Genomic DNA, 112,945 nt, shown 5'->3' with positions numbered 1-112,945 from the left:
TTCTACGGGCTCGGCAATTCGAACATCGTCGCGCAGGACGCGCATTACAAGTTCTTCCGCTTCGGGATTCCGACGATCGCGTACGGCGACCTGTACATGCAGGCCGCTTCGGCCGCGTTGCTCGGCAAGGGCGACGTGATCGTCGCGGTGTCGAAGTCGGGGCGCGCGCCCGAGCTGCTGCGCGTGCTCGACGTCGCGATGCAGGCCGGCGCGAAGGTGATCGCGATCACGTCGAGCAATACGCCGCTCGCGAAACGCGCGACCGTCGCACTCGAAACCGATCACATCGAGATGCGCGAGTCGCAGCTGTCGATGATCTCGCGGATCCTGCATCTGCTGATGATCGACATCCTCGCGGTCGGCGTTGCGATCCGTCGCGCGTCGACCAACGGCGAACTGCCGGACGCGGTCGCTCAGGCGCGCGCGCGGGCAAGCGACGACGAAACGGCCGACGTGCTCGACTGGCTGAGCCATGGCGCGTCGCCGGCGGCGAAGGACGTCGCGCGGGATTGATACAGGGGCAAGAAAACGCCTCGGTCAAGCAACACCCCGAACGCTGGATGGCCGATCCGCGTTCGGGGTGTTGTGCATTGGGCGGGTTGCTTGACGTGTCGCCGTAGGAATTCACGGATGAACACCGCACGGCACTGTACCGACGATGCCAGCGAAGCCGCGTCGCCAACAGGAAACAGGAGCGGGCTTCGCGTGGCAATCGCTATCCGAACACGCATCAATGAATGCGCGGCAGGCGCTCCGGTGCTCTCGCGCATTCGGGCTCACGCATCGCACGGATCGCGGTTGCGCGTGCGGCCGTCGCCATCCGCCACCGCGCGCGCCGCGCCGATCAAGCGCCGGTCGGCACCGCCCGTCCATGCCAGCGCAGCACGAGGAAGCGTCCGACGAAACACAGCACGCCGGTGACGCCGATCGTCACGCCCATCGCGAACGGCGTACCGTCGGCGAGGGCGCCGATCGCGACGCTCGCGAGCGCGCCGAGAGCGAGCTGCATCGCGCCGAACACGGCCGCAGACGCACCCGCATTGTGCGGATAGCGATGCATCAGATCGGTCGTGCAATTCGCCGACAGGATGCCGACCACGCCGACGACGAAGAACAGGCACACGACGATCGACCACAGCCCGCCCCACCCCGTCAGCGCGACGAGCGCGACCGCGAGCGACGCAACGACGCTCACGAGCGACGCAGCCGAGATGATGCGCAGCGAGCCGAGACGGCCGACGAGCCGCGTGTTGGTGAAGTTGCCGATCATGATCCCGACGACGTTGAGCCCGAACAGCAGCCCGTAGTGCTGCGGCGACACGTGGAAATACTCGATGTACACGAACGGTGTCGCGGTGATGTACGAGAACATCGACGCGAACGCCATCCCGCCGCACAGCATGTGCCCCCACGCGACCGGATCGGACAGGATGCGTCCGTACGATGCGAACGACGCGAGCACCGCCGCGCTCTTGCGCCGCTCCTTCGGCCAGGTTTCGGGCACGCGCAGGTACGCGGTCGCCGCGCACAACGCGCCGAATGCGGCAAGCACGACGAACACGCCGCGCCAGCCGGCGAAGCGCAGAACCTGGCCGCCGAGCAGCGGCGCGAGCAGCGGCCCGACCGCGGTGACGATCGCGACCATCGACAGCACCTTCGCCGCGTCGGTCGGTTCGTGCGCGTCGCGCGCGATCGCGCGTGCGAGCACCGACGCTGCGCCCGCGCCGAGCGCCTGCAGGAAGCGCACGAGGATCAGCATGTCGATCGAGCTCGATACGAAACAGCCGACGCTCGCGAGCGTGAACAGCGCGATGCCCCCCAGCAGCACCGGGCGGCGGCCCCACGTGTCGGACAGCGGGCCGTAAAGCAGCATGCCGATCGAGAAGCCGGCCATGAAACTCGTCAGCGTGCGCTGCGCGGCGCCGGGGCTCACGGAGAAGCCCGCGGCAATCGACGGCAGGCTCGGCAGGTACATGTCGGTTGCGATCGGCCCGCAGGCTGCGAGCGCGCCGAGCAACAGGATCAGCCGGGCATCGGGCCGGCGCCGGACGACGTGAGACATGGGTTTCCGGATTGGAGGCCCGCGCGCGTCGGGGCGCGCGTGGCGGTGAAGACGGGAGGCCGCGCCGCGAACGGCGCGTTCAGGCCCATGATTGTACGCGCAACTTTTTCGCGTGCCGCGCAGGGCCGGAATACGCGCGCACGATCTGCGCCCGGAAATTCGCACGTGGATTCGATTAAGCTTGCTGCTCGCCGCCTTTCTCGTCAGACCATTTCGACGTACGACCCGAACGATGACCGCCTTCCTGCTGATCTGGAGCCCCAAGAAGTGGCCGTGGCCCGAACTGCCCGACGTCGCCGCACGCGTGAAGGCCGGCGAAGCCGTGCACGACGTATGGGGCTGCGGCTTCGCGCGCGGCATCCTGCCGGGCGACCGCGTGTTCCTGCACCGCGTCGCGAACGCGCCGAAAGGCGTGTTCGGCTCCGGCTACGTGACGCGGGCGCCGTACGAGGTCGCCGACCCGGCGACGAAACGGGGCTACCGGCTCTGCATCGACTTCGTGTACGACTGGCTCGTCGACGCGCATCAGGAGGTCGTGATTCCGCGCGACGCGCTGCGCGTGCATCCGTACTCGGTGCAGACCTGGGACGCGCAGAGCTCCGGTACGTCGATCAAGCCGATGGTCGAGGGGCCGCTGGAAAAGCGCTGGGCCGAGCTGACCGGCAAGCGCAGGCCGCCGCGATAAAAAGGGGGCGGGCGCACCTTTCGCGCGTAGCGGCTCCGCCTATTCCCGCCGCGCGTACACGCCGCAGGCCAGCCCGCGGGCCTGCCGCGCGCGTCTCTTGTACAATCGGACGATCGTTCCGCCCAGGCGCCGCGGCCCGTGCACCGGCCCCCGCGCCCTTCTCTCGCAGGTTTCGCACATGTCCAACAATCAGATCCTCTTCGAACGCGCCCAGAAGACCATTCCGGGCGGCGTCAACTCGCCGGTGCGCGCGTTCCGTTCCGTCGGCGGCACGCCGCGCTTCGTGTCGCGCGCGCAGGGCCCGTACTTCTGGGATGCCGACGGCAAGCAGTACATCGACTACATCGGCTCGTGGGGCCCGATGATCGTCGGCCACGTTCATCCGGAAGTGCTGTCGGCCGTGCAGAGCGTGCTCGCCGACGGCTTCTCGTTCGGTGCGCCGACCGAAGCGGAGATCGTGATCGCCGAGGAAATCTGCAAGCTCGTGCCGTCGATCGAACAGGTGCGAATGGTGTCGAGCGGCACCGAGGCCACGATGAGCGCACTGCGCCTCGCGCGCGGCTTCACGGGCCGCAGCCGCATCGTCAAGTTCGAGGGCTGCTATCACGGCCACGCTGACAGCCTGCTGGTCAAGGCCGGCTCCGGCCTGCTGACGTTCGGCAACCCGACGTCGGCCGGCGTGCCCGCCGACATCGCGAAGCACACGACTGTCCTCGAGTACAACAACGTCGCCGCGCTCGAAGAAGCGTTCGGCGCCTTCGGCGACGACATCGCCGCCGTGATCGTCGAGCCCGTCGCGGGCAACATGAACCTCGTGCGCGGCACGCCCGAATTCCTGAATGCGCTGCGCACGCTGTGCACGAAGCATGGCGCCGTGCTGATCTTCGACGAGGTGATGTGCGGGTTCCGCGTCGCGCTCGGCGGCGCACAGGCGCACTACGGGATCGCGGCCGACCTCACCTGCCTCGGCAAGGTGATTGGCGGCGGAATGCCGGCCGCCGCGTTCGGCGGCCGCCGCGACATCATGGCCCACCTCGCGCCGCTCGGCGGCGTGTACCAGGCCGGCACGCTGTCGGGCAACCCGATCGCAGTCGCAGCGGGCCTGAAAACGCTGCAGCTGATCCAGGCGCCCGGCTTCTACGATGCGCTCACCGCGCAGACGAAGCGCCTCGCCGACGGCCTCGCGGCCGAAGCGCGCGCGGCGGGCGTGCCGTTCGCGGCCGACTCGATCGGCGCGATGTTCGGCCTGTATTTCTCCGAGCAGGTGCCGACGAGCTTCGCGGAAGTGACGAAGAGCGACATCGAGCGCTTCAACCGCTTCTTCCACCTGATGCTCGACGAAGGCGTGTACTTCGCGCCGTCCGCGTACGAAGCCGGCTTCGTGTCGAGCACGCACGACGATGCGGTTATCGACGCGACGCTCGCGGCCGCGCGCCGTGCGTTCGCGGCGCTGGCCGCCTGACCCGGGCCCGCACGCATGTTCTCGGATACCGATTTCGCCCACATGCAGCGCGCGCTGAAGCTCGCGGCGCGCGGCATGTATACGACCGCGCCGAACCCGCGCGTCGGCTGCGTGATCGTCAAGAACGGCAGTGTGATCGGCGAAGGCTTCACGCAGCCGGCCGGCCAGGATCACGCGGAAGTGCAGGCGCTGAAGGACGCGCGCTCGCGCGGCCATGACGTCGCCGGCGCCACCGTGTATGTCACGCTCGAGCCGTGCAGCCACTTCGGCCGTACACCGCCGTGCGCGAATGCGCTGATCGACGCGCGCGTCGCGAAAGTCGTCGCGGCGATGGAAGACCCGAATCCGCAAGTGTCGGGGCGCGGCCTCGGGATGCTGCGCGACGCGGGCATCGACGTGCGCTGCGGGCTGCTCGCGAACGAGGCGGCCGAGCTGAACATCGGTTTCGTGTCGCGGATGACGCGCGGCCGCCCGTGGGTGCGGATGAAGACCGCCGCGTCGCTCGACGCGCGCACTGCACTGCCGTCCGGCAAAAGCCAGTGGATCACCGGCGAGGCCGCCCGCGCCGACGGCCACGCATGGCGCGCGCGCGCGTGCGCGATCCTGACCGGAATCGGCACCGTACGCGAAGACAACCCGCAGCTGACCGTGCGCGGCATCGATACGCCGCGCCAGCCGCGGCGCGTGCTGGTCGACAGCCGTCTCGACCTGCCGCTCGATGCGCGGCTGCTCGAAGGCGCGCCGCTGCTGATCTTCTGCGGCCGGCTCGATGCAGCCGGCGACCAGCGCGCGAACGTGCTGCGCTCGCGCGGCGCGGAGATCGTGTCGCTTGCGAATGCTCAGGGGAAGGTCGACCTGCCCGCGATGCTGGCGGAACTGGGCGCGCGCGGCGTGAATGAGCTGCACGTCGAGGCCGGCCACAAGCTGAACGGCTCGCTGCTGCGCGAGCGCTGCGTCGACGAGCTGCTGGTCTATCTCGCGCCGAGCCTGCTCGGCAGCGACGCGGCCGGCATGTTCGACCTCGCCGCGCCGGCGAGCCTCGACGCCCGCACGCGGCTTGCGTTCCACAGCGTCGAGCGGATCGGCGACGATCTGCGGATCCTCGCGCGTATCGCGCCGCCCTCTGCGTCCCACTGAACGGAGCCGTCACGATGTTTACCGGAATTGTCGCGGCCGTCGGCCGCATCGAATCGATCGCGCCGCTCGGCGCGTCGCCCGACGCGGGCGTGCGGCTGACCGTGCACGCGGGCGGCCTCGACCTCGCCGATCTCGCGCTCGGCGACAGCATCGCGATCCAGGGCGCGTGCATGACGGTCATCGCAAAGACCGACACGGGCTTCGACGTCGACGTGTCGCGCGAAAGCCTGAACCGCACGGTGGGCCTCGCGCAGCCGGGGGAAGTGAATCTCGAGAAGGCGCTGCGCGCGCACGACCGGCTCGGCGGGCACATCGTGTCCGGCCACGTCGACGGCCTCGGCACCGTCACGCGCTTCGCCCCGGTCGGCGAGTCGCACGAGCTGCGGATCGTCGCGCCGCGCGAGCTCGGCCGCTATCTCGCCTACAAGGGCTCGATCACGGTCAACGGTGTGAGCCTGACCGTCAACACGATCGACGATCGCGCGGACGGCTGCGAATTCTCGATCAACCTGATCCCGCATACCGTCGAGGTCACGACGCTGCGGCACGTGAAGGCCGCCGACAAGGTCAATCTCGAAGTCGACATGATCGCGCGGTATGTCGAGCGAATGCTGTCGGCATCGCAGGGCGTGCATCAGGACTGATTGCGGCGGTTCCGGCTCTGGCCCCCCCGGAATCCGGTGGACAGGGAATGGCGGCCGCCGCCGCGCCCCTATACCCGGCCGAATGGCCAACGGCGCGCACGGCCGATCGCGTCGCGCTAAGATGCAACGGCAGCGGATCCGGCGCCGCGACGCATCGCGCGCACCGATACCGGCTGCCCCTTTCCCACCAGGAGTCGTCCCCATGTCCATCTCGATGTACCAGGCTTCACTGCCCGTGCTGATCCGCGGCCTCACCAACCTGCAGCACATCCTCGGCAAGGCGCAGGCGCACGCGGCCGAGAAGCAGATCGACCCGTCGGTGTTCATCGGCGCACGCCTCTATCCGGACATGCTGCCGCTCGTCCGCCAGGTGTACATCGCGACCGATACCGCGAAGGGCTGCGCCGCCCGGCTCGCCGGCGTCGACATTCCGAGCTACCCCGACGTCGAGCAGACGTTCGACGAACTGCATGCACGCATCCAGAAGACGATCGACTACCTGAAGGGTTTCGATGCAGCGCAGATCGACGGCAGCGAAGCGCGCCAGATCGTGCTCAAGATGCGTGTGGGTCCGATCGAGTTCACCGGCCAGTCGTATCTGCTGAACTTCGTGCTGCCCAACTTCTTCTTCCACGTGACGACCGCGTACGACATCCTGCGCCACAGCGGCGTCGAACTCGGCAAGCTCGATTACCTCGGCGGCCGCAACGAGCAAGGCTGACGCACGGCCGGCCGGGGCGCCGCGCGGGCTTTCTCGCACGCCGCCGCGCTCCGGGCCGGCTCGCCGCACAGCCCGGCCGCATCGTTTTCCGGCGCGCTCGCGGAGTGCGGGGGCCCGTGCCGGCGGAAACGCGGTCCGACTGGCGTAAAATACGCACTTTCCTCTTTCTCGCCCCTTTATGACGCTCGCCTCCACGCTCGACATCATCGCGGAATTGAAAGCCGGCCGGATGGTGATCCTGGTCGACGAAGAAGACCGCGAAAACGAAGGCGACCTCGTGATCGCCGCCGAATTCGTCACGCCGGAAGCGATCAACTTCATGGCCAAGTACGGCCGTGGCCTCATTTGTCTGACGTTGACGCAGGAGCGCTGCAAGCAGCTGCACCTGCCGCTGATGACCTACCGCAACGGCACGCAGTACGGCACCGCGTTCACGGTCAGCATCGAAGCGGCCGAAGGCGTGACGACCGGCATCTCGGCCGCCGACCGCGCGCATACGATCGCCACGGCGGTCGCGCACGACGTCCGCCCCGAGCACATCGTGCAGCCGGGCCACGTTTTCCCGATCATGGCCCAGCCGGGCGGCGTGCTCGTGCGTGCCGGCCACACCGAGGCCGGCTGCGATTTCACGGCGCTGGCCGGGCTCACGCCTGCCGCGGTGATCTGCGAGGTCATCAAGGACGACGGCACGATGGCGCGCCTGCCCGACCTGCTCGAGTTCGCGAAGGAACACGGTCTGAAGATCGGCACGATCGCCGACCTGATCCAGTACCGCAGCCGCACCGAATCGATCATCGAACGGATCGCCGAGCGCACGATGCAGACCGCGCACGGCACGTTTCGCGCGGTGCTCTACCGCGACCAGCCGAGCGGCTCGCCGCATATCGCACTGGTGCGCGGCACACCGTCGCCCGACGTCGATACGCCGGTGCGCGTGCACGAGCCGCTGTCGGTGCTCGACCTGCTCGAAACGGGCGTCTCGACGCACTCGTGGACGCTCGACGCCGCGATGCGCGACATCGCGGAGCGCGACCTCGGTGTGATCGTGCTGCTCAACTGCGGCGACACGAAGGAACATCTGATCGACGTCTTCAAGGCGTTCGACGAAGAAGAAAGGGCCGCTGCGCTGAAGCGCCGGCCGGTCGATTTCAAGACGTTCGGCATCGGCGCGCAGATCCTGCGCGATGTCGGCGTCGGCAAGATGCAGGTGCTGTCGAATCCGCGCAAGCTGGGCAGCATGTCCGGCTACGGCCTCGAAGTCACGGGCTTCATTCCGATGCCCGGCGGCGAAGCCAAGTCCTGCCCGGCGTCCAACGCGTAACCCGCCGCGGCGCTTTCGCCCTATAACCGTTCATCCACACCACGGACCAGATCATGGAAATCGGACAATACCAACCGAATCTCGAAGGCGACGGCCTGCGTATCGGCATCGTGCAATCCCGCTTCAACGAACCCGTCTGCAACGGCCTCGCCGATGCATGCGTCGAAGAACTCGAGCGTCTCGGCGTCTCCGGTGAAGACGTGCTGCTCGTGTCGGTGCCCGGCGCGCTGGAAATCCCTCTCGCGCTGCAAAAGCTCGCGGAAAGCGGCCAGTTCGACGCTCTGATCGCGCTCGGCGCGGTGATTCGGGGCGAGACGTACCACTTCGAGCTCGTGTCGAACGAGAGCGGCGCGGGCATTACCCGCATCGGCCTCGACTTCAACCTGCCGATCGCAAACGCGGTGCTGACGACCGAGAACGACGAGCAAGCCGTCGCGCGCATGACCGAGAAGGGTCGCGACGCCGCACGCGTCGCGGTCGAGATGGCCAACCTGACGATGGCGCTCGACCAGCTCGGCGACGACGAGGACGAAGAAGAAGACGAAGACGACGAAGAGGAGCGCGCATGAAGAAGAGCGCCCGCCGACAATCGCGCGAGCTGGCGACGCAGGGCCTGTATCAGTGGCTGCTGTCGAACGCGGCCTCCGGCGAGATCGACGCGCAGCTGCGCGGCGCGCTCGGTTACGACAAGGCCGACAAGGAGCTGCTCGACGCGATCCTGCATGGCGTGATTCGCGAGCACGCAGCGCTCGTCGAAGCCATCACGCCGTCGCTCGACCGTCCGATCGACCAGCTGTCGCCAGTCGAACGCGCGGTGCTGCTGATCGCGACGTTCGAGCTCACGCACCATGTCGAAACGCCGTATCGCGTGATCATCAACGAAGCCGTCGAACTCGCGAAGACGTTCGGCGGCTCCGACGGTTACAAGTACGTCAACGGCGTGCTCGACAAGCTCGCCGCGAAGCTGCGCCCCGCCGAAACGCAGGCGCGCCGCAACGGCTGATTCCGTCGCTGGACGGGCGCGCAAGCGCCCGTTTTTCGTTCTCCCTCGCCACTGCCGCCCCGCCCGACCGATGAATACCACCGCCGACTCGCTCGTCACGCTCGCCGCACGCGTCGACGCGATCCAGCCGTTCTACGTGATGGAACTGATGAAGGAGGCACAGCGGGTCGAGTCCTCCGGGCGCGACGTTATCCACATGGGCATCGGCGAGCCGGATTTCACGGCCCCCGAGCCGGTCGTCGAGGCGGCCGCGGCCGCATTGCGCCGCGGCGTCACGCAGTACACGAGCGCGCTCGGCATCGCACCGCTTCGCGAAGCGATTGCCGCTCACTATGTGCGCGCATACGGCCTCACGATCAGCCCGGAGCGGATCGTCGTGACGGCCGGCGCGTCGGCCGCGCTGCTGCTCGCGTGTCTCGCGCTCGTCGGCCGCGACGACGAGGTGCTGATGCCCGACCCGTCGTATCCGTGCAACCGGCACTTCGTCGCCGCGGCCGAAGGCCGCCCGGTGCTCGTGCCGAGCGGCCCGGAAGCCCGTTTCCAGCTCACCGCCGACGATGTCCGCACGCGCTGGGGCGACCGCACGCGCGGCGTGCTGCTCGCGTCGCCGTCGAACCCGACCGGCACGTCGCTGGAGCCGGACGAGCTGAGGCGAATCGTCGAGGCCGTACGCGCCCGCGGCGGCTTCACGATCGTCGACGAGATCTATCAGGGCCTCAGCTACGACGCGGCGCCCGTGTCGGCGCTGTCGTACGGCGACGACGTCGTCACCGTGAACAGCTTCTCCAAGTACTTCAGCATGACCGGCTGGCGGCTCGGCTGGCTGGTCGTGCCGCCCGCGCTGGTCGGCACGTTCGAAAAGCTGTCGCAGAACCTGTTCATCTGCCCGTCCGCGCTTGCGCAGCATGCAGCGCTCGCGTGCTTCGAGCCGGCCACGCTCGACATCTATGAAGCGCGCCGCGCCGAATTCAAGCGCCGCCGCGATTTCATCGCGCCGGCGCTCGAGCGGCTCGGCTTCACGGTGCCCGTCATGCCGGACGGCGCGTTCTACGTGTATGCGAACTGTGGCGGTGTCGCGCATCCGGCCGCCGGCGACAGCGCAGCGCTCACGCACGCCATGCTGCACGACGCGGGCGTCGTGCTGGTGCCTGGCATGGATTTCGGTGTCCATGCGCCGCGCGACTATATCCGGCTGTCCTATGCGACCGCCTACTCACGCCTCGAAGAAGCCGTCGAACGGCTCGCGAAGCTGTTCGGACAGCACTGACGCGCGGCGCCGACGCCGCCCTTCCCCGGCGGATCAGGCACGAACCGCCCTCGGCAGAGGCGAAAAAAAAGCACCCGGTTCGGGTGCTTTTTCGTTTCAGTGCCGCGAAAGCTGGCGGGTACTATGCGCCAAGCTCCGAATGATCGCCGTGCGACTGCTTCGCGGTATCGACGCTCGCATCGTCCTGCTGCGGCGCGCCCTTCGGCACGGCAGCGGCCTTCGCGGTAATCGGCTGGGCGCCGTCGAGCGTCGCGTGCACGCGCTTCGCGCCGCCCGCCGATGCGGCCACGGCCGCGGTGACGATCGGCTTCGACGGCTGCGCCGGCGCCTGCGGCGCGTTGATCGGCACGCTGCGGCCGCGCGCGACGTCGCGCAGGCGGCTGCGCTCGGCCATCACCTTCGATCCGTACGCATTGTCGTCCGGATTCGTCGAGCCGTTGTACAGGCGCAGGCCGTTCGCGAGCGAGCCGCCGCGGGCGATGCAATCCTTCAGCACCAGTGCACCGACCTGCAGGTTCGCGAGCGGCTGCAGCGCGGTGTCGGTGCCGCCGAAATACTCGAACTTGTCGGAATGGACTTTCGACATCACCTGCATCAGCCCCTGCGCGCCGACGCCGCTTTCAGCGTACGGGTTGAAGCCCGATTCGATCGCCATCACGGACAGCAGCAGCAGCGGATCGAGGCCGACGTCGCGGCCAGTCTGGAACGCCGCCTTGACCAGCTGGCCGAGCGGCTCCTGCGCGACGCGGTACCGGCGCGACAAGTAGGTGGCGACGAGCGCCTGTTCGCGGTTCGACGCAAGCGCGCGATCGTCGCGCGCTTCGGCGGGGACTCGCTGGGTCGGAATCAGCTTCGCAAGCGCGACGGGCGACGGGCCGTTGCGGGCCGGATCGGACGCGTCGTTCTGCGCGGCGGTTTCCGGTGCGACGTCGAGGCCGACGGCGAGCGCATCGGTTTCCGGAGCGTCTTCCTGCTGCGGCTGCGCGCCGGCCGGCGCGAAGTTCGGCAGCGGATGACCGGTCAGCAGACGGGCCGGACCGGCCTGCACGGCCGCGGATACGACCGGCATCAGCTTCGCGGCGAGGCTCCCGCGCACGGTCGGCAGCAGCCACAGCGCAAGTGCGACCGCGACAGCGAAACAGCCGACAACGCTGAATAGATGGTGACTGACACGCGTCCCGCGACGCAGCATGGCGCGCACGAACTGCGCATGCTGCTCACTGGGACGCCACGATAACCAAGCGTTCATTCAGATCATCTCCCATGAACATGACTCGTGCGGCTCGCTCAGCTCGATGGCGAGACGGAAAACGCGCCGCGGAATCACGACGCCGCACGCCTTGGTTGGGACGCGCAAGCATCGGGGAAACGGTATAAGTACCGTTCAGGGCCACGGTGTAAGAGGGCCGGCGCCTTCGCACATCGGGCGAGGCGGGCATACGCGGTGGCACCCACGCAAAAAACCAGCGTCTGGTGGCGCTGGCTGGGACTACGACAAAGGCCGTCGAATACGCCGTGCAGGTTTCGGCGGACGGTGACGCGCTGCGTCAAAGATCGGTGATTGGCGGCTCGAAGCCTTTACCCTGCAGCCAATGTGAGCGGATTCTAGCAGGGTTTTATAGATCGTCAACACTATAAAACCTTGAAATTATAACAAAAAGTAATTTCAAACCGCCCTTCAGTTCCAGAGCCCCGTGCCGTAGGGGCTTCGCGCGGGATCGACTTTTTTCGCCGCCGGGCGTGTACGCAGCCGCCCGGGTAAAATCGCTGGTCGATTCGGGGTCGCAGCGAGCCGCTGCGCCCGCCCATCGCTGCCCGTTGCGCGGGCAGCTCGGACCTTCTTCATGAAATACAAAGACTTACGCGATTTCATCCAACGCCTCGAGGCGCTCGGCGAACTGCGGCGCGTCACTCAGCCCGTGTCACCGGTGCTCGAAATGACCGAGCTGTGCGACCGCGTGTTGCGCGCCGGCGGCCCGGCGCTGCTGTTCAATGCGCCGCCCGGCCACGCATTCCCGGTGCTCGGCAACCTGTTCGGCACGCCGCGCCGCGTCGCGCTCGGGATGGGCGTCGATGCGGGCGACGACGCCGCGCTGGGTTCGCTGCGCGACCTTGGCCGGCTGCTGTCCGCGCTGAAAGAACCGGATCCGCCGAAGAGCCTGAAGGACGCCGGCAAGCTGCTGTCGCTCGCGAAGGCGGTATGGGACATGGCGCCGAAATCCGTGTCGTCGCCGCCTTGCCAGGAGATCGTCTGGGAAGGCGCGGACGTCGACCTGAACAAGCTGCCGATCCAGACCTGCTGGCCGGGCGATGCGGGGCCGCTCGTCACGTGGGGCCTGACGGTCACGCGCGGGCCGAACAAGCCGCGCCAGAACCTCGGCATCTACCGTCAGCAATTGATCGGCCGCAACAAGCTGATCATGCGCTGGCTCGCGCATCGCGGCGGTGCACTCGACTTCCGTGAATTCGCGCTGAGAAACCCCGGCAAGCCCTACCCGGTCGCGGTCGTGCTCGGCGCGGATCCGGCCACGACGCTCGGCGCGGTCACGCCGGTGCCCGATTCGCTGTCCGAATATCAGTTCGCGGGCCTGCTGCGCGGCAGCCGTACCGAGCTCGCGAAGTGCCTGACGCCAGGCGTCGACACGCTGCAGGTGCCCGCGCGGGCCGAGATCGTGCTCGAGGGCTTCATCCATCCGCAGGAAGGCACGCCCGCCGCGGCGCCGGCCGGCGCGCCGGCGCGCCCGGCGGGCAACGCGGCCGCGGCGTACGAGCACGCGCTCGAAGGCCCGTACGGCGACCACACCGGCTACTACAACGAGCAGGAGTGGTTTCCGGTGTTCACGGTCGAGCGCATCACGATGCGCCGCGACGCGATCTATCACTCGACCTACACGGGCAAGCCGCCCGACGAGCCGGCCGTGCTCGGCGTCGCGCTCAACGAGGTATTCGTGCCGCTGCTGCAGAAGCAGTTCACAGAGATCACCGACTTCTACTTGCCCCCGGAAGGCTGCAGCTACCGGATGGCCATCGTCCAGATGAAGAAGAGCTACGCGGGCCACGCGAAGCGCGTGATGTTCGGCGTGTGGAGCTTCCTGCGGCAGTTCATGTACACGAAGTTCATCGTCGTCGTCGACGAGGACGTGAACATCCGCGACTGGAACGAGGTGATCTGGGCGATCACGACGCGCGTCGATCCCGTGCGCGACACCGTGATGGTCGATAACACGCCGATTGACTATCTCGATTTCGCGTCGCCCGTCGCGGGCCTCGGTTCGAAGATGGGGCTCGACGCGACGAACAAGTGGCCTGGCGAGACCAATCGCGAATGGGGCCGTCCGATCGAGATGGACGCAGCCGTGAAGGCGCGCGTCGACCGGCTCTGGCAGGAGATCGGACTCTAAGCCCGCACGGCGGGCGCGCGGCGCCCCGTGCCTCGTACGTACTCCGCCATACTAACGACGATGAGTTTTCCTCCCGCCTCGATGCTGTCCGACGGATTCTTCCTGTCGCTGTCGCTGTGTCTCGACATCGGTCTCGTCAACGTCGCGATGCTGTCGCTGACGCTGTCGCACGGCTTCCGGCCGGGCTTCTGGCTCGGCGTCGGCTCGTGCTTCGGCGACCTCGTGTACGCGGCGCTCGCGCTCGCAGGAATGGCGGTACTGCTGCAGTTCGAAGCCGTACGCTGGATCGTGTGGATCGGCGGCGGTGCGGTGCTGCTGTTCCTCACATGGAAGATGGCGCGCGAAGCGCTCGCACCGGCGAGTGAAGTCAATGGCGGCGATACGGACGACACGCCGCAGCCGCGCGCCAGCGCGCGGCGCAGCTTCATGCGCGGGATGCTGCTCGCGATGTCGTCGCCGAGCGCGATCCTGTGGTTTGCGGCGGTCGGCGGCGCACTGATCGCGAAAGCCGGCGCGACCACACCGGCGACGGCGTCGGTATTCCTGTCCGGCTTCTTCCTCGGCGGCCTCGCGTGGACGCTCTTCATGTGCACGCTCGCCAGCCAGGGCCGCAAGCGTGCAGGCGCGGGGTTGATGCGCGCGTGCCACGTCGCGTCCGCGCTGCTGTTCGCGTATTTCTCGTATAGCGTGATCGTCGGCGGCTATCGCGACCTGATCGTGCACGCGGTGTAATCTCCGGGCCGGGCGCGCGCACGGCCGGCGCCGAAAAAAAAAGCGGCGCAACGTCCGGTGAAGGACGTTGCGCCGTTTTGCCGCGCACGGTCAGCCCGCGCGGGACACGTCAACGACGCCAGTAACCGTGATGGCCCCAGCCGCCGTAACCGTGACGCCAGTACGGACGACCGTAGTAGCCGCCGACGACCACCGCGGGCGGCGCATAGTAGGCCGGCGCCGGCGCGTAATAGACGGGCGGAGGCGGCGGCGCGTAATAGACGGGCGGCGGCGGTGCATACACGGGATACGCAGGCGCGACCGGGACGCCGATGCCGACCCCGATCGACACGTGTGCCTGCGCGGCGCTCGCGGCACCCAGGCCCAGCGCGGCGGCGGCGATGAACGGAATGAGCTTTTTCACTTCGATTCTCCTGCTGGAGCGGTAATTTGTGCGCCCCTGTCGGCAACGGCGGGCATGCACGTCGCATGCAAGCAATGTAGCGAAAACCCGCCCGCCATGTATTTCGCATTTGTTGCAAATTGCAATTCCAGGCGGCTGCGGGCTCGGCCGGACGCGGCTTTGCGGATCGCCGCTGTTCCTTGCCGGCTGCGCGATTCCGCCCGACTTCGGATCGCGGCCCACGTGCGCCGGTCACACTTACCGGCTCCGGCGAGCACCGCGTGTGCGCTTCCGTAATGAACGATTACAAATTTGAGACAGGATGCCGACGATTCGACAGCGTTCGACAGCGACGGCGAACCGGTTTAAGTAGGGCCAGTTGGAATCGCCGCAGCGACGTGACCGCGCGCGAACCCCCGACGCCGTGCTCGTGCGAGGAGCGCGCGCGCCACCCAACGTCGTCCCCGCGCCGGGTCAAAACCCCCCGTGCCCGGGCGTCCGTTCATTCCTGCGATACTGACGGCTGCCCCGTTTTCGCGTGACTCCCGACCATGGCCATTCCCGCCACTCCCCGCCTCGGCTTCATCGGCGCCGGCCGCCTCGCGCGCTGCATCGCGCGGCGTTTTGCGAGCGCCGGCTTTCCGGTCGTCGCGATCGCGAGCCGCACCGCCGCGTCGGCCGCGGCACTCGCCGCGCACATCGACGGCTGTCGCGCAGTCGGCACGCCGCAGGAAGTCGTCGATGCCGCCGACCTGATCTTCCTGACCGTGCCGGACGACCATCTGGCAGCGACGGCCGCCGTGCTGCGGTTCGATCCGGCGCGCGCGGCCGACCAGGCGCTCATCCACTGCAGCGGCGCGTCAGCGGTGGATCTGCTGGACCCGGCGAAGCGGCACGGAGCGGCCACCGGCGGCTTCCATCCGCTCTATCTGTTCGGCGGCACGGACGGCGATCTTGCGCGCATCGACGGCTGCTCGGTCACGCTCGAGGCCGACGGCGAACTGCACGCGATGCTGCTGCGGCTGACTGCCGCACTCGGCTGCCATCCGCTGTCGATTCCGGCCGGCGGCCGGATGCTCTATCACGCGGCCGCGCATTACGCGGCGAGCTTCGCGCTGTGCGGGCTGTCGGAAGCGGTCGAACTGTGGCGCGGCCTCGGCTTCGACGAGGAAGCGGCGTTGCGCGCGCTGCTGCCGATGCTCGCCGGCACGATCGAGACCGCGCGCGACAAGGGCCTCGCGAATGCACTCGCGGGCCCGGTGTCACGGGGCGACACCGGCATCGTCGAGCGCCAGCTCGCGCTGCTCGAAGCACGCGGCGGCGATCACGCGATGTTGTATGCGCTGATGACGCGTCGTGCGATCGCGCTCGCCGCGAAGCGCAGCGCGCCGCCGGCCGCACTGCCCGCGCTCGCGCATGCCGTCGATACGTCGCTCGGTCGCACCGCGAGCCTCCTCTCCCCGTCGCAAGACGAGGCGTGATAAGGTGTCGGCCGATGCGCCGCCATCCGGCGTTGGCGGCCGCACGCTACTCGACTGTATAAAAAGGATGCCAACGATGTTCGGCGAGATCGCCCGTTTTCTGCTCAATACCGTCTTCACCCTGTTCGGCGCCGCGCTGATTCTGCGCGTCTGGATGCAGGCCGTCCGCGTGCCGCCGTACAACCCCGTCACGCAGGCCGTGCTCCAGGCGACCAACTGGCTCGTGCTGCCGCTGCGCCGCGTGATCGCGGGCGTGCGCGGGATCGACTGGGCGAGCGTCGTCGCCGCGCTTCTCACCGCGCTCGTCTACGTGGTGCTGATGGTCGTGATGGCGGGCTTCGATCCGGCCGCGGTGATTGCGACACTGATCGTGGTCGCGCTGCTCACCGTCGTGAAGTGGGCGCTCAACCTCGTGATCTGGATGACCATCCTGATGGCGCTGCTGTCGTGGCTCAATCCGCGCTCGCCGGCGATGCCGATCCTCTACCAGCTCACCGCGCCGTTCCTGAACCCGCTGCGCCGCGTGATCCCGAACCTCGGCGGCATCGACCTGTCGCCGATCCTGCTGTTCGTGATCGTGCAGGTGCTGCTGATGATCGTCACGCGCGCAGCCGTGTCGCTGACGATGTTCGGCATCTGACGCGTCGCCGCATTACGCTGCCGGCCCTTGCGCCGGCGGCGCGCCGAGCGTGTCGATCACGCCGAAGCGTGCCGGAATCATCGCGTAGCACACGCGCACCTTCTCGCGCGACAGCCGCTCGAGCAACTGCTGCGCCTCGTCCTCGGTGACGATGAATTCCACCTCGATCGCGAGCGAACCCTGCAGTTCGAAAAAGCGGTCTTCATGCAGCACGCGATGCCGGCCGAAGCCCGCGACCGCGCGAAACGCCGAGCCGCCCGCGACGCCCATCCGGTTCCCTTCCTCCAGCAACCACTCCCACAGCGGCTTCCAGTGCAGCCGGTGCTGCTCGTGCACGTAGAAGCGCAAGAAGACCCTGTCCATCGCGCCCTCCGGGTGCCGGCGCGCTCAGGCCGCCGCGAACCACGCGCGCGCGGTCCACATGCCGAGCGCCGTCAGCGTGAACGATCCTGTCAAGTGTAGGGCAGCCACCGCGAACGCCCATCCCAATTCGCCCTGCATCGCATGCGTCATCACTTCGACCGAATACGTCGAGAACGTCGTGAGGCCGCCCAGGAAACCCGTGATCACGAACAGCCGCCACTCGGGCGGCAGCCCGACGCGCGTGGTGAACACGACAGCGGCGACGCCGATCACGTAGCCGCCGAGCAGGTTCGCGACAAGCGTGCCGAGCGGCACCGCCGGAAAGAATGCGTTGAGCGCGAGGCTCAGGAACCAGCGCAGCAACGCGCCGAGGCCGGCGCCGACGAAAATAGCGACGATCGAATAGAACAAGGGAACTCCTCGCTGACGGCGCCGCGTGGCGGGTGCGGCCTACGCCGAACTTTATGCGCAATCGCGCCGCGGCGGCAATGCCGTCGGGCGCCGCCCTGCCCCGCTCACCCGCCGTGCCACGCGTGCTCGAGCGCGGCAAGCGTCGCGAGCGCGCCGCCTTTCAGCCCTATCACGTCCGGACGGCGCGCATGCGCTTCGCGCGCGTTGATGCGAATCACGTCCGCGCCGAGCCGTTCGCTCAGCAGCCGCACGGTCGGAATCGCGGTGCCCGCACCGATCTCGACGACCGTCACCCGGCCGGCCTGCGCGAGCCATGCATCGAGCGCCCGCTGCTGCGCGTCATAGCGTTCGCCGAGCCAGCCGCGATCGCCGAACATCAGGATGTTCGGCCGCGCGAGGCCGCCGCAGCGCGGGCAGCGCGGCAACTCGCCGAGCAGCCGGCACGCGGCCGCGTCGACGTCCGGCGTGAACGGCGCGGCGTCCCATGTGTCGTCGGAGCACGGCCGCAAGCACTGCATCGCATGAATCGATCCATGAATCTCGACGATTCGCGCCGGGTCGAAGCCGGCCGCCTGGAACTGGCCGTCGACATTGCTCGTCAGCACGAAACCGCCCTTGGGCATCGCATCGATCCAGCGCCGCAGGATCGCGAAACCCGCGTGCGGCACCGTGCGCCGGTACAGTTCGAGCCGATGCCCGTAGAAGCCCCACGCGAGCTGCGGATGCGCGCGAAACGCCTGCGGCGATGCGATCTCGTGGAACTCGAAACGCTCGTGACGCAGCGCCGGGTACGCGCGCCAGAACCCGTCCGTGCCGCGGTAATCGGGCAGGCCAGAATCGACGCCGATACCGGCGCCGGCCGTCACGAGCAACGCATCGGCGCGCGCGAGGGCATCGACGGCGGACGCGACGAGGTCGGCAGGCAGTGGCGCGGTGGTGGGGCTGGAATCGAGGGAGTCGGGCGAATCGGAAAGCGGCATGATGGAGCAGCGGTAACGTCGAACGGTGCGCGAGTTGCGTCGCGCGATCATACGCCGGTTCGAGCGCCGCGCCGCTGCTTCATGCGTGCATTGCGTGCCTTATGGCGTGCCTCACGCTGCGGCAGCATGCGCGCCCGCGGGTTCGCGCAGCGCGACGTACTGCAGCAGCATGATCGTCTTCGCGTCGACGATCTCGCCGCGCTCGATGGCGTCGAGCGCCGCGCACAACGGCATCTCGACGACCTCGAGATCCTCGCCCTCTTCCGCGATGCCGCCGCCGTCGCCCGTGCGCAGCGACGCATCGTATTCGCCGACGAAGAAATGCAGCTTCTCCGTCACCGATCCGGGGCTCATGAATGCCTCGAACACCTTGCGCACGCCGCGCACGCGATAGCCGGTCTCCTCCTCGGCTTCCGCGCGAATGCGCGCTTCGGGCGTCGCGTCGTCGAGCAGGCCGGCCGCCGCTTCGAGCAGCATCCCGTCGTGACCGTTGACGAACGCGGGCATCCGGAACTGGCGCGTGAGCAACACGTCGCCCGTCGCGGCGTTGCGCAGCAGGATCGTCGCGCCGTTGCCGCGGTCGTAGGTTTCGCGGCTCAGGCGCTGCCAGGTTCCGTCACGGCGCAGGAAGTCGAACGTGACCTTCCTCAGCACATACCAGTCATCGGACAGCACCGTCGTATCGACGATGCGCACGCGGTCTTGCGTTGCAGCCATGGCGACCTCTCGTTGGACAAGTGACGGCCTGCATGGTAACGTGCAGATTCGTGTAATTTCAAGAAATTTCGTGCAAATACGATGCTGACGACCCAACGCAAGAAAGCGATCCTCGATGCGCTCTCCCGCGACGGCCAGGTGCTGGCGGCCGAGTTGAGCGCGCAATTCGGCGTGTCCGAAGACACGATCCGCCGCGACCTGCGCGAGCTGGCGAGCGAAGGACTGCTGCAGCGGGTGCACGGCGGCGCGCTGCCGGCGTCGCCGGCCGTCGCGCCGTTCGCGCAGCGCGAGACGCTCGATACCGCAGAGAAGCGCCGCATCGCCCGCCGTGCCGCGCAGATGATCGCGCCCGGGCAGGTTGCGATCGTCGACGGCGGCACGACGTCCGCGCTGCTCGTCAGCCAGTTGCCGCCCGACCTGCGCGCGACGATCGTCACGCACAGCCCGAGCGTCGCCGTCGCGCTGGCCGAGCATCCGTCGATCGACGTGATCGTGATCGGCGGGCAGCTCTACAAGCATTCGATCGTCGCGGTGGGCGCCGCGGCAATGGAAGGTATCGCGCGCATCCATGCGGACCTGTATTTCATGGGCGTGACCGGCGTTCATCCGGTCGCCGGGCTGAGCACCGGCGATTTCGAGGAGGCGGCGATCAAGCGCGCGCTGGCCGAGCGCGCGGCGGAGACGGTCGTGCTCGCATCGCAATCCAAATTGCATGCGGCTTCGCAGTTCGTGATCGGCGAGCTCACGCTCGCGCAAACCGTCGTGGTCGAACGGGAGACCGATGCGGCATTGACCGCGCCGATCGAGGCCGCCGGCGTGAGCGTCGTGCGCGCGTAACCGGCGGCAGCCTCCGCTTCAGTGGCGGGATCGTTGGGCCGCGCGCGTCGTCGGCTCGATGTCAGCGTGCCGACAGGCGCCGCTTGCTACCATGGCCGACCGCCACCCGCCGTGTCGAGTTCGTCCGATGTCTTCCGCCCTGCCCGTCGCACCCGTGCCGCCCGATGGCGATGCGCCGCCACCCGGCGTCCTCGCGCTGTTCATCGCGTTCGCGCAAATCGGCCTGACCAGTTTCGGCGGCGGATTGAGCGCGCGCATGCTGCGCGACTTCGTGCACGAGCGGCGCTGGCTCGACGAAGAGGCGTTCCTCAACGGCCTTGCGCTGTCGCAGGCGCTGCCGGGCGTCAACGTAAAGAACCTCGCGATCTGGATCGGCTATCGGCTCGCCGGATGGCGCGGCGCAATGGCCGGCTTCACCGGCATCATCGCGCCGCCGGCCGTGCTGATCGTGCTGTTCGGCGTCGCGTTCTCGACGCTTACGCGCTTCCCGCTCACGCATATCGCGCTCGCGGGCGCGGCCGCCGCGGCGATCGGTCTGTCGATCTCGATGGCGATCACCGCGGTGCGGCGATTGCCGCGCCGTGTGCTGCCGTTCGCGGTGATGACGCTTACGTTCGTCTCGGTGGCGGTACTGCACTGGCCGCTCGTGTGGACCGTGCTGATCGGCGGCGCGCTGAGCGTCGCGCTCGAATACCGCCGGGCGGGCCGCGCGAGCGGCGGGAGCGGCGGCCGATGACCGCTTCGTCGCGCTACGCCGCACTGTTCGGGGTGTTCGCGCCGCTGTCGATCGCAACGATCGGCGGCGGTCAGGCGATCGTCGCCGACATCCAGCGGCAGGTCGTCGACGTGCATCACTGGATGACGGCTACGCAGTTCGTGAACGACTTCGCGATCGCGCGCATGGCGCCGGGCCCCGGCTCGCTGCTCGCGACGCTGATCGGCTGGCAGGTGGCGGGTCTCTGGGGTGCCGTGATCGCGACGCTCGCGCTGTTCGGACCCACTGCGTTCCTGATCTACGGCGTCGCGCATCTGTGGCGCCGGCATCAAGGCGCGCGCTGGCAGATCGCGCTCGAGGCCGGACTGCGGCCGGTTGCCGCCGGCATGATTCTCGCGTCGGTGTGGGTGCTGCTGCAGGCGTTAGACGGCGGCTGGACCGCACGCGCGATCGCGATTGCTTCGACCGTGTTGGTGATGACAACGCGCATTCATGCGCTGCTGTTGATCGCCGTCGGGGCGGTGGTGCTGATCGGCGTGCACGTGATCGGCTGACGGCGCGCACTTCACGCTGAAGCGGGCACTGCGTTCAGCGCTCCACCAAAGCGCGAAACGTGCGATACGCATCGGCATGCAGTTCGAAGCCGATGCCGGGCGCTTGCGGTACGGCCGCGCATCCGGCGTCGACCGATTCACCATCGGCGAGCCCGCTGAACGGATGGAACGCGAACGGACTGACCTCGGCGCCGCCAAGCCCGAGCGCCGCCACGACGTGCAGCGAAAACAGATGGCCGCCGTGCGGCCAGAACGCGTCGCGCCGCCAGCCGCTCGCCACGAAATGATCGACGATCTGCAGGTAGCCGGGCAGGCCGTAGCAATGCACCGGGTCGAACACGAGCACGTCGCGATCGGCGCGCAGGCCGCCATAGCGTTCGAGCAGCTTCGCTTCGGCCAGCGAAAACAGCGCCTCGCCTGCCGCCACCGGCGGCGGATACTGCGCAGTCAGATCCGCATGCAGCGGCAGGTCGTGCGGATCGCAGAGGTCCTCGAACCACCGTAGCCCGAACGGCGCCAGCATCGCCGCGGCGGCGCGGCCGCTCGTCGCGTCGTACGTGTTCATCGCATCGACCGCGAGATGCGAGCTGTCTGCGAGCCGCGCGGCGGCCACTTCGATGCGCCTTTTGTCCTCGTCGATATCGGGCCCGCCGATCTTGATCTTCGCGTGCGTGTAGCCGAGCTCGACGATGCGGCGCATCTCGTCGGACAGGCGTGCGAGATCGTCGTGCGGATAGCGGTAGCCACCGCCCGCGTACACGCGTACGCGCGTAGCCGCATCGCGCGCGAGCCGGCCGGCGATGAAACGATGGAGCGGCAACCCCGCGATCTTCGCGGCGGCATCCCAGATCGCCATGTCGAGCACGCCGATCGCCACGCAACGTTCACCGTGCCCGCCAGGCTTCTCGCCGGCCATCATTGCGCGCCACGCGCGAAACGGATCGACGTTCGTGCCGGCGTCATCCGCGATCGTGTCGGCGGCGGCCAACAGCCGCGGCGCGAATCGCTCGCGAATCAACCCGCCCTGCGCATGGCGCCCGACCGACGCGTAGCCATAACCGGTTACCGCGCGGCCCTCGCGCACGACGTCGGTCACCACCGCGACGACGCTCGTCGTCAGCCCGCCCGATGGAATCGCCGGATCGGCGTAGCGGGAAACCGGGATCGCTTGCTCGCGGATATCGGTGATGCGCATGGTCGGGTTCCGGTGAAGGCATTGGATGTTCGCTGGCCGAGCACGCATGCATCGTCGCGGCGATTGGCAGATCGCTGCATCATAGGCGGTTGCGCGCCGTGTTGCAGGCTGCGCTCGTGCGGAGCGCCGACGCGGTGTCGGTATTGCTACGTATCGCCCAATCGCGTGGCCGGATATCCGCGTGCGGTCGGCATGTGCGCGATACGCGATGCGCGGCGGCGCGTCATATACGTCCGTCGAAAGCGCGCATTCCGCACCGCCGGCCCCGCCGAGAATTAGATGGACATCCGGCATGAAGCGCGTATGATGAATTTGTCCGAGCACGCTCCCTTCTCTTACTGCTCGCCCCGCCGTCCGCCCTCTTGCGTCGCGCGTTGATCCGCGCGCATTGCAGCCCTTTTCACCCCACCCGTCGCGCCGCCTCGCGGTGATACCGGTCGGATGCGTTCGTCCGCGCGTTTTGTCGCGACCGAACCGAGGAGTTCGTCATGAGCATGCATCTCTATCGCGGGTTCGAAATCTACCCGCTGATTTACCCGCACATTCCGTCGCAGAACGGCAATCCGCACAACTACGACGGCGGCTTCGACGCAGCCGTGAAGATTTGCCTGCGCGGCACCGCCGATACGCTGACCCGCAGCGAAACGTTCCGGCTGCTCGAGCATGCGCCGTTCGAGTCGGCGGGCGAAGCGCGTCGGGCGTCCGTTCGCTATGCAGAGGAAATCATCGACGGCGATCGCGGCAAACAGCCGCTCTTCGACGATACGCAATGACGCATGCTGTCGCGACATGTGACGTTCATCCTTCGATTCGGAGCACGAAATGATTATTGACGAATTCATCGACCTGATCACGCGGCGAGAGGTTTCGCGGATCGACGCCGTGCCGCACGACGGCCTCGCCGGTTCGGCGCTGCGCCATCAACCGGAGTTGCAAATGTTCGCGGCCGTGCGCGCACTGTCGCTCAGCGCCGGCTATTCCGAATTCGAATCCGACAGGATAGCGAGCGCCGTCATGACCCGGCTCGGCTAATGCTCGTTCGGGCAGCGATTGAATCAGGCCGCCGCCTCGCAAGCTGCATCAGGAGAATACCGTGTACCAGCCGCCCGCCGAAGAGCCCCCGTTCTTTCCGTTGACGAAATGCAAAGTCGATTTCGATCGACAGAACGATGCGATCACGCTTCTGCCGAGCTTCTACGCGTTCGGCTGCGAGTACACCAGCCGAGGCCTGCTGATCGGCCGCGACGATGCGTTCAAATTGATTGCTGCGATCGAGAAGGCGCTCAGCATCGACGCGTGAGTTTCTTCGCAAGCGGCCGAAGCGCGTCCGGCCGCGCGTGACTAGTGTTGTGGCAGCCGCGATCTGGCCGTGCACGCTGGCGAAGCGGTGAGGCTGAAACGCCGATCGGCGCATCCCCGTCACCTGCGCCGCGCCGGATTGCGCGCGCTGTTCCGGCCCGCTCACGCGAACACGAAGTACTTGCGCACCGTCTCGACCACTTCCCACGTGCCCTTCATGCCCGGCTCGATCACGAACACGTCGCCGGCCTTCAGGTGCACGGACTCCTCGCCTTCCGGCGTGATGATGCAGTAGCCGTCGAGGAAGTGGCAGTACTCCCATTTCTCGTAGTTCACTTCGAACTTGCCGGGCGTGCAGATCCACGTACCCATGATCTTGCTGCCATCCTTGGACAGGTACGCGTTGAGGTTCACGGTGTGCGGATCGCCGCCGATGCGCTTCCACTTGGTCGCATCCACAACGGGCGTCGGACAGGTTTTGCGCAGAACGGTGATGAAATCGGACATGTCGGCTCCAGAGTAACGATCGGATAAGAGGACTGTCACGTTAGAGCGAAAGCCTGGTCGGAGCTTGTATGGTTCCGACACCGACTCGTCCAATTTCGACACCGGCTTGCCGGTTGGTGCGCACACGGGAGTTCCGCCGAGCGTCGGCCGTATCCGAACACCGCGGTTGACGTGGTTGACTCGGTCGCGTGAGCGCACTCGCAACGAATGCCCGCGCGAACTACCGACCCAATCGCGATCGCCCGTCATTGCCTGATGCGCAGTCGTTTCCGGCAAGCCAAGACGCGTCTCTTGCAACATCCCGGCCAAACCCTGTAGAATTACCCGTTCTGCGGGCGTCGTATAATGGCCATTACCTCAGCTTCCCAAGCTGATGACGTGGGTTCGATTCCCATCGCCCGCTCCACACACCACCTAGCCCCTTGATTCCACTGGGTTATGTGCGTGTCTCACGAGCTTCGCCGCACCACTACTACAGTGGTCTCCTACGGTGGCTCAAACCTCCTGCCTCTATCGTCGCCCTAGCGGCATCTACGTCGTTCGTCTTGTCGTCCCGAAACGGTTGCGCGCAGCAGTCGGCAAGAACGAAATTCACGCGTCTACCCGCCTCCGCGATTGGGAAGCCGCTAAACTCGTCGGCCATCGGATTCAGTCGCATTGGCGCGAGCACTTCATGACGTTGGACATCGAGAAACTGAGAGCAGAAAACCCGCTGCTGGACGGGGCGGGCATGATCCCCATTGTGGACGCTGCGCGAACCATCGGTATCGAGCCGGGTCTACTGGCGAATGAATTGCTCAATGATGGCGCGCAGGTCTTCACGCACCTCCACGGACAGTCCTGCTGGTGGGTGCCCGTCCTCAACGACCTGGACCGGGACTTCGGCGGGGAATTCATCTGGAACGAAGTCGAAGCCAGCGGCGAGCGAACCATTCACACCGGGACAGTGCGCTTTCTCGATTCTCGGGCCACGCTGCAACAGGTCGTCACCGCCGGGGAGTCTCAAGAGAATGTGTTCCGCGACGGCAAGTCAGCGGGCATCCGTCTTGAAGACCCGATAGCCGTAGACCTCGCCCGATGCATCGTGCACAAAACCGCCGTGACAAAGGTTCGCGCCAGGCTCGTTGCGTCGCTCAGCCCTGCCCCCACGGTCGCCCTGCCAGCGCCGTCGATCGCTTCGAGTGCCCCAACAGCACCAGTCGCTTCCAGCCCGATCGAGACGCTTGGCACTATGCCAATAGCGACCGCCCCAGCCCCGGTCGTGTTCGATCCAATAACGGCCAAGCACGGCAAGAAGCGGTTTTCGGCGTTGTTCGAGTCTTACAAGGGGAATCGCAATTGGGGGAAGGCGCAAACTCAGCGCATGACGACAGAAGCGAAGTTGTTTTGTGATGTGATGGGAGACCCCGAACTCGGGGAAATCGAGTTTGAAACAGTCGAGGAATTCGCGCGCCGCTTGGCGCAACTTCCGACCGATCTCTACCAGTCCAGGCGACGATTCAAAACCGATGATATTGACGAACTAATTCGCCTTGCGGAAAGCGAAGGAGTCGAGGTCAAGCGGGAGAGGACTATCAAGGGGCATATCGGCAAACTCAGCGAAATCCTTGCATTCGGCGTGCGGCAGCACATGCTCAGGTTCAATCCCGCGGCCGACTACAAGCGTGGTGACAGGCGCTTCAACATGCCACGCTCTCAAGACGAACGACATGCATTTACGTCGCAGGAGTTGTCGTTGATCTTCGGGCAGGACTGGTTCACTACCGGAACGGGCACGTTCACTCGTGACGGATGGACGACATGGCGCCCGCACTACTACTGGCTGCCGCTGCTCGGCCTGTTCACTGGCGGGCGAATCAATGAACTTTCCCAGCTATACCTCGCGGACGTTCTTCAAAGCGGGAGCGGTCAATGGTATCTCGACTTCAACCTGACGGGAGCCGACAAGGTGGACGAGAAAGACAAATCCCTCAAGACAATCAATGCTGTAAGAGTCGTGCCGCTACACGACAGGCTCGTCCAACTGGGGCTGCCGGAATATGTTCAAGCACTTCGAAAAGCAGGCCATAAGCGCCTATTCCCGGAACTCAAGCGGGATGCAGTCAAGGGCTATGGCAAGCCCGCAAGTTCGTGGTTCAATGAACGGTTCTTAGGGCGCGCACTCAGCATCGAACGAAACGGAATGAAGACGTTCCACTCGTTCCGACACACCTTTCTGACTGCCGCCTCGCACCTCGGGACCCCGGAACAAGTGACAGCGCAAATGGCCGGACATCAGCGCGGGAAAACGGAGAGCTACACGCGCTATGCGAAGGACCGGGACGCCGATCAATTGGCCCCTATAGTGAATGGACTTGCCTTCCCTGAAACCGACGGCATTGCCCGTTTCATCGTGTCAGAGGGTATCCGGGCCATTCAATGCGCCGAACGTCAGAAAGAACGGATGCGCCGCGCAAGAGGCGCCGCGAAGGCCAGCAATTCGCTCTAACGCTGAACCGACGGTGCCCCGTCCGCACCGTCTTCCTCAAACAGAGCCTTGACCGGCACGCCCAGAGCATCAGCAATTGTCTGGATCGAGTCCAAGGATGGATTCGCCTTGCCGGTCTCGATCTTCCCCATATAGCTACGAACGAAGCCGCACTTGTCGGCGAAAGCCTCTTGGCTCAAGCCAGTCGTAGCTTTCCGTAGTTCTCGAACCCTCGCCCCGAAGCGATTCCTGAGTGTTGTGTTTGCCGTCATCCGTGGGATGTTGGCGGGCGCGTATAATCGCGACCACACCCTAATAATGGCCACCCTGAAAGAGGCCACCCTACAAATGACACGACCACATGCAAACCATCGGCGCGCAACGCGCGCTTCCGTAGCGTTGCTGCTAGCGCTGATGTGCGGACCGGTAGCGACCAACCGGGCATGGGCTGGCAGCGAAGGCATATGTTTGCAGATCAGTCGAATGGCCCTGGAGATGGCACGAGACAGGGACGATGGGGTTCCCTATGCGACCGAGCAAGCGAAATTCGAAACGAGCCTCAAAACGATCCGCCCCGAGTGGCGGCGCGAATTCCGCGGGCTCTACATAGGCTCGCTCGATCTTGTTTACAAACGCCAGCCCAACGCCACGCCGGATCAATTACAACGCTCCGTCTATAAGGTTTGCGTTTCCGAATACTGAAACGCAGCGCTGCCATAGCGCAACAGATTCCGGGCACGTCTTGTTGCGTTTGTTGTTGCCCACCACGAGAAAGAGACCTGACCAATGAGAAAGACGTTCGGGGCGTGCGCCCTGGCCCTTACCCTGTCGGCCTGCATGACGATGGGAAGCAAATTCGACATCCGCGACGCCGACCAATTCGTTCCGGGCGTGACGACGATGCAGCAAGCGCAAGAGAAGCTTGGCACACCGACGGCCACCAACGCTATGCCGAACGGCAGCACGCTCCAACAATGGATGTATTCGCAAGCGTCAGTGATCGGTGGCACTTCGTCTAACCTTGCAATCCTTTTCGACCGGGATGGGAAGATGATCCGTATCCAAAATCGCGGACAGATCAATACCCGGTAGTGCCGGGAGCATCCACGAGCGGTGGCGCGTGCTTAGCGCACCGCTGCCCAAGCACTAGCCTCGGCCCGAACAACCGGCCAGCAAACCGAGCCGCATACGCCCACCACGTCCCGTTTGGGGTCACCGCATCCCATGTAATTATTACCGTTCACCTGCTCAATTTTTAGGCTCGCGATTTTTTCCTCGCAACACATTGATTTAATTGAATTAAAAAATCAATGTTGCCTACCAGAGCTATTGAAAAGCCTATCTCCGGTTTATAAGCTTCTTCCTCCCAGACGTGCAGCCAAGGCACGCTAACCAACCCACGCGGAGGAATGATGGTTGTTCAGGTAATCGAGAATTATGAGAATTTCGGACCAAGCGATCCGGACTGCTTCGATGAAATTCAATGCAAAATGGATGCAGCGCTTTTTCTGGTCGCCGAATCCGGACAACAGATAGATTCCGGTGGATGGTCGAAGCAGATTTTCAAACATCAAAGGGACGCGGTCTTATTCATAAAAGACTTGGTAGCAGCAAGTTACCATTTTCGGATAACCGACAAGATATACATTCAGTTTATCTCCGGCTGGGGCTTCGATCACTTCAACACGTTGCTTGAACTCGCACGGCTTCTTTTGGACGACGATGAAGAACTGTCCCAGCTAATGCAGGACGATGACGACCTATTCCCATCGGGTCCGTGGTGGATGTAATCGCGCCGGAAGTCGCTGGCCTACAAGACCCCAGTTTCACGCGGGAACTGGGGCGGGCGCCTGCTCAAGCGCCATCACGAATAGCATGGATTGTCGCCCGCGAAACCGCGTAGGCCCGCGCCAGGGCGCTCACCGACTCGCCCCGCCCTAGCCCTTCGAGAATTTCGCGGCGCTGTTCTGGGGTGGTTTTGGACGGTCTGCCGAGCTTCTTCCCCTCGGCACGAGCGCGAGCGAGTCCGGCTTGCGTCCGCTCGATCAGGAGATCGCGCTCCATCTCTGCAACAGACGCCAGCATCGTGAGCAGCAGTTTCCCCGCCGGGGACGTTAGATCAGTCTGCCCCAACTGCATCACGATCACCTTGATTGACCGCTTTTCAAGTGCCCGAATGGTTTGCAGCACGTCCACAGCGTCTCGGCCCAGCCGGTCGAGCTTTGCGACGACGAGAGTTTCGCCGTCACGAATCTTTTCCAGCAGCCGCCCGAACTCCGGGCGCTCGCTCGCGCAGGTCTTTCCGCTGATTCCGTGGTCCGCAAACCAGTAGTCGATGACGAAGCCTCCGCGTTCCAATTCGAGCCGCTGGTTCTCGGTTGTTTGCTGCCCCGTTGACACTCGTCCGTATCCGAAGGTCTTCATCTTGTCCGCCCCTGTTAGAAAACGGTGCCAGCGTAGGATGGCCTATCGGAAAAGCCAAGGGCTATATTTTCAACACGTCGGCACCCGCTATCGGTGAAGTGTCAGAAACCGGTCGTTTGTTGACACGAAAAGGGTTGTCCTATTTAGCAATCGCCCAGCTACACAAAACATCGAAAAGATGCGACAACTGGCACACATTTAAGTGGCCACTTCGTCAAGAAAACTCACTGCCGAACAATGCCATCGAAGAAATGATCAAGGACATATCTATCGAAGCCATCTAAGTCCGCAACCTTTTCCTGAATTTTATGCTTCATTTTGTTGAGCATATCGAGCGCAGAATGAAGCGATAGATTCTCGTCTTCAAAATCGACAATCCCAGCGGCATGTATTTTCTTCGCAAGCATCCTAGGCAACCCATATTCTTCCAGTTCCAACACACACGACGGAAGGAATGCCTTTGAAAGACGAGCAATGAACGGCGAGATATCAATATGCTGGTCCGGCATTACCTCCTTCTGAATGACATTGATGTCACTCAGCAATGCCGTCAACTTGAACGTAGCATTTCGTTCGAGCTTGAAAAATTCCTCGATAGTCACATCCTGCTCGTCCAACTTGTCTAGCAGTTCAGGTATAGAGTTTTGCCAGTTGGCCGACAACATCTTCACAAATTCTATAAACTTCGAGTAGGGAAACTCCCATTCTCCGGGCGCCAGCCTGAGAACCTTGTTCAGTATCCAACCCCAATATTCGCTCGATGGAGAATTCAAAATGGCGAGCCCTCGCCACGTCTTTCGATTATTGTTGATCTCAAGTGCTATACCGGCAAGCAACTCAGCATCACTCGATATCAAAGCACCCTCATTTCGGAGTCGATCAAATACCTCTTGACCAAGAACACCTGCCATCTGCTCCTTATAAAGTAATATTTTAGCAACTTACTCCTTGGATAATTGCTGCTTAAATTCCTGCTCATCGACATCCGCAAGCAACTCATCCGGAAAAGTCAAATCCAGTTGCGTATCCGCCGGGAGAGGAGGCTCTTCGAGTATGTAGATATTCCCAATAAAATGCCTGAACATTCGGCCTCCGCGACCGATAATGTTCCGATAAGTGAAATCATTGAGCTTCAGAGTTCCATTCTTATTACTCCAAACGATGACATTTTCCGCAGACGTGTTCACTCCTTCAATAATCGAGGAAGTCGACACGATAGTCTGCAATCCTTCCACCTCCTCGAATAGCCTCACCTGTATCTGACTCAACGACCTGTGAAGTCGACCGGTATGAATACCAGCCCCGCGCTTGACTAGCGCAGTCAGTATCCAATTCGGATCGTAGTTCTTCGAAAGCCAGTCGGAGAATGCCGCCAACAAATCACTGTCAAGCTCCTCCGTCTTTTCGAGCAGCAAATTCGACACGCGCTCAATGTTTGAATAAGTGCCAGCATAAATAAGCGACTTCGATCTTTTCTTCCCTAGTATCTCAATCAGGGAATCGCTCTTTTTCTGCGCATCCTTTTTAATTTCCCTATAAAGCTCATGCTTTTCCAGAAACACCGTATTGAAATCCAGACGCAGAAACAACATATCCTTTGTAAAAGGGTTGTCGCTCAGTTTCGCAATATTTGGCGCAAGGTAGTATTTTTGATCAGCAATCGAACCAAGCTTCATCATTGCCTTCAATAAAGCAGGGCAACGCTCCTTATCGAAGTCTCGACTTGCTTTGTAAAATTCATCCACGACAAGCAAATCCAGCCTGTCCAGTTTACTAAAATAATGAATCGCCCTTTCCTGGGGGAAGATAAGTATGTTCCGCTCCCCTAGCTCAACGTCTGCCGTTGTAACAATTTTGTATTCGGCCGAGAATTTTCTGCTCAACCGCCGCCTAGTCTCATCCGTTAGAGCAATAGTCGGAACGAGAATAAGCACATTCTTTGGCTTGCGGATTGCGATGTAGGCATCGATTATCAAACTTTTGCCAAAACTGGTGGGCGCACTGACGGCTATATTCGTGCCATCAAGGAGATGCTTGAGAACCATTGACTGTTCGCTATGAAGCGTAACAGGAGACTCCTGCCCCACATCCACTTTGAAAGACTCGTAAACAAACCGATCCTGCCAACTGGAAGTATCTGGATCGAGGTATGGGAAAAGCCCTGACTCTCTGATCAGATGATTGACAAGTGGAGAATAATGCGCAGATTCTCTCTCATGTTGATCGAGCAGACGAATTAAGCGATTTCTCGCCTCTGTTTCGTTCCCGGCTTGCAGCAATTCATTGATTACCGCGCACTCATCAAAGGTTTCCATTGATTATTATGCCTTGTGAAATGCGACTTCCTTGGAGAACTGCTCAATCAACTTCCCCCTATCAGGAACAGGGAAAAGGATGATATGGAATTTGACATCCGAATATTTTGCCACCTTCCCAGACAACGTATCAATCTGCCTTTTAAAGTAGGCCGTCGCCCGCTCATGATGATACTTTCGAATCTCTTCCCTATAAACATCATTCATCTCTATTGCTGACGCGGTGATCGCACACTCATGCAAAAGAAGAATGGGAACATGAATCTTAGCCTTGATATGATCAATTGAATTCTTCGCAGACAAAGCGTCCTTGATTCTCGCCGCCACCTTCGGATTAGTTATTAGACGATCAATATCCGAGGTATTGGTAATAATACTATTTTCTTTCTTTAGCTTATCCGTCTTCAGTGAATTTCCAACCGACTCGATGACCGCAGGAAGCCTAGCATCTTCAATACTGTTGTAAAACTTCGCTTCTCCAAACCAAAGAGAGAAGTCATCATCCCCTTCTAACACGATATGGACGCTGTCAGCACCTTTCGCGTTGTCCTGCACATTCTGTTTGTAGAAAATCTTCGGAACGACAGGCAATGCTCCATAATGGTGATGCATGATTCCATATAAGACAATTTCGGCAAGCTCACTGCCTTGCCCTATGTCTCCCGCTTTATCCGTCAGCCGAAGGTTTTTCGCCGATTCACGCAGCGTTGACCGGCTCTGTCCCGTGAGTTTTTCCCGTTCCCACGCCGATAGCGCCGTAAGCGCAATATTATCCCAAATGAAATTTTCGAACTTCTCGTATCGCCAAAGTTGGTCTTCGAAGTCGTTCGCCAGACTCAAAACGCGCTTATTTTCAATCGGAGTAAGCAACGTCTCCGAGAAAAGCTTCAGGTAGGCGTCATCTACAAGTATTTCGAAATCCATCGAGACATTCTCTTCGTGAGTTCAATCGAGTCTTTGCGTAACGCACTTGATGTAGGAGAAGTCTTCTTTGCTCCCATCCGTCCGAACAGCGCAAAAGCATTGGGTTCCGTATTCCGCCGGTATGACTTCGAAGTAGTCAATCCCGGAACCGAGCTTCGTTACATACTCTGGATGACGTTTGAACAAAGCCCCTAGGTGGATCGTGTCTTCGGACGAGACTCGTTCACCAGGAACATACCGATTGAGCATCTCGCGGAAAAAATCCCTCGCTAGACTTTGGTTGTCAAAACTCATCGACTCAAGAATCACTTTTTTGCCTCGCCCCATTCCATCCCCCGTTTCGGTGGCTCCGCCCAGCAATAGGGACATATTACTGCAAGTCAACGGGCGTGCCCCTTCATGAATCTTCGATACAAGATAGACGGTCACACATCGCCAAGGAGAAAACTTCCGCGCGCTCCGCGAGGTTGCTCAACGACCAAGTGCAATTGACTTGCCAAACACTTCATCGCGGTAGCTTCGGCCCCAATGCCTCCCTCCTCCATTGCAGCCTCTGCCCCCACCTGAACAAAGAAAACGCACAGAAAAATTCACTCCATACTCGAAATTTTGAGACAGTCGCTTCTGCAAATTAGCTCAAACAGAAGATTTACTTCACAAAAAGTCACCACTCGTGCTAAATTGCTCGTCGCAAACTCAAGAGACCGGGTTTGCGCTTCCTTGCTTTTCGGCGATAGAACGGTCGGGCAAGGTCGTAAAGCTGCGGGAGGATTCGCAGCGGGGCATAGATGGGGTTCGTTACGTATTGCCCGCCGGTAGAGTGGCCTCGCAAGAGGAAGGTGCAGCCGGGTCGATGACGGGAGGTATGGTTGGCTCAGCTTTGGATCAACCTCTCGCGACATAATGCACCATGACCAAAGCAAGGGAACCCATAGGGAAGAATATGGGAGCGTCGATGCCTCGCACTAGGTTTCTCGTTTTCGAGAAGCCTAGGGAGAGTATTGGCTCTCCCACGGGAAGGGTCTAACAACGAATACAAAACAATGGGAATAACTTGGGAAAAGTTACTCCCCGATTGATCCCGTTCCCCTACTCGAATCGCCGACACACAAGCTCGTGTCAATCCCATCCACCTGCGGAACACCGAGCAACCCACGAGCAGCCGTCATCGGCGGTAGGACCTCCTAGGAAATCCGCGACCGCCCCAAGGTATCGCGTCCTTCAATCGAGCCCACGGATCGCAAATCCTTATAGCAAGGCGGCGCGCTACTTGAACCACCGGATAATCTGCTCCTTGAGACCTTCCGAAAGCTGCTGCGCGATGAACTCGTTCAAACGCGACGGATCGGGCTCAAACCGCTCGGCTTCATATCGGACGTCCCAGTGATCGAAACTATCGGGGCGAGTCGCGACAATCACACCGATCCCATGCCGCTTGGCTTCTTCGCACGTTGCCTCGACCGCTGCAATGATGTCACGCTCCCGCTCCTCCGGGACGTGCAGCACAACATACGCACGCGTGGACGCCCGCCTATGCGCCAACGCCTCATAGACTGAGGCAACGTCAACCGTGGAAAACGGCTTGACTTCGAACGTCACGACCTCCAGGAAGCGCCCCGGCACGAACGGGAATGTCTTGTAACCAACGGCTGTCAGGTCGGGCCGGGTCCATTTGCCACCGGTCTGTCTGGACCCTTGCCGCGCCGTGATTTCGACCGAATAGGCGTCGAAGCCCTGTTCCTTCGCCCACTGCCCTCGCAGCACGGTTGCAATCGGTTCGTAAAGCTGATCCTCTCGGGCGAATTCAGCCCCGGCCTGGGCTCCTTGTCCCGCGTCAGGGGGTTGGACATCCCCCGCGACAACGGCAGCGCCTGCAGGCTCTTCCGCAACGGGTTCTACCACCGCAGGAACGCGTCGAACGCTCCCGCCCATACCCCGACCGGTTTCCAGAACACCGGTGTCTACCAGACGGTTTCTGACGCTCCAATACAGGTCGTCATCACCCCAGTTCAAAAGCTCGCGCAACCGCATGTTGCCGATGGAGTCGCGCTCGGGAACATGCGCGAGAAGTTCATTCTGTCGCTGGTCAATCTCCGCTGCTGAGAGTCCTTCGAGTGACATGCTTCCCCTTCACTTTCGTTGTGTTTGTATGATTGGTCGCCGACACCTGCACGCGGATTATAGGGCCGACGTAGTGGGAAATTCGTGACGACTGCGGCGCTCTGGTAAACTGCTACAGAAGTATCCGACATGGGGTTGGGTTGCCCGCTCCATGTTCCTTTTAAATCAAAGTGCTGCGGATGCGCGTGGAGGAGCCTTCGATTCCCATCGCCCGCTCCACTTTCTGCTGCACTGCAGCCTGCGCGTGAGCCGCCTCGTCGAAGGCGGCTTTTTTGTACCATGTGCCGACACCCGGCGCACTGCTACGCGCAACGGGCCCTCGCCTGCAACCGAGCTTTTCTGTACCGATGATGCACGACGATCCGAACGAAGCCGGCCTGCCGCCGGACGACGCCGCCCTTCCCGACGAAGCCGCCGACGGCGCCGATGAAGTCAATCCGCTGCACCGCCGCCGCATCCGCAGCTTCGTCACACGTGCCGGCCGCGTGTCGACCGGCCAGCGCCGCGCACTGGACGAGCTCGGCCCGCGCTTCGTCGTCCCGTACGCGCCGGACATCCCCGACTGGGACGCCGTGTTCGGCCGCAGCGCGCCGCGCATCCTGGAGATCGGCTTCGGGATGGGCGCGTCGACCGCGGAAATCGCCGCGCACCGACCTGGCGACGACTTCCTCGGCGTCGAGGTGCACGAGCCGGGCGTCGGCGCATTGCTGAAGCTGATCGGCGAACAGGATCTGACGAACATCCGCATCATCCAGCACGACGCAGTCGAAGTGCTCGAGCACATGCTGGCACCGGAAAGCCTGGACGGCGTGCACATCTTCTTCCCGGATCCGTGGCACAAGGCGCGCCACCACAAACGCCGGCTGATCCAGCCGCCGCTCGTCGCGCACCTCGCGTCGCGCCTGAAGCCGGGCGCGTACCTGCATTGCGCGACCGACTGGCAGAACTATGCGGAACAGATGCTGGAAGTGCTCGGCGCCGAACCGACGCTCGAGAACACGGCCGCAGACTACGCGCCGCGCCCCGACTACCGCCCCGTCACGAAGTTCGAACGGCGCGGGCTGCGGCTCGGGCACGGCGTGTGGGATCTGGTGTTCCGCAAGCGCGCCGGCTGACCGCACCCCTCCGCCACGCAACGCAAAACGGCCCAACCGGCATCTGCCGATTGGGCCGTTCGTCATTGGGCACGCTGTCGCGCTGGCCCGGCGTCACGCCCAGTTCAGCCATCCGCTGTAGCCGACGAGCAGCACGAACAGCCCGAACGCGATCCGATACCACGCGAACACCGTGAAGTCATGCGTCGCGACGAAGCGCAGCAGCCACCGCACGCACACGAATGCGCTGAAAAACGCGGCGACGAGCCCCAGCGCGAACAACCCAAGCGAATCGACAGTGAACGCATGCCAGTCCTTGACGGTTTCGTAGAGCGTCGCGCCGAATATGATCGGAATCGCAAGAAAGAACGAGAACTCCGTCGCGACGCGCCGGTCGAGGCCGAACAGCATCCCGCCGATGATCGTCGAGCCCGAGCGCGACATGCCGGGCACGAGCGCAAAACATTGCGCGATGCCGACCTTCAGCGCATCGAGCGGCGTCAGCGCATCGATCGACTGCACGCGCGGCGGCACGCTGCGCTCGCGCTGCCGCGCCTCCGCCCACAGGATGATCGCGCCGCCCACGACGAGCGCGAACGCGACGGGCACCGGTGAGAACAGCACCGCCTTGATCTTCTTCTCGAACAGCAGGCCGAGCGCGATCGCGGGAATCGTCGCGATCACGACGTTCAACGCGAAGCGCCGTGCGTCGGGCCGGCTCGGCAACCCGGTAACGACCGACACGATCCGCTGCCGGTATTCCCAGCACACCGCGAGAATCGCGCCGAACTGGATCACGACGTCGAAGGTCTTCGCATGCGCGTCGTTGAAATCCAGAAAGCTGCCGGCGACGATCAGGTGACCGGTGCTCGACACCGGGAGGAATTCCGTCAGCCCCTCGACGACGCCGAGGATCAATGCCTTGCAGATCAGGATCCAGTCCATCCGTGGCCCAACTCCGAAGTGGTCGAAAGAAAGGGCCACGCTACCGCCGCGGCCCGCCCGGCCGCGCGCGGTGCACCGTCACTTTTCGACGATCGCGACGCGTATGCCGTTTGTAAGAATCGTAATTGTACCGGGTTCGTAGTTGACTCCGGCAAATTGCAGTTGCTCGGGCTTGAACGTGTAGATCGGATAGTTGGTCAGCACCTGCGTCGCGAGCAGCCCCGCAGCCGCGCCGACTTGCTGCGCATACATTTGCGCGTCGCCGTCGAGCGCGAGACTGTCGACGGCCGGCGCCTTCAGCACGACCGAACGGCTTGGCGCGTCGTAGGCGAGCTGGCCGGACACGGTGAACTTGCCGCTCACCGGTGCGCGCAGAAACGGGCTCGCAAAGTGCGCATCGAGTTGCACGGCGACACGGTTCTGGTCGGGCAGCAGGCTCACGGCCGGATTCGCGAGCGACACGTCGACGACCTGCGCGACCGTGCGCTGATACGGAAACTTGCGCGCGACGGCTTTCTGCACGTCGCCGCGCGAGAACGTGTAGTGATCGGGGATGAACGGGAACGTCGACGCGCAGGCGGCGAGCGATATCGACACGCCGATGGCGCCGGCGCAGGCGGCGACGAAGCGGCGCCGGCCGGGCGTGCAAGATGCGGTCATGCTGGACAATCTCCTTCGTATATCGGGCGAAGCGGCGGTCTGGCAAGCGGCGCCGGCCCATGAGGCGCGCGGGGGACCGAAGCGAGCGCCGCCGCGCATGCCGCCGGTTCCCGGCGCGCGCCGACGTATATCACCGCGGTCAGCGAATCGGTGATCGGCCGGGCGCCGAAGACGGCTGCGTCGCGACCTCGAGGCGTGCGAGCCACGCAAGCGCATCGTCGCGCGACGCGCCGCACATCTCGACCGAAGGCTGAAGCCCCGAACAGCACGCGGGCCGCTCCGGCCGGCCGAAGATCCGGCAGCGCAAGTCGTCGCCGAGCTGCACGCAGCGCACGCCGGCCGGCTTGCCGCCGGGCATCCCGGGAATCGGCGACGAAATCGACGGCGCGATGCAGCAGGCACCGCACCCCTCGCGGCACGCATGCGGCGGCGGCACATCGGCAGGCGCGGGACGGACAGGCATTTCGACGGACACTCGACACTCTCGACAAACGACAAAAACACGATGCGGCAACCGGACGCAGCAGTGCGGCGGCCCACTGCGCATTGTGCCACCACCGGCTGCGACGTTATTACACAACGCAGCCGAAATGCCCGTTCCTATACTCGAACGCATCTAAAAAGCGCGAGACCATCATGAATTCCGGTTCTGCCGACACGTTGTTCCGTCCCGATTTGCTCGCGAAGTACGGTGCGAACGGGCCGCGCTATACGTCGTACCCCACCGCCCTGCAGTTCCGCGACGATTTCGACCCGGCCGACTATGTGCGCGCCGCGCGCGATCCGGGCGCGTCGTCGAGCGACCTGTCGCTGTACTTCCATATCCCGTTCTGCAACACCGCCTGCTTTTACTGCGGCTGCAACAAGATCGCGACCAACAACCGACGCCGCGCGCGCCCGTATCTCGAGCAACTGAAGCGCGAGCTGGCGCTGCAGGCCGCGCTGTTCGACCCTGCGCGCACGGTCACGCAGCTGCACTGGGGTGGCGGTACGCCGACTTTCCTGTCCGACGCCGAAACGGCCGAATTGATGGCTGCAACCCGCGAACACTTCACGCTCGCACCGGACGCCGACGCCGAGTTCTCGATCGAAATCGACCCGCGCACGGTCACGCCCGCGACACTCGTGCACCTGCGCAACATCGGCTTCAACCGGCTGAGCCTCGGCGTGCAGGATTTCGATCCGGTCGTGCAGCAAGCGATCAACCGGGTCCAGCCGATCGCGATGACGGCCGACCTGCTGTCCGCCGCGCGTACGACCGGTTTCCATTCGATCAGCGTCGACCTGATCTACGGGCTTCCGCACCAGACGGTGGCCGTGTTCGCGCGAACGCTCGAAACGATCATCGAACTCGCGCCCGACCGGCTGTCGGTGTTCGGCTACGCACACATGCCGCACCTGTTCAAGATGCAGCGCCAGATCGACGATGCGGCGCTGCCGCCGCCGGACACGCGCGTCGCGCTGCTCGGCCTCGCGATCGACATGCTGACGGCGGCCGGCTACGTGTACATCGGGATGGACCATTTCGCGCGGCCGTCCGACGAACTGGTGCGCGCGCAGCGAAACGGCACGCTGCAGCGCAATTTCCAGGGCTACAGCACGCGCGCGGATACCGACCTGATCGGCCTCGGCGCGTCGTCGATCGGCAAGGTCGGCGACGTCTATGCGCAGAATGCGAAGGATCTGCCCGCGTATGGCGCGGCGCTCGACGCCGGCCGGCTGCCGATCGCGCGCGGCGTGCGGCTCACGGCCGACGACCGGCTGCGCCGCGACGTGATCACGCAGCTGATGTGCAATCTCGACCTGCCCTTTTCGCACATCGAGGCCGCGCACGGGATCCGCTTCGCCGATCACTTCGCACGCGAGCTCTTCGCGCTGCGCGGCTTCGAGCAAGACGGCCTGCTGACCATCGCCGGCGACCGCCTGACGATCCATCCGGCCGGCCGGATGGTCGTGCGCAACATCGCGATGGCGTTCGACGCATACCTCGGCGGCATGCCGCGCCAGCGCTACTCACGCACCGTGTGACACGGCATCGCCGCGGGCGCGCGGGCGGTTTGATAGAGTAACGGGTTCAACGCCCCTGCAAGTATCCGCACGATGCGCACCACCAAAGCAACCAACGCGGTCGAACGCCTGAAAGCCCGCTCCGGCAACCCGCAGTTCGCGGCGGTCGCGATGGCCGGCGGCCTGTTCTACCTGGTCGACCGCTCGAGCGGCACCGCCGAAAAGCGCAGCGAACCGCTTCCGCTCGACGAATTCGTCCGGTTCGTCGACGAATTCGGCCCCAAAAAGCCGCGCAAGGTCAGCAAGCTCGACGCCGCGTTCGAGGCGCAGATCAAGAAGAGCAAGGGGTAAAGGTCTGTTGCAGGCCGTCCGAAGGCTTTCCCTCCGTCCCGTTTGGTACAATCACGAAGTTTCTCTATCCCCGCTGATAGCCGACCTGGCTGCGTGACCACACCATGAATATCGAAAACGCGCGTTTCAACATGATCGAACAACAGATCCGGCCGTGGGACGTGCTGGATCTCGACGTCCTTGGTCTGCTGTCGATCGTCAAGCGTGAAAAATACGTGTCGCCCGAACATCGCGATCTCGCGTTCGCGGACCTCGAACTGCCGCTGCCCGGCGGCCGCAGCAAGATGCTGTTCCCGCGCGTCGAAGCGCGCGTGCTGCAGGAACTGGCGGTCAAGAAGCACGAGAACGTGCTCGTGGTCGGCGCCGGCTCCGGCTACCTCGCCGCGCTGTTCGCGCACCGCGCGCAGCACGTGACCGCCGTCGAGATCGATCCGGACATCGCGAAGTTCGCGGCAGACAACCTGCGCAACGACGGCGTAACGAACGCGGAAGTCGTGCTTGGCGACGGCTCGCTCGGCTGGCCCGACAAGGCGCCGTACGACGTCATCTGCGTCGCGGGCGGCCTGCCGCTCGTGCCGCAGCAGATGCTCGAACAGCTGAAGATCGGCGGCCGCCTGTCGGCGTTCGTCGGCGGCCGTCCGGTGATGAAGGCGCAGATCATCACGCGCATCGACGACAAGCAGTACCGTGTCGCGGACGTGTTCGAAACCTACGTCGATCACCTCGTCAACGCGATCGAACCGTCGCGCTTCAAGTTCTGAGCGGCGGCGCCATGCAGATCCTGACACCCGCGATGCTCGCTGAATGGCTGCGCGATCCGGCGCGCCCCGCGCCGGTCGTGCTGGACGTGCGCGAACCGTGGGAAATCTCGACCGCGCAGATCGCCGGCAGCGTGTCGATTCCGATGCAGCAAATTCCCGCGCGCAGCGAGGAACTCGACGACGAAGCGGAAATCGTCTGCGTATGCCATCACGGGATGCGCAGCGCGCAGGTCGCGATGTTCCTCGAATCGCGCGGCTTCACGAAACTGTACAACCTGCAGGGCGGCATCGACGCGTGGTCGCGCGACGTCGATCCGTCGGTGCCGCGTTACTGAGTTTCCGATCTTTGCGCCGGCGCGTCGCCGCCGGCTGCACTGATCCGCCGAACGGGCGCGCATTGCGCGCCCGTTTCCATTTCGGCGTCCGGTGCACCGCTCGTCGCGGCACATGACGACTGCGTCGCGCATGCTCGTCGTCGACGGCACGTCCGCCATTACACAGCGCTTCAACCGGCGACGCAGCGCGCCAAGCCGCCCGTTCAATGCGCGCCCTCCGCGCCGTCAGGGCGGTGCTGCGTGCGCGGCACATCATGCACCATTTACGCCCGCGCACACGCACCGCAACGGATCGCGCATGCTGCACGACGCATCATGCGCACCGCGCCGGTACTCGACTCGTTCCCGCACAGGCACGCCCGGCGTGCATCCGCGCGACTGGCACATGCCTTGCGTTATCCCCATGCCGACGCCGCCACCACGGCGCACGCACAACCAACACGTCAAGGGGAACCCGATGAAACGTCGCAGTCTGCTGAAGTTCGGTTCGATGGCTGGTGCGCTCGCGCTGGCGGGCAAGAGTCCGTTCGTGCACGCGGCCGATGCGGGCACGGGCCCGATCAAGGTCGGCATCCTGCATTCGCTGTCGGGCACGATGGCGATCTCCGAAACGTCGCTGAAGGACACGGCGTTGATGACGATCGCCGACATCAACAAGAGCGGCGGCGTGATGGGCCGCAAGCTCGAGCCGGTGGTCGTCGACCCGGCCTCGAACTGGCCGCTGTTCGCCGAGAAGGCGCGCCAGCTGCTCACGCAGGACAAGGTCGCGTGCGTGTTCGGCTGCTGGACGTCGGTGTCGCGCAAGTCCGTGCTGCCGGTGTTCGAGGAGCTGAACGGCCTGCTCTACTATCCGGTGCAATACGAGGGCGAGGAAATGTCGCGCAACGTGTTCTACACGGGCGCCGCGCCGAATCAGCAGGCGATTCCGGCCGTCGAGTACCTGATGAGCGCCGAAGGCGGCAGCGCGAAGCGGTTCTTCCTGCTCGGCACCGACTACGTGTATCCGCGCACGACCAACAAGATCCTGCGCGCGTTCCTGAAATCGAAGGGCGTGAAGGACGCCGACATTCAGGAGGTCTACACGCCGTTCGGCCACAGCGATTACCAGACGATCGTCGCGAACATCAAGAACTTCGCGCAAGGCGGCAAGACGACCGTGATCTCGACGATCAACGGCGATTCGAACGTGCCGTTCTACAAGGAGCTCGGCAACCAGGGGATCAAGGCGACCGACGTGCCGGTAGTCGCATTCTCGGTCGGCGAGGAAGAGCTGCGCGGGATCGACACGAAGCCGCTCGTCGGCCACCTCGCCGCATGGAACTACTTCATGTCGGTGAAGAACCCGACCAACACCAAGTTCAAGGACCAGTTCGCCGCGTGGGTCAACGCGAACAATCTGCCGGGCGGCGCAAAGCGCGTGACCAATGATCCGATGGAAGCCACCTATGTCGGCATCCACATGTGGAAGCAGGCGGTCGAGAAGGCGAAGAGCACCGACGTCGACAAGGTGCGCGTCGCGATGATCGGCCAGACGGTTGCCGCACCGTCGGGCTTCACGCTCACGATGGACGGCAACCACCACCTGCACAAGCCCGTGATGATTGGCGAAATCCGTGGCGACGGGCAGTTCAACGTCGTATGGAAGACGAAGACGGCCGTGCGCGCGCAGCCGTGGAGCCCGTTCATCGCGGGCAACCAGGGCAAGCCGGACGTGGTCAGCTCGATCCCGGCGTTCCTGCGCCGGCAACGCGCGGCGCTGGCCTGATGCAATGCGCGGGCGCTGCGCGTACAGGCAGCGCCCGGGCCGCGCGCGGCTTCGTGGCGCGCGCGGCCGCAACGCGTCGAAACCGGCGCGCCGGTGCGGCAGCATGAAGCGCCGTCGCCATTGCCGAAGGTGCAGCCGTCATGCCACCGCGTGAGACCACGTCTCCACGCCCGACAGGAACTCCGATGCCGATACGCTTTCACAAGACCGTCGTCGCGATCGTCGCGTGCGCTGCGTTGCTCTGCGCGCTGCCACGCGCCGCATGCGCGCTGACGGCCGCGGATACCGCCGCGGTCGCCGGCGACGACTTCGACGCGAAGACGGCCGCGATCGAACACCTGGCCGCTGATACCGATCCGCGCGCCGTCGCGCTGCTCAATGCGCTGTCGAGCGGCGACGCGCTTGCGACCGGCGACGGCCGCCTGCTGATTCAGACCGGCGATACCGCGCGGGACGCGCTCACCCAGGCTGCGACGCCGGCCGGCGACGCGCAGCCCGTGATGCTGAACAACCTGCTGCGCACGAAAATCGCCGCCGCGCTGTCGGGGCTCGCTCTCGCGTCGCCCGATCTCTCCGCGCGCCGCGACGCGATCGATGCGCTGCTGAAGTCGCCCGATCCGGCGCTCAAGCCGATGATCGACCGTGCACGCGCGAAGGAAACGGATCCCGCGTTGAAACGCCGCCTCGACGCACTATGGGCGATTGCCGCGCTGCACGACGCCGATCCGGCGAAGCGTCTCGAAGCCGTGCAGGTGGTGGCCGCGCGCCAGGATCTCGACATGATCGAACAGCTGCGTCCGCTCGTCGCGAAGAACGCGGACGGCAGCTATGCGGAACCCGACGCGCGCGTGCGCGACGCCGCGCAGCAGGGGCTCGACACGCTGCACGCTCTGCAGCGCCGCGGCGAGATCGCGGGCACCGTGTTCGCGGGCCTGTCGCTCGGCAGCGTGCTGCTGCTTGCGGCGCTCGGCCTTGCGATCACGTACGGGCTGATCGGCGTGATCAACATGGCGCACGGTGAATTCCTGATGATCGGTGCGTACGCAACCTATGTCGTGCAGACGCTGATCCAGCGCTATGCACCGGCTGCGTTCGACTGGTATCCGCTCGTCGCGGTGCCCGTATCGTTCGCGGCCGCCGCACTCGTCGGCATCGTGCTCGAACGGCTCGTGCTGCGGCACCTGTACGGCCGCCCGCTCGAAACGCTGCTCGCGACGTTCGGCGTGAGCCTGATCCTGATCCAGGCGACGCGCATGCTGTTCGGTGCGCAGAACGTGCAGGTCGTGAACCCGTCGTGGATGAGCGGCGGCGTCACCGTGATGCAGAACCTGATACTGCCGTACAACCGGCTTGCGATCCTCGCATTCGCGCTCGCCGTGGTGTTCGTCGCATGGGCGGTGCTGACGAAGACGCGGCTCGGGCTGTTCGTGCGCGCGGTCACGCAGAATCGCCGGATGGCCGCGTGCGTCGGCGTGAAGACCGCGCGCGTCGACGCATATGCATTCGCGTTCGGCGCGGGCATCGCGGGCCTCGGCGGCTGCGCGCTGTCGCAGATCGGCAACGTGGGCCCCGATCTCGGGCAGAACTACATCATCGATTCGTTCATGGCGGTCGTGCTCGGCGGCGTCGGCCAGATCGCCGGCACCGTGCTCGGCGGCTTCGGACTCGGCCTCGTCAGCAAGGCAATCGAGCCGTTTTGGGGCGCCGTGCTCGCGAAGATCGCGGTGCTCGTGATGATCGTGCTGTTCATCCAGAAGCGTCCGCAGGGGATGTTCGCCCCGAGGGGACGCAGCGCGGAGGCATGACGTGACTTCCTTCACCGATTCGTTGTCGAACCCGGTCGCGGATGCGCCGAAACCCACGTCGGCCGGCGCGCGCGCAGATGAACGCTTCGCGCTCGGGTTACCGCCCCGCCCCGCGCTGCTGCCGCGCCGCGCATGGCTCGCGCTCGTCGCGCTATGCATCGCGATCGGTATCGGCGTGCCGCTCGCCGCGCTGGTCGCGCCCGAGTCGAGCGCATTCCATCTGTCCGCGTATGCGATGACGCTTGCCGGCAAGCTGATGTGCTACGCGATCGCCGCGCTCGCGCTCGATCTCGTGTGGGGTTATTGCGGCATCCTGAGCCTCGGCCACGGCCTGTTCTTCGCGCTCGGCGGCTATGCGATCGGCATGTACCTGATGCGCGAGATCGGCCGCGACGGCAAGTACGGCAGCGACCTGCCCGACTTCATGGTGTTTCTCGACTGGCATCAGTTGCCGTGGTACTGGAGCGGCACACAGCATCTCGCATGGGCGCTCGCGCTGGTCGTCCTCGCACCAGCCTTGCTCGCCTGGGTGTTCGGCTTCTTCACGTTCCGCTCGCGCGTGAAGGGCGTGTACCTGTCGATCATCACGCAGGCGCTGACGTTCGCCGCGATGCTGCTGTTCTTTCGCAACGAGACGGGCTTCGGCGGCAACAACGGTTTCACCGACTTCAAGCGCATCGCCGGCTTTTCGATCACGTCGCCCGGCACGCGCACCGTGCTGTTGTTGCTGACCTTCGCGACGCTCGTGCTTGCATTCATCGTTGCGCGTGCGGTCGTCACCAGCAAGCTCGGGCGCGTGGTGACCGCGGTACGCGACGGCGAGACGCGGCTGATGTTCCTCGGCTACAGCCCGCTCGCGTACAAGCTGTTCGTGTGGACGCTGTCGGCCGTGCTGTGCGGAATCGCCGGCGCGCTGTACGTGCCGCAGGTCGGCATCATCAATCCCGGCGAGATGTCGCCCGGCAATTCGATCGAAATGGCGATCTGGGTCGCGGTCGGCGGACGCGGCACGCTGATCGGCCCGATCGTCGGCGCATTCGCGGTGAACGGCGCGAAGAGTTTCTTCACCGCGTACTTCGCCGAGTACTGGCTGTTCTTTCTCGGCCTGATCTTCGTGCTTGTGCCGCTGCTGCTGCCGCGCGGGATCATGGGCCTTGTCGACACGCTGCTCGCGAAGGGGAAACGCGGATGAACGGCACGGCCCTCTACCAGTTCACGCCACCGCCCGAGGACGAGCTGCTGGCCGTCAGCGGCAGCGCATCGATGGGCCGCGTCGTGCCTGACGGCATCGATACGTCGCACGGCACGATCCTTTACCTCGAAGACATCGAAGTCAGCTTCGACGGTTTTCGCGCGCTGAACAGGCTGTCGCTCGCGATCGACGCAGGCGAGCTGCGCTGCGTGATCGGTCCGAACGGCGCAGGCAAGACGACGATGATGGACGTGATCACCGGCAAGACGCGTCCCGATGCGGGCAAGGTGTTTCTCGGACAGACGATCGACCTCGCGCGGATGAACGAACCGGAGATCGCACGCGCGGGCATCGGTCGCAAGTTCCAGAAGCCGACCGTGTTCGAACAGCATCCGGTCTGGGAAAACCTGGAGCTCGCGATGCAGACCGACAAGGGCTGGCTTGCGTCGCTGCGCGCGCGGCTCGACCGCACCGCGCAGACGAAGATCGAGGAAACGCTCGCGCTGATCGGCCTCGAAAGCGACGCGTACCGCGCAGCCGGCGAACTGTCGCATGGCCAGAAGCAGCGGCTCGAGATCGGCATGTTGCTGATGCAGCGTCCGGCGCTGCTACTGCTCGACGAACCGGCGGCCGGGATGACCGATCACGAGACGATGGAGCTCGCGAAGCTGCTGAACACGCTGCGCGGCACGTGCTCGATGATGGTCGTCGAGCACGACATGGAGTTCGTCGCGGCGCTCGCGGGCGATAGCGGCCGCGTGACGGTGATGGCCGAAGGCGCGGTGCTCGCGCAAGGCACGCTCGACCAGGTCAAGCGCGACGACGCGGTGATCGAGTCTTACCTCGGACGATGACGCAATGCTGAAGATCGATGCACTGAACCAGTACTACGGCGGCAGCCATATCCTGCGCAACGTGACGCTCGCCGCCGACGACGGCAAGCTCACCGTGCTGCTCGGCCGCAACGGCGTCGGCAAGAGCACGCTGCTGCGGTGCCTGATGGGCGTCGTCGCGGCGAAGAGCGGCAGCGTGTCGTGGCGCGGCACGTCGCTCGGCGCGCTCCCGCCGTATGCGCGCGTCGCGGCCGGGCTCGCATACGTGCCGCAGGGCCGCGACATCTTTCCGCGGCTCACCGTCGAGGAAAACCTGCTCGTCGGCGCGGCGAGCCGCAAGGCGCCGACGAAGGTGCCGGACCGCATCTACGACCTGTTTCCGGTGCTGAAGGACATGCGCGCGCGACGCGGCGGCGACCTGTCGGGCGGCCAGCAGCAGCAGCTCGCGATCGGCCGCGCGCTGATGAGCGAACCGCAGTTGCTGATCCTCGACGAGCCGACTGAAGGCATCCAGCCGTCGATCATCCAGGACATCGGCCGCACGCTGCGCCAGCTCGTCGACGAATCGAAGATGACGGTGCTGCTCGTCGAACAGTATTACGATTTCGCGCGCTCGATCGCGGACTGCTATTGGGTGATGAGCCGCGGCGAGATCGTTGCGGGCGGCGCCGCGAGCGACATGGAGACGAACGGCGTGCGGGAGCTGATCGCGGTGTAGCCGGCAACGCGGCACGGGATGTGCGATTCCGACGACCGGTGAGTCGCGTTTGGCGTCTGGCGGCGAGCGCAGGTCCGCCCGTCGTTCGGTCGGCCGTGCATTCGCCAAGCGCGCCGCCGGCTCGGCAACACATCTGCTCACGCGTATATTGTTGCGTTAGCATCTTCGTTTCTCGCGCCCGTCCCCAGTTTCCCGCCGATGTCCGCCCCCGACTCCCACGCCCCGCTGTCCCGCCCTGCCGTCGCCAAGTCCTGGCATGGCCGCCTCGAACTCGGCTTCGCACAGCACGGCGCGCGCACGACGCTCGTTCACCGGCTGCACGACGGCCCGCTGCGCGTGCAACGGCCGCTGTATCCGGAAGGCGACGCGATCTGCCACGCGGTAATCGTTCACCCGCCGGGCGGCGTCGCCGGCGGCGACCGGCTCGACATCGACATCGCGCTCGGCGAAGCCACGCATGCCGTACTGACCACCCCCGGCGCCACCAAGTGGTACAAGTCGAACGGACTCGACGCAACACAACGCATCGGCATCACGGTCGGCGAGCGCGCGAAGCTCGACTGGCTGCCGCAGAACAACCTGTTCTTCGACGCCGCGCACGCCGCGCTCGACTTCACGGTCACGCTCGGCGCCGGCGCGACCGCGATCGGCTGGGACGCGACGCAACTCGGCCGGCAAGCGGCCGGCGAAACGTGGTCGGCGGGCCGCATCGTGTCGCGCTCGGCAATCGTCGGCGCCGACGGCCGGCCGCTATGGACCGAGCGCGCACTGCTCGACGCGCACGATCCGCTGCGCGGCTCGCTACAGGGCCTCGCAGGCTTTCCCGCGTACGGCACGCTGTGGGCGGTCGGCGCCGCGTGCGATGCGGCACTTGCCGAAGCGCTCGCCGCGCGAATGCCGTTCGACGATACGCTGCGCACGGGCGCGACCTGCGTGACGCCGGGCGTCGTACTGGTGCGTGCATTGTCGACCTCGATGGAAGCGCTGCAGCGGCACTTCACCGAATGCTGGCTGTATCTGCGCCCGATCGTGCATGGCGTCGATGCATGCCCGCTTCGTCTTTGGCAAACGTGACCCTCCCGAAAGCGGCGCGCACCGTTTTTGCGCATCGCGCGCATTCACTTCGCCCGCAATCGATGCACCACGCACCACGAATGCGCATCCGCGCACACTGCATCGGCATGGCACGGGCCTTGCTGCTTACATAATCGATACACGACGCACGAAAAGCGGCGCGGTGCTACGATGAGCCGCGCCACGGCCGCCTTGCAGCGCACTGATAAAAATTACGTTTTCCTGAACGATTGCCTTCATGAAACTGACTCCCCGAGAAAAGGACAAGCTGCTGATCTTCACGGCGGCGCTGCTGGCCGAGCGCCGGCGCGCGCGCGGGCTCAAGCTCAACTATCCGGAAGCGGTCGCGTTCATCACCGCCGCGCTGATGGAAGCCGCACGCGACGGCAAGACCGTCGCCGAAGTGATGCACTACGGCACGACGCTGCTCACGCGCGACGACGTGATGGAAGGGGTGCCGGAGATGATTCCCGACATTCAGGTCGAGGCGACCTTCCCCGACGGCACCAAGCTCGTCACCGTCCACCACCCGATTCCGTGACCAGGGCCCCGCGCATGATTCCCGGCGAAATCCTCACCGACGACGGCGAGCACGAACTGAACGCGGGCCGCGCGACGCTGTCGCTCGTCGTCGCAAATACCGGCGACCGTCCGGTGCAGGTCGGTTCGCACTACCACTTCTTCGAAGTCAACGACGCGCTGTCGTTCGATCGCGCGGCCGCGCGCGGCTTCCGGCTCAACATCGCGGCCGGCACCGCGGTGCGCTTCGAGCCAGGCCAGACACGCACCGTCGAGCTCGTCGAGCTGGCCGGCGAACGCGCCGTCTACGGTTTTCAAGGCAAGGTGATGGGGCCGCTGTAAGCCGCCCCCCGCTCTTCAGGAACAGCACATGACATTACGCTTGAGCCGCCGCGCGTACGCGGAAATGTTCGGGCCGACGACGGGCGACCGCGTGCGGCTCGCCGACACCGAATTGCTGATCGAGATCGAACGCGACTTCACCACTTACGGCGAGGAAGTGAAATTCGGCGGCGGGAAGGTGATCCGCGACGGGATGGGCCAGTCGCAGCGCGTGGCCGCCGACGTGCCCGACACGATCATCACGAACGCGGTGATCCTCGATCACTGGGGCATCGTGAAGGCCGACATCGCGATCAAGCACGGCCGCATCGCCGCGATCGGCAAGGCCGGCAATCCGGACATCCAGCCTGGCGTGACGATTGCGATCGGCGCCGCGACCGAAGTGATCGCCGGCGAAGGGCTGATCGTCACGGCCGGCGGCATCGACACGCACATCCACTTCATCAGCCCGCAACAGATCGACGAGGCGCTCGCGTCGGGTGTCACGACGATGCTCGGCGGCGGCACGGGGCCGGCCACCGGCACCAATGCTACGACCTGCACGCCGGGGCCGTGGCACATGGAGCGGATGCTGCAGGCGGCCGACGGCTGGCCGATCAACCTCGGCTTTCTCGGCAAGGGCAACGCGAGCCTGCCGCAGCCGCTCGTCGAACAGATCGCAGCCGGCGCGATCGGGTTGAAGCTGCACGAGGACTGGGGCACGACGCCGGCCGCGATCGACAACTGCCTGTCGGTCGCGGACGACACCGACACGCAGGTCGCGATCCACACCGACACGCTGAACGAAGGCGGCTTCGTCGAATCGACGGTCGCCGCGTTCAAGGGCCGCACGATCCACACGTACCACACCGAAGGCGCGGGCGGCGGGCACGCGCCGGACATCCTGAAGGTGTGCGGCGAGGCGAACGTGTTGCCGTCGTCGACGAACCCGACGCGGCCGTACACGATCAATACGCTCGACGAGCATCTCGACATGCTGATGGTGTGCCATCACCTCGATCCGTCGATCGCCGAAGATCTCGCGTTCGCCGAGTCGCGGATTCGCCGCGAGACGATCGCGGCCGAGGACATCCTGCACGATCTCGGCGCGCTGTCGATGCTGTCCTCCGACTCGCAGGCGATGGGCCGCGTCGGCGAAGTCATCATCCGCACGTGGCAGACCGCGCACAAGATGAAGGTGCAGCGCGGCGCGCTGCCGGAAGACAACGCGCGCAACGACAACTTCCGCGCGAAACGCTACGTCGCGAAGTACACGATCAACCCGGCGATCACGCACGGCATTGCTCACGAAGTCGGTTCGATCGAACCGGGCAAGTGGGCCGACCTCGTGCTGTGGGAACCCGCATTCTTCGGAATCAAGCCGTCGATGATCCTCAAAGGCGGAATGATCGCGATGGCGCAGATGGGCGACCCGAACGCGTCGATCCCGACGCCGCAGCCGGTCCACTACCGCGAAATGTTCGCAACGCGCGGCGGCGCGCTCGCGCGCACGTCGCTGACGTTCGTGTCGCAGATGGCGGCCGACGCTGGCATCGCCGAGCGCTACGGGCTCGCGAAGCACATCGTGCCGGTGCGCAACTGCCGCAACGTGACGAAGGCCGACATGATCCACAACGCATGGCGGCCGTCGATCAGCGTCGATCCCGAAACTTACGACGTGATCGCCGACGGCCAGTTGCTCACCTGCGAGCCGGCGACGGTGCTGCCGATGGCACAGCGTTATTTCCTGTTCTGATTTCCGTTTTTTCGTTCCATGCGCACCCTTGATAAACGCATCGCCCCGAACGTGAAGCTCGCCGCATCGCTCGTCGCGCGCGCGCCGACGCTCACGCTCACGTACGAGGCCCGCTGCAAGAGCCGTCTCGCCGCGACGCTCGACACCGGCGAGGACGTCGCGGTCCTGCTGCCCCGCGGCACCGTGCTGCGCGACGGCGACGTGCTCGTCGCCGACGACGGTGCGCTCGTGCGGATCGCCGCGGCGCCCGAGACCGTGCTGCTCGTGCGCGCCGCCGATCCGCTCACGCTGACGCGTGCTGCGTATCATCTAGGCAATCGCCACACGCCGGTCGAGATCGGCGACGGGTATCTGAAGCTCGAAGCCGATCCGGTGCTCGCGGACATGCTGCGCCGGCTCGGCACGCAGGTCAACGAAACGAGCGCACCGTTCCAGCCGGAAGCCGGTGCGTACGGCGGCGGTCACAAGCACGGCCACGATGCGACGTTCGCGGAAGACTACGCGCTCGCGCAACAGGTGTTCGGCGAACATCACGGCCATTCGCACTCGCACTCGCACTCGCACTCGCACTCGCACTCGCACTCGCACTCGCACTCGCACTCGCACTCGCACTCGCACTCGCACTCGCACGACCACGATCACGATCACGATCATCAGCATGGCCCCGGCTGTGCGCACGGCCACCACGGTCATGACCACCACTGAGCTCGTCGCGCTGCTGCATCTCGCGTCGCCCGCGCTGCCGATCGGCGCGTTCAGCTACTCGCAGGGCTTCGAAGCCGGGCTCGACGCGAACCTGATCCGCGACGCCGACACCGCGCGCGACTGGATCGCGAGCGGGCTCGTCGACGTGCTCGCGCACGGCGAATTGCCGTTCCTCGCTCACCAGCTCGCGCGCTGGCAAACGCATGAGCCCGACGCGCTCGCCCGCGAGAACGCGTGGTTCGTCGCGAGCCGCGAGTCGGCTGAACTGCGCCGCGAGACCGAACAGATGGGCTGGTCGCTCGCGCAGCTGTGCGCGTCGCTCGAATGGGGCGATGCCGCCCGCCGCGCGACGCTCGCATCGCTCACGCCGATCGCGCTGCCGACTGCATTCGCTTACGCGGCCGCCGCGCACGACGCGCGCCCCGAAGCCGTGCTCGCCGCGTATGCGTTCGGCTGGATCGAAAACCAGACCGCTGCCGCGCTGAAGGCCGTGCCGCTTGGCCAGCTCGCGGGGCAGCGCATCATCGTCGCGCTGCGTGATGCGATCGACGCGGCCGTGCGCCGCGCGCTCGCGACACCGCCCGACGCGATCAACACGTTCGCGCCGCAGCTCGGCATTCTGTCGGCACGGCACGAAACCCAGTATTCGCGGTTGTTCCGCTCCTGAACCACGACGCCTCACACCATGAACGCACCCGCCTCCTCCTCTACCCGCCGCACGAAGAAACTGCCGCCGTTGCGCGTCGGCATCGGCGGCCCCGTCGGCTCCGGCAAGACCACGCTGCTCGAAATGCTGTGCAAGGCGATGCGCGAGCGTTACGACCTCGTCGCGATCACGAACGACATCTACACGAAGGAAGATCAGCGCCTGCTGACGGTCGCGGGCGCGCTGCCCGAGGAGCGCATCATGGGCGTCGAGACGGGCGGCTGCCCGCACACGGCAATCCGCGAGGATGCGTCGATCAACCTCGAGGCGGTCGACCGGATGCTGTCGCGCTTTCCGGATGCCGACATCGTGTTCATCGAATCGGGCGGCGACAATCTCGCGGCAACGTTCAGCCCCGAGCTGTCCGACCTGACGATCTACGTGATCGACGTCGCGGGCGGCGAGAAGATTCCGCGCAAGGGCGGCCCGGGCATCACGAAATCCGACCTGCTCGTGATCAACAAGACCGATCTCGCACCGCTCGTCGGCGCGAACCTCGACGTGATGGCGTCCGACACGAAGAAAATGCGTGGCGAGCGGCCCTATGTGATGACGAACCTGAAGGCGCTCGAAGGCGTCGCTGACGTCGTCGCGTTCATCGAGAAGAAAGGATTGCTGACGGTGTGAACGGCGGCACGGCGGCGCGCTGCCGCCTCATCCGCGCTGGGGCGGCGTTGCACCGCCCCGCTCAATCGCCGGCTGCGTGCTGCAGCGATTGCGCGCCGCGCTCGACCGGCGGCAGCAACGCCGCGAGCACATCGACCGAACGCGCGGTCGCGCCGCGATGACGCGATGCGAACGCGGCGCCGGCCGCACCCATCGCGACACGCCGCGCATGATCGGCGAACAACGCGTCGAGCACGTGCGCGAGATCGAGCGGATCCGCGACCTGCAGCGCGGCGCCCGCAGCGACCGCATCGGCTGTCGCCTGCGTGAAGTTGAACACGTGCGGACCGATCAGCACCGGCACGCCGACCGCACAGGCCTCGATCAGGTTCTGCCCGCCGAGCGGCAGCAGGCTGCCGCCGATGAACGCGACATCGGCTGCCGCGTAATACGCACCGAGCTCACCCATCGAATCGCCAAGCAACACCGTCACGTCGGCGGGCAACGGTTCAGCCGCGGCGGGCCGGCCGGCCGCGAGCGCCGCCGCATCCGCGCCCCACACCGAACGCCGTACGCACTTGAAGCCGTTGCGCGCGACCAGTGCCTCGACTTCGGCAAAGCGCTGCGGATGACGCGGCACGAGAATCAGCAGTGCATCGGGCGTTTTCATTGCGGCGAACGCCTGCAGTACCAGCGCCTCCTCGTTTTCACGCGTGCTCGCCGCAACCCATACCGGCCGCGTGCCGATCGCATCGCGCCATGCATGGCCGCGCGCCGCGAGTTCCGGTGGGGTTGTCATGTCGAATTTCAGATTGCCGAGCACCGTCACGTTGCGGGCGCCGAGCGACGTCAGCCGCTCCGCATCCGCGGGGCTCTGCGCGAGCACGCGCGAGAAGCCGCCGAACACGTCGCGCGTCGCCGCGCCGAACTTCGCCGCGCGCCGATGCGAACGCGCGGACATCCGCGCATTCGTCAGCACGAGCGGCACGTCTGCGCGTCGGCACTCGTCGATCAGCGTCGGCCATACCTCGGTTTCCATCACGAGGCCGAGCGTCGGCCGCCACGCGCGCAGGAAGCGCCGCACCGCGCCCGGCATGTCGTACGGCAGATAGCAGCGCAGCACGCGATCGCCGAAGATCTGCTCGCCGGTCGCGCGGCCGCTCGGCGTCATGTGCGTGAGCAGGATGCGCGCGTCGGGACGCGCACGCATCAGCGCATCGATCAACGGCTGCGCGGCACGCGTCTCGCCGACCGACACCGCATGCACCCAGATCAGCGGCGCGCGATCGTCCGGTGAACGGCCCGCGACGTGACCGAAACGTTCGCCGATGTGTTCGCGATAGCCGCGTTCCTTGCGCGAGCGCACGAGCAGCCGGATCACGGCGATCGGCGCGACGAGCCACCACAGCGCGCGATAGATCGCCCTCAGCATGCGGCGGCCCCCATGTTGCGTCGAAACTGGCGCGCGCTCAAACCAGCGTCCTGCCGGTCAGGCGCTCGAGAATCCCGAGCGGCGCGCATTCGCGGCGCACCATCGCGTCGACCGGCAGGAAAAAGGTCTGCTCGAGCATGAACTGGCCGGACATCACAGCGTGCGAAGTCTGATCGGAGAAACATATCCACACGCTGCCCGGCGGAAACGGCATCGTCTGCTGCGGACATGTCTTCTGGTAGTCGAGATCGGCCTTCATCCCGTCGTGCAGGTTCAGCATCAGGTGGTCGTACGCGCTGCGCGGCGACTTCGTCACGTGCAACAGGTTCAGCAGCCACGCCGAGCCCGGCAATTGCGGACGGATCTTCGGCAGGAAACGCTTCGCGACGTCCTCGAACGGCTCGCCGACACGCCACACGCGCGGCTGCCCGGCGGGATTCACGTTCGTGAACACGCGCAGGATCCGCTCGCCGTAATTCGGCCGCGACGGGAACGCGTCGACGTGCAGCCGGCTGTCGTCCTTGCGCCACGACGTCTGACGCGTCTCGACCTGCATCAGTCGCAGGCTCGTCGGCGCGACGCGCAGCTTGCCGCGGTATTCGGGGAACAGGCCGTCGACAAGCGTGCCGGCCTGGTGCTGAAAGCGCGCGACCAGCGCGCGCACGGCCGACTGCGTGACGCTGTCGCCGAGCACACCGGCGAGCGCGCCGCCGTTCGGCGCGAGACTGATGTTCTTGCGTTTCGGGTCGGCAAGCGCCGGATCGAGCAGCGCTTCCTCGCCGCCTTCGATCGCGAAGCGCAGGTGCGGGAAATACAGCACCTTGCCCTCCTCGACCGCGGCCAGCAGCTGCTCGCGCGGCGCCGACAGGTTGTGTCCGCTCCAGTCGGCGGACGAGACTTCGATGATCTGGGATTCGCTCATGATCGGTTCGCGTGCATGACAGGCGGCAATGGCGGGACGGGCATGGCGGACGCAGCACGCATCAGAGCAGGCCGAAGCCCGCGAGCGCCGCCTTCACCTGCGCGATCGACGGTGGCTGCCCCGCCGTGCCGAGATTGACGACGTTCGGCGACCAGTAGCCGCCGGTGCGCCACGCCGTCGCGAAATTGTACAGTTCGACGGTCGGGCGCTTCAGCGCCGCCGCGATGTGAACCAGACCTGTATCAACCCCGACCGTTGCGGCCGCGCCGTCGATCAGCCCGACCACGGCGGGCAGCGACAGCTTCGGCGGCACGATCGCGGCCGCACCGAACTCCTTCGCGAGCCGCTCGCTGGTCGCGCGCTCCGCGTCGTTGCCCCACGGCAGCACGAGCGACGCGCCGCGCCGCACGAGCGCCTGCCCGAGATCGATCCATGCGGCGTCGGGCCACTGCTTGTCCGCGCGCGACGTCGCGTGCACGAACACCACGTACGGCACCGGCAGGTTCAGCCCGAGCGCCGCGACCGCGAGCGCGGCCGCGCGCGTATCGAGGCCGAAGTCGACCGGATCGGCCGGCGTCGGCGCCGGGTCGCCGAGTGCGGCCGCGACGAGCTGGCGCGAACGCTCGACCACATGCGTGCGCGGCGCGATCGGCACGCGCTTGCGATAGAAGAAGCGCACCGGCCACTCATAGCCCGCGCCGTCGGTGCGGTTGCCGAGGCCGGCGAGCGGGCCGCGCGCCCAGCTTGCGACCCACGCCGTCTTGATGAGCCCCTGGCAGTCGATCACGAGGTCGTACTGCTCGGCCGCGAGCCGCTTGCGGAACGCGCGGATCTCGCGCCACGTCGCACCCGAGAACGGCTTCTTGCGCCAGCGGCGCAGCGAGAACGGCAGCACGTCGCGCACGCCGTCGACAAGGCGCACGAGGTCGACGAAGCTCTCCTCGACGAGCCAGTCGATCTGCGCATCGGGGTGGCGACGCCGGATATCGGCGATCACCGGCATGTTGTGCACGACGTCGCCCAGCGACGACACGCGCACGATCAGGATCTTTTGCACGCTGAAAAAACGCCGGCGGACGGCCGGCGACAGGCATAAAGACGCGATTTTATCGCGCCCGGACAGTCACACAGACAAAAAGCGGCCGCATGCCCGTGACATGCGCCGCTTTTCGGGGATGGCGCGCCGATTCGCTCGACCGCCGTGCCGCGGGCAGCCCGCAGGCCGCCCGGGTTCAGAACGGGAGCTTGACGTCCGGCTTCGCGGCCGTCAGCACGCGGCGAAAATCCGCCTGGATGCGCTGCAGGCCTTCCTGCGTCTCAGACTCGAACCGCAACACCACTACCGGCGTCGTGTTCGACGAACGCGCGAGGCCGAAACCGTCCGGATACTCGACGCGCAGCCCGTCGATCGTCACGACTTCGTCGGCGCCGTCGAACTTCGCTTCCTTTTGCAGCTTGTCGATCAGCTGGAAGTTTTCGCCTTCCTCGAGCTTGAGCTGCAATTCGGGCGTGCTCATCGCATCCGGCAGCGCGTTGAGCACAGCGCTCGGGTCGGCCGTCTTCGCAAGAATTTCCAGCAGGCGCGCACCGGTGTAAAGACCATCGTCGAAGCCATACCAGCGATCCTTGAAGAACACGTGGCCGCTCATCTCGCCCGCGAGCGGTGCGCCCGTCTCGCGCAGTTTCGCCTTCACGAGCGAATGGCCCGTCTTCCACATCAGCGGCTCGCCGCCCTTCTCCTTCACCCATTGCGCGAGATGGCGCGTGCACTTCACGTCGTAGATGATCTGCGCGCCCGGGTTGCGCGACAGCACTTCTTCCGCGAACAGCATCAGCTGACGGTCCGGATAGATGATCTGACCGTCCTTCGTGACGACGCCGAGGCGGTCGCCGTCGCCGTCGAACGCGAAGCCGAGTTCGGCATCGGTGTCCTTCAGCGCCTGGATCACGTCCTGCAGGTTTTCCGGGTGGGCGGGATCCGGATGGTGGTTCGGGAACGTGCCGTCGATGTCGGTGAAACGCTCGACGAGCTCACAGCCGAGCGCCTTGAACAGGCGCGTCGCAAGCGGGCCCGCGACGCCGTTGCCGGCATCCACCACGAGCTTCAGCGGGCGCGCGAGTTTCACGTCGCCGACGATGCGCGCGACGTACTGGTCCGCGACGTCGAACGCTTCGAACGAGCCGCTGCCCGTTTCATAGCGTTCGTCGACGATGCGGCGGTACAGCGCCTGGATCTGCTCGCCGTAGATCGCCGCGCCGCGCAACACCATCTTGAAGCCGTTGTAGTCCGGCGGATTGTGACTGCCCGTGACGACGATGCACGAATCGACGCGACGCTCGCCGCCCTTCAATGCGAGCGGCACGCTCGCCGCGAAATAGCCGACCGGCGTGGGCACCATGCCGACGTCGACCACGTCGACGCCTGCCGCACGCAGGCCATCGGCGAGTGCGCCGACCAGCTCGGGCCCCGAAAGGCGCCCGTCGCGCGCGACGACGACCGCATCGCCGCCCTGTGCGCGCACTTCGCTGCCGAATGCGCGGCCGATCGCGCGCGCCGTGTCGGCGTCGAGCGTCTTGCCGACCACGCCGCGGATGTCATATGCCTTGAAGATGGATTGGGAGATCATGAGTTCTCTCTCGGTTGCGTGCATGGAAAATAATCTGGCCGCCTTTCGCGCATGCCCGGCATCATACATGTGGGCCCGGCGCTATCAGGAACGGGACGGCTGGCGCAGTCCCGATCCCACTTATAATCGCGGGTTTTGATGACGCGAATTCCGTCCATTTTAATGCCTAGCCGTTCCGCCGCCGCCCACCTGCCGCCTTCGGGCGCCCTGCCGGCCGCCTCGCATGCAAGCGGCTGCCCCGCATGCTGAAGCGATTCGGCAATCCGGACGTCGCGAAGGCCGTCGCGAACCTCGTCTGGCTCGGGCTCGAACGGCTCACGCAAATCGGCGTCGCGATCGCGATCAGCGGCCTTCTGGCCCGATATTTCGGGCCGGACGTGTTCGGCAAATGGCAGTATGCGAATACGCTTCTCCTCGTACTGGCACCGCTCACCTGGGTGTGCGGCGCCGAAATCCTGGTTCCGACCATCGTCCAGCGCCCGCCCGCGCAACTCGGCGCGGTGCTCGGCAGTGCGTTCGCGCTGCGCATCGGCGTGTCGGCCGCCGCGCTCGTCGCGACCTGGATCGCGATCGCGGCCGGCGCGTTCGATCCGCTCGTCGGCGCGATGCTCGCGGGCCTCGCGGTCACGATGGTGTTCCGCGAGCCGTTCGTCGGCGTGATCAACGCATGGCTGCAGAGCATGACCTACAGCAAGCCGCAGCTCGTGACGAGCATGGTCACCGCGCTGGTCAAGGCGCTGCTCGTGTGGCTGCTGGTGCGCGCAGCCGCCGGCCCGGCCCGCTTTGCGTGGCTGTGGGCGCTGGAAGCCGCTGCGATCGGCTTCGCGCTGCTGCTCTACTACCGCCATCGTAACGGCGGCACGCTCGGCTGGACGTTCGACAAACCGCTGTTCGGACACTTTGCGACGGCCGGCACCGTGTTCTGGCTCGGGCTGATCTGCATGTACCTGTTCCTGAAGCTCGATCGGCTGATGCTCGAGCGTCACGTGTCGTTCGCCGACCTTGGCCGCTACGCGGCGGCCCAGCAGCTCAACGAGAACTGGATCACGCTCGCGCTGATGCTCGCGCAGACCATCGCACCCGCATTCGTGTACCGCGTGCAGGACGTCGCGCGGCTGCGCCGCAACATCGTCCGGCTGATCGCGATGACGGCCGGCGTAATGACGGCCGGCGCGCTCGTACTGGACGCGGCCGCACCGCTCATCGTCGGCAAGGTGTTCGGCCGCGGCTACGAGGCGTCGGTCGACATCTTCCGCTGGGCGGTCTGGCTGTCCGTGCCGGCCGGCATCGAGGCGATAGGCAATCTTATCGTTCTCAAATATCAAGCAAAATTCGTGTTGCTGGCGAAATGGGTGCTCGCGCTCGCGATCGCCGCGCTCGTCAATGTGTTCGCGATCCCGCGGCTCGGCCTGTACGGCGCGCTCGTCGGGCTCGCGGCCGGCTATGTCGCCGCCGCCGCCGTTAACTTCTATTACATTCGTTTCAAGCTGCGCCCATGACGTCTTCCGCTTGCCCGCCCGTGCTCGACGACGTGGCCGTGCTGATGCCCGCCTACAACGGCCACGACGACGTCGTGCGCACCCTCGCGTCGTTTCGCGAGGACGGGCCGGTGCACGTGCTGATCGTCGACGACGGCAGCACGCCGCCGATCGTCGCGCCCGATTTGCCCGGCCTCGCGATCGAGGTGCTGCGCATGCCGCGCAACGGCGGCATCGAGCGCGCGCTCGAGGCCGGCATCGATGCGCTCGCCGTGCGAGGCTTCCGCTATGCGGCGCGGATCGATGCAGGCGATCTCGCCGTGCCGCAGCGCCTCGCGAAGCAGCGCGCCTACCTCGACGCCCACCCGCGCGTCGCGTGCGTCGGCATGTGGACGCAGGTCGTGTCGCGCGCCGGCGAGCCGCGCTTCATGCTGACGCCGCCCGCCGATCCGCGCACGCTGCGTCGCACACGCTTCCTGCGCTCGCCGCTCGTGCATCCGTCGGTCATGCTGCGCATCGAGGCCGTGCGCGAAGTCGGCAACTACCGCGCGAAATACCGTGCGGCAGAGGATCTCGATCTTTTTTTACGGTTAATGCAACGTTACGATTGCGCGAACCTGCCCGAGCTCGGCCTCTACTATGAGCTCAACGAGGGCGGGATCAGCGCGACCCAGCGCCGCCGCCAGCTGATGTCGACGCTGTCGCTGCTGCTGCGTCAGTTCAACGTGCTGAACCCGTACGACTGGGCCGGCCTCGCCAAGAACCTGCTGCATTTCGTGATGCCGTACCGTACGCTGCAGCGGATCAAGCAGACGCTGTTCGCGGCGCGGCCGTCCGCATAGCCCGTCTCCGGCATTTTCGGCGCTTTATTTTTTCTTTTTTTTCATGTCCGCTACCTCCTCGCTGCGCATCGCGCTCGTCTGCAACACGGCCTGGGCGATCTACACGTACCGCCACGGGTTGATTCGTGCGCTCGTCGCGCGTGGCGCGGAGGTCATCGTGATCGCACCGCACGACCGCACGGTGCCGCTGCTCGAGCAGATGGGCTGCCGCTACGTCAGGCTCGCAGTCGCGTCGAAGGGCACGAGCCCGCGCGAGGACCTCGGCACGCTGGCCGCGCTGGTGCGCCATTACCGCGCGCTGAAGCCCGATCTCGTGTTTCATTACACGATCAAGCCGAACATCTACGGGTCGATCGCCGCATGGCTCGCACGCGTGCCGTCGATCGCGGTCACGACCGGCCTCGGTTACGTGTTCATCCAGAAGAGCCGCGCGGCCAGCGTCGCGAAGCGCCTGTACCGGTTCGCGTTCCGCTTTCCGCGCGAAGTCTGGTTCCTCAACCGCGACGATCTCGCGACCTTCACCGACGAGCGGTTGCTCGCGCATCCCGAGCGCGCGCGCCTGCTGCACGGCGAAGGTGTCGATCTGGAGCAGTTCGCGCCGGTGCCGCTGCCTGCCGGCAACGGGCCGGTGTTCATCCTGATCGGCCGGCTGCTGTGGGACAAGGGCGTGCGCGAGTACGTCGAGGCCGCGCGCGTCGTGCGTGCCCGTTATCCGGACGCGCGCTTCCGGTTGCTGGGGCCGCTCGGCGTCGACAACCCGAGCGCGATCGGCCGCGCGGACGTCGATGCGTGGGTCGGCGAAGGCGTCGTCGAGTATCTCGGCGAGGCGCACGATGTGCGCCCGCACATCGCGGCGGCCGACTGCGTCGTGCTGCCTTCGTACCGCGAAGGCGTGCCGCGCACGCTGATGGAAGCATCGGCGATGGGCCGCCCGATCGTCGCGACCGACGTGCCGGGCTGCCGAGACGTCGTCGCCGATGGCGAAACCGGGTTCCTGTGCCGCGTGCGCGACAGCGCGAGCCTCGCGGAGCAGCTGATTCGCACGATCGAATTGGGCAACGCGGGGCGCGACGCGATGGGCGCGCGCGGACGCCGCAAGGTGGCCGCGGAATTCGACGAGCAGCAGGTCGTCGAACGCTACCGGCAAACCATTCACGCATTGACCGGCATCACACTCTGAAGGAGCACATCAGCATGACCGCTAAAGGCACCATCCTCGTTACCGGCGGTGCGGGCTATATCGGCTCGCACACCGCCGTCGAGCTGCTCGACAACGGCTACGATGTCGTGATCGTCGACAACCTCGTCAACAGCAAGGCCGAAGCCGTGCGCCGCATCGAGCGCATCACCGGCAAGACGCCGGCATTCCACCAGGTCGACGTGTGCGACGAAGCCGCGCTCGCGAAGGTGTTCGATGCGCATCAGATCACCGGCACGATCCATTTCGCGGCGCTCAAGGCCGTTGGCGAATCGGTCGCGAAGCCGCTCGAGTACTACCAGAACAACCTCGGCGGGCTGCTTTCCGTGCTCAAGATCATGCGCGAGCGCAACGTGCGGCAGTTCGTGTTCAGTTCGTCGGCGACCGTGTACGGCGTGCCCGAGCGCTCGCCGATCGACGAATCGTTCCCGCTGTCCGCAACCAATCCGTACGGCCAGTCGAAACTGATTGCCGAGCAAATCCTGCGCGACCTCGAAGTGTCGGACCCGTCATGGCGCATCGCGACGCTGCGCTACTTCAATCCGGTCGGTGCGCATTCGAGCGGGCTGATCGGCGAAGATCCGGCCGGCATCCCGAACAACCTGATGCCGTACGTCGCGCAGGTCGCGGTCGGCAAGCTCGAGAAGCTGCGCGTGTTCGGCTCCGATTACCCGACGCCGGACGGCACCGGCGTGCGCGACTACATTCACGTCGTCGATCTTGCGAAGGGGCACATTGCCGCGCTCGACGCGCTCGCGAAACGCGATGCGAGCTTCGTCGTGAACCTCGGCACCGGCCAGGGCTACAGCGTGCTCGAAGTCGTGCGCGCGTTCGAGAAGGCGTCCGGCCGGCCGGTGCCGTACGAACTCGTCGCGCGCCGCCCCGGCGACATCGCCGAATGCTATGCGAACCCGCAGGCGGCTGCCGAGATCATCGGCTGGCGCGCAACGCTCGGGATCGAAGACATGTGCGCCGACCACTGGAAATGGCAGGAGGGCAACCCGCGCGGTTTTGTATAATCCGCTGTCCATTTTCCGAGCGATCCCATGCTCAGCTTCGCGTCCGGCTTCATCGTCTCCCTGCTCGTCACCTTGTTCATCGTGCGCTATGCGCATCTGCACGAGAAATTCTCGGTCGACAGCGACCTCGCCGGCGTGCAGAAATTCCATGTGCGGCCGGTGCCGCGCGTCGGGGGCATCGGGATCCTCGCCGGAGTCGTCATTGCCGCGCTGATCCTGTCGCGGCGCTATCCGACGATCGCCGGCAGCATTCTCGGGATCGCCGCGTGCGGGATGCCGGCATTCCTGTCGGGGCTCGTCGAAGACCTCACCAAGCGCGTGTCGCCGCGCGCGCGGCTGCTGTGCACGATGGGCGCGGCCGCGCTCGCGTTCTGGCTGATGGGCATTGCGGTCAAGCGCATCAGCGTGCCGCCGCTCGATTTCCTGCTCGGTTACGTGGCGATTTCCGCGTTCATCACGGTGCTCGCAGTCGCGGCGCTGGCGAACGCGATCAACATCATCGACGGGTTCAACGGTCTCGCGTCGATGGTCAGCTTCATGATGTTCGCGTCGCTCGCGTATGTCGCGTTCCACGTGGGCGACCCGGTCGTGATGTCCGCGTCGATCATCATGATGGGCGCCGTGCTCGGTTTCTTCCTGTGGAATTTCCCGGCCGGGCTGATCTTTCTCGGCGACGGCGGCGCGTATTTCATCGGATTCATGCTGGCCGAGCTCGCGATCATGCTCGTGATGCGCAATCGCGAAGTATCGGCGTGGTATCCGGTGCTGCTGTTCATGTATCCGATCTTCGAGACATGCTTCTCCATCTACCGGAAGAAGTTCATCCGCGGGATGTCGCCGGGGATTCCGGATGGCGTGCATTTGCACATGCTCGTATACAAGCGGCTGATGCGGTGGGCTGTGGGGACCAAGCATGCGCACGATCTGACGCGGCGGAACTCGCTGACTTCACCGTATCTGTGGCTGCTGTGCCTCGTTGCGGTGATTCCGGCGACGCTGTTCTGGCGGCATACCGTGCACCTGTTCGTTTTTGTCGTGCTGTTCGCGCTGACTTATGTGTGGCTCTATCTCAGCATCGTGAGGTTCAGGGTGCCGCGGTGGATGGTGGTGAGGAAGGAACGGCGGGGGCATTGAGGGGTGCAGCGGGCAGCCGGTTTGCAGCCGGTTTGCACGGCTCGTCGTTGCCGACGAGCCGTGACCGCGCAACCTCGATTCGACAAGCGGAATACTAGATTCCCGCGGTGTTCGAGCTCCAGCGCGGCATCTGCGTGTAGATCACGACGTTACCGTCGTCCTGAACGTATGTGGCCGCGCCGGGATAGCCTCTGGTGCCGGAATACCAGAGCGGAACGCCCGTCGAACTGTAGACGACCAGATTGCCATCCGCTTGCATCACCGCAAACGCGCCCGGATGACTATAGGTACCCGAGCTCCACCGCGCAACGCCCTGGCGAAGCAGTACCAGATTCCCATCTCCCTGCATGACCAGAACGTTCGCGCCATTGCCGGAGGTAAAACTCTGGCCGCTACCGAGCGCGACGCCGCCCTTCCAGACCGCCGGACCGCTCGAGGAATTCGTATATACGCTAGCGGCGGTCGATGTGGCAAATACCGGGACGGACGACGCGTAGACCACCATATTGCCGTCGTCCTGCACGACGAGATACTGCCCGAACGACGTGCTGCTGGTCGCCGAGTTCCACAGCGCGTTGCCGCTGGGCCCGTACACCACGAAATTGCCGTCAGTCTGGAAGACTGCATACGCTCCGGCATTTCCGGACGTGCCGGAATTCCATGCGGGGGCACCGTTCGTGGTGTTGTAAAGCACGAGGTTGCCGTCATTCTGCATAGCCAGTTGATGGCTTTTGGAACCCGAGTAGACGATTTGCCCGGGCCTGAGTACCGTCCCTGCGTTGATCACCCCGCCGTAGATCGGAGTCGTCGGCCCGCATATCGCGGAATACAGAACGCTGATGTTGGGTGTGCCCCAGCCGGTCACGAAATCCCAGCCAGTACCCGCACTGTATGCGCCGTTCGATCCATTGGTGACATCGCGAAAGGCCGACGGAACCGTGGCTTGAGCGCTGTACAGCAACGGCGCCGCGAAACCGGGATTCGTCGCGCAAGCACCGGACAGCATGCGCGCCCAGGTCGCCGCAAACAGCGGTGCGGACAGGCTTGTACCGCCCACGAGCTCGAGTTGTCCGCCGACGACGACTACCGCGCCGCTGTTCGGATCGGCGTCGAAGGCGATGTCGGGCATACCGCGGAAAGCGCGGCCCCTGAGCGCCGGAACATTCGACTGCCACGACGGAATCGGCTCGATACCGCTGATGCCGCCGCCGCTGCCGTCCCAGGCCGTCTCACCCGCGTAGCTGCCGTTCCCGTTCGTATAGAGCGTCGTACCGCCCACTGCCACGACATATGGGGATGTCGCCGGATATTGCACGGACGTCCCGGTGCAGCCGTATGCCACGCTACCTGAATCCCCGGAACTGACCGAGAAAGTCTGCCCTTGCGCGACGGCGAGCTGGAATAGCGTGTCCATGGACGCTGTCGGCGCCCAGTTCTCGCAACCGCCGATCGACATGTTGATGACCCGGGCGGTGTTGTCGCTCACGGCACGGTTGATTGCAACGGCGATATCGCTCCAGGCAAACGATCGTGCAACGTAGAAATTGAGCTGCTTGAGACCGCCGGACATCCCGACGATAGTCTGGCTATCGAGCGACCATTCGAGGTTCGCACTTGTGTCCGTGCCTGACGACCCGGCATGAATCACCGAAACGGGCACTGCGGGTAACTGGTTGTTGCTTTCGAACGTCGCCAAGTCGATGACTGGCTGCGTCACGTCTCCCACGGCAATGAGGCCGACCGTGGTGTTGGCGGCTGTCGGCGTGCTGCCGACGGAATAGATGGCCGGAAACTGCGTCGGACCGTGCCCGACCGTGACCGCGGAGGTCGTCGGCGACGCGTTTGCCGTCGGCGCGGCAGCGGCACGGGAGGCGCGCACGAAATTCGGACGCAGGCGGGTTGCGGTATCGAGCCCGAGAACACCCTTGACGACCCCGTTGATCGCATCAGGCACCGTCTCCGGGGCCGTATTGATGTGCGTGCTGGTGCCGTCCGCCATCGCGACCGGTACGAGCGTCGTCTGGAATACACCGGATACCACGCCGGCCGGGGCATCGGCTTCCACGATCATGTTGTTGTCGGCGGCCTTGATGTTCGTGAAGCCCTTACTTGCCAAATAAGTCTTCACGGCGGCGACCTGGCCGGTGGTGGGTGCGTACTGCGCGGCAATTTGCGCCGAGGTCAGCACGGCGCCGAAGTTGGGGCTGCCGGGCGTTCGCGCGTCCTGCACGAAGCGATTCAGCCCCGCTTCGTCGTTCAGCTTGAGCACGAGCGCGACATGCACCGGCGCCGTTGCGCTCATCGGCGCCGCGCTCACGACGTTGCCCGTGGCTCGCAACGCCGACAGTTTGCCGGCCTGCGCGGTAGCGGTTACGGCCGCCGTCGGACTGTCGTCGCCGCCACACCCCGATAGCGCGAGCACCATGAGTGCCGCGCTCATTCCCCTTGCAATATGTTCCGCTTTCATCGGATTGGTATCGAACGTAGAGCTCGTATCTGGCTTTTCACCTTTGTTATTTACGGCAATCGCGCGGCTACCTTGAGGGAAACATAGGAAGGAATCGGTCGGTAGTCAAATACCACGATGTATCGAACCCGATGCTCGGCGAGCGCAAGTCGCACCTGCAGTTGCACCCCGACAGACGGCGCATCGCCGCCCCCGAATGTTGCAAAAACTGGAAATCACGTCCGCAACTCGTCACACGTCAATCCGGCCGGGTTCGCGGCGATCCCACCAATTAAAAATGCCGTTCAGCTCGCCACTGAACGGCATGGATTCCGCGATCGCTATTGCGTCATCGCGATCGGTTACGGCGCGATCACTCGCTGGCAATCGCCCGTCTCGGTACGCTCTGCAGCACAGGAGTAACCGTAGTCTGATATTCCGGCACCCAGCGCCGCAGATCGCGCCGTACCTCATCGTCGGTGAGCACGCGGTGCTGCATCAGCCACGGCAACAGCTCATCGAGCAGATGGTCGGGCACTTCGCGCGCACGCGCGATCCGCAGCTTCGGATGCGGCGTGCGTGTCGTCGTCTCGTCGTCGGCGAGCAATTCCTCGTAAAGCTTTTCGCCAGGCCGCAACCCCGTAAATTCGATCCGGATCTGCCCCTCCGAGAAACCGTACAGACGAATCAAATCGCGTGCGAGATCAACGATCTTGACCGGCTCGCCCATGTCGAGAATGAAGATCTCGCCGCCGTGGCCCATGCTCGACGCCTGCAGCACGAGTTGCGACGCTTCCGGAATCGTCATGAAGAAGCGCGTGATCTCGGGATGCGTGACCGTCACCGGGCCGCCCTTCGCGATCTGCTGCTGGAACTTCGGAATCACGCTGCCGGCACTGCCGAGCACATTGCCAAAACGAACCGTCTCGAATTGCGTGCCGTCGCTCGTCTGCTGCAATGCCTGACAGGCCATTTCGGCGAGCCGCTTGCTCGCGCCCATCACGTTGGTCGGATTGACAGCCTTGTCGGTCGAAATCAGCACGAAATGGCGAACGCCATGGCGAATCGCCGCGCGCGCGACACGATACGTGCCGAGCACGTTGTTGCGGAGTGCCTGCCAAGCATTGTGCTCTTCCATCAGCGGCACGTGCTTGTACGCGGCCGCGTGGAAAACGATATGCGGCGCATAGCGCGACATCACCTGGTCGAGCAGCAGCGAATCCTTCGCGTCGCCGATGATCGGCAGCACGGGCTGGTCTGGGAAGCGTTCCCGCAGTTCCTCGGCCAGCCGGTACATCGCGTATTCGGACAGATCGAATGCGACGAGTTGCGCAGGCGCAAAGCGGAGGATCTGCCTGCACAGCTCGGAACCAATCGAGCCGCCCGCGCCCGTTACCATCACGACACGCCCGCGCAGCAGCGCCTCGACGTGCGGCGTGTCGATCGTCACCGCATCGCGACCGAGCAAGTCCTCGAGGTCGATATTGCGCACCTGCGACAGGAACCCCTGCCCCGGCATCAGCGCGGTCAGCGATGGCAGCACCATCGCCTTGATGCCCGCGCGCACGCATAGCGTCGCGACACGGCGCTGCGTTTCGACCGATGCCGATGGAATCGCGATGATCGCGTATTCGACTTTCAGCGCGTCAGTCCAGTGCTTCAGATCATTGAACGAACCGAGCACCTTGTGGCCGTAGATCTCACGTCCTTGCTTTGTCCGGTCGTCATCCAGCAGGCCAACGAGACGCCATTCGCCCGATCGCGACAGTTCGCGCGCGAGGCTCGCGCCGGCCGTGCCGGCGCCGAGCACCAGCACCGGCTTGCCCTGTCCGACGAGGCCACCGTACAGATAAAACTCCTTCGTTGCGCGGTACAGCGCGCGCGCACCACCCATCACCAGGAACAGCATCAACGGCGATACGAGCAGCACCGAACGCGGAATGATCGGGAACGGCTGGAACATCACGGCACCAATCATTACGATCACGCCGCCGCCTGCCACCGCCTTCGAGATCCGCATCAGGTCGGGAAGGCTCGCGAACACCCACAGCCCGCGGTACAGGCCGAACAAGTGGAACATCAACGCGTAGACCGGCAGCACCCAGAGAAGCGCAGTCAGCGCGCCGCCCATGAAGTCGGACGGAACGCTGCCATTGAATCGGACGAGATACGCGAACAACCACGCGGCGGTGACCGCCGTCAGGTCAAACAGGAAAGCGCTCAGCGAAAGCCATGATGCTTTGGATCGCAACATCGGCGGGAAACCTCAAGAGTTATTTTCGGCGGTCGGCCGAAACCGGCGCCAACGCATGTCGATTACCAATCCGATACATGCCAGGACGCCGTACCACGCGAAGAACGACAGCCATTGCTGCAGTTCCGGCCGGCCCTTTGCCCACATGGCGACGATTATGCCTGCGAGCATGATGAGGTACCAATAAAGAGCAGTCCGGCGGTGACCCACGCCCGCCCGGACCATCCGTTGATAATAATGCTCCCGATGCGCTTGCCAAAACTTTTCGCCGCGTAACAGACGTCTCAAAAGTGTTACAGATGCGTCGGCAATAAAAGGGGCGAACACGAGCGCCGGAAACCAGATCGGCCACACTCCGCCGCTCCAGCCCCAGTAGCCAAGCGCCCCGGCCAGGAATCCGAGCGGAATCGAGCCGGCGTCGCCGAGAAACAGCCGAGCCGGGTGGAAATTCAGCAGCAGGAACCCGAACGCGGCGCCGGCGACAGCCGAGCCGGCCACGGCTAGGTTCGGCGACGGCGTCGGGCCGGTCAGCGCCGCGATCGCATACGCACCGAAGCCGAACAGCGCCATGCCGCCCGCGAGGCCGTCGGCGCCGTCCATGAAGTTGTACAGGTTCGTCAGCCAGACCATCACGAAGCCGATGGCGAACAGCAGCCACCACGGTGCGTCGGCCGGAAACACTGCGATCAGCGCGGCGACCGCGGCGAGATGCGCCGAGAACCGGACGCGGGCCGGCAGCCCGCGCCGATCGTCGATCTGGGACACCGCGGCAAGCCCTGCGGCGGCGGCAGCGATCAGCCACAAGTCGGGCGCCAGCGCGAGCAGCGCGACGACGCAAACCGGTACGATGCCCCATCCGCCGACGCGCGGCGTCGGCAGCGTGTGGAGCGAACGGTCGTTCGGAATATCGGTGGCAAGGCGCCACGCAAGGCCGGTCGCCAGCAGCACGCACAGGATGGCTGTCGACGCGATCGCAGCGGCTAGCGCCACCACGGCCGCTTCGGGCCACGTGGATATCGGGAGATGCATGTCGGCTATTGTTGTGTATCGCGCGAACGATACCATGCGGCGGTCGCTTCGAGGCCTTGCCGGGTCGTATAACGTGGATGCCAGCCCAGCACGCGCGTGATCCGGCTCGTATCGAGCTGGAGGCCGCCGGTCAGGCGGTCGATCGCTTCGCGGCGACCGCTCAGCGCGCCGATGGCGCGCAGCACGGCAGGTGGGACGGCGATGAGGCGGGCCGGCTTGCCGAGTGCGTCGCCGACCAGCCGTAACAGGCCCGTGACGGACGGCGCATCGTCGTCCGCAACGTGGAAGCATTCGCCGGCCGCGCGCGGATCGATCGCGCATTGCAGCAGCGCGTCGGCCAAGTTGTCGACGTAGACGATGCTGCGACGTGCCGCGATGGAGCCGAGCGGCAGCGGCATCCCTCGCGCAACAGCGTCCATCATGCGCAAGAAGTTGGCGCGTACGCCGGGACCGTAGACCAGCGGCGGTCGAACGACCACGACGTCGAGCCCGTTTGACGCACCGAATTGGGCGAGCTCGCGTTCCGCCCGCAGTTTCGAGCGGCCGTAGGCGTCATGCGGGTCGGGGCTTACCACTTCCGACAACGGTATGCCGCCGTCGCTCTCACCGACGGCCTTGATGCTGCTTGCGTAGACGATGCGGCGCACGCCATGCTGGCGCGCAGCTTTAGCGAGACGCAAGGTACCGGCGACGTTGGTCGCGTCGAACGCAGCGTCGGGATCCGGCGACTCGTCGCGCATCACGTGCACACGGGCCGCGAGGTGAATCACGCAATCGGCTACAAGATCCGTCGGCCATCCTTCGTCGAGGCCGTCGAAATCGGCTCCGTCGTGCACCCATTCAAGCACGCCGTCGATGGTTCCGCCCGGACGCCTCACCAAGGCGGTGACGGTATGCCCGGCCTCCAGCGCGCGACGGCATACTGCGCGGCCGACAAAACCGTTTGCACCGGTAACGACGAGACGGGTCACCACAACCTCCAGCCGAAACGGTTGTAGAACTTGAAGGCCGACGCCGCGAACATGCGGATGTGCGCGAAGCCCTTGCGGGACGCGCCGCCGCCGTGGTGGATCACGCGGACCGACGGAACATAGGCGACGCGTGCGACGTCATGCGTGCGCAGGCTGAGGTCGTAGTCCTCGAAGTAGAGGAAATACCGCGGATCGAACCCACGCAGTTGCTTCAGCGTTTCGGTCCGGAACAGCATGAAGCAACCGCTGATGATCGGCGGGTCCCAAAGGACATCCCGCGCATTGCTCTGATCCCGGAGTTCATACCGTGCAAGACGATGCGCGAACCGCCGCCGGACGCTTGCGGGTGCGAAGCCCCGCACGACAAGATCAGCCAGCGACGGATAACGGCGGCAGAGATACTGCTGTCCGCCTTGGTCGTCACCGATCCAGGGCGAGACGAGCCCCAACTCGGGGTGCGCGTCGAAGAATGCGAGCCCGGCCGACAGCGCGGTCCGGTCGAGGTCGATGTCGGGATTCAGTATCAGGTGGAATCGCCCCGCCGCACGTTCGATCGCGAGGTTATGACCTCGGCCGTAGCCGACGTTCCCGTGGCCTGACACGATCTCGCAAGCTATGCCCGCCGCACGGAGTGACTCGATAGTTTCTGGCAAAGCGCCCAATCCACCGTTGTCGATCAGATACAGAGTGATCGGCAAGCCCGGACGAGCGATGCGCACTTCGTCGCAAGCTGCACCGAGGCTGGCCAACGTGTGTTCGAGCTGCGGGCGATCCGGCCGGTAGACAACAATCGAGACCGACAGGCCGTCGGCAGGAAATGATAGCGGGGGATCGAGGGGCATCAAGAACGCAGCGGTGGTGGGACATGGACGAAACGGGGCCATCGCATTTGCGGCGCCGCCGCGCAAGTTTGATCAAATTTGTCGCCGCAGGCAACTCGACGTTGCGACCCTATGTGCATGGCGAACGACGCTGAGCGGGGCCCGGCGCTACGCAAGCCGCGCAGAAAAGGGGCTCCCTGGATGTTAGAATCCGTACGATGCGGTCAGCAAGACGGGCCGCCGGCAAGCACCCTGCTGCAGTCGATTTGGAGCGGTACTCGATCGAGCATGTGCACCGGCGCACGTCGTGGCGTACCCAAACCTTACTTTACGAACCAACCGAATAGCACATGACAGTCGCGATCGTTACCGGCATTACAGGTCAGGATGGGGCTTACCTCGCACAGCTTCTCCTCGAGAAAGGCTATACCGTGTACGGCACCTATCGCCGTACCAGTTCAGTGAATTTCTGGCGAATCGAGGAGATCGGCATCGTCGGTCATCCTGATCTTCACCTCGTGGAATACGATTTGACTGATTTGGGATCCAGCATCCGTCTTCTTCAAACTACGCAAGCGACGGAAGTTTACAACCTCGCGGCGCAGAGTTTCGTCGGCGTGTCGTTCGATCAGCCTTCCACAACCGCCCAGATCACTGGTCTTGGCGCACTAAATTTGCTCGAGGCTATTCGGATCGTCAACCCTAAGATTCGCTTCTACCAAGCAAGCACTTCAGAAATGTTCGGGAAGGTCCAGGCCGTTCCCCAAGTAGAAAGTACGCCTTTCTACCCGCGCAGCCCGTACGGTGTCGCCAAGCTTTACGCGCACTGGATGACGGTCAACTATCGTGAAAGCTACGACATCTTTGGGTGCAGCGGTATTCTGTTTAATCACGAGTCACCGCTGCGTGGCAAAGAGTTCGTCACGCGCAAAATCACGGACAGCCTGGCAAAGATCCGCCTGAACAAACTCGACGTGCTGGAACTCGGGAACCTGGACGCCAAACGCGACTGGGGGTATGCGAAGGAATACGTCGAAGGGATGTGGCGCATGCTTCAGGCTGCCCGCCCCGATACCTATGTGCTTGCCACGAACCGAACCGAGACCGTTCGAGATTTCGTGTCCATGGCTGCGCAAGCCGCCGGCTTCGAACTCGCCTGGGAAGGCAGCGGTGAAAAGGAAGTCGGAATCGATAGCCGGTCCGGCAAAGCCATCGTAAGGATCAGCCCGAAGTTTTATCGCCCTGCGGAGGTCGATCTGCTGATTGGCAACCCGGCCAAAGCACAGAAGGAACTCGGGTGGGCACCGCAAACCACGCTTGAGCAGCTGTGTCAGATGATGGTCGAGGCGGATATTCGCCGAAACGAAGCCGGCGTCTCGTTCTGAAGCATGGCAAAGGTCTTCGTAACTGGGCTGGATGGGTTTACCGGTCGCTACCTGGCGACCGAATTGGCCCAATCCGGCCATGACGTTTGCGGGATCGTTCGCGCGGAAAGAGATAATGTTCCAGGGCGAGCGCATGTCTGCGATCTTCTCGATCGTGAAAATCTGACGCAAATACTGGCATTGGAAAAACCCGATGCGGTCGTGCACCTCGCTGCGATCGCGTTTGTGCAACACGGCACTGCCGGGGACATTTATCAGGCCAACGTCGTCGGTACCCGAAATCTTCTTGACGCACTAGAGCGTTCGGGATGTCAGCCGAAGTCAGTGCTACTCGCGAGCAGCGCCAACGTATACGGCAATTGCGATCAGGAAAGCATCGACGAGCAGACTCCCCCGGCTCCGGTCAACGACTACGCGATCAGCAAGCTCGCGATGGAACTAGTCGCCCGGATGTGGGCAGACAAACTCCCGATCGTTATCGCGAGGCCGTTCAACTATACCGGCGTCGGGCAAGACAACCGGTTTCTTCTGCCCAAAATCGTCGGCCATTTTCGCGACAAGGCAAAACGCATCGAGCTCGGCAATCTCCACGTTGTGCGCGACTTCTCGGACGTTCGCACGGTAGTGGCCGTGTATCGTCGGTTGATCGAAGGCACTTTCGCGGGGAGAACATTCAACGTTTGCTCTGGAGTTGGACATTCGCTGCAGGATATCCTGGCGATCGCGCGTGAACTGACCGGCCACGATCCGGAGATATGTGTGAATCCGCAATTCGTCCGCGCGAACGAAGTTCATAAGCTGATTGGGAATTGCGACGAGCTTATACGCTCACTCGGCCCCATCGACTCCATTCCACTGCGGGATACGTTGAAATGGATGCTGACTTAGGATCTCACAGCATCTGACCGAACCGGTGTAGAAGTCTCGATTACGGCGCGCAGAACGGAGGCCCGGTGGAAGCACAGCCTACACCGGGCAGTTCCGCGCGCCGCACGACAGACACGCGCTGATCGCATCACTCGCAATTAAAGTAGCGAAAACGTCCCACTTCGCAATACAAGCGCGCATTGGGCGACCGACTTCCGACCGCCACGCCCACTGACGACCGAGCGGACACACAAAGCTCTCAAACAAGAGGTAGACGCCAAGGCCCCGGCAGTGCAACGCTGCGTCGACGGGCTCCCGCTGCGCGCCGCCCCTTCCAGCTCGAAACGCGGCTCCTGCGCGAAGCGGGATGAGGCATCAGCAATCAATCGACTTATATAGCATCGATTAATTCAAGAACCCCTTTTCTAAAATGCGGCAAGGAATAGCGCTTTACGTCTTCACGAGCCCGAGCCGCCATCGCCTCCAGATCTGGGTGACCAAACATCGCCATTAACTTCTCGGTGCGAGCAGCGAGTTCGTCCGCATCGCGGAAATGAAATCCATTAACCCCGTTATCAACGATTTCGGGCTGACCCCCTTTAGGCATTACCACCGGCACGCATGCCGCAGCCATCGCCTCGCAAGTCGTCATACCAAAGTGTTCCATTCGCTCAGGGAACGATTCGGCATCTTCCCCCCACCCGGATCCGTGCCAGAAAATGCTTGCCTTTGCATATTCCTGCTTCAAAGCATCCGCGGAAATATTTCCGAGTATTTTTACCGGATATCCCTTTGCAAGCTCATTCACTTCTCGAAAATATCCAATATCATCCGGCGTATTCAAATTGACGCTGCCCGCGAGATGATACTCCCATCCTTGCGGAACACGTCCGCTGTCGCACATGGCGCGGAAAGCACGCAAGAGCTCGAGATGCTTCTTGTTGTGCCCGTCCTTTCCACCGTGAAAGAAGCGACCCACACTGAGAATGACGCGCGACTTTCCCGAGCTGTCTATATCCGCGTAACGTTCGATGTCAATGGGTGGCGACAGCACCACTCCCTTACATCCCCAGCGACGCTCGAGCCATTCGGTCGTAAATTGGGAAATCGTGACTTTTACCTGATAGCTCGAAATAAACTCATTGCTTCCTCGCTGAATTCTCCCGAACGCTCTCGAAGCCAGTCTCGCACCCGAGCGGCCCAGCAATCGCGGTGATCGAGCCATCGCTCCGAGCACGGAAGCCAACGCCTTTCGCCTTGGCCCCATTGGCCGAGGCGATAATTGATGCGGGAAAAAGACCACATAAATGGACGATTTCGCCTGCGAAACCATGGAAGAACAATAAGTCGAATTGGTAAATAAATCATACTCGGCCGACCTGGACGCCAATTGCGCACAGGAATCACCCGGCCACTCGACCCAGCGAGCCCGAGAAAGATCCAGGTTCATGCGATCCTGAAATTCCTTTACGTCGACCTTCGTAGTGTGAATAAGATCGACCTCATGGGCTTCACTTAATATTTGAGCGATGGTTCCGGTGTACTTTTCACCACCACCCATCGTACCCCAATATCTGTTGTAAATTCCGATTTTCATTACAGCCTACCTTATAGTCGATCCAGCGGTGTACCTTTAAAGCCCCATCGCCGCAAAAGTGTTCCAGGAATTTTTTTGATCAAATCGATCTGCAGACGAAGGCGCAGTCCGAATTCCGCGCGCGCTCGCTGGTCGTTACCGCCTCGAATAGCATTACGCATCCACGCTACGCACGCCCGAGCACACCGCGCAGCCTCGACAAGATAACTAGCCATCGCCACACGTAGCGCGGCATGCTTGAAGCGGATCAGCACGTGATTTCGGGAAACGTAATAGACGAACATCGGAGACCATTCGACACTGGAACCAGTGTGAATATGGCGCACGACGCTCGTCGGTACGTATCGCAGGACGCCTCCGGCTCGGCGCATACGCCAGCAGAGGTCCGCGTCCTCGTAGTACATGAAAAACCTGGAGTCGAACAAACCAATTCGCTCAAGGGCGCTGCGTCTAATCAGCATAGCGGCGCCGCAAAGCGCCTCAACGGACTCCTCCCGATCGTACTGTCCGCGGTCGGGTTCATAGATTCCGCGATCGCTAGCGTCACCGCTTTCGTTTAGGCGCGTACCGGCGTTATTCAATAAGTCGAAATTCGCAGCACTCACCAAAGAGCCTGGTATCCGCAGAAGGTGCTCATCGAACTCCGACGAGAGCACACCGTGACCGATTTGCGTGCCGCCCAACTCGACGCTAAACGATGCGCCCGATCCCGCTTCCGTTCCCGACACGATCAAGGACAGCTCGTACACGTCTTCGCTATCTGCTGTCGGCATCACCGGCAACAATAATCTTGCCTCGCCCGAAGTCCAACGGACACGCCGTCCCGACAACTGCTCACTTCCCCAAAACCCGTCAGCAAAAATCGGCTTGCGATAATCACACCCCACGAACGCGCTGCTCTCGTCTAGCAAGAGACCCAATTCACGCTGGTCAGAAGATTGCCCTCTTTCAGACGGTTTAAAAACATCGCTCTTGATTACGATTTCGACGTATTTTCTGAAAAAAACGAGCTTTGAACCTGCCGCCCACGCCTTGGGATCACGCGCCAACGCCGCCACCAATTCACGGAGACATTTGGGATCAACCTCGGTATCGTTATTGATAAGTCCAATCAGATCGCCATTTGCCGCCTGCATGCCGAGGTTGTTTCCGCCGGCAAAGCCGAGATTCTCGCTAGACTTGACGATGCGCACGCTGGGGAAGTGCTCGGCAACATAATCGACCGACGCATCGCTCGACGCATTATCGACCAAGACAATTTCATATCTCGGGTAATCGAGGTGCATTAGGCTCTGCAACAACCCCGGCAGGAATCTGAGCCCATTGAAATTCACAACGATTAGGCTGACCAGCGGCACCATGTCCTTGAAAGCGGCATTTTCCGCCAGCTGACTGTGCATGCTGTCGACCTCTGTCGCCACCCTCGACCGCTCTCGTTCGATCGCCGAAATCTTTGCTCGATATTCCTGAGTGACGCCCTCAACTTTCCGATCCCATTCGGCGTCCTTGTTCTTCAGCATGGCATCTCGCTCAGCTGCGATGCGCTCGATCTCCGCCCCGTAGTCTTTCACGACTTGTTGAAGGTATTTTTCCCATGCGAGATCCTTGTCCCTCAGCATGCCATCACGTTCCAAGGCAATACGCTGAATCTCCGCTTGATAATCCGCGGATACGCCTTGGACTCGGGACTCGATATAACCTTCAACTTCGAACATCGACGGCGCAAACTCAGGCACCGGACCGTTTGATGCAAGGGCAATAAAATAGACCGGCTCTCTGGGCAATTCCGCGTGTTGGACGCCAACCGCTTCGGTGCCCGTCCGGGTCCAAAAATGGCGTCCGACTTTGCTGACGCAGCCGTTCATACGTGCGATCAGCGAACCAAATGCAGCACGCTGGCCGTAAAGGTCAACGTTGGAGAAGTGACGCGACAGCAAGTCCTTGAATTCGTCCAAGTACAGTTCTTTGACGTGATATGGATTCCTATACCCGGGTTTTTCGGAATATTCGTACTTATCTGGACTCGAGATTATCAAAATACCATTCTCGCGCAGAACGCGAGAAATCTCGCTCATCATCTCTTCATGCTGATCGTGATGCTCGATTGTTTCGAAGCTCACCACCACATCGACGCTACGATCCGGGAGAGGGATTGCAGCAGCCGACCCGGTTTCGAATCGGAGGTTCGGGCGGCGATAATATGCACGCGCGTGCTCGACAGCGGTGCTGTCGATGTCCACGCCGATCACACTACGCGCGTCCGATGCCATCAGCGCGGAGCCGTACCCCTCGCCACACGCGATGTCGAGGACATCCTTCCCCTTGATAATTTCGCTAACGAGATAATAGCGATGGTAGTGTTCCATCTCTATTTCGCCAGGCACTCCCGGCACAAAACGTTCACCGGTGAAATCCATGCTTCGATCCTGTTGCTCGCTCGGATAAGACATCATATGGCTTCCAAAGTAATTTCCTTCATAGGCACGCCAAACAAGCCTATGCAAGTCGAGCTGGAATGGACCTGAAGAATCATTGCGTCGTGCACCCAATGATGCTGCACGTGATCACTTTGCGTGCCTTCTGCTATCGCGGGAGAAATGCTATATTCCCCGGAGGGCAAAACCGGGAATTTGAATCTAAATCTCGCCACGAGCTTGCGGCCTCGACCCACATCAATTGATTTATTTCTGTAGGGAATGTAGGTGTTATCCGCGAAAATAATCTGACCAAGCTTGTCTTTGAACACAAAACCTATAATCGGACGCCCGATATCCGCTGTTGCCCGCGCCGATATTTCAAGAACCATTTCCTCCCCGCCGACCGCCCAGGCAACGGGATTCCCGCTTCCGTCGAGCAATCGCACTCCCGTGATCTGCGCCCCGCCGGCACCGAACGAAGCTCGTGCTTCGTCGAACTGGAAGACTTCGATATCATTTCGCAGCGGCGACGCGTTGATCATCGGCATGCGCATGTCGATATATTCCTCGACCTGGGGAGCTTTCTCCTCGACCTCGATTGCCTCCTCAACGGGTTGCGGATCCTCTACAACGACCGGATCAAACAGCGATTCGAGATATTTTTCCGAAACTGCCTTCGGGTTTCCCGCCATCTTGACTTGGCCTTTGTCCAGCCAAACAACGCGATTGCATAGATTGACAATTGCCCCCATGTCATGGCTGCAGAACAATAGCGTTCCCCGCTGCATGAACGAGCGCAAGAACCGCATACACTTTTGCGTGAAGTATGCGTCTCCGACGGATAAGGCCTCATCTACAACCAATATATCCGCGTCGACATGCGCGATCACGGAGAAGGCCAAGCGCACGACCATGCCACTCGAATAAGTCTTGACAGGCTGATCAATAAAATCCGCTATTCCGGAAAAGGCCACAATATCGTCATAACGCGCAGCAATCTCATCTCGGGACAAACCGAACAGCGCCCCGCTAAGCATCACGTTCTCGCGCCCCGTGAATTCCGGGTTGAAACCGGAACCAAGCTCGAGAAGTGCAGCAATGCGACCGCGCGTTTCCATCGTTCCGGTAGACGGCGAAAGCGTTCCGCAGACAAGTTGGAGCAACGTTGATTTACCCGAGCCATTTCGTCCGATAATGCCAACGGTTTCTCCCCGCCGCACCTCAAAGGACACGTCGCTCAACGCCCAAAATTGCTTGTAGTACTTCCGCGGCTCTTTACCTCTCGCACGATCGAGAGTCGGCAACAAGAATTGCTTCAGTCGATCCTTCGGATTTCCATAGATCTCGTAATATTTACCCAAGCCATTGGCCGCAATTACGACATCGCCCGCCTTGGCTTCGGAATTATCGAGTTGATCAGAGAACATCGGCAAATCCCTTTCTCATCTTCTGAAAACAAAAAAAACCAAACCAGGCCACACACAGCGCAATCAACAGATACACGCCCAATCCGACAAAATCGGGATAGTGCCCCCAAAGACAAATCTCCCGGGATTGTCCGATGATGAATGTCAATGGATTGAGCAAGAAAAGCGTTCGATATTGCTCTGGCCAGGCCGTCTCCGGATAGAAAACCGGCGAGAGAAATAACATGGCGGTAGTTATAAACGTGGTGCTCTGCTTCAAGTCACGAGCAAACACACCCAGTGCGGAAAGTATCCACGCAATGCCGATGACCATGACCAGGAACGGGAACAGAACGAACGGAAGCAAGATAACCTGCCAGTGCAGTTCTCCGCTATAGACCAATATCCCGGTCAATAGAATCAAGATGCCGGCAAGTGCGTGAAAGAGCGCCGCACCAAGACCGATAGCCGGCAGAATTTCCAACGGAAAAACCACCTTCGTCACATAGTTGGGATTTTCCAGCACTAACCCCGGTGCACGATTGATCACTTCCGAAAACAAGCCGTGAATAATGACGCCAACAAACATGACCAACGCGAACTGTGAGCGACCGCCATCCACCGCGCCGGCCCATCGCGATTTAAAGATGAACGTAAACACGAACGTATAGATCAGCAGCATCAGCAGCGGGTTAACCAGGGTCCACAGTAGCCCGATATACGATCCCTTGTATCGGGCCTGCACATCGCGCTTCGCAAGCAGCCAGGTAATTTCCCGATTGCGCCAAATAGAAAGAACCATTGAGACTGGCGAAGTCGAATAATCCGACGTGGAGCTCTTTGAAGGTAAAGTACTGTTCATCACTGAGGTATTAAATTCCGTACGTGCGCCAACCAATTCGATCACTCATCCGCCGCGACCGCTAACATCAAACGCCGCAGCGACCATGAAGCGAAATTCCCGATTTCATGCAAATCAAATTTGGGGCTGCGTGTCAGCGCGACCTGTTTCTCCGACTCGACCATACTGATCTTCAAAGCGAACGATATCGTCCTCGCCCAGGTACTCCCCGCTCTGTACCTCAATCAGCACAAGCGGAATCTTCCCCGGATTTTCCAGGCGATGTCGATGCCCGCATGGAATATAGGTGGACTGGTTCTGTGTGAGCAGCATCTCCTCCGCACCGTTGGTCACGCGCGCGCTGCCGGAAACCACAATCCAGTGCTCCGCACGATGGAAATGTGCCTGCAAACTGAGCCGACCGCCCGGCTTGACCTCAATGCGTTTGATCTTGAAACCTGCTCCCTCTTCCAGCACGGTATACGTGCCCCACGGCCGGTGAGCGGTACGGTGAATCACCGCTGCTTCGTGATTCTCCATTTTTAAGCTGCCATACATCGCCTTGACGTCCTGCACTCGCTCGCGATGGGTGATCAGCAACGCATCTTCCGTATCAACCACGACAAGATCGGAGACGCCCAACAACCCGATCATCCGGTTGCCGCCGTTCACGTAGCAGTTCTTGGCATCGAGCAGCCGCGCCTCGCCGAGGACCCGGTTACCGTGTTCGTCAGCGTCGAGCAAGTCGGCCATGCCGGCCCACGAACCGATGTCCGACCAGCCGCAGTCGCAGGCAACCACAGCAACGTTCTTTGCCTTCTCCATCACCGCATAATCGATCGAGATCGACTGCACCTTCGCGAACGTCGCCTCGTCAACAATAATGTTCGAGCGACTTGTGCGATCGGCCCGAGACTGGTCCAGGGCAAACTTCGCTCCCTCGAGCAATTCCGGGCAAAACTTCTCCATAGCGGCGAGCATGACGGCCGCCGTAAAGCAGAACATCCCGGAATTCCAATAGAATCGACCGCTCCGGACATAGTCGACAGCGGTTTCATAATCGGGTTTCTCGACGAAGCGCCGCACGTCTTCGCCGTCGGCTTCGATATACCCGAAACCTGTTTCAGGGCGAGACGGGGAAATGCCGAAAGTCACAATCCGGCCCGTGCTCGCAATCTCCGTGGCGCGGTCCACAGCCGCCTGAAATGCGACCTGATCCTCGATGAGATGGTCCGCCGCCAGCACCAAAAGCACGGCGTCCTCGCCATACTCCCGAGCCACCTCCAAGGTCGCCAATGCGACGGCTGCAGCAGTATCTCGCCCGAAAGGCTCGAGGATATAGTGCTCGTCCGCTACCTTGTAGCTGGACGCTGCATAGTGGTCCTGGGTGAGAAAATAGAGATCCTTATTAGTCACCGTGAACAAGTGCTCCACCCCCGGAAGCGATGCGGCTCGCTCATAGGTGCGCTGAATAAGCGTGCTTCCATCCGGCAGGGTGAGAAACGGCTTTGGATAACGCTCTCTCGACTGCGGCCAGAGGCGTGATCCTGAACCACCACTCATAATTACGGGAATTAACTTCATGATCCGAATAAACTCCTTAAACTCCACGACCAATGCACGGTTTCGTCAAGAATCCGGTGCAGCTCGCGACAACCTCTTGCTGTCGCTTCGTTGCATTCACTGCAGCATCATCACCCGCTCGACCCGGTTTGGCGTTCGACATGCCGGGTCCGCGGCCCCTGGTGTTTAGTCCCTACGACCCGGAGATTCTTTTGGGATGCCAAGTAGGCTCGTATGGTACATCACCGCCCAATTGTCGCCGGCTCGTCGCAGGCCACGGATGACGTCAGCTCGCCATAGATACCGGCGGCAGCACTCGTCTCAAGACGGAGCGCGCCGCCTCAAGCGAAAAGTACTGACGCACATTGTCCATGCCCCGGTCAGACAACTGATTCCACAACGTCTCGTCTTCGTAGGCCCGCAATACTGCGGCGGCAAAGCCCTCGGCATCGTCGCTCAGCAATACATTGTCTCCATCAGAAAGTTGCATGCCTTCGGCTGCGATATGGGTCGCGACCACTGGCAAGCCGTAGCTCATTGCCATGTTCACTTTACCCTTTACGCCTGCACCGTAGCGCAGCGGGGCCAGCGCTACACGGCATCCGTCCATCCATGGTGTCAGATCGGGTACACGGCCGTGAATGTGAATCCCGGGCCCGGCCAACTCGGATTGCGCCGCTCCGGGCATATCGCCGACGATGTGCAACGCGATATCCGGCCGCTTGGCCCGAATACGCGGAAATATCTCGTCGACGAGCCAGCGCACAGCGTCCTCGTTGGGCGAATGACTGAAGCCCCCAACAAAAACCAGCCCCTCGCGTGTAGCGAAGCCGGCGTGACGGCCAGGCACGTCGTGTACGTTGGACAACAGTTCAACGGACGCGTCCGGCACTTCGCGCATCAGCAAATCGCGCTCGATCGGACTGACCACGAACGTCACGTCGCAGGCTCGAATAAGCGTCAACTCGCGCTTGCGGGACAAAGTTGCCTTCCTCGCCAATGCCGGGTTGTTGGTGAAAGCGGCCGCACGCTGCTCACGCAAAAAGTGAAGATCGACCGTGTCGAACAGGATTTGCGCTTGGGGTGCGAGACGCTTGACCAGTGCGAGGTTGGGTGCCGCAACGTAATGCCGGCAAAGCATCACGGCGCCAAGCTGGCTACCTTCCCTTTTTAACCATCGGGTCAGCGATGGAGCCCACGGCTTGCACAGCACATGCACGCCGATCCGACCGAGCGCGGTAATCTCCGCGTGCGAAGCCAAGCGGTTGCTTGCCATAAAACTGATCCGCCACCCCATCTCGCTCAGAAGGCGCATGATATTGATCATGCGAAGCGAGCCGGAGTCGCGAGAAGCGTCGGGGGTCAATGCATCGACGATCAGGATATGCGGCGACGCAGCGCGTTGAATCGCCTGTACCGCAGGCGTGCCGGGGGCCGGTTGCGCTGCCAGTTCGGCGGCCCACTTTTGCCTGAACTTCTCGCGATTGATTACTTGGTACTGCTTAACCCCCGAAAAGGTGTCGGTGCCCGAGCTGATACCTTCGTTATGAATCACCAAGCTTTGCGGTTGATAGAACACCTGCTTGCCCGCGGCCCGTACGGCGAACGCCAAATCCGTATCCTCATAGTAGGCGGGTGCATACCGCGCGTCCAAGCCCCCTAGCTGCCCGAAGAGAGCGGCATCGATCATCATCGCGGCACCGGAGATGTAATCGACGCGTCGCCGGTAGAGAAATTGCGGGTTGTCCGGAGATTCGAACCGCCCAAAATTCCAAGCGGATGCATCGGAGAACACGATGCCCCCTGCTTCTTGCAATCGGCCATCGGGATATACCAGCCGACTGCCGGCAATACCGCAATCGCTCTCTTCGGCAAAGCACGCGAGCAATTGATCGAGCCAACCGGGTGTGACTTGCGTGTCGTTGTTGAGAAATAGCAGGTAAGTGCCCAGCGCGGCGGCGGCGCCCGCGTTGCAGCTACCAATGAAGCCGAGATTGCGCTCATTGCGTATCAAGCGCAGCCCCTCGATCTGCGACAGCGTTTCGGTACTGTCGTCGGGCGAAGCATCGTCCACGACGATCACCTCGAAAGCGGCGTCGGCACCATGTCGCGCTATCGATCGCAAGCAGGCCAAGGTGTACGCCAGCTTGCCGTAAGCAGGGACGATAACCGACACCTGCGGCGCAGAACTGGTGGGAAGCGCAAACGGACTAAACGGCTGTTGAAGAGATTCAAGCGTCCAGCGCCCGGAAGTGGCCGACGGCGGGCGAAATTCCTGTGCGATGCGCGCAATGGTATTGCGCCACCCGCGAGTGGCAACGCTGCCGGTCACCCGCTGCGCAACAAAATGTATGCGACGCACATGCCAGATCAAGTGTTTGAACAACATTGGATTTCTATACCGGGGAAGACTTGAATTTGGAGCAATCGTGCGTTGCGAATTTCGACGGCATCGAGTCCCTCCTCCTATCGGCATCGACGATGGCAGCGGCAGCAGCCATCGTCGATGCGCGGAACGCAGCATCAGTCGGCGCGAAATATCCGCGCGATCGTGCTTCGACCGATAGGTCTCGGACACACCATCGCGACCGTTCAGCTACTCTCGAGACACAGCTGCAGTGCTTCGTCCCAGCGAGGTGGCTGAATTCCGAACGTCGCCTGCAGCTTCTCGTGAGACAGGCGTGAATTTGCTGGCCGCTTCGCCGGAGTGGGATAGTCCGATGTCGAAATCGGGAGGACGCGGGGTGGCGACTCCAGCTTGGCACGTGCGAAAATTTCCTGAGCAAATCCGTGCCATGAGGTCGCATCGGCAGAGGTAAGATGATAGATGCCCGAGCGCTCCTGCCACCATCCTGCGGTCCCCGCGGCGACTCCCTGAGCAACGATATGCGCTGTCATTGTCGCAATCGTATTGGCCCAGGTAGGAGCCCCGATCTGGTCCGCGACCACCCGCAATTCCGGACGCTCGCTGCCGAGCTTCAGCATCGTCAGCAGGAAGTTCTTGCCGCGCCGACCGTATACCCAGCTCGTGCGCAGAATCAGATGCGGGCAGCCGGTCGCCGCGATGGCCTGTTCGCCCTGGAGCTTGGTCAGGCCGTATACGTTCTGCGGATTGGTTACGTCCGTTTCGACATAGGCGCCCTCTTTGGTGCCGTCGAACACGTAGTCGGTCGAATAATGAATCAGCACCGCGCCGATGCGGGCTGCTTCTTCCGCGAACACGCGCGGCACGTCGGCGTTCAGCCGACGCGCGGCATCGACGTCCGTCTCTGCCTTGTCGACCGCCGTATAGGCAGCCGGATTTACGATGATCGAGGGCTTGAGCTCGCGAACGACGTCGCGCACCCGATCGAGATCGGACAGATCGAGCATCGAACGGTCGCACGCCACCACGCGTCCCAAGCCCTGCAGCGAACGCAGCAGCTCGAACCCGACCTGCCCGTTCACTCCCGTCACGAGAATCGTCGGCTCTGTTTTCACGCCCACCTCACGCATAGACTTCGGCTTCGCTCAAGCGCTTGCCGGCCGCGTCCTTCGCGGCGAGCAGCGGTTCGAAATCGATCGGCCACTCGATTCCGATTTCCGGATCGTTCCAGACGATGCTGCGCTCGTGCTCGGGGAACCAGTAATCGGTCGTCTTGTAGAGGAATTGCGCGGCCTGCGACAGCACGACGAACCCGTGCGCGAAGCCGGGCGGTACCCACAGTTGCTTGTGGTTGTCGTTCGACAGCACCACACCGACCCACTTGCCGAAGTTCGGCGAACGCTTGCGAATATCGACTGCGACGTCGAACACCTCGCCCTCGACCACGCGCACGAGCTTGCCCTGCGCATGCTGGATTTGATAATGCAACCCGCGCAGCACGCCCTTCGACGACCGCGAATGGTTGTCCTGCACGAATTCGATGCCGGGTTCGACCTGCTCTGCGAATTCCTTCCCGTTGAAGCTTTCGTAGAAGAACCCGCGCGCGTCGCCGAACACCTTCGGCTCGATGATCTTGACTTCGGGCAGCGCCGTCGCCGTTACTTGGATGGCCATGCGACTTGATCCGTGAGAAGGTTCTTGAGGTACTGCCCGTACGCGTTCTTCGCGAGCGGTTGTGCAAGCTTCAGCACCTGCTCCGCATCGATCCAGCGCCGGCGGTACGCGATTTCCTCCGGGCATGCGACCACGAGACCCTGCCGCTTCTGCAGTGTCGCGATGAAGCTCGCCGCCTCGATCAGCGAATCGTGCGTGCCGGTATCGAGCCATGCGTAACCACGCCCCATGATCTCGACATTGAGCGCGCCGTCGCTCAAATACCGCGAATTGACGTCGGTGATTTCAAGTTCGCCACGCGGCGACGGCTTGATGTCGGCCGCGATGTCGCACACGCGGTTGTCGTAGAAATACAGGCCGGTCACCGCGTAGTTCGAACGCGGCTTCGCAGGCTTCTCTTCGATCGACAGCGCGCGGAACGACTTGTCGAATTCGACGACACCGTAACGCTCCGGATCATGCACGTGATACGCAAACACCGTCGCGCCGCTTTCCTGCGCATGCGCCCGCTCGAGTTGCTTCGCCAGATCGTGGCCGTAGAAGATATTGTCGCCGAGGATCAGCGCCGACGGATCGTTGCCGACGAATTCCTTGCCGATGATGAACGCCTGCGCCAGGCCGTCGGGCGACGGCTGCACCGCGTACTGGATATTCATCCCCCACTGGCTGCCGTCGCCGAGCATCGACTCGAAGCGCGGCGTATCCTGCGGCGTCGAGATGATCAGCACATCGCGGATGCCGGCGACCATCAGCGTCGACAGCGGGTAATAGATCATCGGCTTGTCGTACACCGGCAGCAGCTGCTTCGAGACGACGTGCGTGATCGGGTAGAGCCGCGTACCCGAACCTCCCGCGAGGATGATGCCTTTACGTGCCATCGCGTGTCTCCTCAAGCGCGCTTCGCGTAGTTGGTTTCGACCCACTTGCGGTACTCGCCCGACGCGACTTCGTCCGCCCACACCTGGTTGTCCAGATACCAGTCGACGGTCTTCGCGAGGCCCGTCTCGAAAGTTTCCGCCGGCTTCCAGCCCAGTTCGCGCTCCAGCTTACGCGCATCGATCGCGTAGCGGCGATCGTGGCCCGGACGATCCGTCACGTAGGTGATCTGGTCGCGATACGAACCGGCCGCCTTCGGGCGCGCCTTGTCGAGCAGATCACACAGCGTATGCACGACTTCGAAGTTCTTCTTCTCGTTCCAGCCGCCGACGTTGTATGTCTCGCCCGGTACGCCGCGCGCCAGTACCTCGCGGATCGCGCTACAGTGGTCACCCACATACAGCCAGTCGCGCACGTTCTGGCCGTCGCCGTAGACGGGCAGCGGCTTACCGGCGAGCGCGTTCGCGATCATCAGCGGGATCAGCTTCTCGGGGAACTGGTACGGGCCGTAGTTGTTCGAACAGTTCGTCGTCAACGTCGGCAGGCCGTACGTGTGATGGTAAGCACGCACGAGATGGTCCGAGCCGGCCTTGGTCGCGGAATACGGGCTGTTCGGTGCGTACGGCGTCGTCTCGGAGAATTGCGGGTCGGTCGCGGACAGCGAGCCGAACACCTCGTCGGTCGAGACGTGCAGGAAGCGGAACGCCGCCTTGTCAACATCGTTCAGGCCGTTCCAGTATTGACGGGCAGCTTCCAGCAGCGTGAACGTGCCGACGAGGTTGGTCTGCACAAAATCGGCCGGGCCGTGGATCGAGCGGTCAACATGGCTTTCGGCAGCGAAGTGCAGCACCGCGCGCGGTTTGTGCTCGGCGAACAGCGAGTCGAGCGCGGTACGATCGCAGATGTCGACGCGTGCAAATACGTGCTTCGGATTGCCGTCGAGCGATTGGAGCGTGCGGAGGTTGCCGGCATAGGTCAGCTTGTCGACATTCAGCACCGCTTCGTCGGAGTCGCGTAGCCAATCGAGTACAAAATTGGCACCGATAAACCCTGCGCCGCCCGTAACCAGAATCATGAGACTCCCTCTGTAGTAATGCGCGACGAGCGCGTTCAAGCGGTCGCCGCGTCAAGATTCGAAGCACCTGGCGATGGTCGCCACATCAAACCGGGAATTTTAACCGGTCGCCATGGTCGCCAAAGTCATGAAATGCTAATTTTGTTCGGGAAAACGACAATTATAGGGAGCCGCGACGTGCAAAAGCCATGCCGCTAACAACTTGATACAGCGCTCCGCACCCTTGCCCGAACGGAATTTTCCTTTCAAATCAATGGGCCTTTAGAGAACCGCAATCCCAAAATGTCGCCGTACACCGAGTACGTTTCTTTTATCCAGGAAACCCGAAGGATTCGCCTTCCATGACGCACACCCCCATCGCCATTGGCGACATCCAAGGCTGTCATTCAGCTTTCGATTCGCTACTAAAGAAACTCTCCGTTCCCGCCGACACCCCGCTCTGGATCGCCGGCGACATCGTCAACCGCGGCCCGGGCTCGCTCGCTGCACTGCGCTCGCTGATCGACCTCGGCCCCCAAGTCACGGCAGTCCTCGGCAACCACGACCTCCATCTGCTCGCCGTTTCGGCCGGCATCCGCACCGAACGTCCTGGCGACACGATCGGCGAGATCCTCGACGCCCCGGACGCCGACGCCCTTCTCGACTGGGTTCGCCACCGACCGTTCGCGCACTTCGAAGACGGAAAGCTGCTGGTCCACGCCGGCGTGCTTCCGCAATGGGACACTACGCTTGCGCTCGAACTCGCCGACGAACTCCACCGCGCGTTGCGCGCGCCGGACTGGCACGACACGCTTCGTGGCCTCTACGGCAACGAACCGAACCAATGGAATCCGAACCTGAAAAAACGCGACCGGATGCGCGTCGCGTTCAACGCCTTCACTCGCCTGCGCTTCTGCACCCCTGACGGCGCGATGGAATTCAAGGCAAACGGCGGCCCTGACAGTGCGCCGCCGGGCTACCTGCCGTGGTTCGACGTACCGGGCCGCCGCAGCGAAAACGTGACGGTCGTATTCGGCCACTGGGCCGCGCTCGGTCTGATGCTGCGCGACAACCTCGTCGCGCTGGATTCAGGATGCGTATGGGGAAACCAGCTCTCGGCCGTGCGCCTGACGGCCGATCCGACGGAGCGCACGGTCACGCAGGTGCAGTGCGAAGCCTGCCGCACACCGGGCGGCGAATAGCCGGCACGCGCGACGCGCGGGCGAGAAGAAGCGTCACCCCTCCCGCCCCGGCACCGGCGCATCGTCCGCCGCCTCGCCCGTCGCCCCGCCGCCGACTTCGGTCGCCGGATATGCGTGCTTCTCGAGTTCAGCCAGCGATTCGGGCGACGGCTTGCCGACCTTCGCCTGCATCGCTTCGAGCGCGGCCGCGATCGCGTCGCGCGCCGCCGCCGACGTCGTGCGCCGATCGCCGCCCGGCGGGATCGGCTCGCACACGTACAGATGCGCGACGAGCGGGCCGCCGCGCAACACCATGTCGAGCGACTTCCCGAGCGACAGCTCACCCGTGTAGGCCGGCGCGACCGACTGCCGCCCTTGCGCATCCTCGTACATCAGACACACCGGCTGCACTGCGCACCCCGCCGACACTGCGGCCTGGAACAGGTTCGCGTGAAACGGCAACAGCCCCTGCCCGTCCGACGTCGTACCTTCGGGAAACACGCACATGACGCCGCCGTTGCGCAGCCGTTCTGCCATCTGGTGCATCACCCGCATCGCCTCGGTACGCTTCTCGCGCTGCAGAAACACGGTGTCGAGCTTCTCGGCAAGCCAGCCGACGACCGGCCACTGCCGCACCTCCGCCTTCGACACGAACGGTGTCGGCCGCCATGCATTGACGGTGTAGATGTCAAGCCACGACACGTGGTTGCCCACGACGAGCGCGCCCGCATCGAGCCGCGCGCCGTCGTTGTGCACGACGAGCCGCATCCCGCAGATCCGCAGCATCTTGAGCGACCAGCGGCGTGTGAGCTCGGCGCGGTGCGCGGGCGTGACGTGCGAAAAGCGCAGCGCGACGATCGCCATGCCGCGCAGCAAATGAAAGACGAGACGCAGCTTGCGAAGAGCGGTCATGGCGAGGATCCGGCGTGGTTCAGTGACGCTCGAACGCGACGTGCCCGGCGACGAGCGTCGCACGCACGCAGGCCGGCAGTTCGTAGCCGAGGAACGGCGAGTTGTGGCCCTGGCTCTTCAGCGCACGCGGCTCGACGCGCCAGTGCGCCCGCGGATCGAACACGCACAGGTCGGCCGCGCCGCCTTCGGCAAGCCGGCCCGCCGGCAGTTGCAGCACGTCGGCCGGCGCGGCGGTGATGCGGCGCAGCGCCTGCGCGAGCGGCGTATTCGTTTCGTCGGCCCACTTCACCGTCAGCGACAGCAGCAGCTCGAGCCCGGTCGCGCCAGGCGTCGCTTCGGCGAACGGCAGCAGCTTCTCGTCGTCGTCGACCGGCGTGTGATCGGAGCAGATCGCGTCGATCGTGCCGTCCGCGAGCGCCGCGCGGATCGCTTCGCGGTCGCGCTCGCCACGCAGCGGCGGATCGAGTCGGAACTGCGAATCGAAATAGCCGATGTCGACGTCGATCAGGTGCAGGTGGTTCGCGCTGACGTCGCACGTCACCGGCAGCCCTTCCGCCTTCGCCGCGCGCACGAGCGCGAGGCCGGCTGCCGACGACAGGCGGGCAAGGTGCACGCGCGCGCCCGTGACACGCATCAGCTCGAAAATCGTGTGCAGCGCGATCGTCTCGGCCGCGACCGGCACGCCGGACAACCCGAGTCGCGACGCGAGCGCGCCGCTCGCGGCGACGCCGCCGCGTCCGATGAACGCGTCTTGCGGACGCAGCCACGTCGTGTAGCCGTAAGTGCTCGCGTACTGCAGCGCGCGCAGCAGCACCTGCGTGTCGCGCACGGGCACGTTCGCATGCGTGAAGCCGACGCAGCCCGACTCGGTCAGCGCGACCATCTCGGTAATCACGTCGCCCTTCAGGCCGACGGTGAGCGCGCCGAGCGGATGCACGTTCGCCTGCTTCAGGTTGCGTGCGCGAAACTTGAGCATCTCGACGAGGCCCGGCTCGTCGAGCACGGGGTCGGTGTCCGGCGGGCACACGAGCGTCGTGACGCCGCCCGCGACGGCCGCGGCCATCTCGGACGCGAGCGTCGCCTTGTGCTCGTAGCCCGGCTCGCGCAGGCGCGCGCACAGGTCGACGAGGCCGGGCGCGACGATCAGGCCCGACGCGTCGATCGTGTTGTCCGCGTTGAAGCCGGCCGGAGCCGTGCCGAGCGCGGCGATTTTGCCGTCCGCGACGAATACGTCGGCCTGCCGCTCGGTCCCGGCTGCCGGATCGACCACCGTGCCGCCTTTGATATGAATCTTCATGCGCTGTCTGTGAATGCGTTGATTGCGTTGAGTGCCTGGATCAGGATGCGCGAAATCGGGCTCAGTCGCTGTTGCCGGCGACGATGCCCATCACCGCCATCCGCACGGCGATGCCGAACGTGACCTGGTTGAGGATCACCGACTGCGGACCGTCGGCGACCTGCGAGTCGATCTCGACGCCGCGGTTCATCGGCCCCGGATGCATCACGATCGCGTCGGGCGCGGCAAGCGCAAGGCGCTCCGGCGTCAGGCCCCACGTCTTGAAATATTCCTGCGCGGACGGCAGCAGCGCGCCGCTCATCCGTTCGTTCTGCAGCCGCAGCATGATGATCACGTCGACGCCCTTCAACCCCTCGTCGAGGTTATGGAACACCTTCACGCCCATCTGCTCGAGGCCGCCCGGCAGCAGCGTGCGGGGGCCGATCGCGCGCACTTCCGGCACGCCGAGCGTGGTGAGCGCGTGGATGTCGGAGCGCGCGACGCGCGAATGCAGGATGTCGCCGACGATCGCCACGCGCAGCTTCGTGAAGTCGCGCTTGTAGTGGCGGATCGTGTACATGTCGAGCAGCCCCTGCGTCGGGTGCGCGTGACGGCCGTCGCCGGCGTTGATCACGTGCACGTGCGGCGCGCAGTGCTCGGCGATCAGGTACGGCGCGCCGCTCGATGCATGGCGCACGACGAACAGGTCGGCATGCATCGCCGACAGGTTGTTGATCGTGTCGAGCAGCGACTCGCCCTTGCTCGTCGACGACGCATTGATGTTCAGGTTCAGCACGTCGGCCGACAGGCGCGTCGCGGCGATCTCGAACGTCGTGCGGGTGCGCGTCGAGTTCTCGAAGAACAGGTTGAACACCGACTTGCCGCGCAACAGCGGCACCTTCTTCACCTCGCGGTCCGTCACGCTGACGAACTGCTCGGCGGTATCGAGGATGTGGTTGACGATCGAGCGCGGCAGCCCCTCGATCGACAGCAGGTGTTTGAGCTCGCCGTTTTTCGTGAGCTGCGGATTGCCCTTCAGGAAACCGTAGCGGAACCGCTCGGGGCTCGCGGCCGCAGCGGGATTGCCGGTGCGGCCAGTGGTGTCGGTGGTCATGGTGTGCGTGATTCCAACTATGCAAACGGGCCGCGGCGCGAACCGGCGGCCCGGGATACGGTTTCGCGGTTCGTTCAGCCGCCGTGCGCCTCGAGACGCAGCGTGAACTGCGCGGCGGCGTCGCGCGTCAGCACGAGCGTCGCATCGGCCGGCACGTCGACCGTGCCGCCCGAGAAGCGCGCGGCGACCGGCAGCTCGCGGCCGCCGCGATCGGCGAGCACCGCAAGCTCGACCGCGGCCGGACGGCCGTAGTCGAACAACTCGTTGAGCGCGGCGCGCACGGTGCGGCCGGTGTACAGCACGTCGTCGACGAGCACGATGCGCGCGCCGTCGACGTCGAACGGCAACGACGTCGGGCTCGCCTGACTGTGCAGTCCCTTTTTCGCGTAGTCGTCGCGATGCAGCGCGACGTTCACGACGCCGAACGCCGGCGCGCCGAGATCGCGCGCGAGGCGCTCGGCAAGCCACGCGCCGCCGCTGTGAATGCCGGCGAGCCGCGGGCCGCCCGGCTCGGCGAACGCCGTGCCGTACGCTGCGCGAATCTGGTCGAGCAGGACGTGGTAAAGCGCGTCGGCGTCAATGTTGCTCATGGTCTGACAATTGATCGAGATACTGTTGAAGGATCACGGCCGCGGCCTCGGCATCGAGCATCTCGGAGCGCGCGCGGCCGCGTACGTTGCGCTCGCGCAGCCCTGCCTCGGCCTCGACCGACGAATAGCGTTCGTCGACCCACGTGACGGGCAGCCCGAAGCGGCCGTTCAGCTGATTGCCGAAACGCTTCGCCTGCTGCGTCATCTCGTGCGGCGTGCCGTCCGGGTGCATCGGCAGCCCGACGACGAGCGCGTCCGGCCGCCATTCGGCCAGCAAATCGCCGACCGCCTTGAAGCGGTGCTCGCGGTTCAGGTTGGGAATCACGACGAGCGCGCGGGCCGAGCGCGTCAGCGCATTGCCGATCGCGACCCCGATCCGTTTCTCGCCGTAGTCGAACGCCAGGAGCGTCGCATCGCGCGCGCGCGCGCCACTCATGCGTGCCCTGCTTCGCCGGACAGCATCGACGAGCTGACGCCGAGCAGGCCGAGTGCGGCTTCGAAGCGCTCCTCGGCCGGCGTGTCGAACACGATGCGCGGATCGGCGGCGACCGTCAGCCAGCCGTTGCGGGAAATCTCTTCCTCGAGCTGCCCGGCACCCCAACCCGCATGGCCGAGCGTCAGCAGGAAGCGCTTCGGGCCGGTGCCCGTCGCGACCGCCTCGAGCACGTCTTTCGACGTCGTCATCTCGAGCCCGCCCTCGACCGACATCGACGAGTTGTAGTTCGCGCCCTCGACCGGCTCGTGCAGCACGAAGCCGCGCTCGGTCTGCACCGGGCCGCCGAAATACACGGGGATGTGCAGCAGCGGCTCGATATCGAGCTTCAGGTCGATGCGGTTGAACAGCGATTCGAGATCGATGTCGGTGGGACGATTGATGACGAGGCCGAGCGCGCCGCGCTCGCTGTGATCGCAAAGATAGACCACCGTTCCCGAAAACGTCGGATCCGCCATGTTCGGCATGGCGATCAGGAACTGGTTGGTGAGATTGATGCGATCGGAAGGCTTTGACATGGTTTGAATTTTAGCAAAGACGCCGCGACCTGACCGGGCCGCGATCAACAAGCAACGCCGCACGACGCTGGCAACGACGCGCGCGGATTACACGGCACTCTAACACGCGCGCGGGGGCTGTCGGGAGCGTGTTGGGGGCCCGTGCGGCAAGGCCTGCCGCCGCGGTCGCGCCCCGTTGCGGGTCAGGTCCGGCCAAGCGCCGCACCGAGCGCTTCGGACGCCGCTGTGAGGTCCGGCGGCGCCACGCCCGCGGCGATCTTCAACAGCGCAGCACGCAGCATGTCGGACGCACGGCGGTGCGCGTCGAGCCCGCCATCGGCGAGCGGCAGGCCATGCGCGGCACGACGCCACGCGAGCCCGAGCGTATCGGCCAGCAGCGCCGCGTGACCAAGCCCGAGTGCGCAGGCGGCCGTGCCGACGCGATAGGCGGCCGCGGATGCACGCCACGCCGCGCCCGCATCGGCCGCGGCCGGGGCGGTCGCGAGATCGGCCATCGACGCGTCGGCGGTCTGCAGGAAATCCTCGTACGCGTGCGCGTTGACGGTCACGGCGCCGAGCACGCGGGTCGGTGCGGTTGCGACGGCATCGCGCTCGGCACGCGCCGCACCGGCTTCCCACAGCGCTTCGGACGCGGGCGTGCCGGCAACGTGCCAGTCCACGGTGAGCCCGTAGTCGTGCAGCACGTCGACGAGCGCGCCATCCTCGGCCGCCGCGCCGAACAGCGCGAAATCGCGCCACAGCAACGCGGCCGTCTCGCGCACGAGCTCGGGTGGCGCATGGCGCCGGCCCCGCGCGTGCTCGCCGAGCAGCAGGTTGGTCCGCGCGAGAAACCGTTTCAGCTCGGGCGCGGCGGTGGCGCGCAGCGCGCGCAGGCACGCAGCGGCGAGCCGCCAGAAGTCGTACGGCGTACCGTCCGAGAGCGCGGCGAGGGTCGTATCGAGTTCGTCGAGCGCCGCCTCCTGCGCACCGCTCGCCGCGCGCAGCGCGCCGAGCAGCGCCTGCTCGTAGCGGGCCCGCGCGCGGCTTGCGAATGCGTCCGGCAGCGCGCACAGCGTTGCCGGCGGCATTGCGCGTCCGACGAGCGCCAGTACGTCGAGCGACACGTTCGCGTGCCGGTCCGCCGCGCTTTGCGCGCGCAACCCGCGAAAATGATCGAAAAGAACCGGCGAGCAGGCAAGCTCGCGCAAATTGTGACGGCCGACAGCCGCGCGGAAATCGCGCAGTGCGAGGCGCCAGGCGTGAGCGGCCGGCGCCTCGGCGCCCGGGGGCGCCGACGCCGCCAATTGCCCCGCGAAACGGGCAGCCGGCAACCAGCCGGCTTCCGCCAGCACAGCCGCCGCGGCCGACAACGGCTCTACCGCGTCGTCGCGACGCTCGAATGCGTCGCCGGCCGCCGCAAGCCACGCGTCGGCCGCGCGCACGGCGCCGCCGCGCGGGTTCGGCAGTGCGTCAGGGTGGGGAATGTTCGCCGGATCGGACGTCATGTACACGCGCGCCTGTCATCGTCAAGTCGCTCGCGCCGACCGCGGCGCGCAAGCGCCAGGCAATCGCGAGACCGGAGCGGTGTGCGCGCGGGCCGACGGTCCGGTCAGATCTGGACCATCTCGAAGTCTTCCTTGCGAGCGCCGCATTCGGGGCACGTCCAGTTGATCGGGACGTCTTCCCAGCGCGTGCCCGGGGCGATGCCCTCTTCGGGCAGCCCGGCTTCTTCGTCATAAATCCAGCCACAAATCAGGCACATCCAGCTCTTGTATTCCATCTTAAGCCGCGTCGGGAAAGTCGGTAAATTCGGGAGCCATGATGGTACCGTGTCGGGGCCGGACTGCCTAGCAATCGCGCTGGAGGGCAGCGACTACGTCGCGTCGCGCTAAAAAATCCGTCGTGCGGGCCGGATTCCGCCGCATAATGGCTGCACAGTGCGGCCTGCCGGGCAACACCGGGCAAAAACCGCCCAATTCGCCTCGCCGTCCGCCTCTCCGTCGCTTTCCCCGTTTTTTTCTTGCCCCATTTTTACATGTCCAGCAACGCCCCTCCGATCGTCCTCACCTTCGGCCTGTCCGATCCCACCGGCGGCTCCGGCCTCCAAGCCGATCTGATGACCCTGGCGAGCATGGGCTGTCACGGCGTGTCCGTCCTGACCGGCTACACCGTGCGCGACTCGGCCGCCTGCGACGAAGTCACCGGCCTCGATCCGGATGTCGTCGCCGCGCAGGCGCGCATGCTGCTCGAGGACATGCCGGTTGCCGCGTTCAAGATCGGCGCGGCGACGCGCGCGGAAGTCGTGAGCGCGATCGCCGAGGTGGTCGCCGATTACGACGGCGTGCCGCTGGTGCTCGCACCCGACTTCACGCTCGACGACGAACACGTGCTCGCCGCCGACGATTTGCGCGAGTCGATCGCCGATCTGCTTGCACCGCAGACGACGCTGCTGGTCGCCGATCACGCGACGCTGATCGCGCTCGCGCAGCCGGACGGCGATGCCGAGGCGCCGAACCTCGATGCGGCCGTGTCGCACCTGCTGTCGCAGGGCTGCGAATACATCCTGTCGTCGGAGACGGGCTCGCACCGGCTCGTCAATACGCTGTACGGCGAGGAAGGCCAGCTCCGCGAGGACATGTGGGATCGCTCGCCGCACCGGCTGATGGGCATCACCGACACGCTCGGCGCGGCGATCGCCGCGTTGCTCGCCAATGGGCAGGAACCGCCCGAGGCCGTTCGCGAAGCGCAGGAATATCTTTACCAGGCCGTGCGCGACGCGTTCCGGCCCGGTATGGGTGCGTACCTGCCCGATCGGTTCTTCTGGGCGCGTAGTAATGACGAGGACGGTGGGCCAGCCGTGACGGAAAACAGCAAAAGCTCGCCACGGATCGCCCGGCATTAACCGCCACAGGCGGCCACACGTTCGCGGGCGTGACGTGCCCCTTCGCGCGCGCTCGCTCGCGATCGCGCGTGCGGCATGCCGCCGATGTCCCCGGCGATCGCGGCCTTGACCGGCTCCCGCAGCCGCCCGCTGTCAATTGCCGTTCGATCCCGGCGCCATGCGTTGCACCTGCCTGTTCCGCTGGCTTTTCCGGGCGTTTGACTGTAAGGTACCGCGCGCGCGGAGTCTCTGTCCGCCAGCCCACTGGCGCGGACTACCGGGCCGGACAATCGCGAAACCAGCATGTCGCCACCAATCCATGAGCTTGCGCCCGCGCGCTGCGTACGCAACTCCGGCAATCGCAGCCTGAATGTAATTTTCTGTAATTTTGCCCGTTTCGATTTGTTCTATATTCCAGCGATGTTCGCCGAATTCGATATGGCCATTTAGATATTTGTACGCCATCAACATACGCGCGAATCCCTCACTGGCAGGCGATGAAATTAATCATTCAAATCCCGTGCTTCAACGAAGCCGCCACATTACCGATTGCACTGGCGGCCCTACCGCGCCGACTCCCCGGATTTGACAGGGTCGAATGGCTCGTTGTCGACGACGGTAGCAGCGACGGGACCCTGGAAGTCGCACGCGCCGCGGGCGTCGATCACCTCATCCGACATCCGCATAACCGCGGTCTTGCGCGCGCATTCATGACCGGACTGGAAGCCTGTCTGCAGCGCGGCGCGGACGTCATCGTCAATACCGACGCCGATAATCAATACAACGCCGCGGATATTCCTGCGCTAGTGCGCCCTATTTATGCCGGTGATGCCGATATCGTCGTCGGTGCGCGGCCGATCGATGAAATCGCCCATTTCTCCACAATCAAAAAAGCGCTGCAGAAAATCGGCAGTTGGGTAGTGCGTACCGTAAGCCGTACCGACATTCCCGACACGACAAGCGGCTTTCGTGCCTATAGTCGCCATGCCGCACAGAGAATAACGGTCTTCAGCAATTACACGTACACCCTCGAGACCATCATCCAGGCCGGCCAACGCGACATGTCGATCGTATCGGTACCAATCAGGGTCAATGGATTCCTGCGACCGTCGCGACTGGTAAAGAGCATCGGTTCGTACGTGATGCGCTCTGCCCACACCATCCTGCGGATTTTCGTGATCTACCGGCCCGCCGCTTTTTTCGGCACGCTGGGCACGATCCTGCTCGGCGCAGGCGCGGCAATCGGACTCCGCTTTGTCTATTTCTGGGCGACCGGTCACGGTGCCGGACACGTCCAATCCCTGATTCTCGCGTCGATACTCGTGGGCGCCGGCTTTCAGACCCTGTTGATCGCCATCATTGCGGACCTGTTGTCGACCAACCGCAAGTTGCTCGAGGATGTGCGCTTCATGGTCAAACAGATGCAAACTGACCGTGCGAGCCCACAGCGGCTCGACAATGATGCGGCACACGCGCTCGAGGTCGTCCGATGAAGATCGCGCAGGGCATGGCCGAAAACGGCATCGTCGTCGGCAACCATTACGACAAGTACGGCTCACGCAACCCCATCGTACGACGTCTCATGCGAGGTTTCGACGAAGCCCTGACCGACTTCGTGGCCCGGGCGGCACCGTCATCCATTCACGAAATTGGCTGCGGCGAAGGGTATTGGGTTCTACGGTGGCAACAGCAGGGTCTTCACGCCACCGGTAGTGATTTCTCCGGCCAGGTCATCGAGATCGCACAAGAGAATGCGATCGCGTCCGGAATCGATCCCGCGTGTTTCTCGCGGCGCGACGTCTATGAGATGCGCCCCCGGGAAGTGCAAGCCGACCTCGTCGTTTGCTGCGAAGTGCTGGAGCATCTCCACCAGCCGGAAGTCGCGTTGCGCAACATCGAGGCGCTGGGCGCACGCCACGTGGTGTTCAGTGTGCCGCGCGAGCCGATCTGGAGCGCAATGAACCTCGCCCGCGGCAAGTATCTGTCAGCCATGGGGAATACGCCGGGCCACGTTCAGCGTTGGTCAACCCGTACATTCCTTGCATTCATCTCCACACGCTTCGAGATCCTGAGCGTGCGCACGCCGTTGCCGTGGACGATGCTGCTCTGCCGCCCTCGCAACGCTGCAAACACGTGAAATTCGGTCAACGGGAACGGCGCTGCGTGCATCTGGCCGGCAGCACACTGGGTGCGCTCGGCATGATCTTCGTCGGCATGAAGCTTGTCGAATACAGCCGGCAGCTTTCAATCGACACGTTCTCCGCGTTGACATGGAGCGCCGTGGGATTGCTCAGCGCAGGCTACGGTGCGTGCGGTGTGCTGCTCGCGCTCGCGTGGCGGCACCTGCTCGCCCACCACGCCGTCGAGTCGTCACGTACGTGGGCCATTCGGACGTATGGCATGTCGCAACTTGCCAAATACACGCCTGGAAACATTTTTCATCTTGCCGGTCGCCAGGCGATCAGCATTGCTGCCGGCCTGCCTGCATGGCCGGTCGCCAAGTCAATCGGCTGGGAACTTGCCGTCATCGCATCGACCGCACTGCCCTTCGCGTTGTTGGCGGCTCCGCTCAAATGGGCGGCAATCGGCACTACGACGGCCGCGGCCGCGTTCGCGGGATTGCTTGCCATTGCTGTTTGGGCACTGGGAACGATGTGGTCCCGACAGGTCGCGCGTGCCGTGTCACTGCACGCCCTGTTTCTGGTTGCCGCCGGGCTGATCTTCTGCGCCCTGCTCGCCATCGCGTCCACATCCGCAACGGTCGACGCGCTTCGCGCCGGTTTCTGGTTGCCCGTGTGCGGCGCTTACGTGGTGGCGTGGCTCGCCGGGCTTGTGACTCCCGGGGCGCCGGCGGGTGTCGGCGTACGCGAAGCCGTCCTGTACTGGCTGATGCACGGGATCGTCGGGCAAGCAGATCTCATTACGACGATCGTCCTCGGCCGCACGGTGACCGTGGCGGGCGATCTGATTTTCTTTGTCGGCGCGACGCTCGCCACCAAACACCAGCAGTGATTCAGACATGCGCAACACTCAACGGAACTCGCTTCCATTCATTCACATCTTGCGCAAAGCGCTGCCGTTCGCGGGAGCGCTGACGGTGGTCGCGGTCGTCTACGGAGCCGTGCCCTTCGTCGCCCTTCCGACGCTAGGTCAAGCATTGTGGGTTTCGTCATTCGCTCAGTCTTTCGCCAACAGCGGCTGGCCGTCGATTTTCGCCCACAATTTCGGTCTTCCTGCCCCCGCACCGATCGCGTTCGGCCTGTCCGGCGCGCTCGTCGAGAGTGCAGTGCTGGCCGCGACGCCGCTGAATGCCGCCGACGCCTACAGCGCCACCATGCTGCTATTTCTGGCGCTCGCACTGTGGGGCGCGAAACGCTATGCAGTGGCACAAGGCGCTTCGGCACGATATGCGCTGCCGCTTGGCGTGGTGTGGGCGACCCTGCCGGTCGTATGGGCACACGCGGGATATTCGATGTTGTCTGCCGGGATAGCGCTGTTACCACTTTACCTGTGGACGACACACCGACTGTGCGATGCGCTCGCTTCGCAAGACTGGCGGACGATCGCGAGATCGGGGATGGCATTCGCGATCGCCGCATGTCTGGCAGTCTTCACCGACGGGTATACGTTCGTAATGTTCGCTGTGGGCGCAACTGTCCAGTATGCGGGCTGGATCGCGCAGTCAGATAGTCGCCGGGTACGTCAGCTTGCCGCCGGCCTGCCGATTTATGCCGTCGGCTTCGGGATTGCGTTCGCGCTTTACCGACGATACATCGACACGCAAAGCTTCCATACCGACCCATTGTCCGTGTTTCGCGGCTACGGCGTGGATGTGACCATGCTCGTACGGCCCACGCAAGGGCTCCTGTGGATATGGGATACGCTGCGCATCAGTACGCCCAGAAGCGACGCCGCCTACTTCGGCGACGCATCCGTGTGGTTCACAACGTTCGTCGCGCCAGTCGCAATTGCGGGCATGGCCGGATTCGCCCTGACGAGGGCGCGCGCCCGCGGCGTCTCGCTGCTAGTGCTTGGCGCGTTCGCGACATACCTCGCCCTCGGCCCGTCGTTGAAAATCGATTCCGTACGGCCCGATGCCGATCGCGCTGCCGGCAATTTCCAAGCGACGATGCCTGCCGAATACGCAATCGGGCCGACCGGATCGGCCTATCTGTCGACTCACGTGCCAGGCTTCAAAAACATGCGCGCGTCGTACCGATGGATCGCACTGACCGCCTTCGCGTTCTGGGCTCTGTTTGTCCTGCTGATCAGTGAGCTGTCTCGTCGCGACAAGCACGGCATTGCGTGGTCGCTGCTCGGTTTGATGCTGGTATCGAACCTGCCGCATCCGGCTTCCGGTCTCGCGTATTCCGAATCGCACGATTACGTGCGTCAGATGCGTCTGCATGAGCCGCTGCGCTTCCGTGACCAGTTCGAGATGCTCGACCGATCGATCGTCGCCGACTTCAGGGAGGACGCGCCAAAGCAAGGCATTACTGCGTTTATTCCGCAGGGGAACGACTTTCTGGCCGCCTATCTGGCTGCAACGTCCGGTACGCACACCTACAACATCGGCGGCGACAAAAACGTCGCGTTCGCGCAAGCGCACTGGCCACCGTCGGTCTCGACGCTGTTTTCATCCGATACCACGACGCTTGCAGGCAACATCGACCGCGTGCTTACGGACCGCAGTGCGCATGCCGTGGTCATCAGCTACGTGAACCTGCTATGGAACGCCCACATTTGGCCGCCATCGCCTGCAGAATTGGACCGCGCGCGCGCGCACTACGCTACAGCAGTGGATGCGTTCTCGGCCAATCCCCGCTTTGTCGTGAAAACGCGACCCTACTACGCATTGATCATGCTGCGCGAATAGCACAGCGGATCCATCGACGATCTGCGCCAAGGCTTTTCATTCGGCATTGACATCAGTACGCAAAAAAAGACCCGCATCGCTGCGGGTCTTTTTTTGGCAGGAACGCGCATCGCTGCGCGCTCCGGACACACGATCGACCGAAGTCGATTACATGTCCATGCCCATGCCGCCCATGCCGCCCGGCATGCCGCCCGGCATCGGAGCGTCTTCCTTCGGCAGTTCTGCGACGGCAGCGTCCGTCGTCAGCAGCAGGCCTGCAACCGAAGCTGCGTTCTGCAGTGCGGTGCGCGTGACCTTGGTCGGGTCGACGACGCCGGCTTCGACCATGTCGACGTACTCGCCCGTCGCTGCGTTGTAGCCGTAGTTGCCCTTGCCTGCAGCAACTGCCGCCACCACGACGCTCGCTTCTTCGCCACCGTTCGTGACGATCTGGCGCAGCGGCTCTTCCATCGCGCGCAGCACGATCTTGATGCCGGCGTTTTGATCGGCGTTCACGCCGGTCAGGCCTGCGATCGCGGTGCGAGCGCGGATCAGCGCAACGCCGCCGCCCGGGACGATGCCTTCTTCAACGGCAGCGCGGGTTGCGTGCAGCGCGTCTTCGACGCGTGCCTTCTTTTCCTTCATTTCGACTTCGGTCGCAGCGCCGACCTTGATCACTGCCACGCCGCCGGCCAGCTTCGCCACGCGTTCCTGCAGCTTTTCACGGTCGTAGTCCGACGTTGCTTCTTCGATCTGCGTGCGGATCTGCTTGACGCGCGCTTCGATGTTGGTCGCTTCGCCAGCGCCGTCGATGATCGTCGTGTTTTCCTTGCCCACTTCGATGCGCTTCGCCTGGCCCAGTTCTGCCAGCGTTGCCTTCTCGAGCGTGAGGCCCGTTTCTTCCGCGATGACCTGGCCGCCGGTCAGGATTGCGATGTCTTCCAGCATTGCCTTGCGACGATCGCCGAAGCCCGGCGCCTTGACCGCAACGGTCTTCAGGATGCCGCGGATGTTGTTGACGACCAGCGTTGCGAGCGCTTCGCCTTCGACGTCTTCAGCGATGATCAGCAGCGGACGGCCAGCCTTTGCCACTTGCTCGAGCACCGGCAGCAGGTCACGGATGTTCGAGACCTTCTTGTCGTGCAGCAGCACGAACGGGTTCTCGAGAACGGCAACTTGCTTGTCCGGGTTGTTGATGAAGTACGGCGACAGGTAGCCGCGGTCGAACTGCATGCCTTCGACGACGTCGAGTTCGTCGGCGAGCGACTTGCCGTCTTCGACGGTGATCACGCCTTCCTTGCCGACCTTGTCCATCGCTTCAGCGATGCGATCGCCGATCGACGAATCGCTGTTCGCCGAGATCGCGCCAACCTGGGCGATTTCCTTGTTCGTCGTGCACGGCTTGCTGATCTTCTTCAGCTCTTCGACAGCCGCTGCGACTGCCTTGTCGATGCCGCGCTTCAGGTCCATCGGGTTCATGCCCGATGCGACGTACTTCATGCCTTCGCGAACGATCGATTGCGCGAGGACGGTTGCCGTCGTCGTGCCGTCGCCTGCGTTGTCGCTGGTCTTGGAAGCCACTTCCTTGACCATTTGCGCGCCCATGTTCTGAAGCTTGTCCTTCAGCTCGATTTCCTTCGCGACCGAAACACCGTCCTTGGTCACCGTCGGGCCGCCGAAGCTGCGCTCGAGCACGACGTTGCGGCCCTTCGGACCCAGCGTGACCTTGACCGCGTTGGCCAGAATGTTCACGCCTTCGACCATCTTCGAACGGGCGGAATCGCCGAATACGACGTCTTTAGCTGCCATCTTCTAACTCCTTGAATTCTTGGGAATATGTACCGTCTGTGGACGCTTACTTCGCGTTGACCACGGCCATGATGTCTTCTTCGCGCATGACCAGCAGCTCCTGGCCGTCGACCTTGACGGTCTGGCCAGCGTACTTGCCGAACAGCACGCGATCGCCGACCTTCACGTCGAGCGCGATCGGGGCGCCCTTGTCGTCGCGCTTGCCCGGGCCGATGGCCAGGACTTCGCCTTGATCCGGCTTCTCAGCAGCTGCGTCGGGGATCACGATGCCCGAGGCGGTCTTGGTTTCCTGATCCAGGCGCTTGACGATCACGCGATCGTGCAAAGGACGAAGGTTCATATTCACTCCTCTCTTGACTGAGATTGAAGAACGCTTAGGGAATCTGCCCGGCATGTCGCCCGGCAGAGAATTGTTAGCACTCTCGTGCAGCGAGTGCTAATTATATGGACGGGTTTTGACAAATTCAAGAAGGGGAGCCGGAGGTTTTTTCACCCGGCAGGCAGCGCCGAAAACGCGGGAAAATATCCAAAAATCGATTTATAAACAACAAGATAGGCGTCGACCGGGCACTCCGGCAGCGGCGACGCTACGGGATTTCCCCGACCTCGCCCCCATTCCGCACGGGGTTGGAACCGGATTGCCGCGACCGTCCGGCTCCGCGCAAAAACGGCTGCCAGGGCGCCGGCGAACGCATCGCTCCGCCGGCCGATCGTCACGTGTCGGGGCAGCCGGCGACCGGCTCGAACCTTCGGCCATCGGTCTCGACCGTCGCACCGAGCAGCCGCGCGAGACCCTTCGCGCCCTCGCGCATCACGACGCCGTGGTTCCACACGAACAGCGGGCGCGCCACCGGCTCCAGCCAGTTCATCCAGCGCTCGCACGTGCGGATGTGCCAGTCGTAGCGCACGACGGTGCACGTCCCGTCGCCGGTGAACGACCAGCGGCCGTCGCCCTCGATCGCGCCGCTCGCGCGGCCTTCGAGCACGTGCGGCCGCTCGACGCGCAGCACGCGCATGTCGAAGGTGAGCCGGTACGGCAGCGCGCCCTTCCATGTGTACCGCTGCAGCGCGCCGATGCCGCGCGCATCGCCGGACTCGATCTCGACGGTCCGCACGGCGCTCTTCCACCATTCGGGCCAGCGGTCGACCTGATAGATCGCGTCCCAGACCGCGGCGAGCGGCGCGTCCACGCGCCACGTCGTCGAAAACCGGTACTTCGCCATGCCACCTCCGGCAGGAATCGGAATTCGGGGGATCGGCCGCGCGATCAGGGGGAGAAGAAGCGGGCAGGAAACGCGACGTCGATCTCGACGTCGTCGAGCGTCACCGTCTCGAGCGGCTCGACGTCGCCGTCCGCGAAGCTGACGACTTTCAGCGGAAAACCGTCCTCGGCGTCCAGCCATAGCCGATAGCGATGCACGCCGTCGACGACGTGCGCCGGCGCGCCCGTCACCGACACGCGCAGCGCGGTTCGGCCGCCGATGGATTCCTCCCCTTCCGTCACCGTCGCGCCGCCCTCCTGCAGCGCATGCACGTTGCGCAGCAGCGCGCCGACGTCCGACCGGTCCACACGATGGCCGCTGCGGTCGCGCACGAGCGGGTTCGACGGCGACAGCGTCAGCGCGGGCGGCGCATGCTCGCCGAACGGACGCAGCCGCACCTTGCCATCGTCGGGATCGTACGCGAGCACCGCGCCGCGATGCGGCGACACGAAGTCCATCCGGACCAAACCGGGCTTCTGGTACGCATAGTGAAATTCGGTGTGCTCGCCGCTTCGCGCGGACGAGCGGATCGTCGCGCGGTACGAGTGCAGCTGGTCGAAACGGGCCTGCGCAACGGTCACCGGGTCGGCTGTCATGCTTGCTCCTATCAGGCTCGCGGCCACCAATGCAGCGATCATGGCGCCGCCTCGACGTCGAGCACGCCCTCCATTCCGCGCTCGCGATGGCTGCGCAAGAACAGAAGCCGATGCGTGCAATAGTAGGCGAAGCGGCCGGGCGCGGTCGGCGTGAAGCGGAACGTGCGCGGCGTCGTCGCCAGTTCGGTATGCACTGCGATGCCGGCCTGCGGCGCGTCGATCTCGAAACTGTGCGGCACGACGCCCGGCTCGGCCGATACGGTCAGCTCGACCGGCGCATGCGCGCGGACGATCACGTGGTTCGGTCGAAAGAAGTAGCTGCCGCCGACGATAGTCACCCGCTGGACGCCGTCGGCGTCGAGCGGCACGCGCACCGGCGCATCGCCGTCCGCCCGCGCGAACCCGGCGCCTGCCGCCAGCGCCATCGTTACCATCGCCGCCTTCGCATTCATGACCTGTCCCCTGCTCCCGGCCGATATCGCGGGCATCACCCCTTCCATGCGTCGGTCGACCCGCCGAGCGCGCCGCAAGCGTCGATCGCGAGCTCCCGCAGACGCCGTTCGTCGCCGCGCCCTGACAGCGCAAATCCCATGCCGCGGTCGGACCAGAAATATGTATGACGGCCGTCGGCCGACATCGCCTGTGGCGCGAGGTGCCGCGCGTCGTAGGCCGTCATGTACAGCGTCACGCGGGCGCCGTCCGCGCGCTGGTACATCAGTTGCGCGGCGGGGCCGGCGTCGCCAGGCAGCAACCGGCCGCCGATGAGCGCATAACCGTATTCGTCGAGCGACGGTGCGTGCACTGGCCAGCCCAGACGCGCGGACAGCCATCCGGCCAGACGCACCGGATCGCGCGCGTCGATTTCGACCGGATGATCGCGATCGGCCGCGTACACCGCGTACGCGACATCCGCGCGCGCCGCGAACGCGGGTTCGACGCCGAACACCGCCCAGCCTGCATGCAGCGCGATGCCGAGCACAACGCCGGCAGCCAGCCCCGCAAACGCGTACGCGACCACACGCCGGCGCGGCGCGCGCCGCTGCACGAACAGTGCCGGCGCCGCCGCCGGCAGCGGAAACAGCGCGCGCAGCGCGTCGCGTTGCGCCCGGTAATGCTCGTATCGTTCGGCTTCCCGCGGAGCGGACTGCAGCCGCGCGAGCACCTCGCGCCGCTCGTCCGCGGACAGCTCGCCGTCAAGCAGCGCCGACAGCAGCTGGGCCGACGCATCTGCGCCGTCGTCCCGGTCGTTCGAAGGCTTGTGCGGATCGTCCATCATGTCTTCCCGACCACCCGTAATGCGGCCGTACCGTGCGCCGAAGGCTCGCCCGACAGCAGCGTGCGCATCTGTTCTCGCGCACGCGACAGCCGCGACATTACCGTCCCGATCGGCACACCCAACACCTGTGCGGCATCGCGATAGCTCAGCTCCTCGAGTGCGATCAGCAGCAGCACCTCGCGCTGCTCGACGGGCAGCCGGTACAGCGCGCGCTGCACGTCACGCAACATCAGGCCGCCCATCGCGTCGGCCGGCGCGGCCATCGTCTGCCACGGCGCGGTCGCGTCGTCGACCGCGATCTCGTGCCGTGCGCGCAACTGATCGATGAAACGGTGGCGAAGCAGCGTCAGCAGCCACGCGCGCAGATTGCCGCCATCGCGGGGCGGCCGGTTCAGCGCGCGCTCGAGCGTGTCCTGCACGAGATCGTCCGCCCACGCGCGGTCGCCCGTCAGCGCGCGCGCATACCGCGTGAGATGCGGCAGCCACACCAGCAGATCCGATTCGTAGCTCATCCGGATGCCTCGCGCGTCGCCGCGCCGTCGGTCCGTCAGTCATTCCGTCGATCAGGGACGCGCGACGTGCCACATGCCGCCGACTCCGTCGCCGCTTGCGTCCCCCGCTTTGCGGTCCATCTTCCAGCGATACAGCGGGCGGCCGCGATACGCCCATTGCTTCTTGCCGTCGTCGCGGGCGACGATGCTCAGCGCACCGGACGCCTTGTCGTATCCGTCCGCAAGCGCCGGCGGCCAGTTCGCCGCGCACGTGCCGCTGCACGTGCTTTTGCCCGGCGCGTCGTGATCGAACACGTACAGCGTCATGTGGTCTTCGTCGACCAGCTTCCCGTCCGCGGCCTGCGGCGGTTCCGCGGCAGCGGGCCGCGCGATCGCCGTGGTCAGCGCGACGGCCAATAGCATCGTCTTCATTCCCGTTCTCCTTTGCGTGGCATCGCACGGCACCAGGCGCGGCGACGCCCGACGGGACCGCGGACTTCGTCATGGTCATTATCCCGCCGTGCGGTTGCGCCGCGACTCGGTATGTAAACGGACGGGCCGGCCGGTTATTCCATGCGGGCGATGTTGCGGCTGTTGCGCCTGCGCGGGAGGCCGGCGGCCGGCAAACCGGCCATTCCTCGGCCAAATGAAATTGCGCGTCAGAAACGAAAACGCGGCATGACATTGCTGTCATGCCGCGCCGTGCGACCTGCCGCGCGCGGGAGGCGATGCACCGCTCCCGCACGCGCCGGCCGGTTACTTCGGCAGTGCGCCCGTCACCGCTTGCAGCAGCGTCGACACCGGTGCGAGCGGGTTGTTTGCCGATCCGCTGCCCGAATGCGGCGTGACCGACAGACCAGGCGCGGACCCGAGAGCAGTGCCCAGTGTCGTGCCGACGGCGTTGACCACCGTCGCCGACGCGTTGCCGGTCGTCGAAACCAGCGAGCCGACCGCGCCGGCCGTGCTGCCCGCCGCACTCGCGCCGGAGCCGAGCAGGCCGCCGCCCGCCGCCGCCGTCGAACCTGCCGCGCCCGACAGCGCACCGGCCGCCTGCCCGAGCGCCGCAGGACCGCTGCCGAGCGCGCCCGTCACCGAGCCGAGCGCGCCGGTCAATGCGCCGGCCGGATTGCTGCCGCCGGTCAGACCGCCGACGAGGTTCGTGATCGGCGCGATCGGGCTGCTGCCGCCTGCGCCCGACAACGTACCGACGACCTGATTCACGACGCCTTGCACCGGCGCCAGCGGGCTGGTGCCGCCGAGGTTGCCGAGTGCGCCCGTCAGGGAGTTCACCGCACCGCTCAGTGCGCCGGCCGGGTTGCCGAAGCCGAGCGTGCCGACCACCTGGTTCACGACGCCTTGCACCGGCGCCAGCGGGTTCGTGCCGCCGAGATTGCCGAGTGCGCCCGTCACCGAGTTCACCGCGCTACTCAGTGCGCCGGCCGGATTGCTGCCGCCGAGCGTACCGACCACCTGATTCACGACGCCCTGCACCGGCGCCAGCGGGTTCGTGCCGCCAAGGCTGCCGAGTGCGCCCGTCACCGAGTTCACGGCGTTCGACAGTGCACCGGCCGCGTTGCCGCCGGTCGGCAGCGCGTTCTGCAGGCCGCTGACGAGGTTGGTGATCGGCGTGATCGGGCTGCTGCCGCCTGCACCCGACAACGTGCCGACAACCTGGTTCACGACGCCTTGCACCGGCGCCAGCGGGTTCGTGCCGCCGAGGTTGCCGAGTGCGCCCGTCACCGAGTTCACGGCGTTCGACAGCGCACCGGCGGGATTGTCATTGCCGAGTGAGCCAGCAAGTTGCGTGATCGCACCCTGCACCGGGGCCAGCGCGCCCGACGCACCACCGCCGTTGCCGAGCGTCCCCGTGATCGTGTTGACCGCGTTGCTCAGCGCGCCGGCCGGATTGCCGCTGCCCAGCGTGCCGGTGACCTGATCGACGACGCTCTGGATCGGCGCCAGCGGGTTGGTGCCGCCGACGTTGCCCAGCGCGCCTGTCACCGTACCCAGCGCACCGGTCAACGCACCTGCCGGATTGCCGCCGCCTAGCGCACCGGTCACTTGATTGACCACACCTTGAACCGGCGCGAGCGGATTCGCGCCGCCACCGACGTTGCCCAACGCGCCCGTCACCGTACCCAGCGCACCGGTCAGCGCACCCGCCGGATTGCCGCCGCCTAGCGCACCGGTCACCTGATTGATCGCACCTTGAACCGGCGCGAGCGGATTCGTGCCGCCACCGACGTTGCCCAACGCCCCCGTCACCGTACCCAGCGCACCGGTCAGCGCACCGGTCAGCGCACCCGCCGGATTACCCCCGCCTAGCGCACCGGTCACTTGATTGACCACACCTTGAACCGGCGCGAGCGGATTCGTGCCGCCACCGACGTTGCCCAGCGCGCCCGTCACCGTGCCCAGCGCACCGGTCAATGCACCCGCCGGATTGCCGCCGCCTAGCGCACCGGTCACTTGATTGACCACACCTTGAACCGGTGCGAGCGGATTCGCGCCGCCACCGACGTTGCCCAGCGCGCCCGTTACCGTACCGAGAGCACCGGTCAATGCACCTGCAGGATTGCCGCCGCCTAGCGCACCGGTCACTTGATTGACCACACCTTGAACCGGCGCGAGCGGATTCGTGCCGCCACCGACGTTGCCCAACGCCCCCGTCACCGTACCCAGCGCACCGGTCAGCGCACCCGCCGGATTACCCCCGCCTAGCGCACCGGTCACTTGATTGACCACACCTTGAACCGGCGCGAGCGGATTCGTGCCGCCACCGACGTTGCCCAGCGCGCCCGTCACCGTGCCCAGCGCACCGGTCAATGCACCCGCCGGATTGCCGCCGCCTAGCGCACCGGTCACTTGATTGACCACACCTTGAACCGGTGCGAGCGGCGTGACCGCGCCGCCACCGGCGCCGAGCGCACCCGTCAGCGCATTCACCGCGCCGGACACCGCCTCCGCCGGATTACCGAACGACGTCTGAATCGCGCCCGAACCGCCGGCCGCGACGGTGATTGTCCCCAGCGGCGACGTGCCAGTGGCAGCCAGCCCCACCGATACGCCGTTCCCCGACGGATTCACGATCACTTGTGGAATCGGCAACCCATCGAGCGTTCCCGCGGTCGCCGAACCCGAAGCCAGTACCCCGAATACCGTCGCGACCGACAGCGCCACACCCGTCAATTTAAGATTTTTTCGCATCTTCACCCGTCTCCGTTGGCACTACGTTGAAAAGCATGGGGACGGATTGCATGAAGTGTGCCACCGGGATAAACCGCGTTCATTCGTTGGCTTATTGCAAGCCAATAACGGTTTTATATGGCTTTCCGGGTAAATGAATTCCCCCGGCGCGTCAAATCATCTGACGAAAAAAACATGCGCGAGCGCGGATGTAACGTAACGTTTGCGAGCCCCGGAGTAAAGTGTTCCGGTACATCGATCGAACGCCGGAACAGCCGGGGCGACAGAATGCCATGGGATCGCCGAGCGACATGCCCGTTTTGCATTTCATTTCCATGAAAATGCATTGATAAATCGTGTGCTTTCCGATTTTCTTATTCCGAGATTTCTTTCCGTCGGCGAATTACGCAGACAATTACGGCCGTGCGGCTCAACTGATCGCGCAGACAGCAGAATGAAAAACTGTGACGGCCGCACACGCGGCGGCCGTCGTGCCGCGACGCGCTTAACCGAAACGCGCGGGCCGGTATGGGCGCGGATCGATATAGGTCGGCGCGCCGGTCATCATCTCGGCAAGCAGGCGTCCGGTCGCGGGCCCGAGCGTGAGACCGTGGTGGCAATGGCCGAACGCGAACCACAAGCCGCGATGACGCGGCGCCGGCCCGATCACCGGCCGCATGTCGGGCGTGCACGGCCTCATCCCCAGCCATGGCTGCGCATCGAGCCGCTCGCCGATGCCGAACGCGTCGCGCGCGAGCGGCTCGGCTCGCGCGAGCTGCACGCCTGTCGGCGGCGCGCCGCGCAATGCGATCTCGACGCCGGTCGTGAGCCGCAGGCGGCCGCCGTCCATCGGCGCGACGACGAAACCCGCTTCGGTATCGCACACGGGCACGTTCAGCGGCGCGCGGGTCGGCTGGTAGTGCATGTGATAACCGCGCTTCGCGCGCAGCGGAATCCGGTAGCCGAGAGGCGCGAACACGTGATCGGACCAGGGGCCGAGTGCGACTACCGCCGCGCCTGCCGAGATCGAGCCGTACTCCGTATCGACCTGCCAGCCGTCGCGCACCTGCGCGAGCGTCGTCGCGTCGCCGCGCACGAACGTGCCGCCGTCGCGCTCGAACAGCCGCGCGTACGCCTTCGTCAGCCCACCGGGGCTCGACACCGTCTTCGGATCCTGCCAATGGAATGCGCCGCAGAATGCGGCGCCGATGCCGGGCTCGCGCTCGCGCAACGCGCGCGCGTCGAGCACGCTCATCCGCAACCCGTGCGCGTCCGCCACCTGCCGCTGCGCGCGCGCTTCCGCGTCGAACAGCTCGGGAGAACGAAACGCCTCGATCCACCCGCCGTCGTGCACGAGCGGCTGCGCGTCGGTGCGCGCGAGCAGCGCGTCATGCTCGACGACGCTCGCCGCGACGAGCGGCAGCATGTCGCGTGCGGCGGCCGCGAGCCGCTGCGGCGACGATTCGCGCCAAAAGCGCGCAAGCCAGCCCGCATATGCAGGCAGCGCCTTGTAGTCCCAGTAGAGATCGACCGAGCGGTTGCGCGCATAGCGCAGCAGCGTGCCGAGCCGGCGCGGAAACGCATACGGCACGACCGACGAGCGCTCGATCAGCCCCGCATTGCCGTGGCTCGTTTCCTCGCCGGGCGCTCGCCGGTCGACGAGCGCGACGCGCAGCCCGCGATCCTGCAGATGCAGCGCCGACGACACGCCGACGATGCCGGCCCCCAGAACGATGACGTCGAAATCCATGCTTTTCCGTACCGCGTCGAGATTCGCTGCACGATGGGCAGCAATACGCGCCGGCGTCGCGGCCGGCGCGGGAACCGCTTACTTCGCGACGATGTCGCGCTTGAAGTACTTCTGCGACAGCGCGCTCAGCGTGCCGTCCTTCTTCAGCGCGTCGAGCGCGCCGACGATCTTCGCCTGCAGCGCCTTGTCGCCCTTGCGCAGCCCGAAGCCGGTGCCTTCGCCGAGCGTCGCCGGATCCTTCAGCGGCTCGCCGACGATCTGATAGTCGCGGCCGGCCGGCTTGTCGAGGAAACCCTCCTGCGCGGTCTGCGCCTCCTGAACGGCTGCGTCGAGACGGCCCGCGACGAGGTCGGCATAGATCTGGTCCTGATCCTGATAGGACACGACGTTCACGCCCGCATTCGCCCAGTGCGCCTTCAGGAAATCCTCCTGCGACGAACCCTGCAGCACGCCGACGTGCTTGCCGCGCAAGCTCGCGGCATCGGGCCGCAGCGGCGAACCGCGATGCGCGACCATCACGATCGGCACCACGTAGATCGGCGGCGTGAAATCGATGCTCTGCTTGCGCTTCGCGGTGATGTTCATCGCCGAGTTGATCGCGTCGAACTTGCGCGCCTGCAGTGCCGGGATCAACCCGTCGAACGCGTTTTCGACCCACACGCATTTCATGTTCAGCTTCGCGCATACGGCGTTGCCGACGTCGACGTCGAAACCCTGCAGCTGGCCGGCCGGCGTCTTGCTCTCGAACGGCGGGTATGCGGCTTCGATCCCGAAGCGCAACGTGGCCTGTTCCGCGTGGGCCGTAACGGCCGCGCACGCAAGCGCCGCAACGGCGCAGAGGGAAAGCTTCCAGTTCATGACGAATTCCTTCGATTCCTGATTGAGGCGATGAAGACCGGTCGCTCGGCGCCGGATCGGGATGCGGTCGTGCCGGACTGCGCGGCTGACGCAGGGCGACGCGCCGGTCCACCGCCAGAATATAGACTGTTAGTCTACTATGGACTATAGGGGATACGATAATCCCGTCTCGGACATTTCGCGGCAAAAGTGGCGGAATGCGCTACAACCCCATGATTCGTTGAGATTTTCTCCGCCAACAATGGTACATGAGCGTCCGCAAGAGAAAAATTTCCCCACTTCTTTCTGTCTATATTAGACTTTTATTCCATCACGAACATCGCTAGACACGCGCTTTCGAGACTGCGCGGTCCAGCCCGAACGGAGACATCCATGACGCAACTCGCCCCGACCCCGCCGTTGACCGTCGACGAAGCCGCGGTGCGCGCGGCACTCCCGTCGCTCGACGTGCTCGGCACGCTGCGCCGCATGTTCGCGTCGCTCGCGTCGGCCCGTGCGGTCCAGCCGCCGCAGACGCTGACGCCGTTCCCCGACCAGGCCGGCGATTTCATCACGTACCTCGGCGCGCTCGCCGACGAGCAGGTATTCGGCGCGAAACTGTCGCCGTACGTCGTGACGGGCGCCAAACCCATCGTTACCGCATGGACGGCGCTGATGTCGATGCGCACCGGCCAGCCTCTGATGTGGTGCGACGCCGGGCTGCTGACGGTCGAGCGCACGGCCGGCACGACGGCGCTCGCGGTCGACTGCCTCGCACCGCGCGACGCCCGCCGGCTCGCC

The 112,945-nt window shown here is 64.2% G+C and carries 113 protein-coding genes and 1 tRNA gene (2 of these 114 cut by a window edge); 56 read left to right on the top strand and 58 right to left on the bottom strand.

The genetic code is table 11. The features are described 5' to 3' along the window. A protein-coding gene (locus WK25_RS04505) for a bifunctional transcriptional regulator/glucokinase (RefSeq protein ID WP_040143622.1) crosses the window boundary here: on the top strand, window positions 1-513 show its 3' portion. 1,416 nt of this gene lie to the left of the window's left edge; 513 of the gene's 1,929 nt are visible here — the last part of the coding sequence; its start codon lies off the left edge, out of view; its stop codon occupies window positions 511-513. Window positions 514-844: 331 nt separating this feature from the next. Here WK25_RS04505 and WK25_RS04500 read toward each other — a convergent pair whose 3' ends face one another. Then, entirely contained in the window at window positions 845-2,062 is a 1,218-nt protein-coding gene (locus tag WK25_RS04500; protein WP_040143621.1) for a Bcr/CflA family multidrug efflux MFS transporter, read from the bottom strand. 232 nt (window positions 2,063-2,294) lie between these two features. Between WK25_RS04500 and WK25_RS04495 the strand changes: the two genes are divergently transcribed. The 9 genes from WK25_RS04495 (at window position 2,295) to WK25_RS04455 (ending at window position 10,302) form a co-directional block, all read left to right on the top strand. Next, window positions 2,295-2,747: a hypothetical protein gene (locus WK25_RS04495; protein ID WP_040143620.1), complete on the top strand. Its 453-nt coding sequence runs from the start codon at window positions 2,295-2,297 to the stop codon at window positions 2,745-2,747. Between the two features lie 178 nt (window positions 2,748-2,925). Further along, window positions 2,926-4,209, top strand: a complete 1,284-nt coding sequence (hemL, locus tag WK25_RS04490; RefSeq protein WP_059543888.1) for a glutamate-1-semialdehyde 2,1-aminomutase — start codon at window positions 2,926-2,928, stop codon at window positions 4,207-4,209. Between the two features lie 15 nt (window positions 4,210-4,224). Beyond that, on the top strand, window positions 4,225-5,346 hold the full coding sequence (ribD, locus tag WK25_RS04485; RefSeq protein ID WP_069241074.1) for a bifunctional diaminohydroxyphosphoribosylaminopyrimidine deaminase/5-amino-6-(5-phosphoribosylamino)uracil reductase RibD: 1,122 nt from the start codon (window positions 4,225-4,227) through the stop codon (window positions 5,344-5,346). Window positions 5,347-5,360: 14 nt separating this feature from the next. Then, complete coding sequence (locus tag WK25_RS04480) at window positions 5,361-5,990, top strand: riboflavin synthase (protein ID WP_069241073.1); 630 nt, start codon at window positions 5,361-5,363, stop codon at window positions 5,988-5,990. Window positions 5,991-6,192: 202 nt separating this feature from the next. Then, window positions 6,193-6,711, top strand: a complete 519-nt coding sequence (locus WK25_RS04475; protein ID WP_040143616.1) for a DUF1993 domain-containing protein — start codon at window positions 6,193-6,195, stop codon at window positions 6,709-6,711. A gap of 178 nt (window positions 6,712-6,889) precedes the next feature. Next, window positions 6,890-8,032 carry a bifunctional 3,4-dihydroxy-2-butanone-4-phosphate synthase/GTP cyclohydrolase II gene (ribBA, locus tag WK25_RS04470; RefSeq protein WP_059543892.1) on the top strand — a complete coding sequence of 381 codons (1,143 nt, stop codon included), beginning with the start codon at window positions 6,890-6,892 and terminating at the stop codon, window positions 8,030-8,032. A 53-nt stretch (window positions 8,033-8,085) separates the two neighbouring features. Continuing rightward, window positions 8,086-8,601 (top strand): 6,7-dimethyl-8-ribityllumazine synthase, encoded by a 516-nt coding sequence (gene ribH, locus WK25_RS04465; RefSeq protein ID WP_040143614.1) that lies wholly within the window; start codon window positions 8,086-8,088, stop codon window positions 8,599-8,601. Further along, window positions 8,598-9,035: a transcription antitermination factor NusB gene (nusB, locus tag WK25_RS04460; RefSeq protein ID WP_040143613.1), complete on the top strand. Its 438-nt coding sequence runs from the start codon at window positions 8,598-8,600 to the stop codon at window positions 9,033-9,035. Before ribH ends, nusB begins: the two co-directional genes overlap by 4 nt. A 70-nt stretch (window positions 9,036-9,105) precedes the next feature. Further along, window positions 9,106-10,302: a pyridoxal phosphate-dependent aminotransferase gene (locus WK25_RS04455; protein ID WP_069241072.1), complete on the top strand. Its 1,197-nt coding sequence runs from the start codon at window positions 9,106-9,108 to the stop codon at window positions 10,300-10,302. Window positions 10,303-10,423: 121 nt separating this feature from the next. On the opposite strand, the gene WK25_RS04450 is transcribed toward WK25_RS04455, so the two are convergent. Beyond that, a complete protein-coding gene (locus tag WK25_RS04450) occupies window positions 10,424-11,551 on the bottom strand; it encodes a transglycosylase SLT domain-containing protein (protein ID WP_059543895.1) in 1,128 nt (375 codons plus the stop codon). 595 nt (window positions 11,552-12,146) lie between these two features. Here WK25_RS04450 and WK25_RS04445 point away from each other — a divergent pair. Together WK25_RS04445 and WK25_RS04440 are read left to right on the top strand one after the other, a co-directional pair. Continuing rightward, entirely contained in the window at window positions 12,147-13,703 is a 1,557-nt protein-coding gene (locus WK25_RS04445) for a UbiD family decarboxylase (protein WP_069241071.1), read from the top strand. 60 nt (window positions 13,704-13,763) lie between these two features. Beyond that, window positions 13,764-14,435 carry a LysE family translocator gene (locus WK25_RS04440; protein WP_069241070.1) on the top strand — a complete coding sequence of 224 codons (672 nt, stop codon included), beginning with the start codon at window positions 13,764-13,766 and terminating at the stop codon, window positions 14,433-14,435. A gap of 109 nt (window positions 14,436-14,544) precedes the next feature. Here the strand turns inward: WK25_RS04440 and WK25_RS04435 are convergent, their stop codons facing one another. Next, window positions 14,545-14,838, bottom strand: coding sequence for a hypothetical protein (locus WK25_RS04435; RefSeq protein ID WP_040143608.1), 294 nt, complete (start codon window positions 14,836-14,838; stop codon window positions 14,545-14,547). A 530-nt stretch (window positions 14,839-15,368) separates the two neighbouring features. Here WK25_RS04435 and WK25_RS04430 point away from each other — a divergent pair. Then, the gene (locus tag WK25_RS04430; protein ID WP_069241069.1) at window positions 15,369-16,298 is read left to right on the top strand and encodes a Rossmann-like and DUF2520 domain-containing protein; all 930 of its coding nucleotides are present in this window, start codon (window positions 15,369-15,371) and stop codon (window positions 16,296-16,298) included. Between the two features lie 76 nt (window positions 16,299-16,374). Then, on the top strand, window positions 16,375-16,938 hold the full coding sequence (locus tag WK25_RS04425; protein ID WP_040143606.1) for a YggT family protein: 564 nt from the start codon (window positions 16,375-16,377) through the stop codon (window positions 16,936-16,938). A 12-nt stretch (window positions 16,939-16,950) separates the two neighbouring features. On the opposite strand, the gene WK25_RS04420 is transcribed toward WK25_RS04425, so the two are convergent. The 4 genes from WK25_RS04420 to WK25_RS04405 form a co-directional block, all read right to left on the bottom strand. Continuing rightward, window positions 16,951-17,301 (bottom strand): DUF190 domain-containing protein, encoded by a 351-nt coding sequence (locus WK25_RS04420; RefSeq protein WP_040143605.1) that lies wholly within the window; start codon window positions 17,299-17,301, stop codon window positions 16,951-16,953. 24 nt (window positions 17,302-17,325) lie between these two features. Next, window positions 17,326-17,712 carry a fluoride efflux transporter CrcB gene (crcB, locus tag WK25_RS04415; RefSeq protein ID WP_069241068.1) on the bottom strand — a complete coding sequence of 129 codons (387 nt, stop codon included), beginning with the start codon at window positions 17,710-17,712 and terminating at the stop codon, window positions 17,326-17,328. Between the two features lie 104 nt (window positions 17,713-17,816). Next, window positions 17,817-18,692: an SIR2 family NAD-dependent protein deacylase gene (locus tag WK25_RS04410; protein ID WP_069241067.1), complete on the bottom strand. Its 876-nt coding sequence runs from the start codon at window positions 18,690-18,692 to the stop codon at window positions 17,817-17,819. A gap of 111 nt (window positions 18,693-18,803) precedes the next feature. Continuing rightward, on the bottom strand, window positions 18,804-19,409 hold the full coding sequence (locus WK25_RS04405; protein WP_069241066.1) for an NUDIX domain-containing protein: 606 nt from the start codon (window positions 19,407-19,409) through the stop codon (window positions 18,804-18,806). Window positions 19,410-19,490: 81 nt separating this feature from the next. Between WK25_RS04405 and WK25_RS04400 the strand changes: the two genes are divergently transcribed. The 3 genes from WK25_RS04400 (at window position 19,491) to WK25_RS04390 (ending at window position 21,515) form a co-directional block, all read left to right on the top strand. Then, window positions 19,491-20,246 (top strand): DeoR/GlpR family DNA-binding transcription regulator, encoded by a 756-nt coding sequence (locus tag WK25_RS04400; protein WP_069241065.1) that lies wholly within the window; start codon window positions 19,491-19,493, stop codon window positions 20,244-20,246. 127 nt (window positions 20,247-20,373) lie between these two features. Then, the gene (locus tag WK25_RS04395; RefSeq protein ID WP_069241064.1) at window positions 20,374-20,982 is read left to right on the top strand and encodes a chromate transporter; all 609 of its coding nucleotides are present in this window, start codon (window positions 20,374-20,376) and stop codon (window positions 20,980-20,982) included. Then, complete coding sequence (locus tag WK25_RS04390; RefSeq protein ID WP_069241063.1) at window positions 20,979-21,515, top strand: chromate transporter; 537 nt, start codon at window positions 20,979-20,981, stop codon at window positions 21,513-21,515. The genes WK25_RS04395 and WK25_RS04390 overlap by 4 nt, the downstream gene beginning before the upstream one ends. 34 nt (window positions 21,516-21,549) lie before the next feature. On the opposite strand, the gene WK25_RS04385 is transcribed toward WK25_RS04390, so the two are convergent. After that, window positions 21,550-22,710, bottom strand: a complete 1,161-nt coding sequence (locus WK25_RS04385; protein WP_069241062.1) for an enolase C-terminal domain-like protein — start codon at window positions 22,708-22,710, stop codon at window positions 21,550-21,552. Between the two features lie 488 nt (window positions 22,711-23,198). Here WK25_RS04385 and WK25_RS04380 point away from each other — a divergent pair, with 488 nt between their 5' ends. The 3 genes from WK25_RS04380 (at window position 23,199) to WK25_RS04370 (ending at window position 24,010) form a co-directional block, all read left to right on the top strand. Further along, window positions 23,199-23,483, top strand: a complete 285-nt coding sequence (locus WK25_RS04380; protein ID WP_040143597.1) for a hypothetical protein — start codon at window positions 23,199-23,201, stop codon at window positions 23,481-23,483. Window positions 23,484-23,532: 49 nt separating this feature from the next. Then, entirely contained in the window at window positions 23,533-23,742 is a 210-nt protein-coding gene (locus WK25_RS04375; RefSeq protein WP_040143596.1) for a hypothetical protein, read from the top strand. A 61-nt stretch (window positions 23,743-23,803) separates the two neighbouring features. Beyond that, window positions 23,804-24,010, top strand: a complete 207-nt coding sequence (locus WK25_RS04370; protein WP_040143595.1) for a hypothetical protein — start codon at window positions 23,804-23,806, stop codon at window positions 24,008-24,010. Window positions 24,011-24,171: 161 nt separating this feature from the next. Here the strand turns inward: WK25_RS04370 and WK25_RS04365 are convergent, their stop codons facing one another. Continuing rightward, a complete protein-coding gene (locus WK25_RS04365; protein ID WP_040143594.1) occupies window positions 24,172-24,516 on the bottom strand; it encodes a cupin domain-containing protein in 345 nt (114 codons plus the stop codon). 331 nt (window positions 24,517-24,847) lie between these two features. Between WK25_RS04365 and WK25_RS04360 the strand changes: the two genes are divergently transcribed. Next, window positions 24,848-24,922 (top strand) — tRNA-Gly (locus WK25_RS04360). Window positions 24,923-25,006: 84 nt separating this feature from the next. After that, window positions 25,007-27,004 (top strand): site-specific integrase, encoded by a 1,998-nt coding sequence (locus WK25_RS04355; RefSeq protein ID WP_069241061.1) that lies wholly within the window; start codon window positions 25,007-25,009, stop codon window positions 27,002-27,004. Here WK25_RS04355 and WK25_RS04350 read toward each other — a convergent pair. Further along, window positions 27,001-27,255, bottom strand: a complete 255-nt coding sequence (locus WK25_RS04350) for a helix-turn-helix domain-containing protein (RefSeq protein ID WP_083252956.1) — start codon at window positions 27,253-27,255, stop codon at window positions 27,001-27,003. The two genes, WK25_RS04355 and WK25_RS04350, sit on opposite strands and share 4 nt — an antisense overlap. 211 nt (window positions 27,256-27,466) lie before the next feature. On the opposite strand from WK25_RS04350, the gene WK25_RS04345 reads away from it, so the two are divergent. The 3 genes from WK25_RS04345 (at window position 27,467) to WK25_RS04335 (ending at window position 28,773) form a co-directional block, all read left to right on the top strand. After that, window positions 27,467-27,685 (top strand): hypothetical protein, encoded by a 219-nt coding sequence (locus WK25_RS04345; protein ID WP_069241059.1) that lies wholly within the window; start codon window positions 27,467-27,469, stop codon window positions 27,683-27,685. 84 nt (window positions 27,686-27,769) lie between these two features. Next, the gene (locus tag WK25_RS04340; RefSeq protein WP_226208911.1) at window positions 27,770-28,075 is read left to right on the top strand and encodes a hypothetical protein; all 306 of its coding nucleotides are present in this window, start codon (window positions 27,770-27,772) and stop codon (window positions 28,073-28,075) included. A 320-nt stretch (window positions 28,076-28,395) separates the two neighbouring features. Next, entirely contained in the window at window positions 28,396-28,773 is a 378-nt protein-coding gene (locus WK25_RS04335) for a hypothetical protein (protein ID WP_156789000.1), read from the top strand. A 64-nt stretch (window positions 28,774-28,837) separates the two neighbouring features. Here WK25_RS04335 and WK25_RS04330 read toward each other — a convergent pair whose 3' ends face one another. The 6 genes from WK25_RS04330 to WK25_RS04310 form a co-directional block, all read right to left on the bottom strand. After that, on the bottom strand, window positions 28,838-29,407 hold the full coding sequence (locus WK25_RS04330) for a recombinase family protein (RefSeq protein ID WP_069241057.1): 570 nt from the start codon (window positions 29,405-29,407) through the stop codon (window positions 28,838-28,840). 224 nt (window positions 29,408-29,631) lie between these two features. Then, window positions 29,632-30,318 carry a hypothetical protein gene (locus WK25_RS31955; protein ID WP_217265981.1) on the bottom strand — a complete coding sequence of 229 codons (687 nt, stop codon included), beginning with the start codon at window positions 30,316-30,318 and terminating at the stop codon, window positions 29,632-29,634. Window positions 30,319-30,348: 30 nt separating this feature from the next. Then, on the bottom strand, window positions 30,349-31,722 hold the full coding sequence (locus WK25_RS04325; protein WP_217265980.1) for a DEAD/DEAH box helicase: 1,374 nt from the start codon (window positions 31,720-31,722) through the stop codon (window positions 30,349-30,351). A 6-nt stretch (window positions 31,723-31,728) separates the two neighbouring features. Then, entirely contained in the window at window positions 31,729-32,646 is a 918-nt protein-coding gene (locus WK25_RS04320; protein WP_069241056.1) for a DUF1837 domain-containing protein, read from the bottom strand. Between the two features lie 21 nt (window positions 32,647-32,667). Continuing rightward, window positions 32,668-33,075 (bottom strand): DCL family protein, encoded by a 408-nt coding sequence (locus WK25_RS04315; protein WP_197932512.1) that lies wholly within the window; start codon window positions 33,073-33,075, stop codon window positions 32,668-32,670. 837 nt (window positions 33,076-33,912) lie between these two features. After that, window positions 33,913-34,767 (bottom strand): hypothetical protein, encoded by an 855-nt coding sequence (locus tag WK25_RS04310; protein WP_069241055.1) that lies wholly within the window; start codon window positions 34,765-34,767, stop codon window positions 33,913-33,915. Window positions 34,768-35,114: 347 nt separating this feature from the next. On the opposite strand from WK25_RS04310, the gene trmB reads away from it, so the two are divergent. After that, window positions 35,115-35,882: a tRNA (guanosine(46)-N7)-methyltransferase TrmB gene (gene trmB / locus WK25_RS04305; protein WP_040143593.1), complete on the top strand. Its 768-nt coding sequence runs from the start codon at window positions 35,115-35,117 to the stop codon at window positions 35,880-35,882. 93 nt (window positions 35,883-35,975) lie between these two features. Here trmB and WK25_RS04300 read toward each other — a convergent pair whose 3' ends face one another. From WK25_RS04300 to WK25_RS04290, 3 genes are all read right to left on the bottom strand, one after another. Continuing rightward, window positions 35,976-36,806, bottom strand: coding sequence for an undecaprenyl-diphosphate phosphatase (locus WK25_RS04300; RefSeq protein WP_040143592.1), 831 nt, complete (start codon window positions 36,804-36,806; stop codon window positions 35,976-35,978). A gap of 78 nt (window positions 36,807-36,884) precedes the next feature. Then, window positions 36,885-37,466, bottom strand: a complete 582-nt coding sequence (locus tag WK25_RS04295) for a DUF1439 domain-containing protein (RefSeq protein ID WP_069241054.1) — start codon at window positions 37,464-37,466, stop codon at window positions 36,885-36,887. A 139-nt stretch (window positions 37,467-37,605) separates the two neighbouring features. Then, window positions 37,606-37,929: a YkgJ family cysteine cluster protein gene (locus WK25_RS04290; RefSeq protein ID WP_040144898.1), complete on the bottom strand. Its 324-nt coding sequence runs from the start codon at window positions 37,927-37,929 to the stop codon at window positions 37,606-37,608. A 173-nt stretch (window positions 37,930-38,102) separates the two neighbouring features. Here WK25_RS04290 and hemN point away from each other — a divergent pair, with 173 nt between their 5' ends. From hemN to ureG, 16 genes are all read left to right on the top strand, one after another. Beyond that, entirely contained in the window at window positions 38,103-39,494 is a 1,392-nt protein-coding gene (gene hemN / locus WK25_RS04285; RefSeq protein WP_069241053.1) for an oxygen-independent coproporphyrinogen III oxidase, read from the top strand. A 72-nt stretch (window positions 39,495-39,566) separates the two neighbouring features. Further along, window positions 39,567-39,824 carry a hypothetical protein gene (locus WK25_RS04280; RefSeq protein WP_040143589.1) on the top strand — a complete coding sequence of 86 codons (258 nt, stop codon included), beginning with the start codon at window positions 39,567-39,569 and terminating at the stop codon, window positions 39,822-39,824. 104 nt (window positions 39,825-39,928) lie between these two features. Beyond that, window positions 39,929-40,585 (top strand): protein-L-isoaspartate O-methyltransferase family protein, encoded by a 657-nt coding sequence (locus tag WK25_RS04275; protein ID WP_059543935.1) that lies wholly within the window; start codon window positions 39,929-39,931, stop codon window positions 40,583-40,585. A gap of 11 nt (window positions 40,586-40,596) precedes the next feature. Next, on the top strand, window positions 40,597-40,920 hold the full coding sequence (locus WK25_RS04270; RefSeq protein ID WP_006758748.1) for a rhodanese-like domain-containing protein: 324 nt from the start codon (window positions 40,597-40,599) through the stop codon (window positions 40,918-40,920). A gap of 457 nt (window positions 40,921-41,377) precedes the next feature. Continuing rightward, the gene (gene urtA, locus WK25_RS04265; protein WP_059544033.1) at window positions 41,378-42,685 is read left to right on the top strand and encodes an urea ABC transporter substrate-binding protein; all 1,308 of its coding nucleotides are present in this window, start codon (window positions 41,378-41,380) and stop codon (window positions 42,683-42,685) included. Window positions 42,686-42,870: 185 nt separating this feature from the next. Then, window positions 42,871-44,490, top strand: coding sequence for an urea ABC transporter permease subunit UrtB (gene urtB / locus WK25_RS04260; protein WP_069241052.1), 1,620 nt, complete (start codon window positions 42,871-42,873; stop codon window positions 44,488-44,490). A 1-nt stretch (window position 44,491) separates the two neighbouring features. Further along, window positions 44,492-45,682 (top strand): urea ABC transporter permease subunit UrtC, encoded by a 1,191-nt coding sequence (urtC, locus tag WK25_RS04255; RefSeq protein ID WP_059543939.1) that lies wholly within the window; start codon window positions 44,492-44,494, stop codon window positions 45,680-45,682. Then, window positions 45,679-46,536 carry an urea ABC transporter ATP-binding protein UrtD gene (urtD, locus tag WK25_RS04250; protein ID WP_069241051.1) on the top strand — a complete coding sequence of 286 codons (858 nt, stop codon included), beginning with the start codon at window positions 45,679-45,681 and terminating at the stop codon, window positions 46,534-46,536. The genes urtC and urtD overlap by 4 nt, the downstream gene beginning before the upstream one ends. 4 nt (window positions 46,537-46,540) lie before the next feature. After that, entirely contained in the window at window positions 46,541-47,233 is a 693-nt protein-coding gene (gene urtE / locus WK25_RS04245; RefSeq protein ID WP_059543941.1) for an urea ABC transporter ATP-binding subunit UrtE, read from the top strand. 198 nt (window positions 47,234-47,431) lie between these two features. Next, window positions 47,432-48,307 (top strand): urease accessory protein UreD, encoded by an 876-nt coding sequence (locus WK25_RS04240; RefSeq protein ID WP_069241050.1) that lies wholly within the window; start codon window positions 47,432-47,434, stop codon window positions 48,305-48,307. 238 nt (window positions 48,308-48,545) lie between these two features. After that, entirely contained in the window at window positions 48,546-48,848 is a 303-nt protein-coding gene (ureA, locus tag WK25_RS04235; protein ID WP_006048588.1) for an urease subunit gamma, read from the top strand. A gap of 14 nt (window positions 48,849-48,862) precedes the next feature. Beyond that, entirely contained in the window at window positions 48,863-49,168 is a 306-nt protein-coding gene (locus tag WK25_RS04230; protein ID WP_069241049.1) for an urease subunit beta, read from the top strand. 28 nt (window positions 49,169-49,196) lie between these two features. After that, window positions 49,197-50,903: an urease subunit alpha gene (ureC, locus tag WK25_RS04225; protein ID WP_040143581.1), complete on the top strand. Its 1,707-nt coding sequence runs from the start codon at window positions 49,197-49,199 to the stop codon at window positions 50,901-50,903. A gap of 18 nt (window positions 50,904-50,921) precedes the next feature. Next, window positions 50,922-51,608 carry an urease accessory protein UreE gene (gene ureE / locus WK25_RS04220; protein WP_069241048.1) on the top strand — a complete coding sequence of 229 codons (687 nt, stop codon included), beginning with the start codon at window positions 50,922-50,924 and terminating at the stop codon, window positions 51,606-51,608. Continuing rightward, a complete protein-coding gene (locus WK25_RS04215) occupies window positions 51,595-52,275 on the top strand; it encodes an urease accessory protein UreF (RefSeq protein ID WP_069241047.1) in 681 nt (226 codons plus the stop codon). The genes ureE and WK25_RS04215 overlap by 14 nt, the downstream gene beginning before the upstream one ends. Before the next feature lie 18 nt (window positions 52,276-52,293). After that, entirely contained in the window at window positions 52,294-52,941 is a 648-nt protein-coding gene (ureG, locus tag WK25_RS04210) for an urease accessory protein UreG (RefSeq protein WP_040143578.1), read from the top strand. A 61-nt stretch (window positions 52,942-53,002) separates the two neighbouring features. Here the strand turns inward: ureG and waaA are convergent, their stop codons facing one another. From waaA to WK25_RS04190, 4 genes are all read right to left on the bottom strand, one after another. Next, window positions 53,003-54,352, bottom strand: a complete 1,350-nt coding sequence (waaA, locus tag WK25_RS04205; protein WP_040143577.1) for a lipid IV(A) 3-deoxy-D-manno-octulosonic acid transferase — start codon at window positions 54,350-54,352, stop codon at window positions 53,003-53,005. 37 nt (window positions 54,353-54,389) lie between these two features. After that, entirely contained in the window at window positions 54,390-55,274 is an 885-nt protein-coding gene (locus WK25_RS04200) for a Kdo hydroxylase family protein (protein WP_069241046.1), read from the bottom strand. Window positions 55,275-55,335: 61 nt separating this feature from the next. Then, complete coding sequence (waaC, locus tag WK25_RS04195) at window positions 55,336-56,331, bottom strand: lipopolysaccharide heptosyltransferase I (protein WP_040143575.1); 996 nt, start codon at window positions 56,329-56,331, stop codon at window positions 55,336-55,338. A gap of 175 nt (window positions 56,332-56,506) precedes the next feature. Continuing rightward, window positions 56,507-57,901 (bottom strand): phosphomannomutase/phosphoglucomutase, encoded by a 1,395-nt coding sequence (locus WK25_RS04190; protein ID WP_040143574.1) that lies wholly within the window; start codon window positions 57,899-57,901, stop codon window positions 56,507-56,509. Between the two features lie 242 nt (window positions 57,902-58,143). Here WK25_RS04190 and WK25_RS04185 point away from each other — a divergent pair, with 242 nt between their 5' ends. The 5 genes from WK25_RS04185 to WK25_RS04165 are packed head-to-tail and all read left to right on the top strand — an operon-like array spanning window position 58,144 to window position 63,572. After that, a complete protein-coding gene (locus WK25_RS04185; protein WP_040143573.1) occupies window positions 58,144-59,400 on the top strand; it encodes a lipopolysaccharide biosynthesis protein in 1,257 nt (418 codons plus the stop codon). Further along, window positions 59,397-60,221, top strand: coding sequence for a glycosyltransferase (locus WK25_RS04180; protein WP_069241045.1), 825 nt, complete (start codon window positions 59,397-59,399; stop codon window positions 60,219-60,221). Before WK25_RS04185 ends, WK25_RS04180 begins: the two co-directional genes overlap by 4 nt. A gap of 43 nt (window positions 60,222-60,264) precedes the next feature. Further along, a complete protein-coding gene (locus WK25_RS04175) occupies window positions 60,265-61,401 on the top strand; it encodes a glycosyltransferase family 4 protein (RefSeq protein ID WP_040143571.1) in 1,137 nt (378 codons plus the stop codon). A gap of 14 nt (window positions 61,402-61,415) precedes the next feature. After that, the gene (gene galE, locus WK25_RS04170; RefSeq protein ID WP_040143570.1) at window positions 61,416-62,438 is read left to right on the top strand and encodes a UDP-glucose 4-epimerase GalE; all 1,023 of its coding nucleotides are present in this window, start codon (window positions 61,416-61,418) and stop codon (window positions 62,436-62,438) included. Between the two features lie 27 nt (window positions 62,439-62,465). Then, window positions 62,466-63,572 (top strand): MraY family glycosyltransferase, encoded by a 1,107-nt coding sequence (locus WK25_RS04165; RefSeq protein WP_069241044.1) that lies wholly within the window; start codon window positions 62,466-62,468, stop codon window positions 63,570-63,572. A 94-nt stretch (window positions 63,573-63,666) separates the two neighbouring features. On the opposite strand, the gene WK25_RS04160 is transcribed toward WK25_RS04165, so the two are convergent. The 5 genes from WK25_RS04160 to WK25_RS04140 form a co-directional block, all read right to left on the bottom strand. Next, a complete protein-coding gene (locus WK25_RS04160) occupies window positions 63,667-66,039 on the bottom strand; it encodes a protease pro-enzyme activation domain-containing protein (protein WP_156788999.1) in 2,373 nt (790 codons plus the stop codon). A 352-nt stretch (window positions 66,040-66,391) separates the two neighbouring features. After that, the gene (locus tag WK25_RS04155) at window positions 66,392-68,272 is read right to left on the bottom strand and encodes a polysaccharide biosynthesis protein (protein ID WP_069241043.1); all 1,881 of its coding nucleotides are present in this window, start codon (window positions 68,270-68,272) and stop codon (window positions 66,392-66,394) included. A gap of 12 nt (window positions 68,273-68,284) precedes the next feature. Then, window positions 68,285-69,301: an MraY family glycosyltransferase gene (locus tag WK25_RS04150; RefSeq protein ID WP_069241042.1), complete on the bottom strand. Its 1,017-nt coding sequence runs from the start codon at window positions 69,299-69,301 to the stop codon at window positions 68,285-68,287. A 5-nt stretch (window positions 69,302-69,306) separates the two neighbouring features. Then, a complete protein-coding gene (locus tag WK25_RS04145; protein ID WP_069241927.1) occupies window positions 69,307-70,272 on the bottom strand; it encodes a UDP-glucose 4-epimerase family protein in 966 nt (321 codons plus the stop codon). Then, a complete protein-coding gene (locus WK25_RS04140; RefSeq protein ID WP_069241041.1) occupies window positions 70,269-71,114 on the bottom strand; it encodes a glycosyltransferase family 2 protein in 846 nt (281 codons plus the stop codon). Before WK25_RS04140 ends, WK25_RS04145 begins: the two co-directional genes overlap by 4 nt. Before the next feature lie 329 nt (window positions 71,115-71,443). Here WK25_RS04140 and gmd point away from each other — a divergent pair, with 329 nt between their 5' ends. After that, window positions 71,444-72,478: a GDP-mannose 4,6-dehydratase gene (gene gmd / locus WK25_RS04135; RefSeq protein WP_069241040.1), complete on the top strand. Its 1,035-nt coding sequence runs from the start codon at window positions 71,444-71,446 to the stop codon at window positions 72,476-72,478. Between the two features lie 3 nt (window positions 72,479-72,481). Further along, entirely contained in the window at window positions 72,482-73,366 is an 885-nt protein-coding gene (locus tag WK25_RS04130; protein WP_069241039.1) for an NAD-dependent epimerase/dehydratase family protein, read from the top strand. A 370-nt stretch (window positions 73,367-73,736) separates the two neighbouring features. Here the strand turns inward: WK25_RS04130 and WK25_RS29940 are convergent, their stop codons facing one another. From WK25_RS29940 to rfbB, 10 genes are all read right to left on the bottom strand, one after another. Next, the gene (locus WK25_RS29940; RefSeq protein ID WP_083252954.1) at window positions 73,737-74,942 is read right to left on the bottom strand and encodes a glycosyltransferase family 4 protein; all 1,206 of its coding nucleotides are present in this window, start codon (window positions 74,940-74,942) and stop codon (window positions 73,737-73,739) included. Between the two features lie 11 nt (window positions 74,943-74,953). After that, the gene (locus tag WK25_RS04120; RefSeq protein ID WP_167432635.1) at window positions 74,954-77,359 is read right to left on the bottom strand and encodes a glycosyltransferase; all 2,406 of its coding nucleotides are present in this window, start codon (window positions 77,357-77,359) and stop codon (window positions 74,954-74,956) included. Between the two features lie 32 nt (window positions 77,360-77,391). Next, window positions 77,392-78,786: an ABC transporter ATP-binding protein gene (locus tag WK25_RS04115; RefSeq protein WP_069241036.1), complete on the bottom strand. Its 1,395-nt coding sequence runs from the start codon at window positions 78,784-78,786 to the stop codon at window positions 77,392-77,394. Beyond that, window positions 78,776-79,567 carry an ABC transporter permease gene (locus WK25_RS04110; protein WP_083252953.1) on the bottom strand — a complete coding sequence of 264 codons (792 nt, stop codon included), beginning with the start codon at window positions 79,565-79,567 and terminating at the stop codon, window positions 78,776-78,778. The genes WK25_RS04115 and WK25_RS04110 overlap by 11 nt, the downstream gene beginning before the upstream one ends. Before the next feature lie 174 nt (window positions 79,568-79,741). Then, a complete protein-coding gene (locus tag WK25_RS04105; protein ID WP_069241926.1) occupies window positions 79,742-81,190 on the bottom strand; it encodes a mannose-1-phosphate guanylyltransferase/mannose-6-phosphate isomerase in 1,449 nt (482 codons plus the stop codon). Between the two features lie 265 nt (window positions 81,191-81,455). Then, window positions 81,456-83,558 (bottom strand): glycosyltransferase, encoded by a 2,103-nt coding sequence (locus WK25_RS04100; protein ID WP_069241034.1) that lies wholly within the window; start codon window positions 83,556-83,558, stop codon window positions 81,456-81,458. A 203-nt stretch (window positions 83,559-83,761) separates the two neighbouring features. Further along, on the bottom strand, window positions 83,762-84,664 hold the full coding sequence (rfbD, locus tag WK25_RS04095; RefSeq protein WP_069241033.1) for a dTDP-4-dehydrorhamnose reductase: 903 nt from the start codon (window positions 84,662-84,664) through the stop codon (window positions 83,762-83,764). Continuing rightward, complete coding sequence (gene rfbC, locus WK25_RS04090) at window positions 84,657-85,208, bottom strand: dTDP-4-dehydrorhamnose 3,5-epimerase (RefSeq protein ID WP_069241032.1); 552 nt, start codon at window positions 85,206-85,208, stop codon at window positions 84,657-84,659. Before rfbC ends, rfbD begins: the two co-directional genes overlap by 8 nt. Further along, the gene (gene rfbA / locus WK25_RS04085) at window positions 85,193-86,086 is read right to left on the bottom strand and encodes a glucose-1-phosphate thymidylyltransferase RfbA (protein ID WP_069241031.1); all 894 of its coding nucleotides are present in this window, start codon (window positions 86,084-86,086) and stop codon (window positions 85,193-85,195) included. The genes rfbC and rfbA overlap by 16 nt, the downstream gene beginning before the upstream one ends. Before the next feature lie 11 nt (window positions 86,087-86,097). After that, complete coding sequence (gene rfbB, locus WK25_RS04080) at window positions 86,098-87,159, bottom strand: dTDP-glucose 4,6-dehydratase (RefSeq protein WP_069241925.1); 1,062 nt, start codon at window positions 87,157-87,159, stop codon at window positions 86,098-86,100. Between the two features lie 341 nt (window positions 87,160-87,500). Between rfbB and WK25_RS04075 the strand changes: the two genes are divergently transcribed. Continuing rightward, on the top strand, window positions 87,501-88,340 hold the full coding sequence (locus WK25_RS04075; protein WP_069241030.1) for a symmetrical bis(5'-nucleosyl)-tetraphosphatase: 840 nt from the start codon (window positions 87,501-87,503) through the stop codon (window positions 88,338-88,340). 33 nt (window positions 88,341-88,373) lie between these two features. Here the strand turns inward: WK25_RS04075 and WK25_RS04070 are convergent, their stop codons facing one another. The 8 genes from WK25_RS04070 to WK25_RS04035 all read right to left on the bottom strand — a co-directional run bounded on the left by WK25_RS04070 (window position 88,374) and on the right by WK25_RS04035 (window position 94,981). Next, window positions 88,374-89,231, bottom strand: coding sequence for a lysophospholipid acyltransferase family protein (locus WK25_RS04070; RefSeq protein WP_069241029.1), 858 nt, complete (start codon window positions 89,229-89,231; stop codon window positions 88,374-88,376). A 19-nt stretch (window positions 89,232-89,250) separates the two neighbouring features. Then, window positions 89,251-90,528 carry a dihydroorotase gene (locus tag WK25_RS04065; RefSeq protein WP_069241028.1) on the bottom strand — a complete coding sequence of 426 codons (1,278 nt, stop codon included), beginning with the start codon at window positions 90,526-90,528 and terminating at the stop codon, window positions 89,251-89,253. A 61-nt stretch (window positions 90,529-90,589) separates the two neighbouring features. Next, entirely contained in the window at window positions 90,590-91,621 is a 1,032-nt protein-coding gene (locus WK25_RS04060; RefSeq protein ID WP_044846292.1) for an aspartate carbamoyltransferase catalytic subunit, read from the bottom strand. Between the two features lie 74 nt (window positions 91,622-91,695). Continuing rightward, a complete protein-coding gene (gene pyrR / locus WK25_RS04055) occupies window positions 91,696-92,211 on the bottom strand; it encodes a bifunctional pyr operon transcriptional regulator/uracil phosphoribosyltransferase PyrR (protein ID WP_040143550.1) in 516 nt (171 codons plus the stop codon). Next, on the bottom strand, window positions 92,198-92,647 hold the full coding sequence (gene ruvX, locus WK25_RS04050) for a Holliday junction resolvase RuvX (protein ID WP_069241027.1): 450 nt from the start codon (window positions 92,645-92,647) through the stop codon (window positions 92,198-92,200). Before ruvX ends, pyrR begins: the two co-directional genes overlap by 14 nt. After that, the gene (locus WK25_RS04045) at window positions 92,644-93,222 is read right to left on the bottom strand and encodes a YqgE/AlgH family protein (protein ID WP_006751106.1); all 579 of its coding nucleotides are present in this window, start codon (window positions 93,220-93,222) and stop codon (window positions 92,644-92,646) included. Before WK25_RS04045 ends, ruvX begins: the two co-directional genes overlap by 4 nt. Window positions 93,223-93,404: 182 nt before the next feature. Then, window positions 93,405-94,706 carry a hypothetical protein gene (locus WK25_RS04040; RefSeq protein ID WP_069241026.1) on the bottom strand — a complete coding sequence of 434 codons (1,302 nt, stop codon included), beginning with the start codon at window positions 94,704-94,706 and terminating at the stop codon, window positions 93,405-93,407. 104 nt (window positions 94,707-94,810) lie between these two features. Next, window positions 94,811-94,981, bottom strand: a complete 171-nt coding sequence (locus tag WK25_RS04035; RefSeq protein ID WP_004186709.1) for a rubredoxin — start codon at window positions 94,979-94,981, stop codon at window positions 94,811-94,813. Between the two features lie 255 nt (window positions 94,982-95,236). Between WK25_RS04035 and WK25_RS04030 the strand changes: the two genes are divergently transcribed. After that, a complete protein-coding gene (locus WK25_RS04030; protein WP_040143547.1) occupies window positions 95,237-96,103 on the top strand; it encodes a hydroxymethylpyrimidine/phosphomethylpyrimidine kinase in 867 nt (288 codons plus the stop codon). Between the two features lie 132 nt (window positions 96,104-96,235). Here the strand turns inward: WK25_RS04030 and WK25_RS31080 are convergent, their stop codons facing one another. Further along, the gene (locus WK25_RS31080) at window positions 96,236-96,553 is read right to left on the bottom strand and encodes a hypothetical protein (protein ID WP_156788998.1); all 318 of its coding nucleotides are present in this window, start codon (window positions 96,551-96,553) and stop codon (window positions 96,236-96,238) included. Between the two features lie 26 nt (window positions 96,554-96,579). Between WK25_RS31080 and WK25_RS04025 the strand changes: the two genes are divergently transcribed. The 4 genes from WK25_RS04025 to WK25_RS04010 are packed head-to-tail and all read left to right on the top strand — an operon-like array spanning window position 96,580 to window position 100,958. Continuing rightward, a complete protein-coding gene (locus WK25_RS04025) occupies window positions 96,580-97,575 on the top strand; it encodes a glycosyltransferase family 2 protein (RefSeq protein WP_040143546.1) in 996 nt (331 codons plus the stop codon). Continuing rightward, window positions 97,572-98,219 carry a class I SAM-dependent methyltransferase gene (locus WK25_RS04020; RefSeq protein WP_069241025.1) on the top strand — a complete coding sequence of 216 codons (648 nt, stop codon included), beginning with the start codon at window positions 97,572-97,574 and terminating at the stop codon, window positions 98,217-98,219. The genes WK25_RS04025 and WK25_RS04020 overlap by 4 nt, the downstream gene beginning before the upstream one ends. After that, complete coding sequence (locus tag WK25_RS04015) at window positions 98,216-99,094, top strand: hypothetical protein (RefSeq protein ID WP_040144890.1); 879 nt, start codon at window positions 98,216-98,218, stop codon at window positions 99,092-99,094. Before WK25_RS04020 ends, WK25_RS04015 begins: the two co-directional genes overlap by 4 nt. A 7-nt stretch (window positions 99,095-99,101) precedes the next feature. Next, the gene (locus WK25_RS04010) at window positions 99,102-100,958 is read left to right on the top strand and encodes a hypothetical protein (protein WP_156788997.1); all 1,857 of its coding nucleotides are present in this window, start codon (window positions 99,102-99,104) and stop codon (window positions 100,956-100,958) included. Window positions 100,959-101,105: 147 nt separating this feature from the next. On the opposite strand, the gene groL is transcribed toward WK25_RS04010, so the two are convergent. From groL to WK25_RS03955, 11 genes are all read right to left on the bottom strand, one after another. Then, window positions 101,106-102,746, bottom strand: coding sequence for a chaperonin GroEL (gene groL, locus WK25_RS04005; protein WP_040143543.1), 1,641 nt, complete (start codon window positions 102,744-102,746; stop codon window positions 101,106-101,108). Window positions 102,747-102,792: 46 nt separating this feature from the next. After that, entirely contained in the window at window positions 102,793-103,086 is a 294-nt protein-coding gene (gene groES / locus WK25_RS04000) for a co-chaperone GroES (protein WP_004186661.1), read from the bottom strand. A 373-nt stretch (window positions 103,087-103,459) separates the two neighbouring features. Next, window positions 103,460-103,969, bottom strand: coding sequence for an SRPBCC family protein (locus WK25_RS03995; RefSeq protein WP_040143542.1), 510 nt, complete (start codon window positions 103,967-103,969; stop codon window positions 103,460-103,462). Between the two features lie 44 nt (window positions 103,970-104,013). Further along, window positions 104,014-104,646 carry a LolA family protein gene (locus WK25_RS03990; RefSeq protein ID WP_069241023.1) on the bottom strand — a complete coding sequence of 211 codons (633 nt, stop codon included), beginning with the start codon at window positions 104,644-104,646 and terminating at the stop codon, window positions 104,014-104,016. Beyond that, window positions 104,643-105,056, bottom strand: a complete 414-nt coding sequence (locus WK25_RS03985) for a quinol oxidase (protein WP_069241022.1) — start codon at window positions 105,054-105,056, stop codon at window positions 104,643-104,645. The genes WK25_RS03990 and WK25_RS03985 overlap by 4 nt, the downstream gene beginning before the upstream one ends. Window positions 105,057-105,091: 35 nt before the next feature. Next, window positions 105,092-105,880: an anti-sigma factor family protein gene (locus WK25_RS03980; RefSeq protein WP_069241021.1), complete on the bottom strand. Its 789-nt coding sequence runs from the start codon at window positions 105,878-105,880 to the stop codon at window positions 105,092-105,094. Continuing rightward, window positions 105,877-106,392 (bottom strand): sigma-70 family RNA polymerase sigma factor, encoded by a 516-nt coding sequence (locus WK25_RS03975; protein ID WP_069241020.1) that lies wholly within the window; start codon window positions 106,390-106,392, stop codon window positions 105,877-105,879. The genes WK25_RS03980 and WK25_RS03975 overlap by 4 nt, the downstream gene beginning before the upstream one ends. A gap of 51 nt (window positions 106,393-106,443) precedes the next feature. Next, window positions 106,444-106,803: a hypothetical protein gene (locus tag WK25_RS03970; RefSeq protein ID WP_040143537.1), complete on the bottom strand. Its 360-nt coding sequence runs from the start codon at window positions 106,801-106,803 to the stop codon at window positions 106,444-106,446. Between the two features lie 324 nt (window positions 106,804-107,127). Continuing rightward, window positions 107,128-109,578, bottom strand: a complete 2,451-nt coding sequence (locus WK25_RS03965; protein ID WP_069241924.1) for a beta strand repeat-containing protein — start codon at window positions 109,576-109,578, stop codon at window positions 107,128-107,130. 484 nt (window positions 109,579-110,062) lie between these two features. Beyond that, window positions 110,063-111,307 carry an NAD(P)/FAD-dependent oxidoreductase gene (locus WK25_RS03960; protein WP_069241019.1) on the bottom strand — a complete coding sequence of 415 codons (1,245 nt, stop codon included), beginning with the start codon at window positions 111,305-111,307 and terminating at the stop codon, window positions 110,063-110,065. Window positions 111,308-111,385: 78 nt separating this feature from the next. After that, the gene (locus WK25_RS03955) at window positions 111,386-112,165 is read right to left on the bottom strand and encodes an ABC transporter substrate-binding protein (RefSeq protein ID WP_040143535.1); all 780 of its coding nucleotides are present in this window, start codon (window positions 112,163-112,165) and stop codon (window positions 111,386-111,388) included. Window positions 112,166-112,537: 372 nt separating this feature from the next. Here WK25_RS03955 and WK25_RS03950 point away from each other — a divergent pair, with 372 nt between their 5' ends. After that, window positions 112,538-112,945 carry the 5' portion of an ornithine cyclodeaminase family protein gene (locus tag WK25_RS03950; RefSeq protein ID WP_069241018.1) on the top strand. It continues 555 nt past the right edge of the window, so the window shows 408 of its 963 coding nt (coding positions 1-408); it begins with the start codon at window positions 112,538-112,540; its stop codon lies beyond the right edge, outside the window.

The sequence above is a fragment of the Burkholderia latens genome, assembly GCF_001718795.1.
In the GTDB taxonomy this organism is placed as follows: Bacteria; Pseudomonadota; Gammaproteobacteria; order Burkholderiales; family Burkholderiaceae; genus Burkholderia; species Burkholderia latens_A.
This window is presented reverse-complemented; position numbering and strand designations above follow the sequence as displayed.

Excerpts from the sequence above, each read along its gene's own strand:
- WK25_RS04500 (WP_040143621.1), bottom strand. The coding sequence starts at position 2,062 with ATGTCTCACGTCGTCCGGCGCCGGCCCGATGCCCGGCTGATCCTGTTG.
- WK25_RS04495 (WP_040143620.1), top strand. The coding sequence starts at position 2,295 with ATGACCGCCTTCCTGCTGATCTGGAGCCCCAAGAAGTGGCCGTGGCCC.
- hemL (WP_059543888.1), top strand. The coding sequence starts at position 2,926 with ATGTCCAACAATCAGATCCTCTTCGAACGCGCCCAGAAGACCATTCCG.
- ribD (WP_069241074.1), top strand. The coding sequence starts at position 4,225 with ATGTTCTCGGATACCGATTTCGCCCACATGCAGCGCGCGCTGAAGCTC.
- WK25_RS04480 (WP_069241073.1), top strand. The coding sequence starts at position 5,361 with ATGTTTACCGGAATTGTCGCGGCCGTCGGCCGCATCGAATCGATCGCG.
- WK25_RS04475 (WP_040143616.1), top strand. The coding sequence starts at position 6,193 with ATGTCCATCTCGATGTACCAGGCTTCACTGCCCGTGCTGATCCGCGGC.
- ribBA (WP_059543892.1), top strand. The coding sequence starts at position 6,890 with ATGACGCTCGCCTCCACGCTCGACATCATCGCGGAATTGAAAGCCGGC.
- ribH (WP_040143614.1), top strand. The coding sequence starts at position 8,086 with ATGGAAATCGGACAATACCAACCGAATCTCGAAGGCGACGGCCTGCGT.
- nusB (WP_040143613.1), top strand. The coding sequence starts at position 8,598 with ATGAAGAAGAGCGCCCGCCGACAATCGCGCGAGCTGGCGACGCAGGGC.
- WK25_RS04455 (WP_069241072.1), top strand. The coding sequence starts at position 9,106 with ATGAATACCACCGCCGACTCGCTCGTCACGCTCGCCGCACGCGTCGAC.
- WK25_RS04450 (WP_059543895.1), bottom strand. The coding sequence starts at position 11,551 with ATGAACGCTTGGTTATCGTGGCGTCCCAGTGAGCAGCATGCGCAGTTC.
- WK25_RS04445 (WP_069241071.1), top strand. The coding sequence starts at position 12,147 with ATGAAATACAAAGACTTACGCGATTTCATCCAACGCCTCGAGGCGCTC.
- WK25_RS04440 (WP_069241070.1), top strand. The coding sequence starts at position 13,764 with ATGAGTTTTCCTCCCGCCTCGATGCTGTCCGACGGATTCTTCCTGTCG.
- WK25_RS04430 (WP_069241069.1), top strand. The coding sequence starts at position 15,369 with ATGGCCATTCCCGCCACTCCCCGCCTCGGCTTCATCGGCGCCGGCCGC.
- WK25_RS04425 (WP_040143606.1), top strand. The coding sequence starts at position 16,375 with ATGTTCGGCGAGATCGCCCGTTTTCTGCTCAATACCGTCTTCACCCTG.
- WK25_RS04420 (WP_040143605.1), bottom strand. The coding sequence starts at position 17,301 with ATGGACAGGGTCTTCTTGCGCTTCTACGTGCACGAGCAGCACCGGCTG.
- WK25_RS04410 (WP_069241067.1), bottom strand. The coding sequence starts at position 18,692 with ATGCCGCTTTCCGATTCGCCCGACTCCCTCGATTCCAGCCCCACCACC.
- WK25_RS04405 (WP_069241066.1), bottom strand. The coding sequence starts at position 19,409 with ATGGCTGCAACGCAAGACCGCGTGCGCATCGTCGATACGACGGTGCTG.
- WK25_RS04400 (WP_069241065.1), top strand. The coding sequence starts at position 19,491 with ATGCTGACGACCCAACGCAAGAAAGCGATCCTCGATGCGCTCTCCCGC.
- WK25_RS04395 (WP_069241064.1), top strand. The coding sequence starts at position 20,374 with ATGTCTTCCGCCCTGCCCGTCGCACCCGTGCCGCCCGATGGCGATGCG.
- WK25_RS04390 (WP_069241063.1), top strand. The coding sequence starts at position 20,979 with ATGACCGCTTCGTCGCGCTACGCCGCACTGTTCGGGGTGTTCGCGCCG.
- WK25_RS04385 (WP_069241062.1), bottom strand. The coding sequence starts at position 22,710 with ATGCGCATCACCGATATCCGCGAGCAAGCGATCCCGGTTTCCCGCTAC.
- WK25_RS04380 (WP_040143597.1), top strand. The coding sequence starts at position 23,199 with ATGAGCATGCATCTCTATCGCGGGTTCGAAATCTACCCGCTGATTTAC.
- WK25_RS04375 (WP_040143596.1), top strand. The coding sequence starts at position 23,533 with ATGATTATTGACGAATTCATCGACCTGATCACGCGGCGAGAGGTTTCG.
- WK25_RS04365 (WP_040143594.1), bottom strand. The coding sequence starts at position 24,516 with ATGTCCGATTTCATCACCGTTCTGCGCAAAACCTGTCCGACGCCCGTT.
- WK25_RS04350 (WP_083252956.1), bottom strand. The coding sequence starts at position 27,255 with ATGACGGCAAACACAACACTCAGGAATCGCTTCGGGGCGAGGGTTCGA.
- WK25_RS04345 (WP_069241059.1), top strand. The coding sequence starts at position 27,467 with ATGGCCCTGGAGATGGCACGAGACAGGGACGATGGGGTTCCCTATGCG.
- WK25_RS04340 (WP_226208911.1), top strand. The coding sequence starts at position 27,770 with ATGAGAAAGACGTTCGGGGCGTGCGCCCTGGCCCTTACCCTGTCGGCC.
- WK25_RS04335 (WP_156789000.1), top strand. The coding sequence starts at position 28,396 with ATGGTTGTTCAGGTAATCGAGAATTATGAGAATTTCGGACCAAGCGAT.
- WK25_RS04330 (WP_069241057.1), bottom strand. The coding sequence starts at position 29,407 with ATGAAGACCTTCGGATACGGACGAGTGTCAACGGGGCAGCAAACAACC.
- WK25_RS31955 (WP_217265981.1), bottom strand. The coding sequence starts at position 30,318 with ATGGCAGGTGTTCTTGGTCAAGAGGTATTTGATCGACTCCGAAATGAG.
- WK25_RS04325 (WP_217265980.1), bottom strand. The coding sequence starts at position 31,722 with ATGGAAACCTTTGATGAGTGCGCGGTAATCAATGAATTGCTGCAAGCC.
- WK25_RS04320 (WP_069241056.1), bottom strand. The coding sequence starts at position 32,646 with ATGGATTTCGAAATACTTGTAGATGACGCCTACCTGAAGCTTTTCTCG.
- WK25_RS04310 (WP_069241055.1), bottom strand. The coding sequence starts at position 34,767 with ATGTCACTCGAAGGACTCTCAGCAGCGGAGATTGACCAGCGACAGAAT.
- trmB (WP_040143593.1), top strand. The coding sequence starts at position 35,115 with ATGATGCACGACGATCCGAACGAAGCCGGCCTGCCGCCGGACGACGCC.
- WK25_RS04300 (WP_040143592.1), bottom strand. The coding sequence starts at position 36,806 with ATGGACTGGATCCTGATCTGCAAGGCATTGATCCTCGGCGTCGTCGAG.
- WK25_RS04295 (WP_069241054.1), bottom strand. The coding sequence starts at position 37,466 with ATGACCGCATCTTGCACGCCCGGCCGGCGCCGCTTCGTCGCCGCCTGC.
- WK25_RS04290 (WP_040144898.1), bottom strand. The coding sequence starts at position 37,929 with ATGCCTGTCCGTCCCGCGCCTGCCGATGTGCCGCCGCCGCATGCGTGC.
- hemN (WP_069241053.1), top strand. The coding sequence starts at position 38,103 with ATGAATTCCGGTTCTGCCGACACGTTGTTCCGTCCCGATTTGCTCGCG.
- WK25_RS04280 (WP_040143589.1), top strand. The coding sequence starts at position 39,567 with ATGCGCACCACCAAAGCAACCAACGCGGTCGAACGCCTGAAAGCCCGC.
- WK25_RS04275 (WP_059543935.1), top strand. The coding sequence starts at position 39,929 with ATGAATATCGAAAACGCGCGTTTCAACATGATCGAACAACAGATCCGG.
- WK25_RS04270 (WP_006758748.1), top strand. The coding sequence starts at position 40,597 with ATGCAGATCCTGACACCCGCGATGCTCGCTGAATGGCTGCGCGATCCG.
- urtA (WP_059544033.1), top strand. The coding sequence starts at position 41,378 with ATGAAACGTCGCAGTCTGCTGAAGTTCGGTTCGATGGCTGGTGCGCTC.
- urtB (WP_069241052.1), top strand. The coding sequence starts at position 42,871 with ATGCCGATACGCTTTCACAAGACCGTCGTCGCGATCGTCGCGTGCGCT.
- urtD (WP_069241051.1), top strand. The coding sequence starts at position 45,679 with ATGAACGGCACGGCCCTCTACCAGTTCACGCCACCGCCCGAGGACGAG.
- urtE (WP_059543941.1), top strand. The coding sequence starts at position 46,541 with ATGCTGAAGATCGATGCACTGAACCAGTACTACGGCGGCAGCCATATC.
- WK25_RS04240 (WP_069241050.1), top strand. The coding sequence starts at position 47,432 with ATGTCCGCCCCCGACTCCCACGCCCCGCTGTCCCGCCCTGCCGTCGCC.
- ureA (WP_006048588.1), top strand. The coding sequence starts at position 48,546 with ATGAAACTGACTCCCCGAGAAAAGGACAAGCTGCTGATCTTCACGGCG.
- WK25_RS04230 (WP_069241049.1), top strand. The coding sequence starts at position 48,863 with ATGATTCCCGGCGAAATCCTCACCGACGACGGCGAGCACGAACTGAAC.
- ureC (WP_040143581.1), top strand. The coding sequence starts at position 49,197 with ATGACATTACGCTTGAGCCGCCGCGCGTACGCGGAAATGTTCGGGCCG.
- ureE (WP_069241048.1), top strand. The coding sequence starts at position 50,922 with ATGCGCACCCTTGATAAACGCATCGCCCCGAACGTGAAGCTCGCCGCA.
- WK25_RS04215 (WP_069241047.1), top strand. The coding sequence starts at position 51,595 with ATGACCACCACTGAGCTCGTCGCGCTGCTGCATCTCGCGTCGCCCGCG.
- ureG (WP_040143578.1), top strand. The coding sequence starts at position 52,294 with ATGAACGCACCCGCCTCCTCCTCTACCCGCCGCACGAAGAAACTGCCG.
- waaA (WP_040143577.1), bottom strand. The coding sequence starts at position 54,352 with ATGCTGAGGGCGATCTATCGCGCGCTGTGGTGGCTCGTCGCGCCGATC.
- WK25_RS04200 (WP_069241046.1), bottom strand. The coding sequence starts at position 55,274 with ATGAGCGAATCCCAGATCATCGAAGTCTCGTCCGCCGACTGGAGCGGA.
- WK25_RS04190 (WP_040143574.1), bottom strand. The coding sequence starts at position 57,901 with ATGATCTCCCAATCCATCTTCAAGGCATATGACATCCGCGGCGTGGTC.
- WK25_RS04185 (WP_040143573.1), top strand. The coding sequence starts at position 58,144 with ATGCTGAAGCGATTCGGCAATCCGGACGTCGCGAAGGCCGTCGCGAAC.
- WK25_RS04180 (WP_069241045.1), top strand. The coding sequence starts at position 59,397 with ATGACGTCTTCCGCTTGCCCGCCCGTGCTCGACGACGTGGCCGTGCTG.
- WK25_RS04175 (WP_040143571.1), top strand. The coding sequence starts at position 60,265 with ATGTCCGCTACCTCCTCGCTGCGCATCGCGCTCGTCTGCAACACGGCC.
- galE (WP_040143570.1), top strand. The coding sequence starts at position 61,416 with ATGACCGCTAAAGGCACCATCCTCGTTACCGGCGGTGCGGGCTATATC.
- WK25_RS04165 (WP_069241044.1), top strand. The coding sequence starts at position 62,466 with ATGCTCAGCTTCGCGTCCGGCTTCATCGTCTCCCTGCTCGTCACCTTG.
- WK25_RS04160 (WP_156788999.1), bottom strand. The coding sequence starts at position 66,039 with ATGAAAGCGGAACATATTGCAAGGGGAATGAGCGCGGCACTCATGGTG.
- WK25_RS04155 (WP_069241043.1), bottom strand. The coding sequence starts at position 68,272 with ATGTTGCGATCCAAAGCATCATGGCTTTCGCTGAGCGCTTTCCTGTTT.
- WK25_RS04150 (WP_069241042.1), bottom strand. The coding sequence starts at position 69,301 with ATGCATCTCCCGATATCCACGTGGCCCGAAGCGGCCGTGGTGGCGCTA.
- WK25_RS04140 (WP_069241041.1), bottom strand. The coding sequence starts at position 71,114 with ATGCCCCTCGATCCCCCGCTATCATTTCCTGCCGACGGCCTGTCGGTC.
- gmd (WP_069241040.1), top strand. The coding sequence starts at position 71,444 with ATGACAGTCGCGATCGTTACCGGCATTACAGGTCAGGATGGGGCTTAC.
- WK25_RS04130 (WP_069241039.1), top strand. The coding sequence starts at position 72,482 with ATGGCAAAGGTCTTCGTAACTGGGCTGGATGGGTTTACCGGTCGCTAC.
- WK25_RS29940 (WP_083252954.1), bottom strand. The coding sequence starts at position 74,942 with ATGAAAATCGGAATTTACAACAGATATTGGGGTACGATGGGTGGTGGT.
- WK25_RS04120 (WP_167432635.1), bottom strand. The coding sequence starts at position 77,359 with ATGGATTTCACCGGTGAACGTTTTGTGCCGGGAGTGCCTGGCGAAATA.
- WK25_RS04115 (WP_069241036.1), bottom strand. The coding sequence starts at position 78,786 with ATGTTCTCTGATCAACTCGATAATTCCGAAGCCAAGGCGGGCGATGTC.
- WK25_RS04110 (WP_083252953.1), bottom strand. The coding sequence starts at position 79,567 with ATGGTTCTTTCTATTTGGCGCAATCGGGAAATTACCTGGCTGCTTGCG.
- WK25_RS04105 (WP_069241926.1), bottom strand. The coding sequence starts at position 81,190 with ATGAAGTTAATTCCCGTAATTATGAGTGGTGGTTCAGGATCACGCCTC.
- WK25_RS04100 (WP_069241034.1), bottom strand. The coding sequence starts at position 83,558 with ATGTTGTTCAAACACTTGATCTGGCATGTGCGTCGCATACATTTTGTT.
- rfbD (WP_069241033.1), bottom strand. The coding sequence starts at position 84,664 with ATGCGTGAGGTGGGCGTGAAAACAGAGCCGACGATTCTCGTGACGGGA.
- rfbC (WP_069241032.1), bottom strand. The coding sequence starts at position 85,208 with ATGGCCATCCAAGTAACGGCGACGGCGCTGCCCGAAGTCAAGATCATC.
- rfbA (WP_069241031.1), bottom strand. The coding sequence starts at position 86,086 with ATGGCACGTAAAGGCATCATCCTCGCGGGAGGTTCGGGTACGCGGCTC.
- rfbB (WP_069241925.1), bottom strand. The coding sequence starts at position 87,159 with ATGATTCTGGTTACGGGCGGCGCAGGGTTTATCGGTGCCAATTTTGTA.
- WK25_RS04075 (WP_069241030.1), top strand. The coding sequence starts at position 87,501 with ATGACGCACACCCCCATCGCCATTGGCGACATCCAAGGCTGTCATTCA.
- WK25_RS04070 (WP_069241029.1), bottom strand. The coding sequence starts at position 89,231 with ATGACCGCTCTTCGCAAGCTGCGTCTCGTCTTTCATTTGCTGCGCGGC.
- WK25_RS04065 (WP_069241028.1), bottom strand. The coding sequence starts at position 90,528 with ATGAAGATTCATATCAAAGGCGGCACGGTGGTCGATCCGGCAGCCGGG.
- WK25_RS04060 (WP_044846292.1), bottom strand. The coding sequence starts at position 91,621 with ATGACCACCGACACCACTGGCCGCACCGGCAATCCCGCTGCGGCCGCG.
- pyrR (WP_040143550.1), bottom strand. The coding sequence starts at position 92,211 with ATGAGCAACATTGACGCCGACGCGCTTTACCACGTCCTGCTCGACCAG.
- ruvX (WP_069241027.1), bottom strand. The coding sequence starts at position 92,647 with ATGAGTGGCGCGCGCGCGCGCGATGCGACGCTCCTGGCGTTCGACTAC.
- WK25_RS04045 (WP_006751106.1), bottom strand. The coding sequence starts at position 93,222 with ATGTCAAAGCCTTCCGATCGCATCAATCTCACCAACCAGTTCCTGATC.
- WK25_RS04040 (WP_069241026.1), bottom strand. The coding sequence starts at position 94,706 with ATGACGTCCGATCCGGCGAACATTCCCCACCCTGACGCACTGCCGAAC.
- WK25_RS04035 (WP_004186709.1), bottom strand. The coding sequence starts at position 94,981 with ATGGAATACAAGAGCTGGATGTGCCTGATTTGTGGCTGGATTTATGAC.
- WK25_RS04030 (WP_040143547.1), top strand. The coding sequence starts at position 95,237 with ATGTCCAGCAACGCCCCTCCGATCGTCCTCACCTTCGGCCTGTCCGAT.
- WK25_RS31080 (WP_156788998.1), bottom strand. The coding sequence starts at position 96,553 with ATGTTGATGGCGTACAAATATCTAAATGGCCATATCGAATTCGGCGAA.
- WK25_RS04025 (WP_040143546.1), top strand. The coding sequence starts at position 96,580 with ATGAAATTAATCATTCAAATCCCGTGCTTCAACGAAGCCGCCACATTA.
- WK25_RS04020 (WP_069241025.1), top strand. The coding sequence starts at position 97,572 with ATGAAGATCGCGCAGGGCATGGCCGAAAACGGCATCGTCGTCGGCAAC.
- WK25_RS04010 (WP_156788997.1), top strand. The coding sequence starts at position 99,102 with ATGCGCAACACTCAACGGAACTCGCTTCCATTCATTCACATCTTGCGC.
- groL (WP_040143543.1), bottom strand. The coding sequence starts at position 102,746 with ATGGCAGCTAAAGACGTCGTATTCGGCGATTCCGCCCGTTCGAAGATG.
- groES (WP_004186661.1), bottom strand. The coding sequence starts at position 103,086 with ATGAACCTTCGTCCTTTGCACGATCGCGTGATCGTCAAGCGCCTGGAT.
- WK25_RS03995 (WP_040143542.1), bottom strand. The coding sequence starts at position 103,969 with ATGGCGAAGTACCGGTTTTCGACGACGTGGCGCGTGGACGCGCCGCTC.
- WK25_RS03990 (WP_069241023.1), bottom strand. The coding sequence starts at position 104,646 with ATGATCGCTGCATTGGTGGCCGCGAGCCTGATAGGAGCAAGCATGACA.
- WK25_RS03985 (WP_069241022.1), bottom strand. The coding sequence starts at position 105,056 with ATGAATGCGAAGGCGGCGATGGTAACGATGGCGCTGGCGGCAGGCGCC.
- WK25_RS03980 (WP_069241021.1), bottom strand. The coding sequence starts at position 105,880 with ATGATGGACGATCCGCACAAGCCTTCGAACGACCGGGACGACGGCGCA.
- WK25_RS03975 (WP_069241020.1), bottom strand. The coding sequence starts at position 106,392 with ATGAGCTACGAATCGGATCTGCTGGTGTGGCTGCCGCATCTCACGCGG.
- WK25_RS03970 (WP_040143537.1), bottom strand. The coding sequence starts at position 106,803 with ATGAAGACGATGCTATTGGCCGTCGCGCTGACCACGGCGATCGCGCGG.
- WK25_RS03965 (WP_069241924.1), bottom strand. The coding sequence starts at position 109,578 with ATGCGAAAAAATCTTAAATTGACGGGTGTGGCGCTGTCGGTCGCGACG.
- WK25_RS03960 (WP_069241019.1), bottom strand. The coding sequence starts at position 111,307 with ATGGATTTCGACGTCATCGTTCTGGGGGCCGGCATCGTCGGCGTGTCG.
- WK25_RS03955 (WP_040143535.1), bottom strand. The coding sequence starts at position 112,165 with ATGAACTGGAAGCTTTCCCTCTGCGCCGTTGCGGCGCTTGCGTGCGCG.